Genomic DNA, 115343 nt, shown 5'->3' with positions numbered 1-115343 from the left:
TTGCGAATATCAAACCAGAACGTTTTGCTTTGCTTGTCATCCACGTACGGCTTCGCTTGCTGCAGCAGCTGCGCGTTCAGCACGCCATTGTCGAACGGCGGGTTATTCTCGGTGCAGTAGACCGCTTTGCCAGGATGTGGCTCGGCAGTTTCCAGCAACTTAGACAGCTCCAGCTTCTGCTGTTTGGCTGTGAAACCTTCCAGCTCTTTGAGCAGGTCGGTACGGCCAATCAGATCCACCAGGCGTTTCACGCCCAGCTGTGCCATCAGCTCACGGGTTTCGCGGGCGATGAAATCAAAGTAGTTCGTCACTTTGAACGGCAGGCCGTGGTAATGGTTCTTACGCAGCTTCTCGTCCTGGGTTGCAACACCGGTAGCACAGTTGTTCAGGTGGCAAATACGCAGGTATTTACAGCCGAGCGCGACCATAGGGCCCGTGCCGAAACCAAAGCTTTCCGCACCCAGAATCGCCGCCTTGATGATGTCGAGGCCGGTTTTCAGGCCGCCATCCACCTGCAGACGGATCTTATGACGCAGACCGTTAGCCACCAGCGCCTGCTGGGTTTCCACCAGGCCAAGCTCCCACGGACAGCCCGCGTATTTCACGGAGGAGAGTGGGCTTGCCCCGGTACCACCGTCATAACCGGCGATGGTGATCAGGTCCGCATAGGCTTTTGCCACACCGGTCGCGATGGTGCCAACGCCCGGTTCGGAAACCAGCTTCACGGAGATCATCGCTTTCGGGTTGACCTGTTTCAGGTCGAAAATCAGCTGCGCCAGATCCTCGATAGAGTAAATATCGTGATGCGGTGGCGGAGAAATCAGCGTCACACCCGGTACGGAGTAGCGTAATTTGGCGATATACGGCGTGACTTTATCACCCGGTAACTGGCCGCCTTCGCCCGGTTTTGCACCCTGAGCGACTTTAATCTGAATCACGTCGGCGTTAACCAGATACGCTGGCGTGACGCCAAAGCGACCGGATGCAACCTGCTTGATACGTGAGACTTTGTTGGTGCCATAACGGGCAGGGTCTTCACCACCTTCACCGGAGTTTGAATTGCCGCCGATGCTGTTCATCGCTTCAGCCAGCGCTTCGTGAGCTTCCGGGCTGAGCGCACCGATGGACATTGCCGCGGTGTCAAAGCGTTTAAACAGTTCAGTGGCAGGCTCAACGTCGTCAATGCTGACGGCTTCATCACCCGGGTTCAGCGCCAGCAGGTCACGCAGCGTCGCCGCCGGACGGCTGTTCACCAGTTCAGCATACTGCTGGTAATCGCTGTACTCGCCGCTCTGAACGGCCTGTTGCAGCGTACGCACCACGTCCGGGTTATAAGCGTGATATTCACCGCCGTGGACATACTTCAGCAGACCACCTTGATCCAGCGGCTTACGTGCCAGCCAGGCGCGTTTCGACAGGTTCATCAGATCCTGCTGGAAGTCAGCGAATCCAGCACCGCCGATACGGCTGATAACGCCCTGGAAGCAAAGTGTCGCCACGTCGTCATGCAGACCGACCGCTTCAAACAGCTTCGAGCAGCGGTAGGAGGCGATGGTCGAGATGCCCATTTTGGACATGATTTTGTACAGGCCTTTGTTGATGCCGTTACGGTAGTTCAGCATCACCGTGCGGTAATCTTTGTCGATAGCACGGGTATCCACGAGACGCGCCAGCGTTTCGTAGGCCAGGTACGGGTAAATAGCCGTCGCACCAAAGCCTAACAGCACGGCAAAGTGGTGCGGATCGCGGGCGCTGGCGGTTTCAACAATGATGTTGGCGTCGCAGCGCAGGCTCTTATCGACCAGACGCGTCTGGATAGCACCCACCGCCATGGGGGCCGGTACCGGCAGACGGTTTTTCGCAATATTGCGGTCAGAGAGCACCAGCAGAACGGTACCGTTACGCACCATCTGTTCCGCTTTGTCACACAGCGCGTTCACCGTCTCTTCGAGGGTCGCTTCGGTCACGTCGAAAGTGATATCGAGCGTGTCGGCGCGGTAGTGATCCTCTTTCAGGGTGGTGAGCTGTTTGAAATCAGAGTACAGCAGGATCGGCGATTTAAAGGTCAGGCGGTGCGCCTGGCCTTCAGCTTCGCAGAAGACGTTCATCTCGCGACCGATGCTGGTGGCCAGTGACATCACGTGTGCTTCACGCAGCGGATCGATTGGCGGGTTGGTCACCTGCGCAAACTGCTGACGGAAGTAATCATAAATGATGCGTGGCTGGCTGGAGAGCACGGCAAACGGGGTATCGTCACCCATGGAGCCGACCGCTTCCTGGCCATTTTCACCGAGTACGCGGATCACGGAATCCAGCTCTTCGGCGCTGTAGTTAAACTGTTTCTGGAAGCTGGCGAGCGTATCGTCGTCCAGCTCACGACTGCCCACTTCTTCATCCGGCAGATCTTCGAATGGCACCAGGCGACGAACGTTTTTCTCCATCCACTCTTTGTACGGATGGCGGCTCTTCAGATCGTTATCGGTTTCAGCAGAGTGCAGAATGCGCCCACCGCGGGTGTCGATAACCATCAGCTCGCCCGGGCCAACGCGGCCTTTCTCAACCACTTCGTCAGGCTGGTAATCCCAGATACCGACTTCAGAGGCGCAGGTGATGAGCTTATCTTTGGTGATGACGTAGCGTGCCGGACGCAGACCGTTACGGTCCAGGTTACAGGCAGCAAAGCGACCGTCGGACATAACGATGCCCGCCGGGCCATCCCACGGCTCCATGTGCATGGAGTTAAAGTCGAAGAACGCACGCAGCTCTGGATCCATATCCGGGTTGTTCTGCCATGCCGGTGGCACGAGCAGACGCATGGCGCGCACGATATCCATACCGCCTGCCAGCAGCAGCTCCAGCATGTTATCCATGGAGCTGGAGTCAGAGCCAGTTTCGTTAACGAACGGCGCGGCATCGTGCAGGTCAGGGATCAGTGGCGTCTGGAACTTATAGGTACGAGCACGCGCCCACTGGCGGTTACCGGTAATGGTATTGATCTCGCCGTTGTGCGCCAGGTAGCGGAACGGCTGTGCCAGCGGCCAGCGAGGGACGGTGTTGGTGGAGAAGCGCTGGTGGAAGAGGCAGATGGCCGATTCCAGACGCAGGTCCGCCAGGTCCAGGTAGAAGCGCGGCAGGTCAGCCGGCATACACAGACCTTTATAGATGTTCACCAGGTTAGAGAGGCTACAGACGTAGAACTCCTTGTCGTCCTGGAGACGTTTTTCAATGCGACGACGGGCGATAAACAGACGGCGTTCCATATCACGCGGACGCCAGCCCGCAGGGGCATTAACAAAAATCTGTTCAATTCGAGGCAGCGAGGAGAGGGCGATTTCGCCGAGTACCCCTTCGTTGGTTGGCACATCGCGCCAGCCAACAATAGACAGGGTTTCACGTTGAAGTTCTTCTTCGACGATGCGGCGTGAGGCGGCAGCTTTTTCAGGATCCTGATTCAGGAACAGCATACCGACAGCGTAGTTTTTGGCTAAACGCCAGCCGCGCTCTTCCGCAACGATACGGAAGAAACGATCCGGTTTTTGCAGCAGCAGACCGCAACCGTCGCCGGTTTTACCATCAGCAAGGATGGCACCACGGTGCTGCATGCGGGCCAGTGCGTGAATAGCAGTACGCACTACCTTGTGGCTAGGTTCGCCTTCTATGTGGGCGATCAGGCCGAAACCACAGTTATCCTTCTCAAGGGATTTATCGTACAACATATCAGTGAACCTCCCCAGGCTCGTCGGGCTTCCCACTGAACCGTGGCGCACAGGCACAGAAAGAGCATGGCGACGGGGTTTGCGTTTCATACGCGTACCTCGCATTCGCCCTCTTTTTCATCCTTTCGCGCAGGTAAACAAGTTTGAGGACTTGCTTCAGAGGGAATCTCAATTACTGCATAAATATGATGAGCAGGCTGCTCATCCAGAAAGCTTCCAGCGGATTTCCAACTTATCGGGAATTGGTACACAGGTCAAATGGCAATCTTATTTATACAAAAATGTGCTAAAGAGCTGTTAACTATTTGTATATAAAAGAAATTCAACTCTATTTACAACGTTTGTAAGCTGTGGTGAGACGCAGCGGAGTGTGATCTGACTCACTATATGAAAGCGGTATTATCGATGTAGCGTGCTGAATAGCCGTTTTTTAGCAGAATAATTCTCTACGATGAAATGCAAACCCGCATAAAGTCACTGTTTTTCAGTGCTGACGCTATAAGTGAAAAAAACAATCAGAACATAAGGAAAAGTAATCACAACTGGCGTGAATGAAATTGCAGTAATCCTGAGTATTTATTCATAGAGATAAAGGCCGTCCAGGGCGATTGATCCAGGTCATCGCCGACAGAGGCTAAAAATGGCAGGCTTGTCCCCTTTCTTTGGGACGGTCTATCAGATTATGCAGTTACAGAAATTAGTCAATATGTTTGGTGGGGATCTTTTGCAGCGTTATGGGCAAAAGGTTCACAAGCTGACGCTGCATGGCGGTTTTAGCTGCCCGAACCGTGACGGGACGATCGGGCGCGGTGGCTGTACTTTCTGTAATGTGGCGTCTTTTGCTGACGAAGCGCAGCAGCATCGTTCCATCGTCGAACAGCTGTCCCATCAGGCGAGTCTGGTCAACCGTGCGAAACAGTATCTGGCCTATTTCCAGGCCTACACCAGCACATGGGCGGAAGTACAGGTCTTGCGTTCCATGTATCAGCAGGCGGTAAGCCAGGCCAGTATCGTAGGGCTGTGTGTGGGCACCCGCCCGGACTGCGTGCCGGAAGCGGTACTGGACCTGCTCAGCGAGTACAAGGAGCAGGGGTATGAGATCTGGCTGGAGCTGGGCCTGCAAAGTGCGCACGACAAAACTCTGCACCGCATCAACCGTGGACATGACTTCGCCTGTTACCAGCGCACCACACGTCTCGCGCGTGAGCGTGGGCTAAAGGTGTGCTCGCACCTGATTGTCGGCCTGCCAGGCGAAGGGCAGCAGCACGGTCTTGAGACACTGGAAAAGGTGGTCGAAACCGGTGTAGACGGAATTAAGCTGCATCCACTGCACATCGTAAAGGGCAGTATCATGGCCAAAGCCTGGGAAGCCGGGCGCTTAACCGGTATTGAGCTTGATGCGTATACGATGACGGCGGGGGAGATGATTCGGCACACCCCGCCGGAGATTGTCTACCACCGCATCTCCGCCAGCGCCCGCCGTCCAACGCTTCTTGCACCGCTCTGGTGTGAGAACCGCTGGACGGGGATGGTGGAAATCGACCGTTATCTGCAAGAGCACGGCGTACAGGGATCGGCGCTTGGTCGCCCCTGGGTTCCCCGCTTACCGGCGGCGACCGCCTAACAGGCTCCCCAGCATGCCGCGTACAATCTGATTCGTGACCTGACGCGCTGCACTTTTCGCCATGGTCTGCACGACGCCATCGCGTTTGCCGCCGCGTGGTCCGGTTGTACCAAACAGGATATCCTTAAGCCCGCCCAGGATGCCGTCGTCCACGGCAACAGACTGGCCTTTGGCGGTAGGCGCGTCCTGGGATTCGGTGGTGGCCTGTACCCCTTTTTGCAGCATCTCGAATGCCGACTCGCGATCCACGTCGTCCTCATACTTACCATACAGCGGGGAGCGGTTAATCAGGCCGTTGCGTTCATCGTCCGTCACGGGTCCCATCCGGGAGCAAGGGGCAATCACCATTGCGCGTTCCACAACGGACGGGCTGCCTTTTGCATCCAGGAAAGAGATAAGCGCTTCACCGGTGCCCAACGCCTGGATGGCCGCTTCGGTATCAAATGCCGGGTTCGCTCGCATGGTTTGTGCGGCGGCTTTGACGGCCTTCTGATCTTTCGGTGTAAAGGCGCGCAGGGCATGCTGTACGCGGTTGCCGAGCTGTCCCAGCACGTTGTCAGGAATATCGGACTGGTTTTGCGAAACAAACCAGACGCCGACGCCTTTAGAGCGGATCAGGCGGATCACCTGTTCAATCTTATCCAGCAGAACCTGTGGCGCATCGTTAAACAGCAGGTGCGCCTCGTCGAAGAAGAAGACCAGCTTGGGTTTGTCGAGATCGCCGGCTTCAGGTAACTGCTCGTACAGTTCAGAGAGCATCCACAGCAGGCTGGCGGCGTAGAGCTTCGGCATCTGGTAAAGCTTCTCTGAGCTCAGAATATTGATGATGCCTTTCCCGTTGCTGTCGGTGCGCATCCAGTCCTTGATATCCAGCATCGGCTCGCCAAAGAAATGTTCGGCACCCTGTTGCTCCAGGGTCAGTAACCCGCGCTGGATGGCACCGACTGAGGCGCTGCTGATATTACCGTACTGGTTCTGGAACGATTTGGCGTTATCACCGATGTACTGGGTAATGGCCCGCAGATCTTTGAAATCAAGCAGCAGCAGACCCTGGTCGTCGGCAATACGGAAGATGATGTTCAGTACACCGGACTGCACGTCGTTGAGGTTGAGCAGACGAGCCAGCAGCAGCGGACCGAGATCGGAGACGGTTGCACGTACCGGGTGACCTTTCTCACCAAAGATATCCCATAACACGACCGGATTGTTGTGCGGTGTCCAGTCCGTGATGCCGATATTTTTGAGTCGGTCGAGCAGTTTTTCGGACGGAGTGCCTTCCTGAGCCACACCGGTTAAATCGCCTTTTACATCGGCCATAAAGACCGGTACGCCGATCTCTGAAAGCGACTCTGCCAGTTTCTGCAGGGTCACGGTTTTCCCCGTCCCGGTGGCCCCGGTGATGAGACCGTGACGGTTGGCCATCGCGGGCAGTAAAAACAGCTCTTTGTCCAGCGTGCGGGCAATTAACAATGGTGTACTCATAATGCGCTTCCTCTCTTAGTCCTCGGTCGAGTATAGGCAACCTGACGGCAAAATGGCTGAGTAAATTGCTGACTTTGCGGCGCATTATCCAGCGCGGACTATGCTTTTGCATACGGTTCACAAAATTTTGGAAAACTATGTCCAGATTCTTCTTTAACGATCGCAAACAGCTGGTCAATGACGCCATCGAAGGCATACTGATTTCGGCACCACACGCTAATCTCGTCAAACTTGATATCGACCCGGCCATTCGGGTGGTGGCGCGCAGCGACTGGGATAAAAGCCGGGTGGCGGTTATTTCAGGCGGTGGCTCTGGTCACGAACCTGCACACGCCGGGTTTGTCGGCAAAGGGATGCTCACGGCAGCGGTGTGCGGGGATCTTTTTGCTTCGCCGAGCGTTGATGCGGTGCTGAACGCTATTGTGGCGGTAACGGGCGATCGGGGTTGTCTGCTGATCGTGAAAAATTACACCGGCGACCGGCTTAATTTCGGCCTGGCGGCAGAAAAAGCCAAGCGTTATGGCCTGAAGGTCGAGATGGTCATTGTCGCCGATGATATTGCCCTGCCGGATAACAAGCAGCCGCGCGGTATCGCCGGTACGGCACTGGTTCATAAAATCGCGGGCTATGCGGCAGAGCACGGCAAATCACTGACCGAGGTGCGCGATATCGCGCAACAGGCTTGCGATAATCTCTGGAGCCTGGGCGTGGCAATGCAAACCTGTAACCTGCCGGGCAGTGATGATGAAGAGGGGCGGATCAGGCAGGGGCACGTGGAGCTGGGGCTCGGGATCCACGGCGAGCCTGGTGCCTCGGTTGTCGATACGCAAAACAGCAAAGCCATTATCGACACGCTGGTCGAGCCGCTCAAAGCGCAGGCCGGTAACGGGCGTTTTGCGGTGCTTATCAATAACCTCGGCGGCGTGTCGGCGCTGGAGATGGCGTTGCTCACCAAAGAGCTGGCCCACTCGGCGCTGAAAGAGAATATCGCTTATCTGATTGGTCCGGCACCGCTGGTGAGTGCCCTGGATATGAAAGGCTTTTCGCTGACGTTGCTGAAGCTTAACGATCTGTTCGAAAAAGCTCTCCATGAAGAGGTGGAGACGTTGGGCTGGCAGAAGCCGGTGGCGTTTGCGCCGCTGCGCGTGCAGGAACATAGCGCGATCCATGACCGCGTGGAATATACCGCCTCGGACAATCCACGGGTCGCAGAGATCGTCTCCACGGTCACGCAGACGCTGATCCAGCTGGAAAACCGCCTCAATGCGCTGGATGCCAAAGTGGGTGATGGCGATACGGGCTCTACCTTTGCGCAAGGGGCGCGGGATATTGCGCAGCGTCTGGAGAAGAAACAGCTTCCGCTAAATGATGTGTCGACGCTGTTGCTGCTGGTTGGCGAGCGGCTGGCAACGGTTATGGGGGGCTCAAGCGGTGTGCTGATGTCGATCTTCTTTACCGCTGCCGGGCAGACGTTGCACGACGGTCAGCCGTTGCCGGAAGCGCTCTTAAGCGGGCTGGCGCAGATGAAGCAGTATGGTGGGGCAGATCTTGGCGATCGCACCTTGATCGATGCCCTGCAACCGGCGCTGGAGGCATTGCAGAAAGGCGACCTTCAGGCTGCTGCGCAGGCTGCGAACGCGGGCGCTGAGGCGACAGCGAATATGGTGAAAGCGGGTGCCGGACGTTCGTCGTATGTCAACAAAGAGAACCTGGAGGGTGTGACCGACCCGGGGGCCGTGGCGGTGGCAGAGGTGTTCAAGGCAATGACCGCAGCAAAACGGTAGCGTTTTGAGTATTCCACCCTCTCCCGACGGGAGAGGGTGGAGATGCGTGCAATCAGGCCGCACGCACCCCGCGCGTTCACATCAAAAATCCGCTTTCAACACCACGCGATAACGGGCTTTACCGTCACGCACATGCTGGATAGCTTCGTTGATTTTAGACATCGGATACAGTTCGGTGGTGGGCGCCACTTTAGTGCGTCCGGCAAACTTCATCAGTTTGCGCAATTCGAACGGCGTACCGGTTGCGGAACCGGAGACGCTGCGATCCCCCCCGATCAGCGTAAACGCAGGCACCGGCAGCGGTTTCATCACTGCACCGACGGTGTGGAAGTTACCGCCGTGGGCCAGCGCTTCAAAGTACGGTTGCCAGTCGAGATCGACGTTAACAGTATTGATGATCAGATCAAACTGACCTGCCAGCGATTTAAGCGCTTGCGGATCGCGGCTGTTGACTACCTTATCCGCCCCCATCGCCAGCACTTCTTTCTCTTTGGCCGGGTTCGAGCTAAACGCCGTGACTTCACAGCCCATCGCGTGCAGCAGTTTGATTGCGATATGGCCCAGACCACCAATCCCGATGACACCCACACGGCTGGTGGCGGTGACATGATGCATCAGCAGCGGTTTGAATACGGTGATACCGCCGCACAGCAGCGGACCGGCAGATTCGATATCAATGCTGTCCGGCAGGGGAATAACCCATTGCCAGTCGGCACGCAGTTTATCGGCGAAACCGCCTTTGTTCAGAATGGTAGGGACTGCGCCTTCGAGGCAGTTGATTTGGTTACCGCTGATACAGGCATCGCAGTGACCACAGCTGCGCGCCGTCCAGCCAATACCCACGCGCTGGCCGACCTTCAGCCCTTTGTCCTGTGCGGCGCTACCGAGCGCCACAACGCGGCCAATGACTTCGTGGCCAGCAATCAGTGGATACTGTGAGAAGCCCCATTCATTGTCGATCATGGAGAGATCGGAGTGGCAGATCCCGCAGTAATCAACCTGCACTTCGACGTCTTCTGCTTTTAGGTCGCCCGCATCGTATTCGTACAGCTCAAGTTCTGCACCCGCCTGCGGTGCGGCGTAGCTTTTTATCTTCGACATCGTGTTTCCCCCGTTATGGTGTGAACTGAGAGTGTAGAGCATTCAGTTTACAGTCGCTTAACAGAAGAGGGCAGGAATGCCCTTTACAGAGTTTTCAGCATCCTGACTTCGCAATCGACGTGGCCGGTACAGCCCAGCGGCGCATCAATATGCGTAAAGCCCAGATGTTCATACAGGCCAATGGCCTCTTTGAGGAAGGCGGTTGTTTCCAGGTAACAGCGTTTAAAACCCTGAGTACGCGCATGTTCAAGGGCGATAAGCGCCAGCTTTTTCGCCAGCCCTTGCCCGCGTACCGACGGCAGGAAATACATTTTTTGCAGTTCGCAGATATCCGGCTCGCTGCAGCTTAAAGGCGCCACGCCACCGCCGCCCACCACCTGACCGTTCTGCTCAATAACCCAATAGGCGTAGCCCGGCTGGCTGTACAGCTGAAACAGCTCATCCAGATTCGGGTCGGCAACGGTATAGCCTTTGTCGGCGGTCAGGCCATACTCAGCGGAAACCGTTCGGATAACGGCGGCAATAGCCGGGTTGTCCTGCTCAGTGATCCGACGCATCGTCGTCGCGACGGGGGTAATCACGCTCATAGTCTTACTCATTACAAAAATTGACATACAACTGCTGTTAATAGCACCGCAGTAAAGGGAGCGCAAGCGAGGAGTTTTCAGGAAGGATACCCCTTACGCCCTGAAGCGTAAGGGGTAAAAGCATTACAGAGCTGCAATAACCGCCTGCTGCTCGATCAGTTTGGTCTTAGCATCGGCGAAGGCAACCAGACGCTCACGCTCTTTCGCGATAACCGCTTCCGGCGCACGGGCAACAAAGCCTTCGTTCGCCAGTTTGCTTTCGATTTTGCCAATTTCCACATCGACCTTAGCCACTTCTTTTGCCAGACGAGCCAACTCAGCGTCTTTGTCGATAAGACCTGCCATCGGGATCAGCAGTTCGGCGCCGTCGATGATTTTGGTCACGGATACCGGACCTTTGTCATCCGCAGGCAGCACGGTGATGCTTTCCAGACGCGCCATGGTTTTCAGGAAGGTGTTGTTCTCGGTGACACGGCGAACAGCAGCCTCACTGCAACCGCGCAGCAGCAGCTCCAGAGGTTTGCCCGGGGCGATGTTCATTTCGGCACGGATATTACGTACCGCCACGATCGCCTGTTTCAGCCATTCGGTATCGGCTGACGCCGCTTCATCGACCTTCGCTGCATCGAATTCCGGGAACGGCTGCAGCATGATGGTGTCGGCGTTGATGCCGGCAATCACTTTCACACGCTGCCAGATGGTTTCGGTGATGAATGGAATAATCGGGTGCGCCAGACGCAGCAGACCTTCGAGAACGGTAATCAGCGTGTTGCGCGTACCGCGCAGTTCCGCTTCAGAACCGCCGTTCATTACCGGTTTTGCCAGCTCCAGGTACCAGTCACAGAACTGGTTCCAGGTGAATTCATACAGAATGCCCGCCGCGATATCGAAGCGGTAGCTGTCCAGCGCTTCGCGGAAGGCTTTTACCGTCTGGTTGAACTCTGCCAGGATCCAGCGATCGGCCAGAGACAGGGTCATCTCGCCGCCGTTGAAGCCGCAATCCTGATCTTCGGTGTTCATCAGCACGAAGCGGCTGGCGTTCCACAGCTTGTTACAGAAGTTACGGTAACCTTCCAGGCGCTTCATGTCCCAGTTGATGTCACGACCGGTTGAAGCCAGTGCCGCCAGAGTGAAACGCAGGGCATCAGTACCGTGTGGTTCGATCCCATTCGGGAACTGTTTCTCAGTACGCTTGCGGATCTTCTCTGCCAGCTGCGGTTGCATCATGTTGCCGGTACGTTTTTCCAGCAGCTCTTCGAGGGAGATACCGTCAACCATGTCCAGCGGGTCGATAACGTTACCCTTGGACTTGGACATCTTCTGGCCTTCGTCGTCACGAATCAGACCGGTCATGTAGACGGTATGGAACGGAACCTGTGGCTTGCCGTTTTCATCTTTGATGAAGTGCATGGTCATCATGATCATGCGGGCGATCCAGAAGAAGATGATGTCGAAGCCGGACACCATCACGCTGGTTGGGTGGAACTGACGCAGCGCGTTGGTGTTCTCCGGCCAGCCCAGCGTGGAGAAGGTCCACAGTGCGGAGGAGAACCAGGTGTCCAGTACGTCTTCGTCCTGACGCAGGGCAACATCGGCACTCAGGTTGTTCTCCTGACGAACTTCATCTTCGCTGCGGCCAACATAGACGTTGCCTTCGCTGTCGTACCAGGCCGGGATACGGTGGCCCCACCACAGCTGACGGGAGATACACCAGTCCTGAATATCACGCATCCAGGAGAAGTACATGTTTTCATACTGCTTCGGCACGAACTGGATGTCGCCGTTCTCAACCGCTTCAACAGCCGGTTTCGCCAGCACGTCGGCGCGCACGTACCACTGGTCGGTCAGCATTGGCTCGATAACAACACCCCCACGGTCACCGTACGGCACGGTCAGATCGTGAGGTTTGATCTCTTCCAGCAGGCCGAGTGCATCCACTGCAGCGACAATCGCTTTACGCGCGGCAAAACGTTCCATTTTCTGGAATTCAGCCGGAATGTCGCTGGAGTAAACGTCGGATTCGTTACCTTTGGTGTCATACACTTCCGCGCTTTCACGGATATCACCGTCGAACGTCAGAATGTTGATCATTGGCAGGGCGTGACGACGACCCACTTCGTAGTCGTTGAAGTCGTGTGCCGGGGTGATTTTCACACAGCCGGTGCCTTTTTCCATGTCGGCGTGTTCATCGCCCACAACGGGAATGCGGCGGTTAACCAGCGGCAGCACCACGAATTTACCAATCAGATCTTTATAACGCGGATCTTCCGGGTTAACGGCCACGCCGGTATCGCCCAGCAGGGTTTCCGGACGGGTGGTCGCTACCACCAGATAATCTTTACCGTCTGCCGTTTTAGCGCCGTCGGCCAGCGGATAGCGGATATGCCACATGGAGCCTTTAGACTCACGGTTTTCCACTTCCAGGTCGGAGATAGCGGTGCGCAGTTTAGGGTCCCAGTTTACCAGGCGCTTGCCACGGTAAATCAGGTCTTCTTTGTACAGACGGACAAACACTTCTTTAACGGCGTTGGAAAGGCCTTCGTCCATGGTGAAGCGCTCGCGCTCCCAGTCCACGGAGTTGCCAAGACGGCGCATCTGACGGGTGATGGTACCGCCGGATTCTGCTTTCCACTGCCAGATTTTATCGATGAACGCGTCGCGACCGTAGTCGTGGCGGGTTTTACCTTCTTCAGCGGCAATTTTACGCTCAACCACCATCTGGGTCGCGATACCCGCGTGGTCAGTCCCCGCCTGCCACAGGGTGTTTTTGCCCTGCATGCGCTGGTAGCGGATCATGGTATCCATGATGGTCTGCTGGAAGGCATGACCCATATGCAAACTGCCGGTGACGTTCGGCGGTGGGATCATGATGCAGAAGGACTCTTTGCTTTCATCGCCGTTAGGCTTGAAATAGCCCTGCTGTTCCCAGTGCTCGTAAAGCGGCTGTTCGATATCGCGTGGGTTATATGTCTTTTCCATTATTTCCAGGTTGCCGTATTCAGGTTAAAACCAGCCAGGCGGTACGCTTTATAGCGTTCGCGCGCCAGTTGTTTCAAAGATTCTTCGTAAGGGACAAAGTCTACCACTTCTGTGAAAGCGGTGGCAAAATCTGCAAAATCTATCCGCAGGCTAATCAGAATATCGCGCGCGCTGCTGTTGCGCTTTTGCGGCCAGGCAATCTCTACCGGTGCGCCGCCACGAGGGCCTTCGCCAGACAGATTATGCGGAACAAAACTCTCCGGCGGGCGTGCCCAGAGTGCTTCGTCAAGGCGGATGGCCTGCTGCTCATCTTCGCAGGCAATCAGAACGCGTTTACCTGCGCGCCAACGTTCTGCGGCAATTTCACACACCAGCTGTTCAACTGCGCTGAGGCCGTCCTGATGGGTGTCGTTGTCCAGAAGGTAGAACGTTGCATTCTTCATATATGGGGCTTCTTGTTGTGGATTTAAATGCAAGGCCGGGCTGACCCGGCCTACAAACGGCATCTTTCCGTAGGCCCGGTAAGCGTAGCGCTACCGGGCATCTGACGGCAATTACTCTTCGCCGTTAAAACCCGCACGATTGAGCAGGAACTGCGACAGTAACGCGACCGGACGACCGGTTGCGCCTTTGGCCTTACCGGAACGCCAGGCGGTACCTGCGATATCCAGATGCGCCCAGTTGTACTTACGGGTAAAGCGCGCCAGGAAGCAGCCCGCAGTAATTGCCCCGCCAGGACGACCGCCGATGTTCGCCATATCGGCGAAATTAGACTCCAGCTGTTCCTGGTACTCGTCACCCAGCGGCAGACGCCATGCGCGGTCGCCGGCCTGTTCGGACGCGCCAATCAGCTCGTGCGCCAGAGGATTGTGGTTCGACATCAGCCCTGTGATGTGATGGCCCAGCGCAATCACACAGGCACCGGTCAGCGTGGCCACGTCAATGACCGCTTCAGGCTCGAAGCGCTCAACGTAGGTCAGCACGTCGCACAGCACCAGACGGCCCTCGGCGTCGGTGTTCAGCACTTCAACGGTCTGGCCGGACATGGTCGTCAGAACATCACCCGGACGGTACGCACGACCGCCAGGCATGTTTTCACAGCCCGCCAGCACGCCAATGACGTTAATCGGCAACTGAAGTTCTGCCACCATACGCATCACGCCATACACTGCTGCTGCACCACACATGTCGTACTTCATCTCGTCCATGCCTTCGGCAGGCTTGATGGAGATACCGCCGGAATCGAAGGTCAGACCCTTACCAACCAGCACAATCGGACGCGCATCTTCAGACGGGTTACCTTTGTACTCGATAACCGACATCAGCGACTCATTCTGGGAGCCGTTGCCGACTGCCAGATAGGAGTGCATTCCCAGCTCTTTCATCTGCTGTTCGCCGATGACGCGGGTGATGACATTCTTACTGTAGGCGTCAGCCAGCTGACGTGCCTGAGAGGCCAGATACGCTGCGTTGCAGATGTTAGGCGGCATATTGCCCAGATCTTTTGCGGCTTTAATCCCGGCAGCAATCGCCAGACCGTGCTGGATAGCGCGTTCACCACTGGTCAGCTCGCGACGGGTCGGTACGTTAAAGACCATCTTACGCAGCGGACGACGTGGCTCGCTTTTGTTGGTTTTCAGCTGGTCGAAGCTGTACAGGCTCTCTTTTGCCGTTTCGACCGCCTGACGCACTTTCCAGTAGGTGTTACGGCCTTTGACGTGCAGCTCGGTCAGGAAGCAAACGGCTTCCATTGAGCCGGTATCATTCAGCGTATTAATCGTTTTCTGAATAACCTGCTTATACTGACGTTCATCCAGCTCGCGCTCTTTACCGCAGCCAATCAGCAGAATACGTTCAGACAGTACGTTTGGAACATGGTGCAGTAACAGCGTCTGCCCAGGTTTGCCTTCCAGTTCGCCACGGCGCAGCAGGGCGCTGATGTAGCCATCACTGATCTTATCGAGTTGCTCGGCGATCGGGGAGAGTCGGCGTGGTTCAAAGACGCCCACAACGATGCAGGCACTCCGCTGTTTCTCCGGGCTACCGCTTTTTACACTGAACTCCATGCACTACGCTCCTGAATCTTAAAGACAACAGCGGCTGCTACAGATAGAATTGAAACCTTTCGTAACTCATGTCCGCTGTTGTGGTGACTTCGTGTTAATCTTACGTTACTACGGTTTCGACACGTCAGAAAAAGTCCTGAAGCGTGAATCCGCCGGATGTTTTAATCTTAGCGATGATTTCGACGACTCAAGAGAATAAATGACGTTTAAGCCATGAAACAAGCGATTTTCCAGCAAAGAGACGGGTTTTTACGGGCGTATTTAAAGTGATAATCATAAGATATCTGGTGCGGGAGACGCTCAAAAGCCAGCTGGCGATCCTCTTCATCCTGCTGCTGATTTTTTTCTGTCAGAAGCTGGTCAGGATCCTCGGTGCGGCCGTTGACGGCGAAATTCCTACGAATCTGGTGCTTTCCCTGCTTGGTTTAGGGATCCCGGAAATGGCGCAGCTTATCCTGCCGCTAAGTCTTTTCCTCGGTCTGCTCATGACGCTCGGCAAGCTTTATACCGAGAGTGAAATCACCGTGATGCACGCCTGCGGCTTGAGTAAAGCCGTACTGGTGAAAGCCGCTATGGTTCTGGCGCTTTTCACAGGTATCGTTGCGGCGGTGAATGTGATGTGGGCGGGCCCAACGTCTTCCCGTCACCAGGATGAAGTGCTGGCAGAAGCCAAAGCAAACCCGGGTATGGCCGCACTGGCGCAGGGCCAGTTCCAGCAGGCGACGGACGGGAATTCTGTTCTCTTTATCGAAAGCGTGGATGGTAGCCGCTTTAACGATGTGTTCCTTGCTCAGCTCCGCACCAAAGGGAATGCCCGTCCTTCCGTCGTGGTGGCCGATTCGGGTCAACTGTCACAGCGTAAAGATGGCTCTCAGGTGGTGACGCTGAATAAAGGCACGCGCTTCGAAGGCACTGCGATGCTGCGCGATTTCCGCATCACCGATTTCCAGAACTACCAGGCCATTATTGGTCACCAGACCGTGGCGCTCGATCCAAGTGATACCGAGCAAATGGATATGCGCACCCTGTTCAATACGGACAACAACCGTGCGCGTGCCGAACTGCACTGGCGTATCACGCTAGTATTCGCCGTATTTATGATGGCTCTGATGGTCGTTCCGCTGAGCGTGGTTAACCCACGTCAGGGACGCGTGCTGTCAATGTTGCCAGCCATGCTGCTGTACCTGGTGTTCTTCCTGTTGCAGACCTCAATTAAGTCTAACGGTGGTAAGGGTAAAATTGACCCGTTCGTCTGGACCTGGGTGGTCAATGGTCTGTATCTGCTGCTGGCGGTGGGACTCAACCTGTGGGATACGGTGCCTGTGCGTCGCATTCGTGCCCGCTTCTCGCGTAAAGGAGCCCTCTAATGCAGGCGTTTGGCGTTCTTGACCGCTATATCGGTAAAACTATTTTTTCCACCATCATGATGACGTTGTTCATGCTGGTGTCGCTCTCCGGCATTATCAAATTTGTCGATCAGTTGAAAAAAGCCGGGCAGGGGAGCTATGACGCGCTGGGTGCGGGCATGTATACCCTGCTCAGCGTGCCAAAAGATGTGCAGATCTTCTTCCCGATGGCAGCCCTGCTGGGTGCGCTGTTGGGCTTAGGGATGCTGGCACAGCGCAGTGAACTGGTTGTTATGCAGGCTTCGGGCTTCACCCGTATGCAGGTTGCGCTGTCGGTGATGAAAACCGCGATCCCGCTGGTGCTGTTGACCATGGCAATTGGCGAGTGGGTGGCACCGCAGGGTGAGCAGATGGCGCGTAACTATCGTGCGCAGGCGATGTACGGTGGCTCATTGCTCTCAACGCAGCAAGGGTTGTGGGCAAAAGATGGTGACAGCTTCGTCTATATCGAACGTGTGAAGGGCGATGACGAACTGGGGGGCGTGAGTATTTACACCTTCAATAACGATCGTCGTTTGCTCTCCGTGCGTCACGCCTCTTCGGCCAAGTTTGACGCCGAGCATAAGCAGTGGCGGTTGTCGCAGGTGGATGAGTCAGACCTGACCGATCCAAAACAGATCTCCGGCTCTCAGACGGTGTCGGGCATGTGGAAAACCAAACTCACGCCGGACAAACTCGGCGTGGTGGCGCTGGATCCTGACGCTCTCTCCATCAGTGGTTTGCACAACTACGTGAAATACCTGAAGTCGAGCGGACAGGACGCCGGACGTTATCAGCTCAACATGTGGAGCAAAATCTTCCAGCCGTTGTCCGTGGCGGTGATGATGCTGATGGCACTGTCGTTTATCTTTGGCCCGTTGCGTAGCGTGCCGATGGGCGTGCGCGTGGTGACCGGGATCAGCTTCGGCTTTGTATTCTACGTTCTCGATCAGATCTTCGGCCCGCTGACGCTGGTTTATGGTATTCCGCCTGTTATCGGCGCGCTGCTGCCGAGCGCCAGCTTCTTCCTGATCAGCCTCTGGCTGATGCTGAAACGCTCCTGACAGACCTCTCCTCGCTTCCGGAGAACCGGAAGCGAGGCTAATCTCCTGTTTCACCCCGCACTTTTTCTCACAACCTTCAACGCCCCGCCGCGAATTTGAGTATTATTGAGCGATAAAGTCGTGAAGGGATCCTCTATGAAGCAAATTCGAATGCTGGCCCAGTACTACGTCGATCTGATGATGAAGCTTGGGCTGGTGCGTTTCTCCATGCTGCTGGCACTGGCGCTGGTCGTTCTGGCCATTGTCGTGCAGATGGCCGTAACCATGGTTCTGCACGGTCAGGTCGAGAGTATCGACGTGATCCGCTCCATCTTCTTTGGCTTGCTGATTACACCCTGGGCGGTCTATTTCCTCTCCGTGGTGGTTGAACAACTGGAGGAGTCCCGTCAGCGCCTGTCAAAACTGGTCGATAAACTGGAAGAGATGCGCGACCGCGATCTGAAGCTCAACGTTCAGCTAAAGGATAATATCGCCCAACTGAACCAGGAGATTTCGGATCGTGAGAAGGCGGAGGCTGAGCGCCAGGCGACGCTGGAGCAGCTGAAAATCGAAATGAAAGAGCGCGAGGTGACGCAGATCCAGCTTGAGCAGCAATCCTCTTTCCTGCGCTCGTTCCTTGATGCATCACCGGATCTGGTTTTCTACCGTAATGAAGATAAAGAGTTTTCCGGCTGTAACCGGGCGATGGAATTGCTGACCGGGAAGAGCGAGAAGCAGCTGATTCACCTGAAGCCGCAGGACGTATACTCCGAAGAGGCGGCCGCCAAAGTGATGGAGACGGACGAAAAAGTGTTCCGTCATAACGTCTCACTGACCTATGAACAGTGGCTGGATTACCCCGACGGGCGCAAAGCCTGCTTTGAGATCCGTAAGGTGCCGTACTACGACCGCGTGGGGAAACGCCACGGTCTGATGGGGTTTGGCCGCGATATCACCGAGCGTAAGCGCTATCAGGATGCCCTTGAACGTGCCAGCCGCGATAAAACCACCTTCATCTCCACCATCAGCCATGAACTGCGTACGCCACTTAACGGAATTGTCGGCCTGAGCCGCATTCTGCTGGACACCGAGCTCACCGCAGAACAGGAAAAATACCTTAAAACCATCCATGTCTCAGCGGTCACGCTGGGGAATATCTTCAACGATATTATCGATATGGATAAGATGGAACGCCGCAAAGTGCAGCTTGATAACCAGCCGGTTGATTTCACCGGTTTCCTTGCCGATCTGGAAAACCTGTCGGGTTTGCAGGCGCAGCAGAAGGGTCTGAGCTTTGTCATGGATCCCACGCTGCCGCTGCCGCACAAGGTGGTTACCGACGGCACGCGTCTGCGCCAGATCCTGTGGAACCTTATCAGCAATGCGGTCAAATTTACCCAGAAGGGGCAGGTCTCGGTACGTATTCGCTATGACCAGGGCGACATGCTGCACTTTGAGGTGGAAGACTCCGGCATTGGGATTCCGCAGGAAGAGCAGGACAAAATCTTTGCGATGTACTATCAGGTGAAGGACAGCAACGGCGGCAAGCCCGCTACCGGCACAGGAATTGGTCTGGCGGTGTCTAAACGCCTTGCGAAGAGCATGGGCGGTGATATTACCGTCGCCAGCCATCCGGGCAAAGGCTCAACCTTCACGCTGACGGTGCACGCGCCGGCGGTGGCGGAAGAGGTGGAAGATACCTTCGAAAACGACGATATGCCGCTGCCTGCGCTGCATGTCCTGCTGGTGGAAGATATTGAGCTTAACGTAATTGTCGCACGCTCTGTCCTGGAAAAACTGGGCAACAGCGTGGATGTGGCGATGACCGGTAAAGCCGCGCTGGAGATGTTTAAGCCGGGTGAATATGATCTCGTTCTGCTGGATATTCAGTTGCCGGACATGACCGGGCTGGATATTTCCCGTGAACTGACGAGCCAGTACGCTGCCGACGAACTGCCGCCGCTGGTGGCGTTGACGGCGAACGTGCTGAAAGATAAAAAAGAGTACCTCGATGCCGGTATGGATGATGTACTTAGCAAGCCGCTGGCGGTGCCTGCCCTGACCGCCATGATCAAGAAGTTCTGGGATACCCATGATGAAGAGGAGAACACCATGACGTCTGTGGATAGCGCGAAAGCCCAAACGATACTCGATACCGCGATGCTGGAGCAGTACATCGATCTGGTTGGTCCAAAACTGATTACCGACGGTCTGGCGGTATTTGAAAAAATGATGCCAGGCTATCTGAGCGTGCTGGAGTCAAATCTGACAGCGCGGGATCAGAAAGGCATTGTGGAAGAAGGGCATAAAATCAAAGGTGCGGCCGGCTCGGTCGGCTTACGTCACCTGCAGCAGCTGGGACAACAGATTCAGTCACCTGATTTACCTGCCTGGGAAGATAACGTAGGTGATTGGGTTGAAGAGATGAAACAAGAGTGGCAGAACGATGTGGCGGTGCTTAAAGCCTGGGTGGACGCCAGAAAAAAATGACCCCGGCTTAACCGGGGTGCGCGAATACTGCGCCAACACCAGGGAAATTGTGGCTGCGCCTGTTTTTTTGTGTTGTTTTCGTATGGACGCCGCCTGAAAATTTAGGCCGCACGCAAATAAGATAGCAAATCTTAAATGGTTTGTTACAGGAATCAGTGAAATGTGTGAAGCATAGCGTTTTAATCAAAATTAATTATGTGCTTCAGCGAGTTGCAGAGAAGGATCGTCATGATGAAAAAGATTGGTGTCGTACTGAGCGGATGTGGCGTTTACGATGGTTCTGAGATACACGAAGCCGTCATCACATTGCTGGCCCTGGCAAGAGAGGGGGCTGAAGTCATTTGCTTCGCGCCAGACAAAAATCAGGCTGATGTCATTAATCATCTGACCGGGGAGCCGATGGCGGAAACCCGTAACGTCCTGATTGAAGCCGCGCGTATTGCGCGTGGCGAAATTCATCCTCTGATTCAGGCAGACGCCGCAGAGCTTGATGCGTTAATTGTGCCGGGCGGGTTTGGGGCGGCTAAAAACCTCAGCACGTTTGCCACGCAAGGCGCCGGGTGTCAGGTTGATCCGCATTTAAAAGCGTTATCACAGGCCATGCATGCGGCGGGTAAACCGCAGGGCTTTATCTGCATCGCTCCGGCCATGCTTCCGACAATTTTTGATTTCCCGCTGCGCCTGACCATCGGGACCGATATTGATACAGCGGAAATCATCGAGGAGATGGGGGGCGAGCATATCCCTTGTCCGGTGGATGACATTGTGGTGGATGAAGACAATAAAATCGTCACCACACCCGCGTATATGCTGGCGCAGACTATCGCGGAAGCCGCTTCAGGCATTGAAAAGCTGGTGGCCAGAGTGCTGGTGCTGACTGAATGAGGCGTCAATTCGCCGCAGGCGCCTGGGTAAAACGTATTCTTTGGCGTGCCGTGCTGGTGCTGGCGGTGTTCTGGGGCGGCGGACTGGCATTATTCAGCATTCTGCCGGTTCCGTTTTCTGCCGTGATGGTTGAGCGTCAGCTGAGCGCGTGGTTCACCGGTGACTTCAGCTATGTTGCCCACTCTGACTGGGTGAGCACAGATGAAATCTCCCCGTGGATGGGGCTGGCGGTGATAGCGGCGGAGGATCAGAAATTCCCGGAGCACTGGGGGTTTGACGTGGCGGCAATCGAGAAAGCGCTCGCCCATAATGAACGCCATGAAAACCGCGTGCGCGGCGCATCGACGCTGTCACAACAGACGGCCAAAAACCTGTTTTTGTGGGATGGCCGCAGCTGGGTGCGAAAAGGGCTGGAAGCCGGATTGACCCTGGGGATGGAAACGGTCTGGAGCAAGAAACGTATTCTGACGGTGTATCTGAACATTGCCGAGTTTGGTGATGGCGTGTTTGGTGTCGAAGCCGCGTCGCAGCGATATTTCAATAAACCTGCCAGCCGGCTGAGCCTCTCTGAAGCTGCGCTGTTGGCCGCGGTCTTGCCTAACCCAATTCGCTTTAAAGCTGATGCCCCCTCAGGCTATGTGCGAAACCGACAGGCGTGGATCATGCGCCAGATGCGGCAGCTGGGAGGAGAAGGGTTTATGGCGAGAAATAAATTGATGTAAGGCGGGTAAGCGTAGCGCTACCCGCCATGAAAGAGGCGTTAGTCTTCGTCAAACCCGGCGTTAAACAGCGCAATCACCGCCGCCAGCGCTTCCTCTTCCTGTGGACCGGTAGCTTCTACTTCAATCTGGCGGCCTTTGGCGGAGTCCAGCATCAGCAGCGCAATCACGCTGTTCGCTTCCGCCTCGGTACCTTCATCGTTACGCAGCAGAACTTCTGCATCGAAACCCTGCATCAGCTCAAACAGTTTCATCGCCGGACGTGCATGCATGCCCAGCTTATTGGTGATCTCAACGGTTTGTTTTACGGTCATGTTTTACGTTTTTCCAGCGTGCGATGACGGGACTGAACGTTCTTTCCGCGTGAGCGGAAATAGTCGGCCAGCTGTTCGGCGATATAGACCGAACGATGTTTACCGCCGGTACAGCCAATCGCCACGGTCAGGTAGCTACGATTGTTTGTCTCCAGCATAGGTAACCATAGCTCAAGGTAGCTTCGCGTCTGGTAGATAAAATTGTGAACTTCTGTGTGTCTGTCGAGGAAGGCCGCGACGGGCTTATCGAGACCGGTCATTGGACGCAGCTTCGGATCCCAGTGCGGGTTCGGCAGGAAGCGCACGTCGAAAACATAATCCGCATCGATAGGAATACCGTGCTTAAAGCCGAATGACTCGAACACCATCGTCAGTTCACGCTCGCGTTTGCCCAGTAAACGGGTACGCAGCATTTCCGCCAGCTCATGCACGGACATTTCGGACGTATCGACAATCAGGTCAGCACGGGAACGCAGCGGTTCCAGCAGATCGCTCTCTTCGTCGATAGCACTTTCCAGCGAGAGGTTCTTGCTGGAAAGCGGGTGCAAACGACGGGTATCGCTGTAGCGACGGATCAGAGTATTGCGGTCTGCATCGAGGAACAGCAACTGAGGCGAGAATGAATCAGGCAAGTTGCTCATTGCCTGTTCAAAGATTTCTGGCGATTCAGGCATGTTACGAACGTCGATACTGACGGCGGCAGAGATTTGCCTCTCCGCAAGCGTGCGTGCCAGGTCGGGCAACAGCACGACCGGCAGGTTATCTACGCAGTAAAACCCCATGTCTTCCAGCGCGCGCAGGGCCACGGATTTCCCGGACCCTGAACGGCCACTGACAATCATCAGCACCATGTTCCGTTTCTCCTCAGGACAACAGATGTGAAGGCCATCTCCTGGTTATGCATCATCCTGATTGCCTTCTACTTCAGTGATAATTTGATATAGCTCTTCATCACTTTGGGCTGCGCGCAGTCGACGGCAAATGGTTTTATCGGCCAGGCGTTTTGCGACCAGCGAAAGCGTATGCAAATGGGTTTTCGTCTGGTCGGCAGGCACCAGCAGCGCGAAGAGGAGATCGACGGGCTGATTATCGATGGCATCGAAGGCGATAGGCGTCTCCAGCTGCACAAACACACCGACGGCACGCAGGGTGTCCTCTTCCAGTTTGCCGTGCGGGATCGCGATGCCGTTGCCGATGCCGGTACTGCCCATTTTTTCACGGGTCAGGATCGCTTCGAACACGACCTGCGGCGGCAGGCCCAGCTGTTTTGCGGCCAGTTCACTGATGATCTCCAGCGCACGTTTTTTGCTCTGGCAGTGAACAGCACTGCGCGTACATTCCTGGTTAAGGACATTGCTCAGTTGAAGAGCGGAATCGTTGTTCATCATAATTTCACCTAAGCGCTAACTGTACAAACGGCCTGTTGTGTTTCACAACAGGCCTTCCTGCACCCGTTAACTGCCCGGACAATTAGTGTTGTTTCAGTTTGTCTTTATGTTTATTGAGCTGTCGTGCAAGCTTATCAATCAAGCCGTCGATAGCAGCGTACATGTCTTGCCCTTCCGCACTGGCATGGAGCTCACCCCCGTTGACATGCAGGGTCGCATCCGAGATATGAGTCACTTTCTCCACTTTCAATACAACATAGACCTGGTTGATCCTTTCGAAATACTGCTCGAGTTTCGCGAATTTAGCATTCACAAAATCACGTAAAGCCTCAGTAATCTCGACGTTATGTCCTGTGATATTGAGCTGCATAGTGTCTTCCTTATCGGTTGTGTCAGACCAGCTGTTTACGCTGGTTAGACGGCGGAATGGATAAAGACTCTCGATACTTCGCAACAGTTCGGCGTGCCACCATAATACCCTGGTCGGACAGTATGGTGGTTAACTTACTGTCGCTCAGTGGCTTCGCGGGGTTCTCCGCGGCGATCAACTTCTTCACCAGGGCGCGAATGGCCGTTGACGACGCTTCGCCGCCGCCCTCGGTATTCACATGGCTGGAGAAGAAATACTTAAGCTCAAAAATACCGCGTGGGCTGTGCAAATACTTCTGCGTGGTCACGCGGGAAATGGTTGATTCATGCATCTCGACGGCCTGGGCGATATCCGCCAGCACCATCGGTTTCATATACTCTTCGCCCTGCTCAAAGAACGCCTGCTGCTGTTCGACAATACAGCGGCTTACGCGGAGCAGCGTATCATTTCGGCTCTCCAGACTTTTGATCAACCATCGCGCTTCCTGCAAATTGCTACGAATGTATTGATTATCGGAGTCGTTACGCACGCTGGTGCACATGGAGGCATACTGCTGGTTGATTTGCAGGCGAGGGATGCTGTCTGAGTTCAGTTCAACGACCCAGCGGTCATTGTGTTTTCTGACCAGCACATCCGGGATGACGTACTCGGGTTCGCTGGTCTGAATGGACTGGCCGGGGCGCGGATCGAGGGACTGAATCAGATTGACCGCCTCTTTCAGCACCTCTTCTTTCAGGCGCGTGACGCGCATCAGGCTGCGGAAATCGTGATTGGCCAGAAGATCCAGATGGTCGCTGATGATCAAGCGGGCTTCATCAAGCCATGGCGTCTCTTTGCTGAACTGAGAAAGCTGAATAAGCAGGCAGTCGCGCAGATCTTTTGCGGCCACCCCAACCGGATCGAAACGCTGAATGCGCTTCAGAACGGCTTCTATCTCCTCGAGTTCAATCTCTTCGTCACCCATGCTTTCCAGAATTTCGTCCAGCGTGACGGTCAGATAACCGGTGTCATCCACGGCATCGACAATGGATGTCGCAATCGCGCGGTCGGTATCGGAGAAAGGGGTAAGTTCCACCTGCCACATCAGGTAATCCTGCAGTGACTGGGTAGTTTCACCCTGATAAACCGGTAGCTCATCGTCCTGGTAGTCTGCACGCGTACCGGAAGGGGTTCCGGCGGTGTAGATTTCATCCCAGCTGGCATCCAGCGGAAGCTCGTCCGGCATCTCTTTTTGTTCGAGCGCATCGGCGGTGTCGAGTGCTTCAGTATCCTGCGACTGCTGGGTATCTACCTCTTCATGAAGATCGGCTTGCTCCAGCAACGGATTGCTATCCAGCGCTTGCTGGAGCTCCTGCTGGAGTTCTAAGGTGGACAGTTGCAACAGGCGAATCGCCTGCTGTAGCTGCGGCGTCATCGCCAGTTGTTGGCTGAGCCGTAATTGCAAACCTTGCTTCATGTTCAGAGCATTTTTCTCCGGTTCGGCGTTACATTACCTCTACCCTATCAGAGTCTGAAGTCTTCCCCAAGGTAGACACGCTTAACATGATCATCTTCGAGGATCTGCTGCGGCGTACCGTGGGCGATCAGATTGCCCTGGCTCACGATGTATGCGCGTTCGCACACGGCCAGCGTTTCACGGACGTTATGGTCAGTGATCAGTACGCCAAGCCCGCTGTCGCGCAGATGCTCAATGATACGTTTAATGTCGATAACGGAGATCGGGTCAACGCCTGCAAACGGTTCATCCAGAAGGATAAATTTCGGGTTTGCAGCCAGCGCACGTGCAATCTCAACGCGACGGCGTTCACCACCGGACAGCGCCTGACCGAGGCTGTCGCGCAGATGTTCGATATGGAACTCTTCCATCAGCTCGTTAGCCCGGTCCTGACGCTGTTCGCTGGTCAGATCGTCACGAATTTGCAGGACGGCCATCAGGTTATCAAAGACGCTCAGGCGGCGGAAAATGGACGCTTCCTGCGGCAGATAGCCGATACCGCGACGCGCACGCGCATGCAGCGGCAGAAGACTGATATCTTCATCATCAATGACGATGTTGCCCGCATCGCGCGACACAATGCCAACGACCATGTAGAAGGTTGTGGTCTTGCCCGCACCGTTAGGGCCAAGCAGGCCTACAATTTCGCCGGAGTTGACGGTCAGACTGACATCTTCTACGACACGGCGGCCCTTATAGGCCTTCGCGAGATTTTTTGCAGTTAATGTTGCCATAACGAATTAGTTACTCTTCTTCTGTGCCGGGGCCTGACCCTTACCTTTGTCCTGCAGCTGCGACGGAACCAGCACGGTGGTTACGCGTTTGCCTTTCTCGCTGGAGGCCTGCATTTTTTGCTCTTTCACCAGATAGGTGATCTGGTCGCCGGTGATGTTGCTGTCCAGCTGTTCCAGATAAGCGTTACCGGTCAGGATGACCAGGTCCTTCGCCAGCTCATAGTGCATATGTGTGGCGCGGCCTTTCACGGGTTTGCCGTTATCCTGCATCTGGTAGAAGGTTGCCGGGTTGCCATAGCCATCAATGATCTCTTTGCCTTGCTCGCCACCGGGACGGGTAACGACCACTTTGTCGGCGTTGATTTTAATGGTGCCCTGGGTCATGACGACGTTACCGGTAAAGGTAACGACATTGCCTTGCATATCAAGCGACTGCGTGTCGGACTCGATATGGATAGGCTGGTCAGTATCGCCCGTTACAGCAAGCGCGGGAAGACTGGTCGCCAGCATCGCACTGGCGATAATTACTTTAAGGCTGAGTTTGTTTGTTTTGAATTTCATAGGAGGTTCTAACCTTTTCAATCAGCTCGGCGTTTTTGCTGCGTAAGTTCCCGCGCATTCTTAAACCGCTGGAATTAAATGTTGTGCCATACAGTGTGACCAGATCCTGCGACGTCACGTCCTGGGTCACGAGGTTGATCTGTGCATTATCCGTCGTGATTTTGCGCAGTTGTGAGTCAGCGGTCAGGGCGTTGACTTCAACGTGGCCATACAGATAAAGCATACGGTCATTCGTCAGTTTTGCCCGGTCAGATTTAATCGACCACGTCGGCACTTTGTCTTTATCAAACGTGGTCATGACTGGCTGGGTAAACCACGAAATACCGTCATCTGAAAAATATTCAACATGCTGGGCAATCAGGCGATAGTTCAGCGCACCTTCCGGGCTGTAGACCACGGTGTCACTGTGATCGCTTTTATAGGTTGGCTCGCTCGTATTGACCACTTCCGTCTGCGTATCGTCGCGATCGGCAAGGTTCACGCCAATCAATACCAGTGCGACAAGCGAAAGCAGAATGATAACCCAACGTCTGGTTTTACTCATATCGATTGCCCTTTGGCCTCATCAAGCTTGCCCTGCGCCAGCAAAAGCAGATCGCAGACTTCACGTACGGCACCACGGCCACCGTTGATATGGGTGACATAGTCAGCGCGCGGGATCAGCAGCGGATGCGCATCGGCCACGGCGATACTCAGACCGACTTCAGCCATCACCGGCCAGTCAATCAGATCGTCCCCGACATAGGCCACGTTTTCCGGCGCGACAGCCAGTTTACCCAGTAAATCGTTGAACGCCGCCATCTTATCGGACTGACCCTGATACAGATGGGTAATGCCTAACGTTTCACAACGGTCTTCTACCAGTTTAGCTTTCCGACCGGTGATGATGGCAACGTCGATGCCTGATGTGAGCGCACAACGAATACCGTAGCCATCGCGAACGTTAAACGCTTTCAGCTCTTCACCATTATTGCCCATGTAAATCAGGCCATCAGAGAGTACCCCATCCACATCCAGGATGAGCAGGCGAATGTTTTCCGCCTTTGCCATCATATGGGTACTGACCGGACCATAACAGGTTGCAAGGGATGCACCCGCATTACTCATTGTCTTATCCTTCATTACACTACGCCTGCGCGCAGCAGATCATGCATATGTACCACACCCAGCAACTGGTCGCCATCGGCAACCATCACTGAGGTGATATGACGGGACTGCATCAGGTTCAGCACATCCACCGCCAGCGTACCCGGACGAACACGGATACCGCCGGACGTCATCACATCAGCGATGCCCAGCGTGCGAACATCAACACCCATGTCGAACACGCGGCGCAGGTCGCCATCGGTGAAGATCCCCTGGATCTTCATCAGGTCGTCACACACAACCGTCATACCCAGATTCTTGCGGGTGATCTCCAGCAGCGCATCGCGCAGGGAGGCCTCTTTACTGACGTGAGGGATCTCATCGCCAGTGTGCATAATATCGTTAACCCGAAGCAGAAGCTTACGCCCGAGCGCGCCACCTGGGTGGGAAAGCGCGAAATCTTCCGGGGTAAAACCGCGGGCTTCCAGCAACGCAACGGCAAGCGCATCGCCCATGACCAGCGCAGCGGTCGTGCTGGACGTTGGAGCAAGACCCAGCGGGCAGGCTTCTTTAGGCACTTTCACGCACAGGTGAATATCCGCCGCGCGCGCCATGCTACTTTCCGGGCGGCTGGTCATGCAAATAAGCGGAACCCGCAGCCGCTTCAGCACGGGGATCAGCGCCAGGATCTCATTAGACTCACCGGAGTTCGATAGCGCGATGACGATATCCTGCGGCGTTACCATGCCCAGATCGCCGTGCGCGGCTTCCCCCGGGTGTACAAAGAAGGAAGAGGTTCCGGTGCTGGCAAACGTTGCCGCCATTTTGCGCCCAATGTGACCGGACTTGCCCATGCCCATCACCACGACTTTACCGGCACAGTAGAACATCTTCTCACATGCCAGACTAAAATCCTGATTAATGTACTGATCTAACTGCGCCAGACCTTCACGTTCAATCTCCAGAACCTCTTTGCCTGCTTTCTGAAAGTCAAAACCCGGCTGCAATTCTATTTGCGACATAATGCGTTTCCGTTTACCCAGAGAGAAGAGGCGAAAGCCAGTACAGCATCGCCATCCATACGATAAATCCACCCGTCAGCAGCGCCCCTGCGCCTTTGCCGATCTGTCGTTGCCGCCGCCAGCAGAGCAGGGCAAAAATGACGCTGACCAGCAACATCACCCCGTAATCGCGTGAGAATGCCAGGGGGTTAAAAGGCCCGGGCGTTATCAGGGCCGGCAGACCCATCACGATGGCGATATTAAAAATGTTTGAACCGATAATATTGCCTATGGCAATGTCATCTTCACCTTTACGTGCCCCTGCGATAGCGGTGGCCAGTTCTGGCAGACTGGTGCCAATGGCAATGACCGTCAGGCCAATGGTGAGCTCACTCATGGCGAAATAGTTCGCCAGCACCGTGGCGTTATCGACGACCATGCGCGTGGCCATAGGCATGATGATCAGCGCGACGCCGAGCCACAGCAGCGCCACAGGCAGCGTGCCTTCACGCGGGAGTTCGGCGACCTGCTCTCGCGTCAGGCTGTCCTGGCCCTGTTTTTCTGCCAGACGGGCGATTTTAACACTATACAGCAGCCAGATAACGGCCAGCGCCAGCAAGAAAATGCCGTCACCGTAGCTCAGTACGCCATCATAAAATACGCACCCTGCCAGCAGGCTTACGATTAACATTAGCGGCAATTCACGACGCAGAACATCAGAATGCACGCGAAATGGATGGAGCAGGGCCGCCAGGCCAAGGATCAGTAAGATATTGACGATGTTGGAACCAATCGCGGTGCCGACGGCAAGGTCTAACTGACCATGCAGTGATGCCGTGACAGAGACGATGATTTCAGGAAGCGAGGTGCCGACACTGACCACGGTCATCCCGATGACGACAGGCGGTACGCCAGTCAGGCGGCACAGGATAGATGCAGCAAATACCAAACGGTCAGCACTGTAGACCACCAAAAGTAAACCAATTATTAACAGTGCTGTTGCTAAAAGCATCAAAAGTCCTTTCTTCAGGTATACTCGTCGGTCCATCGCGCAGGAATGGAATGGCAGGACTGCATACAGTCTGAGGCGTAACGAATTCCTAATTTTGACTTTATGCGCCGGAAAAGTAAAACAAATGCCAGCTTTCGCTAACCTCAACGGCTAATATTCTGTAAAAATGCTGAGTTTAGGGCTGATTCAGTCTGCATGCTTAACGTGAGCAGGGTAAGAAAGGAACCATAAATGAGCCAAACTATGGCGAATTTAGTTGATGTCCGGGGTGTGAGTTTTTCTCGCGCCAACAGATTGATATTCGATGATATTTCGTTGACCGTACCGCGTGGCAAGATCACTGCCATCATGGGGCCGTCCGGGATCGGTAAAACGACCTTGCTGCGCCTTATTGGTGGCCAGATCCCACCCGATAGCGGTGAAATCCTCTTTGACGGCGAAAACATCCCCGAGATGTCACGATCGCGCCTGTATACTGTTCGTAAACGCATGAGTATGCTTTTCCAGTCGGGAGCGTTGTTCACTGACATGAACGTCTTTGATAACGTGGCCTATCCGCTGCGCGAACACACCAGTCTGCCGCCAGAGCTGCTGAAAAGTACGGTGATGATGAAGCTTGAGGCCGTTGGGCTGCGAGGGGCTGCAAAACTGATGCCCTCAGAGTTGTCCGGCGGTATGGCACGCCGCGCCGCGCTGGCACGCGCCATCGCCTTAGAACCCGATTTAATCATGTTCGACGAACCGTTCGTCGGGCAGGACCCTATCACGATGGGCGTGCTGGTGAAGCTCATCTCTGAACTGAACAGCGCGCTCGGCGTAACCTGCATTGTGGTTTCTCACGATGTACCGGAAGTGTTGAGCATCGCCGACTATGCCTACATTGTGGCAGACAAAAGGATCGTCGCGCATGGCAGCGCTCAGGCGTTGCAGGAAAACTGCGATCCGCGTGTACGGCAGTTCCTCGACGGCATTGCGGATGGGCCTGTGCCGTTCCGCTACCCGGCGGGCGACTATCGTGACGATTTACTGGGAATAGGGAGTTAAGCCACTGATGCTGTTAAATGCATTGGCCGCTCTTGGACACCGTGGCATAAAAACCATCAGGACGTTCGGGCGTGCCGGATTGATGTTGTTCAACGCGCTGGTCGGCAAGCCGGAATTTCGTAAGCATGCACCGCTACTGGTGCGGCAGCTCTATAATGTCGGCGTGCTGTCGATGCTCATCATCATTGTCTCCGGTCTGTTTATCGGTATGGTGCTGGGGCTGCAGGGCTACCTCGTTCTGACGACCTACAGCGCCGAAACCAGCCTCGGCATGCTGGTGGCGCTGTCGCTGCTGCGTGAACTGGGGCCGGTGGTGGCGGCGCTGTTGTTCGCCGGGCGTGCAGGGTCGGCATTGACCGCTGAAATTGGCCTGATGCGTGCGACCGAGCAGCTTTCCAGCATGGAGATGATGGCGGTCGACCCGCTGCGTCGTGTGATCTCGCCACGCTTCTGGGCGGGGGTGATTTCCTTACCGCTCCTGACGATCCTCTTTGTCGCCGTGGGTATCTGGGGCGGCTCGCTGGTTGGCGTTCACTGGAAGGGCATCGATGCGGGCTTCTTCTGGTCGGCCATGCAGGACGCCATCGATCTGCGAATGGATCTGGTTAACTGTCTGATTAAAAGCGTGGTATTTGCCATTACGGTCACCTGGATCGCCTTGTTCAATGGCTATGATGCGATCCCGACCTCGGCGGGCATCAGCCGTGCAACTACACGTACTGTCGTACATTCGTCGCTGGCCGTACTGGGTCTGGATTTTGTGCTCACCGCACTGATGTTTGGGAATTGAGTTCATGCAAACGAGAAAAAATGAAATTTGGGTCGGCGTGTTCCTGTTACTGGCGTTGCTGGCCGCGCTGTTTATCTGCCTGAGAGCGGCGGATATCACGTCTGTGCGCACCGAGCCGACTTATCGCATTTATGCGACCTTTGATAACATCGGCGGGCTGAAGGCGCGCTCGCCGGTACGTATAGGCGGGGTGGTCATCGGGCGCGTCTCTGACATTACGCTTGATGAGAAAACCTATCTGCCGCGCGTGTCGATGGATATTGAAGAGCGTTACAACCATATCCCGGACACCAGCTCGCTTTCTATCCGCACTTCCGGCCTCCTGGGTGAGCAATATCTGGCGCTTAACGTCGGTTTTGAAGACCCGGAGCTGGGAACGACTATCCTTAAAGACGGTAGCGTAATCCAGGATACGAAGTCCGCGATGGTACTGGAGGATATGATTGGTCAGTTCCTTTATAACAGTAAAGGAGATGATAAGAAGTCCGACGCTGCCCCTGCGCAGAGCGAAGATCCTGCCAGTGTCGCACCGACACCAGGCACGACGAATTAATTTCAGGAGAAGTCATTCATGTTTAAACGACTGTTAATGGTTGCCATGCTGGTCATTGCCCCTCTCACCGCGGCGCATGCTGCGGATCAGAGTAACCCGTACAAACTGATGGATGAGGCTGCGAAGAAGACCTTCGACCGGCTTAAAAACGAACAGCCGAAAATTCGTTCCAATCCTGATTATCTGCGCGACGTGGTTGATCAAGAGCTGCTGCCGTACGTGCAGATCAAATATGCGGGTGCGCTGGTTCTGGGCCGTTATTACAAAGACGCGACCCCGGCGCAGCGCGACGCCTATTTTGCCGCGTTCCGTGAATACCTGAAACAGGCTTACGGTCAGGCACTGGCGATGTATCACGGTCAGACCTATCAGATTGCGCCAGAGCAGCCGCTGGGCGACGCGACTATCATTCCTATCCGCGTCACGATTATCGATCCTAATGGCCGTCCGCCAGTACGCCTGGACTTCCAGTGGCGTAAAAACAGCCAGACCGGTCACTGGCAGGCCTATGACATGATTGCGGAAGGGGTGAGCATGATCACCACTAAACAGAACGAGTGGAGTGACCTGCTGCGCACCAAAGGCATTGATGGCCTGACCGCACAGCTGCAGTCTATCTCGCGTCAGAAAATCTCTCTGGACGAGAAGAAGTAATGTCGGATCAACTGAGCTGGTCGCGTGAGGGTGAGACGTTGAAGCTGACGGGTGAACTCGACCAGGATCTGCTGAACCCGCTCTGGGACAAACGTTTTGAAGCGATGCAGGGCGTGACGGTTATCGATCTGAGCGGCATTTCACGGGTGGACACGGCAGGCGTCGCGCTGCTGGCCCATCTTGTTGCCGTGGGGAAAAAGCAGGGGACAAGCGTTACGCTGCACGCGGCGAGCGATAATGTGGTCACCCTGGCCCAGCTCTATAATCTCCCTCAGGACGTACTGCCTCGTTAATATTTTCAGTGCGTTACTTCTGAAAGCCCTGACAGATTCATCGTCGGGGCTTTTTGCTTGTTTAAGACGACGCCACTTTGCTCTAAGATGTTGGGCTTGTTTTCACTATCAGATGATTAAGAACCCATGGAAAATCATGAAATCCAGACAGTGCTGATGAATGCACTCTCCCTTCAGGAAGCCCACGTCACTGGCGATGGCAATCACTTCCAGGTTATTGCTGTGGGTGAGATGTTCGACGGTATGAGCCGTGTGAAGAAACAGCAGGCTGTATACGCGCCGCTGATGGAATACATTGCGGATAACCGCATCCACGCCCTGTCGATTAAAGCGTTCACCCCTCAAGAGTGGGCACGCGATCGCAAACTAAACGGTTTTTGAGTTGTGGGCGACACGCCCGCAGCACGGTTGAATTTATAAGAGAGCACACAATGGATAAATTTCGTGTACAGGGGCCAACGCGTCTCCAGGGCGAAGTCACAATTTCTGGCGCAAAAAATGCCGCGCTGCCCATCCTCTTTGCTGCGCTGCTCGCGGAAGAGCCGGTAGAAATTCAGAACGTACCGAAGCTGAAAGATATCGACACCACCATGAAGTTGCTCAGCCAGCTGGGCACCAAAGTTGAGCGTAACGGTTCCGTCTGGATCGACGCCAGCAACGTTAACAACTTTTCTGCACCTTACGATCTGGTGAAAACCATGCGTGCATCCATCTGGGCGCTTGGCCCGCTGGTGGCACGTTTTGGTCAGGGTCAGGTTTCCCTGCCGGGTGGCTGCGCAATCGGTGCACGTCCGGTTGACCTGCACATCTTTGGCCTGGAGAAACTGGGCGCCGAGATCAAACTCGAAGAAGGTTATGTTAAAGCGTCCGTGAATGGCCGCCTGAAAGGCGCGCACATTGTCATGGACAAAGTGAGCGTTGGTGCCACCGTCACCATCATGTCTGCGGCAACGCTGGCAGAAGGTACTACCATCATCGAAAACGCCGCGCGTGAACCGGAGATTGTGGATACCGCGAACTTCCTCGTAGCGCTGGGTGCGAAGATCACCGGCCAGGGCACCGACCGTATCACCATCGAAGGCGTTGAGCGTCTGGGCGGCGGTGTGTATCGCGTCCTGCCAGACCGTATCGAAACCGGGACGTTCCTGGTTGCTGCCGCGATTTCAGGCGGGAAAATTACCTGCCGCAACGCGCAGCCAGATACCCTGGATGCGGTGCTGGCGAAACTGCGTGACGCAGGCGCTGATATCGAAATCGGTGAAGACTGGATCAGCCTGGACATGCACGGCAACCGTCCAAAAGCGGTAAACGTGCGTACAGCTCCGCATCCTGCTTTCCCGACCGATATGCAGGCGCAGTTCACCCTGTTAAACCTGGTGGCGGAAGGGACGGGGTTCATTACCGAGACCATCTTTGAAAACCGCTTTATGCACGTACCGGAACTGATCCGTATGGGCGCACATGCTGAGATCGAGAGTAATACCGTGATTTGCCACGGCGTTGAGAAACTGTCTGGTGCTCAGGTGATGGCAACCGATCTGCGTGCATCTGCAAGCCTGGTGCTGGCGGGTTGTATTGCGGAAGGGACGACGGTCGTTGATCGTATTTATCACATCGATCGTGGCTATGAACGTATTGAAGATAAACTGCGCGCGCTGGGTGCGAATATCGAGCGTGTGAAGGGCGAGTAATCGTTCCGGCAGCCCCCTGCCAGAAATGACCGGGGGGTTGCTGTTCCTGTCAAAAAAACCGCTATTCCTGCGGGTCTTTCTTCACTTTCCTCTGGCGGATCATGCGCGATCTGTCGATAAATTCATGGGTAATGGGATCGTGGTAACGCGAAGGCCAGATCACCCACGGATGCGTATCCAGCGCCGTCGCAATGATCAACTCTCCCTTCGGCCAGGGGCGCGTCAGGGCATTTGCCAGGGTTGAAGAACTCAGGCCATGGCGGCGAGATTCCGCAGCCAGTGATGTGCCTTTTTTGCGCAGTGCCGCAATGATATCTGCTGTGTGCCAGTCGATAAATTTCGTGTCCATAACGCTGTCCTTAAGTTCGGATTCACTTACGCCATTTCGTCTGAAACGACTGGCCTTACTATACCCATTTCAATTTCTTGTTCTAAAAAGTTCGCGTTACTGGTAGGGATATTCGGAATAAGGCATGGCTTTATTCATGCGGTCTGTAAACCGGTGCGTTTACGTGAAAGTGGAATATACAGGTGTGTACTGGAATCTCCCCGCGAGGGCCGCGGGGAGGGGAGAGCAGGATTAACGGTCGCGCTGAACGGCGATATGGGCAAGACCAATGAGCGCATCGCGCCATGGACTGTCCGGGATGACCTGAAGTGCGGCGATGGCTTTATCCGCCTCTTCTTCGGCACGCTGACGTGTCCAGTCCAGCGATCCGCAAATGGCCATTGTTTCCAGCACGGGTTCCAGAAGATGACGACCATTTCCCTGCTCGATCGCTTCACGGATCATTTTCGCCTGGTCGGCTGACCCGTTGCGCATCGCATGGAGTAGCGGCAGCGTCGGTTTGCCTTCGTTCAGGTCATCGCCCACGTTTTTGCCGAGCGTTTCCCCGTCTGCACTGTAATCCAGCAAATCATCAATCAGCTGGAATGCGGTACCCAGATAACGGCCATAGTCCTGCAGCCCTTTTTCCTGGGCTTCGCTACAGCCAGCCAGAATGCCGGAACACTGTGCAGCCGCTTCAAACAGGCGCGCGGTTTTGCTGTAAATCACGCGCATGTAGTTTTCTTCGGTGATGTCAGGGTCGTTGACGTTCATCAGCTGAAGCACTTCGCCCTCAGCAATCACGTTAACGGCTTCAGACATGACCTCCAGCACTTTCAGCGAACCCAGGCTGGTCATCATCTGGAAGGCACGGGTATAGATAAAATCCCCCACCAGGACGCTGGCAGCATTGCCAAAGGCGGCGTTGGCGGTGGCTTTACCCCGGCGCATGTCTGATTCATCCACAACATCATCATGAAGAAGCGTCGCAGTATGAATAAATTCGATCAGTGCCGCGATCGTGACGTGAGCATTTCCCTGATAGCCGACGGCTCGGGCAGCCAGGATGGCAATCATCGGGCGAATGCGTTTACCGCCGCCGCTGACGATGTAATAGCCCAACTGATTGATCAGCTGAACGTCAGAATTGAGTTGCTCCAGGATTGCTGCATTCACACCCGCCATATCTTGCGCGGTTAACTCGTTGATTTTTTCTAAATTCATCGCAAAAGCCGGGCTTTTTATCCTGTTTATCCCATCTTCAATGGGGTAACGAAGGGTTAGGTTTATCAATAGTAGTGCTGATTGTACTGAAAAAATGGCTCAGATAAACGTTACCTTACGCGTTGTGTTTTTTTTCTTCATGTATTGATGGTAGCACTTGTCAAAGGCTCGCGTTTTGCGTAATATTCGCGCCCTATTGTGAATATTTATAGCGCACTCTGATTCATACGAGGATGTGCGCGGAAGCGGAGTTTATATGTACGCGGTTTTCCAAAGTGGTGGTAAACAACACCGAGTAAGCGAAGGTCAGACCGTTCGCCTGGAAAAGCTGGACATCGCAACTGGCGAATCTGTTGAGTTCGCAGAAGTTCTGATGATCGCAAACGGTGAAGAAGTCAAAATCGGCGTTCCTTTCGTTGATGGCGGCGTTATCAAAGCTGAAGTTGTTGCTCACGGTCGTGGCGAGAAAGTTAAAATCGTTAAGTTTCGTCGTCGTAAACACTACCGTAAGCAGCAGGGCCACCGTCAGTGGTTCACTGATGTGAAAATTACTGGCATCAGCGCCTAAGACCTGAGGAGAGATTTAAATGGCACATAAAAAGGCTGGCGGCTCCACACGTAACGGTCGCGATTCAGAAGCTAAACGCCTGGGCGTTAAGCGTTTCGGTGGCGAATCCGTTCTGGCGGGTAGCATCATTGTTCGTCAACGTGGCACCAAATTCCACGCTGGCAACAACGTAGGTTGCGGTCGTGACCACACTCTGTTTGCTAAAGCAGACGGTAAAGTGAAATTTGAAGTTAAAGGCCCGAACAACCGTAAATACATCAGCATCGTTGCTGAGTAAGGTTTTCTCGGTCCGGTAACGGATTAAAGCCCCGCAACCTGTTGCGGGGCTTTTTACATTGGAAACCCGGTAATTTTTTCTGTAGGGAAAACGGGCATGAAGCAGCAGGCCGGCATTGGTATTCTTTTGGCGCTCACGACCGCAATGTGCTGGGGTGCGCTGCCAATTGCAATGAAGCAGGTACTGGAAGTGATGGAGCCGCCAACGGTGGTGTTTTATCGCTTTCTGATGGCAAGTATCGGCCTTGGGGCCATCCTCGCGATCAAAGGTAAGCTTCCGCCGTTGCGTATCTTCCGTAAACCGCGCTGGCTGGTGTTGCTGGCTATCGCGACGGGCGGCCTGTTCGGTAACTTCATACTGTTCAGTTCTTCCCTGCAGTATCTTAGCCCCACGGCGTCGCAGGTGATTGGTCAGCTTTCACCGGTCGGCATGATGGTCGCCAGCGTCTTTATCCTCAAGGAGAAGATGCGTGGCACGCAAATTATCGGGGCGAGCATGTTGCTCTGTGGTCTGGTGATGTTCTTCAACACCAGTCTGATAGAGATTTTTACCCGACTGACGGATTACACCTGGGGTGTGATCTTCGGTGTGGGAGCAGCAACGGTTTGGGTGAGTTATGGCGTCGCGCAAAAGGTGTTATTGCGTCGTTTGGCCTCACAGCAGATCCTCTTTTTGCTGTACACTTTGTGTACAATAGCATTATTGCCGTTAGCAAAACCGGGTGTGATTACCCAGCTTAGCGACTGGCAACTGGCGTGCCTCATTTTTTGTGGGCTGAACACGCTGGTCGGTTATGGCGCGCTGGCCGAAGCGATGGCGCGCTGGCAGGCAGCACAGGTGAGCGCACTCATTACGCTTACCCCGCTGTTTACGCTGTTATTTTCAGATTTGTTATCAATGGCCTGGCCCGATGTCTTCGTCAGACCGATGCTCAACATGTTGGGCTATCTCGGTGCGTTTGTCGTGGTTGCGGGCGCGATGTATTCCGCCATTGGTCATCGTCTTTGGGGGCGTTGGCGCAAAAATGAAGCGGTCGTAGTAGTCCCCCGCTCAGGCGAATGAGTTACGGAGAGTAAAATGAAGTTTGTTGATGAAGCGACAATCCTGGTCGTGGCAGGTGATGGCGGCAATGGTTGCGTGAGCTTCCGCCGTGAGAAATATATTCCACGTGGCGGTCCTGACGGCGGTGATGGCGGGGACGGCGGTGACGTGTGGCTGGAGGCGGATGAGAACCTCAACACGCTGATCGACTACCGTTTCGAAAAATCCTTCCGCGCTGAGCGTGGTCAGAACGGTCAAAGCCGTGACTGTACGGGCAAACGCGGTAAAGACGTGACCATTAAGGTTCCGGTTGGTACGCGTGTGATTGACCAGGGGACGGGCGAAACCATGGGCGATATGACCAAACACGGTCAGCGTCTGATGGTGGCGAAAGGCGGCTGGCACGGTCTGGGTAACAGCCGTTTCAAATCGTCCGTTAACCGTACCCCGCGTCAGAAAACGATGGGTACGCCGGGCGACAAGCGCGATCTGCAGCTGGAGCTGATGCTTCTGGCCGATGTCGGGATGCTGGGTATGCCAAACGCCGGTAAATCGACGTTTATTCGTGCGGTCTCTGCAGCCAAGCCAAAAGTGGCGGATTATCCGTTTACCACGCTGGTACCAAGCCTGGGCGTTGTCCGTATGGATAACGAGAAGAGCTTTGTGGTTGCTGATATCCCGGGTCTGATTGAAGGTGCTGCAGAAGGTGCCGGTCTGGGGATCCGCTTCCTGAAACACCTTGAGCGCTGCCGCGTACTGCTGCATCTCATCGATATCGATCCAATCGACGGTTCCGATCCGGTAGAAAATGCCCGCATCATTATCGGCGAGCTGGAAAAATACAGCGAAAAACTGGCGAACAAGCCGCGCTGGCTGGTCTTTAACAAGATCGATTTGATGGATAAAGCCGAAGCGGAAGCGAAAGCGAAAGCCATTGCTGAAGCGATGGGCTGGGAAGATAAATACTACCTGATCTCCGCGGCAAGCCAGGTTGGCGTGAAAGATCTGTGCTGGGATGTGATGACCTTTATCATCGAGAACCCGGTTGTTCAGGCTGAAGAAGCGAAACAGCCAGAAAAAGTCGAATTCATGTGGGATGACTACCACCGCCAACAGCTCGAAGAGCTGGAAGTGGAAGAGGAAGAAGACTGGGACGACGACTGGGATGAAGACGACGAAGAAGGTGTCGAGTTCATCTACAAGCACTAATCGCAGTTTAAAGCCCCCGGAAGGGGGCTTTTTTATTGCAGGCTGGACGGCAACCAGCAGCTGGCGATTAAGCCGCCCTCAGCACCATTCTCCAGCGTCAGCTTGCCGTGGTGGAGCTGCACGATACGTTGCACAATGCTCAGCCCCAGGCCGCTGCCACCGTAGCGCTGGTCAAGACGACGGAACGGTTCAGTAATCGACTGGCGGTGCGCTTCATCTATTCCCGGCCCCTGATCGATAACGCTGACCTGTGTCCCCCCGTCAACGTCGGCCAGAGTCACGCGAATCGTTGTGCCTGACGGACTGTAGCGCCCGGCGTTCTCAAGCAGATTGCGCAGCATCAAACGCAGAAGTACCGCATCACCCTGCACCGTGAGCGGGCTTTTGTCCGGCCATATCACCGTATGCTCTTTGGCTTCATGTCCAAGACCGAGCGGCATGATGATATCGTCTGTCCAGTTGACGGTTTCATAGTGACCGCTCGCCATCGCCTGTCCGGCACGGGACAACATCAGCAGTTGCTCAACCGTGTGCATCAGCTGATCGATACGGGTAATTAACGTCGTGGCCTGTGGAGAGCCAGACTGTGCCATCAGTTCCAGATGCAGTCTGATCCCCGCAAGCGGCGTTCGCAGCTCGTGAGCGGCGTCCGCGGTGAAGAGACGTTCCTGTTGAATGGTGTGATCCAAACGGGCGAGGAGCTGGTTGAGCGAGGTTGTGACGGCACCAATTTCTTCCATGTCGGAATAGACAGGGAGCGGGGTTAAGTTATCCGCCGAGCGGTTCGCCAGGCTGACGCGCAGTTGATTCAGCGGCCGGGTTATCCAGGTGACCGCCCAGAATGAGAAGCACAGCGTAAAACCGACCATCACCAGAGAGGGGACCAGCAGCGAGGCAATCGCTTCACGGATCTCTTTCTCGACATGATTATTGCGCGATTTCGCCGAGAGCGTTTCGTTGACCAGAAAACCAATCTGTTCACGGCTTTCATGCCAGAGCCAGATCACGCTTATCAGCTGGAAAAATAACAGAATGACCGCCAGCAGAACCATTAATCGCCGACGCATGCTGTTCATTTCTGGCTCTCCAGACGATAGCCTACGCCACGGACAGTTTTAATCCGGTCTTTACCCAGTTTGCGACGCAGATTGTGAATATGCACTTCGAGGGTATTTGAGCCCGGATCGTCCTGCCAGGAGTAAATATCCTGCTGCAGGGTTTCGCGGTGTACCGTTTGTCCGCTGCGCATAATCAGGCGCGTCAGCAGCGCGAACTCTTTAGGGGTTACTTCAACCGGTAGGGACTGGCACAGCACCTGCTGGGTTTGCAGATTCAGCGTAATATCGCCGTCGGTCAGTAAGTTATCGCTGTGTCCCTGATAACGACGAATCAACGCCCGTACCCGCGCCTGAAGCTCCGCAAGGGCAAACGGTTTCACCAGGTAATCATCAGCGCCAGAATCGAGGCCGTTGATACGATCTTCGATGGCATCCCGTGCCGTCAGGATCAATACCGGATTGGCGATACCCCGGCGGCGCCACTGGCTTAGCTGCGTAGCGCCGTCTTTATCCGGTAAGCCTAAATCGAGGATCACCAGACTGTATTCGCCGCTCTGGATCAGGGCATCCGCCTCAGCCGCCGTGGCGGCGCAGTCGAGGGCATATCCTTCATTGGCCAGCGCCAGAGCCAGCCCTTCCTGCAATAACAGATCGTCTTCAACTATGAGTAGTTTCATCGCTAGTTATTCTGGTAAATGTCCTTATAAAGCCTGCTTTCGAAGCGAACCAGTGGAATACGACGATTACGCTGGTCGGTCGGTTCGACGGCATAGCCGGAAAGATACTGCACGAATGCCATGCGTTGCCCGCTGGCGGTAGTGATGAAGCCTGCAAGGTTATAAACCCCCTGCAGTGAACCTGTCTTGGCTGAAACTTTTCCATCCACCCCGGCCGCATGAAGGCCGGCACGGTACTGGAGTGAACCGTCATGCCCGGCGAGTGGCAGCATCGAAATAAAGTTTAGCTCAGTGTCATGTTGTGCAATGTACTGAAGTACTTGCATCATCGTTGCCGGGGAGATCAAATTATGTCGCGATAACCCGGAGCCATCGACGGCAATGGTGTTGCCAAGATCGATCCCCGCCTGTTGGCGCAGGATCTGACGCACGGCGTCGGAACCCGCACGCCAGGTTCCTGGCACGCCGAAACGCGCGTGACCAATCATGCGGAACACCGTGTCAGCAATCATGTTGTCAGACTTTTTCAGCATAATCCGTAGCAAATCGTGCAGCGGCGCAGATTGTTTGCTGGCGATGACCGTACCGGGTTGATTAACCTGCGTCTGGCGCAGCAGGGTACCGGAATAGGTTATTCCCGCCTGCTTCAGTTCATCCTTGAGAATGGCACCCGCATAGCTTGCGCCATCCTGTATCGCAAAGGCCAGCGGCAGCGGGTCGGCGCGCTGTGTCAGGCACCCGGTCAGCGTGAAGCGGTTGAGATCGCCTGGCACCACGTCCAGCTCGCAATACTGCGCATCCGGGGAGCCTTTTGCGAGGGTACGAACCTGGCTGAACATCGTCACCGGGTAGTAAGACGCCACGCGAATAAACGCTAAGTCATCCGGTTTTGGCGCGCTGTAAAGTGAAATGGAGAAGCAGTTACGATCCACAATCGCGGCGGCTGGCGGAGCGCTAAAGCACTGCGTCATGTCGTTCCACGGCCATCCTGGTGCTTTATCGTGGCTGGCAAAAATAGAGGTGTCGATTAACACATTGCCATCAATCTTCTGCACGCCAGATTTTTTCAGCGACGCGACCATGTTGCGGATATCCTGGCGTTTAAACGTAGGATCTCCCCCGAAACGAGCGATAAGATCGCCTTTCAGTTCGCCACCCTCGATGTTGCCTTTGGTCTCGAGCGTGGTGGTAAAACGGAAGTCAGGTCCAAGCTGAAGCAGGGCGGCGAGTGCGGTGATCACCTTCTGGGTACTGGCAGGCAGCGCCATCTGTTGACTGTGATAGTCAATCTCTGGCGACTGCGCCCCGACCTTCTGCACCATCAAGGCAAGGTTGGCACCTGCGGGTAGCTGATTAATGTACTCATCAACATTCGCGGCCTGAACGCTGAACGCTATACTGGTAGTCAATCCGATGATAAATCTGGAAAATCGCATAATCTCGCGCTAACAACCCGAAAACAAACCGTCATACTACGGTGCATAGCACTGCAAAGTAAACGATGACCCATAGTGAACTTCGCGGTAAAATGCGTATCAAATTGAAAATTGTTGCTGACCTGGGGCTTCGCTCCCGGGTCGGTTTTCTTTTTGCTTCTGGCCCGCTCATGGGGGCCGGGGCAGGGAACACTGCTCCCAACAGGAATGTTTAAGAGGTATAACAAATGCAAGCTATTCCGATGACCTTACGTGGTGCCGAAAAACTGCGCGAAGAGCTGGATTTTCTGAAATCCGTTCGTCGCCCTGAAATCATCGCCGCTATCGCGGATGCGCGTGAGCATGGCGACCTGAAAGAGAATGCTGAATACCACGCGGCGCGTGAGCAGCAGGGCTTCTGTGAAGGGCGTATTAAAGATATCGAAGCAAAACTGTCCAATGCGCAGGTTATCGATATCACCAAAATGCCTAACAATGGCCGAGTCATTTTTGGTTCAACCGTTACCGTGCTGAACCTGGACAATGACGAAGAGCAGACTTATCGCATCGTGGGTGATGATGAAGCGGACTTTAAACAGAATCTGATTTCGGTGAACTCCCCGATTGCTCGCGGCCTGATTGGCAAAGAGCAGGATGATGTTGTCACTATCCGCACCCCGGGTGGCGAAGTGGAATACGAAATTATTAAGGTTGAATACCTGTAATTCGCATCTCGACTAAGATGTTGATACATTGTAAAGAAAAGAAAAAGGCCGCATAGCGGCCTTTTATCAACTCAAGGAGCGTGGCATTTTGCTCACCTGCTGACAGAAATCCCTCGTTTTACACAGAAAATGTGTTCGATTCAGGATATCCTTAGCGTGGCAGCGAGATTTTACGCTCTTTAGATGGGCGATAGAGCACCAGCGTTTTACCGATGACCTGTACATTACAGGCACCCGTTTCACGCACGATGGCTTCCACGATCAGGTTTTTAGTGTCTCGGTCTTCAGAGGCGATTTTCACCTTGATCAGCTCGTGGTGTTCCAGCGCTTGTTCAATCTCGGCAAGCACCCCTTCGGTCAAACCATTGTTGCCAAGCATGACTACAGGCTTGAGCGGATGTGCCAGACCTTTAAGGTGCTGTTTTTGTTTAGTACTCAGATTCATCGTATATTTTTGCTTACGTTGGGATTGAAAACGGTTCATTCTACCGCCATCTCCCTTATATCGCCAAATAGCTGCGTAGAAATTTACGTCACAGGCAAGTAACGATGAACCAGGACGGAAATGTTAAATGACAGGTAAAAAGCGTTCTGCCAGCTCCAGCCGCTGGCTTCAGGAACACTTTAGCGATAAATATGTTCAACAGGCACAGAAAAAGGGGTTGCGTTCCCGTGCCTGGTTTAAACTTGATGAAATACAGCAAAGTGACAAACTTTTTAAGCCGGGAATGACGGTTGTCGATCTCGGTGCAGCACCTGGCGGATGGTCCCAGTATGCGGTTACGCAGATCGGCGGAACGGGCCGAATCATCGCATGCGACCTTTTACCAATGGATCCCATCGTCGGTGTCGACTTCCTTCAGGGCGACTTTCGTGATGAATTAGTGCTGAAAGCGCTACTTGAGCGTGTAGGTGATAGTAAGGTCCAGGTTGTCATGTCAGATATGGCACCAAATATGTGTGGAACACCGGCGGTGGATATCCCCCGCGCCATGTATTTGGTGGAGCTAGCGTTAGAAATGTGTCGTGATGTACTAGCGCCTGGTGGTAGTTTTGTTGTGAAGGTGTTTCAGGGCGAAGGTTTCGAGGAGTATCTTAAGGAAATTCGCTCCCTGTTTGCGAAGGTTAAAGTTCGTAAGCCGGACTCTTCCCGGGCCCGTTCCCGAGAAGTGTATATTGTAGCGACCGGGCGAAAATGATAACCCGCGTCTTTCAGACGAAAGTTTGAATGACACGGGATATAGAGTATCCTGACGCTGTTTTTAACACAGTTGTAATATGAGGTTAATCCCTTGAGTGACATGGCGAAAAACCTAATACTCTGGCTGGTCATTGCCGTTGTGCTGATGTCAGTATTCCAGAGCTTTGGGCCCAGCGAGTCGAATGGCCGCAAGGTGGATTATTCTACCTTCCTGCAGGAGGTCAATCAGGACCAGGTTCGCGAAGCGCGTATCAACGGACGTGAGATCAACGTTACCAAGAAAGATAGTAACCGTTACACGACTTACATCCCGGTGAACGATCCTAAGCTGCTTGATAACCTTCTGACCAAAAACGTCAAGGTGGTAGGCGAGCCGCCAGAAGAACCAAGCCTGCTGGCTTCTATCTTCATCTCCTGGTTCCCGATGCTGCTTCTTATTGGCGTCTGGATCTTCTTTATGCGCCAGATGCAGGGCGGCGGTGGCAAAGGTGCCATGTCGTTCGGTAAGAGCAAGGCGCGTATGCTAACGGAAGATCAGATCAAGACCACGTTTGCCGACGTTGCAGGTTGCGACGAAGCAAAAGAAGAAGTGGGCGAACTGGTTGAATACCTGCGCGAGCCGAGCCGTTTCCAGAAACTGGGCGGTAAGATCCCGAAAGGCGTTCTGATGGTAGGGCCTCCGGGTACCGGTAAAACCCTGCTGGCGAAAGCCATCGCGGGTGAAGCGAAGGTACCGTTCTTTACTATTTCAGGTTCTGACTTCGTTGAAATGTTCGTGGGTGTTGGTGCATCTCGTGTGCGTGACATGTTCGAGCAGGCCAAGAAGGCAGCACCGTGCATTATCTTCATCGATGAAATCGACGCCGTCGGCCGTCAGCGTGGCGCAGGCCTGGGCGGTGGTCACGATGAACGTGAACAGACGCTGAACCAGATGCTGGTTGAGATGGATGGCTTCGAAGGTAACGAAGGTATTATCGTTATCGCGGCGACTAACCGTCCGGACGTTCTTGACCCTGCGCTGCTGCGTCCAGGCCGTTTCGACCGTCAGGTTGTGGTTGGTCTGCCGGATGTACGTGGTCGTGAACAGATTCTGAAAGTTCACATGCGTCGCGTACCGCTGGCACCTGATGTCGACGCGGCGATCATCGCGCGTGGTACGCCGGGCTTCTCCGGTGCTGACCTGGCAAACCTGGTCAACGAAGCTGCACTGTTTGCTGCTCGCGGTAACAAACGCGTTGTGTCGATGGTGGAGTTCGAGAAAGCGAAAGACAAAATCATGATGGGTGCGGAACGTCGCTCCATGGTGATGACGGAAGCGCAGAAAGAGTCCACGGCTTACCACGAAGCCGGTCACGCGATTATCGGTCGCCTGGTGCCGGAACACGATCCGGTGCATAAAGTGACGATTATTCCGCGCGGTCGTGCGCTGGGTGTGACGTTCTTCCTGCCGGAAGGCGATGCCATCAGCGCCAGTCGTCAGAAGCTGGAAAGTCAGATTTCAACCCTTTACGGCGGTCGTCTGGCTGAAGAGATTATTTACGGCGCGGAACATGTTTCGACCGGTGCGTCCAACGACATTAAAGTCGCGACCAACCTGGCACGTAACATGGTGACCCAATGGGGCTTCTCCGAGAAGCTGGGTCCCCTGCTGTATGCGGAAGAAGAAGGCGAAGTGTTCCTGGGCCGCTCCGTGGCGAAAGCGAAACACATGTCCGATGAAACCGCACGTATCATTGACCAGGAAGTGAAGCTGCTGATCGAGCGTAACTACAATCGCGCCCGTCAGATCCTGAACGATAACCTGGACATTCTGCATTCGATGAAAGATGCGCTCATGAAATATGAGACCATCGATGCTCCGCAGATTGACGACTTGATGGCTCGCCGCGAAGTGCGTCCGCCAGCGGGTTGGGAAGACCCAGGCGCTTCCAACAATTCTGACAACAATGGCACACCGCGTGCGCCGCGTCCGGTCGATGAACCGCGTACGCCGAACCCGGGCAACACCATGTCAGAACAGTTGGGCGACAAGTAAGTCACTGCTGTTGAAGTCTATGTTTGCACCTCAAACCCTGGAGCTTGCTCCGGGGTTTTTCTTTTCTGTAAAACCATATTGATACCAGGGATTTGACCATGAAACTATTCGCCCAGGACTCGCATCTCGATCTCTCACATCCGCATGTGATGGGTATCCTGAATGTCACGCCTGACTCCTTCTCTGACGGCGGCACGCATAACACGCTTATCGAGGCTGTGAAGCACGCAAATTTGATGATTAACGCGGGCGCCACCATCATTGACGTAGGCGGGGAATCGACGCGCCCTGGGGCGGCAGACGTTTCGGTGGAAGAAGAACTGGCGCGCGTGGTGCCTGTGGTTGAAGCTATCGCACAGCGGTTCGAAGTGTGGATCTCCGTCGATACGTCTAAACCTGAAGTGATCCGTGAAGTCGCGAGAGTGGGTGCTCACATCATCAATGATATTCGCTCGCTGACGGAGCCTGGCGCACTGGAGGCAGCCGCGGATACCGGGCTACCGGTTTGCCTGATGCACATGCAAGGACAGCCGAAAACCATGCAGGAAGCGCCAAAGTATGACGATGTTTATGCCGATGTAAATCGCTTCTTTATTGAGCATATTGCACGTTGTGAACGTGCGGGTATCGCAAAAGAGAAATTGCTGCTCGACCCGGGGTTCGGTTTCGGTAAAAATCTCTCTCACAATTATGAGCTGCTTGCGCGCTTATCGGAATTCCATCATTTCGACCTGCCATTGCTGGTTGGTATGTCGAGAAAGTCGATGATTGGTCAGTTACTGAATGTAGGGCCGAGCGAACGTCTGAGCGGAAGTCTGGCCTGCGCTGTAATTGCGGCGATGCAGGGCGCGCACATTATTCGTGTCCATGACGTTAAAGAAACAGTAGAAGCCATGCGTGTAGTGGAAGCTACACTGGCAGCGAAGGAAAACAAACGCTATGAGTAATCGTAAATATTTTGGTACCGATGGTATTCGTGGGCGCGTGGGTGATGCGCCAATCACCCCTGATTTTGTACTGAAACTGGGTTGGGCGGCGGGTAAAGTGCTTGCACGTCATGGCTCCCGTAAAATCATCATTGGTAAAGATACCCGTATCTCCGGGTATATGCTGGAGTCAGCGCTGGAGGCCGGTCTGGCTGCCGCGGGGCTTTCCGCTTCCTTCACTGGCCCAATGCCAACGCCTGCTGTGGCATATCTGACGCGTACTTTCCGTGCTGAAGCAGGGATTGTGATTTCGGCCTCGCATAACCCGTTTTATGACAACGGCATTAAATTCTTCTCCATCGACGGCACTAAGCTGCCGGATGAAGTGGAAGAGGCGATCGAAGCGGAGATGGAAAAAGAGATCACCTGTGTCGACTCCGCCGAGCTGGGTAAAGCGAACCGCATTGTCGATGCCGCGGGTCGTTACATCGAATTCTGTAAAGGTACTTTCCCGAACGAACTGAGCCTGGCCCATCTTAAAATTGTGGTGGACTGCGCCAACGGTGCGACCTATCACATTGCGCCGAATGTTTTCCGCGAACTGGGTGCGAACGTGATTACCATCGGCTGTGAGCCTGATGGCCTGAATATTAACGAACAGGTGGGGGCGACTGACGTTCGTGCTCTACAGGCGCGCGTTCTGGCGGAAAAAGCCGATCTGGGCATCGCACTGGATGGTGACGGCGATCGCGTGATCATGGTCGATCACGAAGGTAATAAGGTCGACGGCGACCAGATCCTCTATATCATTGCGCGTGAAGGTCTGCGTCAGGGCCAGCTGCGCGGCGGTGCAGTAGGCACGCTGATGAGCAACATGGGTCTGGAGCTGGCGCTGAAACAGCTGGGTATTCCATTTGTCCGTGCAAAAGTGGGCGACCGCTATGTGCTGGAAAAACTGCAGGAAAAAGGCTGGCGTATCGGGGCTGAAAACTCAGGCCACGTGATCCTGCTGGATAAAACCACCACCGGAGACGGTATCGTCGCTGCGCTGCAGGTTGTTGCCGCCATGGCGCGCAACCATATGAGCCTGCACGATCTCTGCAGCGGCATGAAAATGTTCCCTCAGATCCTGGTGAATGTGCGTTTCACCGCCGGTAAAGGCGATCCGCTGGAAAATGAAAATGTGAAAGCGGTGATGGCTGACGTTGAAGCAGCACTGGGCAACCGTGGGCGTGTTCTGCTGCGTAAGTCTGGAACCGAACCGCTGATCCGCGTAATGGTGGAAGGCGAAGACGAGGCGCAGGTGAATGAATTTGCACACCGTATTGCGGATGCCGTAAAAGCTGCATAGTTTTTCACGTTAAGTGATTAAAAAGGCGGCGCTTGCCGCCTTTGTTTTGAGCAATTGATGGCATTTTGCTGTTTTTTTCCGCAGTTGATACAATGCGTCAAAATTGCCCTTGCGAAGCACATTCGCTTTGGTTAGTATTCACACCCGCTTCAGTGGGAAACAAAAATCCTGCTAATTGGTCGAAGCATTGGTATGCGGCAAATCCGCAAGGAACAGGTTGATTATGTACGAAGCTCTTTTAGTTATTTTCCTTATTGTAGCCATCGCTCTCGTAGCGCTGATCATGCTGCAGCAAGGTAAAGGCGCTGATATGGGAGCCTCCTTCGGAGCAGGCGCTTCCGGTACGCTGTTCGGTTCAAGTGGTTCTGCGAACTTCATGACCCGCACAACGGCGATTCTGGCTACGCTGTTCTTCATCATCAGTCTGGCGCTTGGCAATATCAACAGCAACAAGACCAGCAAAGGAAGCGAGTGGGAAAATCTGAGCGCGCCAGCGAAAACTGAGCAGACTCAGCCAGCTGCACCGGCTAAGCCGACCAGCGATATCCCGCACTAAGTATTCAGTACCGAGGTGGTGGAATTGGTAGACACGCTACCTTGAGGTGGTAGTGCCCTAACGGGCTTGTGGGTTCGAGTCCCATCCTCGGTACCAATATTCCAGAAGAAAGACGTCGAAAGACGTCTTTTTTTTCGTCTGTAGATTTCGTCTGTAGAAGGAGCGTTTTCGTCGGCAGGTACGTTCGTGCCAGCGGGACAGGTTCTGCAGCGATCGTAAAAAAGGCGCCCACTGGGCGCCTTTTGCATTTCTGCGTAAGCCTTACTTCTTAACGCTGTGCTCCAGGTTTTCAACCTGCGGCAGGCCATTACCGGCGCTTGCGGAGAGCAGGCCATTCTCAACGTAGTTGAACAGCTTCTCACGGGTATCGGTGATGTCCAGGTTACGCATGGTCAGCTGGCCAATACGATCGTCCGGAGAGAACACGGATTCACCTTTCTCCATGGTCAGACGTTCTGCTTTATAAGTCAGGTTGTCGGACATGGTGTTCAGAATAGAGTAGTCATTCCCGCGACGCAGCTCCAGCGTCACTTCACCGGTGATCGCGCTTGCCACCCAACGTTGCAGTGCATCACGCAGCATCAGGGCCTGTGGGTCGAACCAACGGCCCTGGTACAGTAGTTTACCCAGCTGACGACCATGAGAGTGATACTGCTCGATGGTGTCTTCGTTGTGAATACCGGTCAGCAGACGCTCATAAGCGATGTGCAGCAGCGCCATCCCAGGGGCTTCATAGATGCCACGGCTTTTTGCTTCGATAATACGGTTTTCAATTTGATCGCTCATGCCCAGACCATGACGGCCACCGATACGGTTAGCTTCCAGCATCAGTTCCACATCGTCAGAGAAGGTCTTGCCGTTCAGGGCAACCGGATGGCCGCGCTCGAAACGCACGGTAACTTCTTCCGCCTGGATTTTGACGTTTTCGTCCCAGAACTTCACACCCATGATCGGGTTAACGATCTTCACGCTGGAGTTCAGGAATTCCAGGTCCTTCGCTTCGTGCGTCGCACCCAGCATATTGGAATCGGTAGAGTAGGCTTTCTCAACGGACATCTTATAGTCGAAGCCACAGGCGATCATAAACTCGGACATTTCATGACGGCCGCCCAGCTCGTCGATAAAGTCGGTATCGAGCCACGGTTTATAAATCTGCAGCTCGGCGTTGGTCAGCAGGCCATAACGATAGAAACGTTCGATATCGTTTCCTTTATACGTACTGCCATCACCCCAGATGTTTACGCCATCTTCTTTCATGGCGGCAACCAGCATGGTACCGGTCACTGCACGGCCCAGCGGGGTGGTATTGAAATAGGTCAGGCCGCCGGTGGTATTATGGAAAGCACCACACTGAATAGCAGCAATACCTTCAGCGACCAGTTGCTTACGGCAGTCAATCAGGCGCGCGTTCTCTGCGCCATACTCTTTAGCGCGACGAGGGATTGCATCATAATCGTCCTCATCCGGCTGACCCAGGTTCGCAGTATATGCATACGGAACCGCTCCCTTCTGGCGCATCCACAGCAGTGCAGCGCTGGTATCCAGGCCGCCTGAAAAAGCGATGCCAATACGTTGTCCTACCGGAAGATGCTTGAGAATCGTCGTCATAAAATAAAACCCTGCTTGATTGACTGATTAAGAGACCGCTTTCGCTCTCGATGCATGTTTATGCAAAATAAGTGAGTATTCATTTAATCATCTTTTGTCGATGACCGGAAGAGACTCGTGCGTTTTTTGTAAAATTTTCCCTTTGTTTGACCTGGCGGAAACTGGCTTGACAGGTGGGGTTCACTATCAATATACTAAACGCCGATTTTACGTCCCGTCTTCGGTACCAAATCCCAGCATTATTTGCAAATTCTCTCCAAAACGCGTAGAATTTGCCACGTTTCAGGCGCGGGGTGGAGCAGCCTGGTAGCTCGTCGGGCTCATAACCCGAAGGTCGTCGGTTCAAATCCGGCCCCCGCAACCACTTTCCCATAAAGTTCTTTTTCAAATATACTGTGAAGACTTAGAGCCTTCGTAGCTGGATTTGAAAAAATTCTTTCGGAGAGTGCTCCAGGCCGCAGTTGCGGCTATAGGGTTCAGTTATCTAAAGCCCCGATTTATCGGGGTTTTTTGTTATCTGACTACAGAATAACTGGGCTTTACGCCCTTTTTTTATGTCTTGGGGGTGGGCTTGTCCACATTAGAGCAAAAATTAACAGAGATGATTACTGCACCGGTCGAAGCACTGGGCTACGAACTGGTCGGCATCGAATTCGTTCGCGGCCGTACATCGACGCTGCGCATCTATATTGATAGTGAAGATGGCATCAATGTTGATGATTGTGCTGATGTTAGCCACCAGGTGAGTGCGGTTCTTGATGTTGAAGACCCGATTACCGTTGCGTACAACCTGGAAGTTTCCTCACCCGGCCTCGATCGCCCGATGTTCACGGCCGAGCACTATGTGCGCTTTACCGGTGAAGAAGTGGCTCTCGTTCTGCGTATGGCCGTACAGAACCGCCGTAAATGGCAGGGAATTATCAAAGCCGTTGATGGTGAAATGATCACGGTTACAGTCGAAGGCAAAGATGAAGTGTTCGCGCTGAGTAATATCCAGAAGGCGAACCTGGTTCCCCACTTTTAACAGTCTGGATTGAGGTGAAAAGCCCGCGATGAACAAAGAAATTTTGGCTGTTGTTGAAGCCGTCTCCAACGAGAAATCACTGCCGCGTGAGAAGATTTTCGAAGCGCTGGAAAGTGCACTGGCTACAGCAACCAAGAAAAAATACGAACAAGAGATCGATGTTCGCGTAGAAATCGATCGTAAAAGCGGTGACTTCGATACATTCCGTCGTTGGGTAATCGTTGAAGAGGTGACCCAGCCGACGAAAGAGATCACCCTGGAAGCGGCGCGTTTTGAAGACGAAAGCCTGAACGTGGGTGACTATGTTGAAGATCAGATTGAATCTGTCACCTTCGACCGTATCACCACGCAAACCGCAAAACAGGTTATCGTCCAGAAAGTCCGTGAAGCTGAGCGCGCGCTGGTTGTCGATCAGTTCCGCGATCAGGAAGGTGAGATCATTACCGGCGTGGTGAAGAAAGTAAACCGCGACAACATCTCTCTGGAAATCAAATCTGAAGGGCTGCCAGGTAACGCTGAAGCCGTTATCCTGCGTGAAGACATGCTGCCGCGTGAAAACTTCCGCCCGGGTGACCGTATTCGTGGCGTTCTGTATGCCGTACGCCCTGAAGCGCGTGGTGCACAGCTGTTTGTGACCCGTTCCAAGCCAGAGATGCTGATTGAACTGTTCCGTATCGAAGTACCGGAAATCGGCGAAGAAGTTATCGAAATTAAAGCGGCTGCCCGCGATCCGGGTTCACGCGCGAAAATCGCGGTGAAAACCAACGACAAGCGTATCGACCCGGTCGGTGCTTGCGTAGGTATGCGCGGTGCGCGTGTTCAGGCGGTTTCTACCGAACTGGGCGGCGAGCGTATCGATATCGTCCTGTGGGACGACAACCCGGCGCAATTCGTGATTAACGCAATGGCTCCGGCGGATGTGGCGTCTATCGTTGTTGACGAAGACAAACACACCATGGATATCGCTGTTGAAGCGGGCAACCTGGCGCAGGCAATCGGCCGTAACGGTCAGAACGTACGCCTGGCGTCACAGCTGAGCGGCTGGGAACTCAACGTAATGACCGTTGATGACCTGCAGGCTAAGCATCAGGCTGAAGCCCATGCGGCGATCGATACCTTCACGAAATACCTGGATATTGACGAAGATTTCGCCACTGTTCTGGTTGAAGAAGGTTTCTCTACCCTTGAAGAACTGGCCTATGTGCCAATGAAAGAGCTGCTGGAAATCGACGGTCTTGATGAAGCCACCGTTGAAGCCCTGCGTGAACGCGCTAAAAACGCACTGACCACCCTGGCACTGGCTCAGGAAGAAAGCCTTGGCGATAAGAAGCCGGCTGATGACCTGCTGAATCTGGAAGGTCTTGATCGTGCGATTGCGTTCAAGCTGGCTGCCCGTGGTGTTTGTACGCTGGAAGATCTCGCTGAGCAAGGCGTTGATGACCTGGCTGATATCGAAGGTTTAACCGACGAGAAAGCCGGCGAACTCATCATGGCCGCACGTAATATTTGCTGGTTCGGCGACGAAGCGTAATAAACTGTAGCAGGAAGGAACAGCATGACTGATGTAACTGTAAAATCGCTGGCTGCCGAGATTCAGACCTCCGTGGACCGCCTGGTACAGCAATTTGCTGATGCAGGGATCCCGAAGTCCGCTGATGACTCGGTGAACGCGCAAGAAAAACAAACCTTGTTAGCGCACCTGAACCGTGAACACGGTTCGACGCCTGACAAGCTGACGCTGCAGCGCAAAACGCGTAGCACGTTGAATATCCCTGGTACCGGTGGTAAAAGCAAATCGGTACAAATTGAAGTCCGCAAGACACGCACCTTTGTAAAACGTGATCCGCAAGAGGCAGAACGCCTTGCTGCGGAAGAGCAGGCACAGCGTGAAGCGGAAGAACAAGCTCAGCGTGAGGCAGAAGCGACTGCCAAGCGTGAAGCAGAATTAAAAGCTGAACGTGAGGCCGCAGAAAAAGCGAAACGCGACGCAAGTGATAAAGTGAAGCGTGAAGCTGCGGAAAAAGACAAAGTGAGCAATCAACAGACCGACGAAATGACAAAAACCGCCCAGGCTGAAAAAGCCCGCCGTGAAAATGAAGCTGCCGAGCTGAAGCGTAAAGCGGAAGAAGAAGCCCGCCGCAAGCTTGAAGAAGAAGCTCGCCGTGTAGCTGAAGAAGCGCGCCGTATGGCTGAAGAAAACGAGAAGAACGGTGTGAACCCTGCTGAAGCGTCTGAAGACACCAGCGATTATCACGTCACCACTTCTCAGCATGCGCGCCAGGCAGAAGACGATAACGACCGTGAAGTTGAAGGTGGTCGTGGCCGTACTCGCAGCACCAAAGCTGCTCGCCCAGCCAAAAAAGGCAACAAGCACGCTGAATCTAAAGCTGACCGTGAAGAAGCACGTGCAGCGATCCGCGGTGGTAAAGGCGGCAAGCGTAAAGGTTCCGCACTGCAGCAGGGCTTCCAGAAGCCAGCTCAGGCTGTTAACCGTGACGTAGTGATTGGTGAAACCATCACCGTTGGCGATCTGGCCAACAAAATGGCGGTTAAAGGCTCTCAGGTCATCAAAGCGATGATGAAACTGGGCGCAATGGCCACCATCAACCAGGTTATCGACCAGGAAACTGCGCAACTGGTAGCCGAAGAGATGGGCCACAAAGTTATCCTGCGTCGTGAAAACGAGCTGGAAGAAGCAGTAATGAGCGACCGTGACACCGGTGCAGCGGCAGAACCGCGCGCGCCTGTAGTGACCATCATGGGTCACGTTGACCACGGTAAAACCTCTCTGCTCGACTACATTCGTTCGACGAAAGTGGCCTCCGGTGAAGCGGGTGGTATTACCCAGCACATCGGTGCGTACCACGTAGAAACCGACAACGGCATGATCACCTTCCTGGATACCCCGGGCCACGCAGCGTTTACCTCTATGCGTGCTCGTGGTGCTCAGGCAACGGATATCGTTGTACTGGTTGTTGCTGCAGACGACGGCGTGATGCCACAGACCATTGAAGCTATCCAGCACGCGAAAGCGGCGCAGGTGCCTCTGGTGGTTGCAGTGAACAAGATCGATAAGCCAGAAGCTGACATGGATCGCGTTAAAAACGAACTCTCCCAGTACGGTGTTATGCCGGAAGAGTGGGGCGGTGAAGCGCAGTTCATTCCAGTATCTGCGAAAGCCGGTACTGGTATCGACGACCTGCTGAACGCTATCCTGCTGCAGGCTGAAGTTCTGGAGCTGAAAGCGGTTCGTAAAGGTATGGCGAGCGGCGCGGTTATCGAATCCTTCCTGGATAAAGGTCGTGGTCCGGTTGCAACCGTTCTGGTTCGTGAAGGTACGCTGCATAAAGGCGATATCGTTCTGTGTGGTTTCGAATACGGTCGTGTTCGTGCGATGCGTAACGAACTGGGTCAGGAAGTTCTGGAAGCAGGTCCGTCCATTCCAGTGGAAATCCTGGGCCTGTCCGGTGTGCCGGCTGCGGGCGATGAAGTGACCGTCGTACGTGACGAGAAGAAAGCGCGTGAAGTTGCACTGTATCGTCAGGGCAAATTCCGTGAAGTTAAACTGGCTCGTCAGCAGAAATCTAAACTCGAGAACATGTTTGCGAACATGACCGAAGGCGAAGTTCACGAAGTGAACATCGTTCTGAAAGCCGACGTTCAGGGTTCTGTGGAAGCGATCTCCGACTCCTTGCTGAAACTGTCTACTGACGAAGTTAAAGTGAAGATCATCGGTTCTGGCGTAGGGGGTATCACCGAAACCGACGCCACCCTGGCTGCTGCATCCAATGCAATCCTGGTCGGCTTCAACGTACGTGCTGACGCGTCTGCACGTAAAGTGATTGATGCTGAAAGTCTGGATCTGCGTTACTACTCCGTCATCTATAACCTGATCGACGAAGTGAAAGCTGCGATGAGCGGCATGCTGTCTCCAGAGCTGAAACAGCAGATCATCGGTCTGGCTGAAGTGCGTGACGTGTTCAAATCACCGAAATTTGGTGCGATCGCGGGCTGTATGGTTACCGAAGGTATCATCAAACGTCACAACCCAATCCGCGTACTGCGTGACAACGTGGTTATCTACGAAGGCGAGCTGGAATCCCTGCGCCGCTTCAAAGATGACGTTAACGAAGTCCGTAACGGCATGGAATGTGGTATCGGCGTGAAGAACTACAACGACGTTCGCGTTGGCGACATGATCGAAGTGTTCGAGATCATCGAAATTCAGCGTACGATTGCTTAATCATCGATGCAGGCCGGGTAAGCAAAGCGCCACCCGGTAATAATTTTAAAAGGGGCTTTTTGCCCCTTTTTTGTCTGGAGAATTTATTATGGCGAAAGAATTTGGTCGCCCGCAGCGCGTAGCGCAAGAAATGCAGAAAGAGATCGCCCTCATCCTGCAACGTGAAATTAAAGATCCACGCGTGGGTGTGATGACCACCGTGTCCGGCGTGGAAATGTCCCGCGACCTGGCGTATGCCAAAGTGTTCGTGACTTTCCTGAACGATCAGGACGAAGCCGCGGTTAAAAACGGCATTAAAGCGCTGCAGGAAGCCTCTGGTTACATCCGCTCTCTGCTCGGCAAAGCGATGCGTCTGCGTATCGTGCCTGAGCTGACCTTCTTCTACGACAACTCTCTGGTCGAAGGTATGCGCATGTCCAACCTGGTGACCAGCGTGGTGAAACATGACGACGAACGTCGTGTTAACCCAACGGACGACAGCAAGGAGGACTAATGAGTCGTCCTCGTCGTCGCGGTCGCGACGTGCATGGTGTGCTGCTGCTGGATAAACCCCAGGGCGCTTCCAGCAACGACGTGCTGCAAAAAGTTAAGCGTATTTTTAACGCCAACCGTGCGGGCCACACGGGCGCGCTCGATCCGCTGGCGACCGGCATGCTGCCGATCTGCCTGGGGGAAGCGACAAAGTTTTCCCAGTACCTGCTGGACTCCGATAAGCGCTATCGGGTCATCGCCCGATTAGGCCAGCGCACGGACACCTCCGATGCCGATGGTCAGGTGGTAGAAGAGCGTCCGGTGACCTTCAGCGCGGAGCAACTTGATGCTGCGCTGGAAAGTTTCCGTGGCGACACGCTGCAGGTACCGTCAATGTATTCGGCGCTGAAGTACCAGGGTAAAAAACTGTACGAATATGCACGCCAGGGCATTGACGTTCCTCGTGAACCCCGTCCGATTACCGTGTACGAACTGCTCTTTATTCGTCACGAAGGCGATGAGCTGGAGTTGGAAGTTCACTGTTCGAAAGGCACCTATATTCGTACCATCATTGACGACCTGGGTGAAAAGCTGGGTTGCGGTGCGCACGTGATTTACCTGCGTCGCCTGGCTGTCAGCACGTACCCGGTTGAGCGAATGGTGACCCTTGAACATCTGCGCGAGTTGGTTGAGCAGGCGGAAGCGCAGGAGATTGCGCCGGCCGATTTGCTCGATCCGCTGCTGATGCCAATGGACAGCCCGGCAGCCGATTTCCCGGTTGTTAATCTTCCTTTAACATCCTCCGTTTACTTTAAGAACGGAAACCCGGTTCGTACCACCAGTGCTCCTTCTGAAGGTCTGGTACGCGTGACCGAGGGGGATGAAGGTAAGTTCATCGGCATGGGTGAAATGGATGGCGAAGGGCGCGTCGCGCCGCGTCGCCTGGTCGTTGAGTATCCGGTTGAAGCCTGATAGCGATAACGGCTCGCCTTGCGATAAGCAGGGGAGACGAGTAGAATATCGCGGCTTAACGTTCGGCAAATTGTTTAACATATTGCGGGACGTATACTGGGATTGCTGAATTAGAGATCGGCATCCTTACATTCTTTATATTCTGGAGTTTGAAAATGTCTCTAAGCGTTGAAGCTAAAGCTAAAATCGTTTCTGAGTTTGGTCGTGGTACTAACGACAGCGGTTCTACCGAAGTTCAGGTTGCACTGCTGACTGCACAGATTAACCACCTGCAGGGTCACTTTGCAGAGCACAAAAAAGATCACCACAGCCGTCGTGGTCTGCTGCGTATGGTTTCTCAGCGTCGTAAACTGCTCGACTACCTGAAACGTAAAGATGTTGCACGTTACTCCGCGCTGATCGAGCGTCTGGGTCTGCGTCGCTAAGTCTTGCGAGTTTCAGAAAAGGGGGCCTGATGGCCCCTTTTTTCAACCAGACGGCAGCAATTCACTGGAAACTATTGTATTGTTGCTATAAATGATCTTCATTGCAGAGGTTCGCGCGGCTAATGAGAGGCTTCACCCATGGGGGTGTTGGTTGTCATTAGTCGCGAGGATGCGAAGAAGGTCGGGTTAAATCGTCAGCACACCGGTGGTGTGCTGTCATACATTTAAGAAAGGACAGAACTTTGCTGAATCCGATCGTTCGTAAATTCCAGTATGGTCAACACACCGTCACGCTGGAAACCGGCATGATGGCACGTCAGGCTACTGCTGCCGTTATGGTAAGCATGGATGACACTGCGGTATTCGTAACCGTAGTTGGCCAGAAAAAAGCAAAACCAGGTCAGGACTTCTTCCCACTGACCGTTAACTACCAGGAGCGTACCTACGCTGCCGGTAAAATTCCGGGTGGCTTCTTCCGTCGTGAAGGCCGTCCAAGCGAAGGCGAAACCCTGATTGCGCGTCTGATTGACCGCCCGGTTCGTCCGCTGTTCCCGGAAGGCTTCGTGAACGAAGTGCAGGTTATCGCGACCGTTGTTTCCGTTAACCCACAGGTTAACCCGGATATCGTTGCGATGATCGGTGCTTCCGCGGCCCTGTCACTGTCTGGTATTCCATTCAATGGCCCAATCGGTGCTGCACGCGTTGGTTACATCAACGACCAGTACGTGCTGAACCCAACGCAGGAAGAGCTGAAAGAAAGTAAGCTGGACCTGGTTGTTGCTGGTACTGAAGCGGCTGTGCTGATGGTTGAATCCGAAGCGGAACTGCTGAGCGAAGACCAGATGCTGGGCGCGGTGGTCTTTGGCCACGATCAGCAGCAGATCGTTATTCAGAACATCAACGATCTGGTTAAAGAAGCGGGCAAACCACGTTGGGACTGGCAGCCTGAAGCCGTCAACGACGCGCTGAATGCACGCGTTGCTGCGCTGGCTGAATCTCGTCTGAGCGATGCTTATCGCATCACCGACAAACAGGAGCGTTATGCTCAGGTTGACGTGATCAAAGACGAAACTATCGCAACGCTGATTGCTGAAGACGAAACGCTGGATGCTAACGAGCTGAGCGAAATTCTGCACGCTATCGAGAAAAACGTGGTTCGTAGCCGCGTCCTGGCGGGTGAGCCGCGTATCGATGGCCGCGAAAAAGACATGATCCGTGGTCTGGACGTGCGTACTGGCGTTCTGCCACGTACTCACGGTTCTGCACTGTTCACCCGTGGCGAAACGCAGGCGCTGGTTACCGCGACCCTGGGGACAGCACGTGACGCGCAGAACATCGACGAACTGATGGGCGAGCGTACTGACAGCTTCCTGTTCCACTACAACTTCCCTCCATACTCCGTAGGTGAAACCGGTATGGTGGGTTCGCCTAAGCGTCGTGAAATTGGTCACGGTCGTCTGGCGAAGCGTGGTGTGCTGGCAGTGATGCCGGATGCTGACAAATTCCCGTACACCGTTCGTGTGGTTTCTGAAATCACCGAATCTAACGGTTCTTCTTCCATGGCTTCCGTGTGTGGTGCATCTCTGGCGCTGATGGATGCAGGCGTGCCAATCAAAGCCGCCGTTGCGGGTATCGCAATGGGCCTGGTGAAAGAAGGCGAGAACTTTGTTGTTCTGTCTGACATTCTGGGCGACGAAGACCACCTGGGCGATATGGACTTCAAAGTTGCGGGTTCCCGCGACGGTATCTCTGCGCTGCAGATGGATATCAAAATTGAAGGTATCACCAAAGAGATCATGCAGGTTGCGCTGAACCAGGCTAAAGGTGCTCGTCTGCACATCCTGGGCGTGATGGAACAGGCGATCAACGCGCCACGTGGCGACATTTCTCAGTTCGCTCCGCGTATCCACACCATCAAGATCAATCCAGACAAGATCAAAGATGTTATCGGTAAGGGCGGTTCCGTTATCCGTGCTCTGACCGAAGAGACTGGCACCACTATCGAAATCGAAGATGACGGTACGGTGAAAATTGCAGCGACCGACGGCGAGAAAGCGAAATTCGCTATTCGTCGCATCGAAGAAATTACTGCAGAAATCGAAGTGGGCCGTATCTACAATGGTAAAGTGACCCGTATCGTTGACTTTGGCGCGTTCGTTGCCATCGGTGGCGGTAAAGAAGGTCTGGTTCACATCTCTCAAATCGCTGACAAGCGCGTTGAGAAAGTGACCGATTACCTGCAGATGGGTCAGGAAGTCCCGGTTAAAGTTCTGGAAGTTGACCGCCAGGGCCGTATCCGTCTGAGCATTAAAGAAGCAACCGAGCAATCTCAGCCGGCTGCTGCGCCAGAAGCATCGGCAGCAGAACAGCAAGGCGAGTAAGTTGCATTTGCCCTCCGCTTCGGCGGAGGGCCTATTATCAGGCAGGACGCCTTGTTAAGCCGCCGGGGGACAGGACGTTCATCCAATAGTTGTCTTCGGGAGTGGGAAATGAAGCCTTTTTTGCGCTGGTGTTTCGTTGCGACAGCTTTAACGCTGGCAGGATGCAGCAACTCTGCCTGGCGTAATAGCGAAGTCCTCGCAGTGCCATTGCAACCGACTTTGCAGCAGGAAGTGATTCTGGCACGCATGGAACAAATTCTTGCCAGTCGGGCTTTAACCGATGACGAACGCGCACAGCTTTTATATGAGCGCGGAGTGTTGTATGATAGTCTCGGTCTGAGGGCATTAGCGCGGAATGATTTCTCACAAGCGCTGGCAATCCGACCTGATATGCCTGAAGTATTCAATTACTTAGGCATTTATTTAACGCAGGCAGGCAATTTTGATGCCGCCTATGAAGCGTTTGATTCTGTACTTGAGCTTGATCCAACTTACAACTACGCGCACTTGAATCGCGGTATCGCCCTGTATTACGGCGGTCGTGATAAGTTAGCGCAAGATGATCTGCTGGCGTTTTATCAAGACGATCCTAATGATCCTTTCCGCAGTCTGTGGTTATACATCGTTGAGCAGAAGCTCGATGAGAAGCAGGCAAAAGAAGCACTGAAACAGCGCTTCGATAAATCGGACAAGGAACAGTGGGGATGGAACATTGTCGAGTTCTACCTGGGCAACATTAGCGAAGCAACGCTGATGGAACGCCTCAAGGCGGACGCAACGGATAACACCTCGCTCGCTGAGCATCTCAGTGAAACCAACTTCTATTTAGGTAAGTACTACCTAAGTCTGGGGGATAAGGACAGCGCTACGGCACTGTTCAAATTAGCGGTTGCTAACAACGTACACAACTTCGTTGAGCACCGTTATGCATTGTTGGAATTATCGCTCTTGGGCCAGGAGCAAGACGACCTGGCAGAATCGGACCAGCAATAGCTGACGACATAAACATCAGCCCGTAATCTTTTGATTGCCATCACCTTAACTGGTGAGGGCGTTGTTGTTCGTCAATACATCTACTTTGAGCCGGTTCACACTTTTCAATGAAAATTGCTAATCATTTTCACGATGAGCTAAGTAGACTGGCCGCCATTGACATTGAGGCACTCGTACTACATGGCTGAATTCGAAACCACTTTTGCAGATCTGGGCCTGAAGGCTCCTATCCTTGAAGCCCTTACCGATCTGGGTTACGAAAAACCATCTCCGATCCAGGCAGAATGTATCCCACATCTGTTGTCTGGTCGTGACGTGCTGGGCATGGCCCAGACTGGTAGCGGCAAAACCGCAGCGTTCTCGCTGCCGCTGCTGCACAACATCGATCCGGAACTGCGTGCACCGCAGATCCTCGTCCTGGCTCCAACCCGTGAACTGGCTGTTCAGGTTGCAGAAGCTATGACTGATTTCTCTAAACATATGCGCGGCGTAAACGTGGTGGCCCTGTACGGTGGCCAGCGTTATGACGTGCAGTTACGTGCCCTGCGCCAGGGTCCACAGATTGTTGTCGGTACGCCGGGCCGTCTGCTGGATCACCTGAAGCGCGGTACTCTTGACCTCTCTAAACTGAGCGGTCTGGTACTGGATGAAGCAGATGAAATGCTGCGTATGGGCTTCATCGAAGACGTAGAAACGATTATGGCGCAGATCCCGGAAGGTCATCAGACCGCTCTGTTCTCTGCAACCATGCCAGAAGCGATTCGTCGCATTACCCGCCGCTTCATGAAAGAGCCGCAGGAAGTGCGCATTCAGTCCAGCGTGACTACTCGCCCGGACATCAGCCAGAGCTACTGGTCTGTATACGGTATGCGTAAAAACGAAGCGCTGGTTCGTTTCCTGGAAGCGGAAGATTTTGATGCGGCGATTATCTTCGTTCGTACCAAAAACGCGACCCTGGAAGTGGCTGAAGCGCTGGAGCGTAGCGGCTACAACAGCGCAGCGCTGAACGGTGACATGAACCAGGCTCTGCGTGAGCAGACGCTGGAGCGCCTGAAAGACGGTCGTCTGGATATCCTGATTGCAACCGACGTGGCAGCACGTGGTCTGGACGTTGAGCGTATCAGCCTGGTTGTTAACTACGATATTCCAATGGACTCCGAGTCCTACGTTCACCGTATCGGTCGTACCGGTCGTGCGGGTCGTGCAGGTCGTGCGCTGCTGTTCGTTGAGAACCGCGAGCGTCGTCTGCTGCGTAACATTGAACGCACCATGAAGCTGACCATTCCAGAAGCGGAACTGCCAAATGCAGAACTGCTGGGCAAACGCCGTCTGGAAAAATTCGCCGCGAAAGTCCAGCAGCAGCTGGAAAGCAGCGACCTGGACCAGTATCGTGCGCTGCTGGCACAGATTCAGCCTACCGCTGAAGGCGAAGAGCTGGATATGGAAACGCTGGCCGCAGCACTGCTGAAAATGGCACAGGGCGAACGTACCCTGATCGTGCCACCAGATGCACCGATGCGTCCTAAGCGTGAGTTCCGTGACCGTGACGAGCGTTTCGAACGTCGTGGCGACCGTAACGATCGTGGTCCACGTGCTGACCGTCCAGAGCGCAGTGGCGAAGAGCGTCCACGTCGTGAGCGTCGTGACGCTGGCGAAATGGAACTGTACCGCATTGAAGTGGGCCGTGATGATGGTGTTGAAGTTCGTCATATCGTTGGCGCGATCGCTAACGAAGGCGACATCAGCAGCCGTTACATTGGTAACATCAAGCTGTTCGCATCTCACTCTACCATCGAGCTGCCAAAAGGCATGCCGGGCGAAGTACTGCAGCACTTTACTCGCACCCGCATCCTGAACAAGCCGATGAACATGCAGCTGATGGGCGATGCCCAGCCACGTACTGACCGTGGTGGCGAACGTCGTGGCGGTGGTCGTGGTTTCGGTGGCGAACGTCGTGAAGGCGGTCGTAGCGAAGGCAACCGCGCTGGCGCAGGCGAAGGTCGTCGTTTCTCTGGCGAGCGTCGCGAAAGCCGTGGCCCACGTCGTGAAGAAGGTACCGCTCGTCGTCGTTTCGGTGACGCGTAAGACTTTCGTTTCTGACGTAAAGTAATCTATACAGCCCCGATAAACACTGTCGGGGCTTTTTTTATTCCTTTTGTACTCTTGTACTGGTACAGTGCTGCACATTAACATGCATAACCGCATTATTGACTGGAGAAAAGGCTGTATGGCGACACTTACCACCACCCAAACGTCACCTTCGCTGCTTGGCGGCGTGGTGATCATCGGCGGAACCATCATTGGTGCCGGGATGTTCTCCCTGCCTGTGGTTATGTCCGGTGCGTGGTTCTTCTGGTCGCTGGCGGCACTGGTGTTTACCTGGTTCTGTATGCTTCATTCCGGGCTGATGATCCTCGAAGCCAACCTGAACTACCGCATTGGCTCCAGCTTCGACACCATCACTAAAGACCTGTTAGGCAAAGGCTGGAACCTGATAAACGGCCTCTCCATTGCCTTTGTGCTCTACATCCTGACTTACGCGTACATCTCAGCGAGCGGCTCCATTCTGCATCACACATTCTCGGAGTTGTCGCTGAACGTGCCGGCAAGAGTGGCGGGCTTGTGCTTCGCGCTGGGCGTCGCGTTTATCGTCTGGATGAGCACCAAAGCGGTGAGTCGCATGACGGCGATTGTGCTGGGCGCGAAGGTGATCACCTTCTTCCTGACCTTCGGCAGCCTGCTTGGACACGTTACGCCGGCCACGCTGTTCAACGTGGCGGAGACGAATACCGCTTACACGCCGTACCTGCTGATGACCCTGCCGTTCTGTCTGGCATCATTTGGTTACCACGGCAATGTGCCGAGCCTGATGAAGTATTACGGTAAAGATCCCTGCACGATTGTGAAGTGCCTGATCTACGGCACGCTGCTGGCGCTGGCGCTGTACGTGATTTGGCTGCTGGGGACGATGGGCAATATCCCGCGTCCTGAATTTATCGGCATTGCGCAGAAGGGCGGTAACATTGATGTACTGGTACAGGCGCTGAGCGGCGTACTGAACAGCCGCAGTCTGGATCTGTTGCTGGTGGTATTCTCTAACTTTGCCGTCGCGAGCTCTTTCCTCGGCGTGACGCTGGGCCTGTTTGACTACCTGGCCGATCTGTTTGGTTTTGATGATTCCGCTATGGGGCGCTTTAAAACCGCGCTGCTGACTTTCCTGCCACCGATTGTTGGCGGTCTACTTTGGCCGAATGGTTTCCTCTATGCCATCGGCTATGCCGGGCTGGCGGCGACCATCTGGGCGGCGATTGTGCCTGCGCTGCTGGCACGCAAATCACGTAAACGCTTCGGCAGCCCGAAATTCCGCGTCTGGGGCGGAAAGCCGATGATTGCGCTGATTCTGGTGTTCGGTATTGGCAACGCGCTGGTGCATGTCCTGTCGAGTTTTAACCTGCTGCCAGTGTATCAGTAACACCACCTGTCACCCTCTCCCGACGGGAGAGGGGAACAAGCCACGCTAACCTGACACTTCCTCTTTCACCTGCATCGCCAGGTCAAACGAATGCAAGCGTGCCTGATGATCGAAAATCTGGCCGTTAACCATAATTTCATCCGCCTGTGTCTCACGCAGCACCGCCTCCAGCCCGTGACGCACTTTTGCCTTATCCCCCACCAGCGACATACTCAGCGCCTGCTGAACGCCATACTGTTCGGATGCCGACCACAGCTGATGCATATTCTCCACCGGCGGCGGCAGCTGGCCGGTCTCACCGCGACGCAGCTTCACAAAAGCCTGTTGCATGGAGGTGAACAGGAATTCCGCATCGCGATTGCTGTCGGCGGCAACGATGTTAATGCACACCATCGCATACGGTTTTTCCAGACGCTCTGAAGGTTTGAAGTTTGTGCGATAGAGGTGAAGCGCCTGATGGAGCATATCTGGCGCGAAGTGTGAGGCAAAGGCGAACGGCAGCCCCAGCTGCGCGGCAAGCTGCGCGCTGTACAGGCTTGAGCCCAACAGCCACACCGGGATCTTCTCACCGTAGCCTGGCACCGGGCGCACGTGCGGGTTAGGGTCACGCGCGTCAAACCAGTCCACCAGTTCAGCCACATCGCGCGGGAAGTTATCGATGTCGCCGCTCATATGGCGACGCAGGGCGCGCATGGTCGGCTGGTCGCTGCCCGGCGCACGGCCAAGACCCAGGTCGATACGACCAGGATAGAGGGTATTCAGCGTACCAAACTGCTCGGCAATCACCAGCGGGGCGTGGTTCGGCAGCATCACGCCACCGGAGCCAAGGTGCAGCGTGGTGGTATTCGCCGCCAGGTAACCAATCAGCACGGAGGTCGCCGCACTGGCGATACCAACCATATTGTGGTGCTCAGCCAGCCAGTAACGGTGATAACCGCGTTTTTCTGCCAGGCGAGCGAGATCGAGAGAGTGGGTAAAGGCTTCTCGTGCTGAGGAGCCTTGAGGGATCGGCGCCAGATCCAGCACCGAAAACGGAATGGTTTGATCAGTCATAACAGCTCACTTTGTCGACGGTGAATCTTTTAATAGTGCATTAAAATTTAATAACCGTTGTTAACAAAGTGAGCTTTTACATTTCTTCTTCAGCCCTGTAACACCAACCCGGGGAGGCGTTTCCAGTAGCCGTTACAGTCGCTGTTAGCGGTTAACGGCAGCGGAGCATCACCGTTTTCATTGGCGCGGAAGGCATCCAGCATGGCGAATACGCCCGTATCCACCGGTGACAGGCGCACCATGTCGACCAGACCGTTCATCGACGCCAGTTCATTGCCGAGGTTATACACATAGCCGCTCATGGTCTGGATACCGTTCAGGACGAACACCTGCTGATTTTCCTGCGACAGCATGCTGCGCCCGTTCGGGTACTTGATGCAGCAGGTTTCACACTCGTCTTTCGGACGGTCTTCAGAGCGGGCGGTGAAGCAGCGGGCAGAATAGGCCAGCGGCAGATGACCATAGCTCAGCACTTCCACCTCAAACTGATTGCGAATGCCCAGCGTTTCGCACTGGTTGAGCAGGTTAGCCAGCCAGTCGCGCGAGAGTTCGACCGGCATGCACCAGCGCGTCATCCCCTGTTTAAGCAGCAGGCGCAGCGTCACGGCGTTATAGCAGTTCAGCGCATGGCCTGCGACAAACGGCAGCCTGCGTTCGGCGCACATGTTCACTACGCCCAGATCGCTGGCTTCCAGCTGGAATTCACCGTTCTCTACGTAGCGTTTGAGTTCACCCAGTTCGGAGGAGGCCTGGACGAGGGCGAGCGTTGAGAGCACCACCTGTTTACCGCTTCCGGCGAGGCTTTTCGCCATATCCAGCCAGTCGCCCACTTTGGTGGCGCGGCGTTTGCTGCATACCGCTTCACCGAGGTAAATCACATCTGCGCTGCTGGTTGCGGCCTGGTGGTAAAAATCTTCCAGCGTCTCTTTTGGCCAGTAGTAGAGCACCGGCCCTAATGAATATTTCATGATTATCTCACTGCCATTTACGGTGATACGCGCCAAGCGTGGTTTGTGTACCCTCGGACATCGCACCGAGTGTCTCCATCCACGCCGGTTGCGGTGCGTAGTTCTGCGGGTCTGCCATGCAGCGATCGATAGCCTGGCGCCAGACTTTCGCCACCTGGCTTACGTACGCCGGGCTGCGCTGGCGGCCCTCAATTTTCACCGAGGCGATATTGGCGGCCAGCAGTTCTGGCAGCAGTTCCAGCGTATTAAGGCTGGTTGGCTCTTCCAGCGCGTGGTAACGCTCGCCGTCTACCAGATAGCGGCCTTTGCACAGCGTCGGGTAACCGGCATTTTCACCGTCCTGATAGCGGTCAATCAGCACGTCGTTCAGGCGCGATTCCAGCCCCTGCGGCGTCTGTTGCCAGCGAACAAAGCGGGCGGGTGAGCAGGCCCCAACGGTATTGGGGGATTCGCCGGTTAAATAGGAGGAGAGATAGCAACGGCCTTCGGCCATGATACACAGGCTGCCAAAGGCAAAAACTTCCAGTGGTACTGGCGTGACGCGCGCGAGTTGCTTAACCTGATGAATAGAGAGCACGCGTGGCAGCACCACGCGGGCAACATCAAAGTGACGATGATAAAAACGCACCGCCTCTTCGTTAGTGGCAGATGCCTGAACGGAGACGTGACGCTCAATATGGGGATAGCGTTCTGCCGCATACTCAAGCATAGCGAGGTCGGCGAGGATCAGCGCATCGGCGCCCAGCTGTGCTGCCATATCCACCGCGCGTTGCCAACGGGCGTAGCCATCAGGATGGGCGAAGGTATTGATGGCGATATGCAGTTTGCGGCGGTGCTGGTGGACGAAGGTAACGGCTTCCTGAAGCTTTTTCTCCGTAAAGTTGAGGCCAGCAAAATGGCGGGCGTTGGTATCATCTTTCAGCCCGATATAGACCGCATCGGCCCCATTTTCGATGGCCGCCTTAAGCGCCGGAAGATTTCCGGCTGGGCAGAGCAGCTCCATAATTTATCCTGATGTAGTCGATCGCAAATTTGTTAACGAGCTGGGATTTTAATTAACCCATACGCGACAATTTTTGATTTAAGGCAGCTAATGGCGTATTGATGGCACCAATAATGAGGTACACCTGACGACAGTTTGTTGATTTACGCCGCTATGTTGTGCTTCGGATATGGCAAAATAGCAGGACTATAGCTATCAGGGAGTAAAGCTCGTGCTGGATAAACTGCGTTCACGTCTCGTACAATTTGGTCCATCAATGCTGAGCGTGCCGGTAAAACTGGCCCCGTTCGCGCTTAAACGCCAGGTGCTGGAGCAGGTGCTGAGCTGGCAATTCCGCCAGGCACTGCAGGACGGTGAGCTGGCGTTCCTGGAAGGGCGCTGGTTAAGCATTGACGTCCACGATATCGGGCTGCGCTGGTTTACCTCTGTTGAGAATGACCAACTGATCGTCCGTGAGTCCGCCGAGGCGGATGTGAGCTTTAGCGCCAGCGCCAGCGATCTGCTGATGATCGCCGCGCGTAAGCAGGATCCGGACACACTCTTCTTCCAGCGCCGACTGGTTATCGAAGGCGATACGGAACTTGGTCTGTACGTAAAGAATTTAATGGATGCCATTGAGCTGGAGCAGATGCCAAAAGCGCTGCGTGTGATGTTGATGCAAATGGCAGATTTCGTTGAGGCGGGGCTGAAAACCCCGCCGGAAAGTAAACACACTTCAGTAGGTGAGCCATGCTGATTCGAGTCGAAATTGGGATTGATGCACCGGGAATCGATGCGTTGTTACGCCGCTCTTTTGCGCGGGATGACGAAGCGCAACTGGTCCACGATCTCCGCGAAGACGGCCTGATTACGCTGGGGCTGGTTGCCACCGATGACGAAGGTCAGGTGGTGGGCTACGTTGCCTTCAGCCCGGTTACCGTTCAGGGCGAAGAGCTACAGTGGGTAGGAATGGCACCGCTAGCGGTTGATGAACACTACCGCGGCCAAGGGCTGGCGCGCCAGCTGGTTTACGAAGGGCTGGACTCGCTCAACGAATTTGGCTATGCCGCCGTGGTGACGCTGGGAGATGCTACGTTCTATGGCCGTTTAGGCTTCGAGCCGGCAGCGCATTACGATCTCCGCTGCCGCTGGCCGGGAACGGAATCCGCCTTCCAGGTGCACCGTCTGGCGGATGACGCGCTTAACGGCGTGAACGGTCTGGTTGAGTATCACGACCATTTCAATCGCTTTTAATCAGGCTCTCGCGAAGCGCCTCAAAGGAGCCGTCTCCGGTGACGAGGCGCTCTTTCTGACGCTTCGTCAGTTGCTTAATGCGGTATTCCATTCTGAGCGCCAGCGATCTGTCGCCAACGGGCGCTGAAAAGGCGAGCTGTAATTCCCCTTTCCCCCGCAGCGCTTTGGCACCTTTCCCCGTTTGATGTTGTAGAAAACGCCGCGCCACATCGGTAGTGATCCCGGTGTACAGGGCGTTATCGGCGGTACGAACAAGATAGAGAAACCAGCACACGGTAAACAGATTCAGTATGTTAAGGTGAACGCACCTTAGCATGAGAGAGAGCGAAAATGGAAACACTGACCACCATTAACCGCTGGCTGGCAAAACAGCATGTCGTCACCTGGTGCGTGTATGACGAAGGTGAAATGTGGTGTGCAAACGCGTTTTATTACTACGATCCCGAGCGTGTCGCCTTTTATGTCCTGAGCGAGGATAAAACCCGTCATGCGCAAATGTCGGGTCCGCAGGCGAAGGTAGCGGGCACGGTGAACGGCCAGCCTAAAACGGTTGCGCTGATTCGTGGCCTGCAGTTTAAAGGGGAGATCCGCCGCCTGGACGGAGAAGAGAGCGACGCGCAGCGAAAACGCTACACGCGCCGCTTTCCGGTTGCCATTGCGCTAAAAGCTCCGGTGTGGGAAATCCGCCTTGATGAGCTGAAATTTACCGACAACACCCTGGGCTTTGGCACAAAGCTTCACTGGCTACGCGCCGAGCAGGCGTAGCGCTTCACGGTTAAACGCGGGCAGATCGTCCGGGGTCCTGCTGGTGATCAGCTGGTCTTTGTCGTTCACAACCTCCTGATCGTAAAACTCAGCCCCCGCATTTTTCAGATCGATAACGATCGGTTTTACGGCCGTGAGTTTACGCCCGCGCACGACATCTGCGCTGATGAGCAGCTGCGGACCGTGGCAGATGGCAAAGACCGGTTTGCCCGTCGAGACAAAGTCTCGCGTGAAGGTCACGAACCGTTCATCCCCACGCAGGGAATCCGGTGAATGACCGCCGGGTAACAGCAGGGCATCGAAATCTGACGGGCTGACGTTATCGATGGTTTCATCGATGGTCACGCTGGCTTCGCCCTTATGGCCTTTCACCGTTTTACCCGCCTCTTTCTCAATGGTGATGACCTCATGTCCTGCCTTGCGAAATGCCTCGGCTGGCGAGGTGAATTCTGAATCTTCAAACTCGTCGGTGATCAAGACTGCGATTTTCTTGCCCATGCTTCCTCCGTTGTTTTGGCTTCAGACAGATTTTTCTCCGCTTGTGGTAAATACTTACCTGTAACAGACTTCTAAGTGTGGTCGACGACGCTGAGTTCGCAAACGGACAATTCTGTAAAGGGGAGATGAGATGAGTCAGGTACTGATTACCGGCGCGACCGGGCTGGTGGGCGGACATCTGCTGCGGCTGCTGCTTCAGGAGCACCGGGTTAACTATATTGCCGCCCCGACGCGTCGGCCTCTCGCGGATATCTCCGGCGTCTTTAACCCCCACGACCCGCAGCTTACCGATGCACTGGCGCAGGTACAGGATCCTGTTGATATCGTCTTTTGCTGCCTCGGTACAACGCTGCGTGAAGCGGGCAGTAAAGAGGCCTTTGTGCATGCGGACTACACGCTGGTGGTCGATACGGCGCTGACGGCTAAAAAGCTGGGGGCCACACATTTTGTGGTGATCAGTTCGCTCGGTGCCAATGCCGGGTCACCTTTTTTCTACAACAAGGTGAAGGGCAAAATGGAAGAGGCGCTGATTGCCCAGAAGTGGGAGCAACTGACCATTGTTCGCCCCTCCATGCTGCTCGGGCACCGGGATGAACGCCGTTTTAACGAATCGTTTTTCGCGCCTCTGTTCCGCATCCTGCCGGGTAACTGGAAATCCATTGAGGCAGCGGACGTGGCGCGTGCGATGCTAAAAGAAGGGCTCTCGCCATCGCAGGAGGGAGTGAATATCATCCCGTCGGCAAAACTGCGTGAAATCGCACAGGGCGAGGCGTAAACTCCCCCGGCTAATAACCTACTACTCTCCGGGGAATGCTATGACTGGTCAGTCTTCATCTCAGGCGGCTTCACCTGTTCAATGGTGGAAGCCCGCGCTCTTCTTTCTCGTGGTCATCATCGGCCTCTGGTATGTGAAATGGCAGCCGTATTACGATAAAGCCTTCACGGCCGCCGAAACGCACAGTATCGGAAAATCTATTCTCGCTCAGGCTGATTCCAGCCCGCTTCAGGCGGCGTGGGATTACGCCATGATCTATTTCCTTGCCGTCTGGAAAGCCGCGGTACTGGGCGTCCTGCTGGGCTCGCTGATTCAGGTGCTTATCCCGCGTCACTGGCTGGTGAAAACCCTCGGTCAGCCCCGCTTTCAGGGTACGCTGCTGGGGACGATTTTCTCCCTGCCGGGCATGATGTGCTCGTGCTGTGCAGCGCCTGTGGCCGCCGGGATGCGTCGTCAGCGCGTTTCGATGGGCGGTGCGCTTGCTTTCTGGATGGGGAACCCGTTGTTAAACCCGGCGACGCTGGTGTTTATGGGCTTTGTGCTGGGCTGGCATTTCGCCTTTATTCGTCTGGTGGCCGGGCTGCTGACGGTGCTGGTCGTGGCGACACTGGTGCAACATCTGGTGAAAGACAAAACCGTAGCGCCTGCGTCAGTTGACGTGGATATCAGTGAACCGCAGGGCGGCTTCTTCGCGCGCTGGGGCAGGGCGCTGTGGCAACTTTTCTGGAGCACCATTCCGGTCTATATCCTGGCGGTTCTGGTGCTGGGCGCGGCGCGCGTCTGGCTGTTCCCGCATGCGGACGGGGCTATCGACAACACGCTGCTGTGGGTCGTTGCAATGGCCGTTGCCGGTTGCCTGTTCGTGATCCCAACGGCCGCTGAAATTCCCATTGTTCAGACCATGATGCTGGCCGGGATGGGCACCGCGCCTGCACTGGCGCTGCTGATTACCTTGCCTGCAATCAGCCTGCCGTCGCTTGTCATGTTGCGTAAGTCATTCCCGGCGAAAGCGCTGTGGCTGACCGCGGGGCTGGTGGCGCTGAGCGGGGTGATAGTAGGAAATATTGCACTGGTATAAAAAAAGCCCGGTAGCGTTACCGCTTACCGGGCTTTCTGTCAGACGTTCTGGTTACTTGATGTAGGTGAAGGCGGTGGTGACGTGTTTCACGCCGCTCACCCGGCTGGCGATATCGGCCGCCGCTTTCCCTTCACGGTCGGTGACCAGACCCAGCAAGAACACTTCGCCGTTTTCCGTTGTCACTTTCACGTTTGAGGATTTCACCTGGTCCGAGCCCAGCAGCTGGGAGCGTACTTTGGTGGTTATCCAGGTATCAGACGACGCGGTACCCAGGCTGATTGGCTGCCCCTGACGGATTTCATTGAAGACTTCCGTGGTGCCCTCAACGCCCATTGCGATCTGTTTTGCGCGGCTGGAGAGTTCGGTATTCGGCGACTGGCCCGTCAGCAACACTTTGCCCTGATAGGCCGTGACGTTGATACGCGCTTCTTTCTTGATTTGTTCGTCTTTCGACAGCGCACTGTTGACGCGCAGCTCCAGCGTACCGTCATCGACCTGTGTCCCTACGGAACGCGGGTCGGTTGCCGCTTTAGTACCAACCGCGGCGGTACCCACGACAGCCGCAGCGATACATCCCTGAAGCAGTAATGCAGACATAAGGACTGCGAGGGTCGATAAAGCCTTCATAAGAACTCCTTAATCATCCTGGTGAGGGAAAAGCGTGTTATCGATCAAATCGCATAAGCAGTTCACCGTGAGCATATGCATCTCCTGAATGCGCGCGCTACGGTGAGAGGGAATGCGGATTTCCACATCCTGCGGCCCAAGCAAACCCGCCAGCTCACCACCGTCATAGCCTGTTAAGGCAACGATAGTCATGTCGCGGGTGACGGCGGCTTCAACGGCTTTGACAATGTCCCGGCTGTTGCCGCGCGTGGAGATTGCCAGCAGAACATCTCCGGCATGACCCAGGGCTCGCACCTGCTTTGCGTAAATCTCATCATGCAGACGATCGTTAGCAATCGCTGTTAAGACCACATTATCGGTATTAAGTGCAATGGCGGGTAAACTCGGTCGTTCTGTTTCAAAACGATTGATCATGCTGGCAGCAAAATGCTGTGCGTTGGCGGCTGAAGTGCCATTGCCACAACAGAGGATTTTGTTGCCGTTGAGCAGGGATTGCACCAGCGTCATAGCGGCACGAGAGATAGCGTCCGGAAGGGCTTCCGCCGCTGCAATCTGAGTCTGGATGCTTTCAGTGAAGCACACTTTAATTCTTTCGAGCACGTTATCCCTTTTAAATCTTAATTATGCGTCTTCGCCAAAAGCGTTTTTCAGCCATTCGATCGCATTGCCGGTGAAGGCTACCACATCGAACCGGCAATCCACAGTATCAAAACTCCCATTATGGCGGGCAAGCCACAAGTGGGCAGTCTGTAATAATTTATGTTGTTTGGCGAGCGTCACGCTGGCGGCAGCGCCGCCAAAACGGGAAGACTGTCGGTAGCGAACCTCTACAAATACGATGACCTCACCGTCTTTCATGATGAGGTCGATTTCGCCGCCACGTCCGCGAACGTTAGCGGCGATAAAGTGCAGTCCTTTGCCTTCAAGCCAGCGACGCGCTTTTAATTCCCACGCGTCACCGGTCTCTTTACGGCTTAACTGGCCGGGACGATTTGCCCCTGCTGGTATTTGAGCCATGATAACTTCCTGTTAATCACACAATCCTGAGTGGCCGTCAGATCGCCGGTATTGCCGTTAAGCTCAAAGCCCGGCACCTGACGCATCTGGGTAAAGTGGTTCGCCAGCGCCCAGGCATCGACACCCATGGCATACAGACGTGCCAGAGAGTAGTCGTTGCGGACGGTGCTCAGCGCCTGCTGCATCAGTGCCGGGTTACTGCCTGCGAGCATGGGAATTTCGCTGTACTGCAGGCCGTCCATCTCCAGACGGAAATCCGGACCGGCGGTACCTTGCGCGCTGCGTGAACTGGCGTACAGCGTTGCGCCGCTCTGGCTACCGTTACGCATTGCAATCATCGGTTTGATGAAGGCGATTTCCTGCGGGGTGGCAACGATATACGCTGCATCCACTTTACCGCCACCGCTGATCTGCGCGTCAGTGGGTGGCGCAGGGATCGACAGACCGCCAATGGTCACACTCTGCTGCTGCGGCAGGCTTGCGCTGACCGGGCTGCCGTTGAGGGCAATGCCCGCTCCACCATTGACGCCCGCGCGCAGTTCAGACGCGGAGCCGAATTTCTGCTGCAGCACAATACCGCCGCCCAACTTCTGCCACTCATCGGCAAAAGCATTAGCAACCCGATCCCCCAGCGTACTGCGTGGGATGAGCAACAGCGGAGCCTGTTTACCCTGCTCGTGAATATGACGCGCCGCATCGCGGGCTTCATCTTCCGGCGACAGCGCGAAGTAGCAAATATTGGCACGGTTCTGAACCTGCTCTGGCTGGTTGAGTGCCAGCACGTTCAGCGTGGTATTGCTCTTCATCAACTCTTCGACATTGTTTTTCAGCAGCGGGCCGACAACGATGCTCGCACCATCCTGTTGAACCTGCGCCAGTACCTGGTCAAGCGGTTTCGAACTGGTGTCGTAGATTTTCAGCTCAGCACCCGGGTTTGCGCTGGTGGTGGCCACCGGCGGTGTTTGCGCGGCAGGTTGTGCCGTTTGTTCTGCGGGCGGTGCAGGCTGAACGTTCTGCGGTTGAGGTTGTTCAGACGCGGTGTCAGTCGCCGGGGCTGCTTGAGTCTCAGCCGGCGTGGCGGGCGGTGCAGGCTGAACGTTCTGCGGTTGAGGTTGTTCAGACGCGGTGTCAGTCGCCGGAGCTGCTTGAGTTTCAGCCGGCGCTGGCGTTGCCGTCGTAGGGGCCGTTACCGGGTTCTGCATCGTCCCCTGTGCCGGCGTCTGGGCGGTGGTCAGGTCACTGGTTTCAGCGGCGGACGGGCTGACCACGTCGTTCACGTTTGCCGCCTGTGCCGCCTGGGTCGGCACTGCGCTGCCCGTCACTGGCGTCGTGCCGTTTTTCGCGGCTTCAAAACCCTGTTGAATAGTGCGACCGAATACCGCCGCCTGACCGTTTAAAGGCAGAAGGAGTGCAATCTTGCTGGTCGAGGCCGGCTTAAAGTTCTGCACGTTTACCAGCTGCGTCGGCAGCATTTTCGCGCCCGGATTCTGCGGGTAGCGGGTCTGCCAGTCAGTGATACCGGCTTTCAGCATCTTCGGATCGTTGCGGTTGTTAAACCACATCTGCTGCAGATCCAGCCAGCCCTGCAGGACGTTTTCATCTGCATTGATCACCAGTGCACGCGCCTGTTCCTGCGTCATAGAGGCCAGCGCCTGCCACGTGGCATCGATATTTTTCTGCTTATCAGCCCCGCCGAGCAGAGGCTCCTGGGCGATCAGCGCACGGAGCAGCGTCAGGGAAGGGCGGCCCTGTTCAGCGGTAATGCCCGCCTGCCAGAAGCGAGCCTGCTGATTTTTGTCCAGCGCGCTCACGTCGATATCCCCGAGGATCTTTTTCGCGGCATCGTAATCTTTCAGCGCGACTTTCAGCTCGGCAGAGAGCAGGCTCTGCTCACGACGCTGAACATCATTCAGATCTTTTGGCAACTGGTTGAACAATTCGGCAGCCTGCTGGGTTTTACCCTCTTTCAGCAGTGCACGAATGGCGAGTAATTGCCAGTTGGTCTTGGTATCATTTGAGCTCTGCGACATTTGTTGCAGATAAAAGCCAGAGTCAGCCTGAGCAGAACCCTGCAAATGGGCGGTGCTCTGGTCGGGTGCCTGGGTGCCACAGCCTGCAAAGATCAGGGCTGCCAGCAGGAGCGGCACGCTGCGCGTGGCTTTTTTTCGAAGAAACGTTAACGGTACCATACTGTATCCAGTGATTTTTTTTACGCAATGCTCAATATTAAATCGGCAATACGGACGAAACAATGAAACAACACGAAACGGCAGATAATTCTCAAGGCCAGCTCTATATTGTACCTACTCCTATCGGGAATTTATCTGATATTACCCAACGTGCGCTTACCGTATTGCAGGCTGTTGATTTAATTGCCGCTGAAGATACCCGACACACAGGCTTACTGCTCCAGCACTTCGCTATTAGCGCGCGTTTGTTCGCGTTACACGATCACAATGAGCAACAAAAAGCCGAAACGCTGGTGGCGAAGCTGAAAGAGGGGCAGAACATTGCCCTGGTCTCCGATGCGGGTACGCCGCTGATTAACGACCCCGGCTACCATCTGGTGCGTACCTGCCGTGAAGCCGGGATCCGCGTGGTGCCGCTGCCTGGCCCATGTGCGGCTATCGCGGCGCTGAGCGCTGCGGGTCTGCCTTCCGACCGCTTCTGCTATGAAGGTTTCCTGCCTGCCAAATCCAAAGGCCGACGCGACGTGTTAAAAGCGCTGGAAGCTGAACCACGCACCCTGATTTTCTACGAATCTACGCATCGCCTGCTGGAAAGCCTGGAAGATATGGTGACCGTCTGGGGGGAAGCCCGCTACGTGGTGCTGGCACGCGAGCTGACCAAAACCTGGGAAACCATTCACGGCGCACCGGTAGGAGAACTGCTGGCGTGGGTGAAGGAAGACGAAAACCGCCGTAAGGGCGAGATGGTGCTGATTGTCGAAGGACATAAGGCGCAGGAGGACGCATTGCCTGCCGATGCGCTTCGTACACTTGCGCTGCTGCAGGCTGAACTGCCGCTCAAGAAAGCGGCTGCGCTGGCGGCAGAGATCCACGGCGTGAAGAAAAACGCACTGTATAAGTATGCGCTGGAGCAGCAAGGGTAATATATCGGCCCGGCAATCACGCCGGGCCAGTTTATTTTACTTCGCGGGAATGGCCTCGTACACCAGCGTTTCCAGCGGCTGCAGCGTAATCACCACGGCCTTTCGATACTCCCCTGGTACGCTTGTGTTACTGCCGTACACGGCGTTCAGACTGAACTGCGCCATGTCCCCTGTCGGGATTTCAAAGTCTTTTGCCAAATCCAGATAATAGCTTTGCGGCTTATCTGACGGGTTTCGCAAGCCCAGAATGGCTTTGTCTTTGCTCCAGGAGGCCCAGCCGTAAACCTCAAGCGCCGTCGGGTCGCCACCGATCCAATGCGTATCCACCAGCACGCTGGCGTTATTTCGCGCCCATTTTGCTGCCTGCGCCAGGGTGTCCCATTTCGCCTTATTCAGCATTGATGGCGTGATATATAACTCCTGCAGTTGCGTTCCTGTGGCGAAGTAGCTCCAGACCTGATCGGCAAAATCGCTGTCCGTTTGCACCTTCTCCAGTCCGTAATAGGCATTTTCCGCGCTAACTATCCCGTGGTACATCAGCGAGTTCAGCGGGAACAGTGGGCCTTTACGCACAATAGAGCGATATGTTTCAGCATCGCGGTAGGTCATCCACTGCTGTACCGGCGTGCCGGGGCCGTAAAGGTTGATGTCATCCCCCTGACGCCAGATGGAGTCGGCATAGAACAGCCAGGACGGGCTGGCGTCGGTACCGGTCGTCAGATTGATAAACAGATTGGGGTTTGCGCTGCGCATGTTATGCAGCAGGGCGATAGACGCATCAAAATCGGACGCGAACTGGCTACCAGTAATATGCGAGTTGGCGTTGCCCATCCCGTCGAGCTTAAACGAGGTGATATGTTCGTTTTTAATCAGCTTGATGATCTGCTCATTGAAGTTTTTGAAGTAGCGCGGGCCCGAGAGAGCCAGCTTCCCGTCTACCGTTTCGAAGCCGTACTCTTTGGCGTGGGAGACGCGAATATCGCGCGGCTTATTATAACCTCCCCACGGTGAGAGCCACAGCCCGACGGAGCTGTGCAGACTGTCCGCTTTTTCCCTGACCTTACCAAAGCCGTGGCTGAAGGCCGGGCCAAACAGCCAGCGTCCGGTACGATCGTCCCAGCCATCGTCCAGCAGGAATGCATCCAGCGCCACGCCGCGTCCGGTGATAAATTCTTTATTCCACTCATCCATCCGCCCCAGCACATCCTGTTCGGTGTAGGGGTTAAAGAAGCCGATATCCATCCAGCTGTTATAGTGCAGATAGGGTTTGTACGCCCGTGGGCGCACGGCGTCGATAAACTGGTTTACGCTACGGCGCAGCTGATTGGTTTCCGGGAACGTACCAAAGTAGGTGGTAAAGCTGACCGGCGCGTCAGGCTGAACCGGCGTTTTCAGCTCCACGTTCAGATTGGTCGTCGCTTCATAGGCATACGTATTAACGATTGGCTTATCCGGCAGGATAAAGAACGAATCAGCAATAATGGGCGAGCTGTTGATGGCGCCATCAACGTACGGCGCCTGAGACTGCTTTTTCGTCGGGAAGAAGGTGATTTTCGCCACCTCTCGCGGCTGGCCGACGGCCGCAATGGTGTAATCAATACTGGCATATTTTCCCTTCACCAGATTCAGCTTCACCGCCACGTTAAAATCCGGACGGGTGAAATCAATGACAATCGCGTTGTCCTGTTTTTCTACATGCTTAATTGTAAAGTCTGCAGTATGAATTTTGGTCTCATCCGGCAGGGTCAGAAAGAACAGCTCCTGCGGCGTAAGCGGATGGTTAGCCGTTTTGCCTTTCACTACCACCGTTGAACTGGCGTCATCAAACGAGAGGGCAATGGAGTCGTTATCGAGCGCGTATTGCGCTGCCGCCGCGCCATGAGAAACACACAAGGCAAGCATCGAGAGTGTGAGCACTTTTTTCATCAGGGTAAGATCCTTATTAGTAATGCTTCAGCATTCGGGTGATGGACTGCTCCAGCCAGTAGCGCTGGGTGCCGAAATTAATGCGCAGGTAGTGTTCGCCGTTTTGGACGTAGTGGCTGCCATCTTCGAGGACGACGCCAGCCTGATGGGCGAAATGTCGGGTCAATTCAGTGGCGCTACGTTCATCTGCGCTGACGTCAACCCAGGCCAGATACGATGATTCCGGGTTCATCATTTTCCAGGCCGGGAAGTGGGTCTGGATGGCCTCTGCCAGATAGTCAGCGTTACGGCGCAGATAGCCGTTCAGCGTGTCGAGCCACGGCAAACCATGCTGGTAGGCAAGAATAATTCCCCATATCCCGAATATATTGGGTGAGGTGATGGCATTCTTCTCAAGCTGGTGGCGAAAGCGCTGGCGCAGGGTGGCATCCGGAATGATGGCGTAGGAGGTTTTCAGCCCGCCAAGGTTGAACGCTTTATTCGGGGAGGTCAGCAGGATCAGATTGTCCTGCGCCGCGCAGCCGGATGCCAGACAGCTGACGAAATGACCGTCCAGAATATGTTCGGCGTGGACCTCATCAACCACCAGAAGGGTGCCGTAGCGTTGACAGAGGTCTGAAACCTGGCGTATCTCATCGGCGTGCCAGATCCTGCCGGAAGGGTTATGCGGCGAGCAGAAGAACCACAGTTTTGGACGGTACGTTCTGAGCTGTTCTTCCACCAGATTAAAATCAAGCTGGTAGCGATTTTCCCTCACGCACAGCGGGTTTGCCAGTATCGCTACCCCCTGACGCTGGGCGGCCATGGCAAACGGATCGTACACCGGTGTGTTCATCATCACCGCGTCGCCAGGTTTACAAAACGCCTGAACCGTATAATGCAGCGTGGAGACAGTACCGTACGTCAGCGTGATCCACGATTCATCGACGTCAACATGATGTCGTTCGCGCTGGAAGGCGATAACCGCATCGTAAAATTCGTCAAAGCACCAGGTGTAGCCGAAGGTGCCATGCTCCACGATGCGCTGGAAACCTTCTGTCACGGCAGGTGGGGAGGTGAAATCCATATCGGCAATCCACAGCGGGATAAAACCTTCAGGCACATCACCAAAGCGCGAGCGGACAAAGGCGTGATCCCATTTTCGACACCGGTCGCTTTTACGCTCAATGATTTCGTCAAAATTAAACACCACAACCCCCTGTTAAATTAAGGCTTCAATGCCGGTTTTTACGCTTTGCACCTGCGGGCCGATGATCACCTGGACGCTGTGCGCATCCAGCACCACAACCGACAATGCACCGGCCTCTTTTAACGCCTGCTGGTCGATGAGACTCATATCTTTCACCACCAGACGCAGCCGGGTAATGCAATTATCAAGCGACTCGATGTTCTCTTTACCGCCGAGCGCACGCAGGATAAGCCCATGATCGTATTTCGATTTTCCGCGTGCCCGGGTATTGGCCTCAACGGCCTGCTGTGCACCCTGGGTGTCCACTTCACGGCCCGGCGTTTTAATATCGTGTTTGAGGATGTACCAGCGGAAGACGAAGAAGTAGAGGGCAAACCAGGCAATGCCTACCGGGAATACCAGATACCATTTGGTCGACATCCCTTGCATGACCCCGAAGATAAGCAGGTCCAGAATGCCGCCGTCGGTGTTGCCGATGGTCACCCCCAGCAGAGCCATGACCATCAGGGCCAGGCCCGACATCACAATATGGAAGGCGTAAAGGGCAGGAGCGATAAACAGGAACAGGAATTCAATTGGCTCGGAGATCCCGGTGACGACGGAGACCAGCACGCCGGAGAGCAGCAGGCCTTTAATCACCGGGCGGTTTTCCGGGCGGGCCGTGCGATAGATGGCGTATGCCACCGCCGGTAAGCCAAAGATAAAGGTCGGCATAAAGCCCTGCGACAGAAACGCGGTAACGTGCGGGCTGAACGGCACACCCGCTTTCAGTTCGGCGTAGAAAATGTTCAGCGCCCCGGCGACTTCATGACCATTGACCATCTCAACACCGCCCGCGGGCGTGAAGCGCACCATCGCCAGCAAAATATGGTGCAGGCCAAAGGGTTTGAGCAGTAGTACCCCTACGCCGTAGAGGAACGGGCCGAACACGTTGGTGCTCTGGATAATATGGCCAATCCCGGTAATGCCCAGCGCAACGTACTCCCACAGCAGGGGAATAAACAGCCCCACCAGTGAGAGGGTGAGGGCGGTGATAATCGGCACAAAACGAATGCCGCTAAAGAAGGCGAACGCGTCGTGTAAAACGGTGTCCTGAAAACGTTCGTGCAGGAAAAAGGTAATGACCCCAACCACGATACCGCCCAGCACACCCATCTCCAGGGTTTGAATGCCCAGTACCATCGATTGCCCGACTTGTCTCATGGAGGCGGCATCGGCAAGCTGGTGGGTCGCAATCAGGTAATAATTGATGCTCATGTTCATCAGCATATAGCCAACAAACCCGGCAAAAGCGCCCACTGCTTTGTTGCGTCTGGCCAGCCCCATTGGGATCGCCATGGCAAACATGAGGGGAAGATAGGTAAAGGCGAAGCCGCCGACCATGGCAATAAAGCCAAAGGTGAGCTGAGTTAATTCGCCGCCCAGAAAGGGGAAACTTTTGAGGGTGGAGGGGCTGGTAACAGAACTACCGATACCCAGCAATAACCCCATAAAGGCCAGAAGGGAGACCGGGAACATAAAGGTCTTTCCCAGGCTCTGAAAAAACTCCCACGCTTTCGATTTAAACGACTTTTCCTGTGTCATGTAGGGACTCCTCGGAATTATTTATCGTAATGGAAGGCGCTGTCTGGCTTAAGGACGCGCCTTCATATTTGCGAGGCTTATAGTTATTTTTGAGTTATTGATGTTCTATGCGATGAGATCAGGCTTCCGCCGGGAGCAGCAATCGGTTCGCCGAGCCGCACACGGTGATTTTGCTTCTGACCACGTCTTTCATGGCATCCATGCCAACCCGCATGTAGAAACGCGGATCGTTGCCCTGCGGGTTCTCGGCAAACCAGGCCTTAACGGCACCAGAGAACGCAATTTTTAGCTCGGTTGCCACGTTCACTTTGCAAACGCCCAGCTCTATGGTGCGGCGAACATCGTCATCCGGCACATCACTCGCCCCGTGCAGCACCAGCGGTACGCTCACCACGTCGCGGATTTCAGCCAGCCGCCGGAAGTCGATTTTTGGCCGTTTGGTATAAAGACCGTGGGCGGTTCCGATGGCCACGGCCAGGCTGTCGACGCCGGTCAGCGCAACGAAGCGTTTTGCTTCCTGCGGGTCGGTCAGGAACGCGCTTTCAGCGTCCACGCTCATGTCATCTTCCACGCCGCCCAGGCGGCCCAGTTCGGCTTCAACGCTGCAATCGTTGAGGTGGCAGAAGTCGACCACTGATTTCACCAGCTTTACGTTTTGCTCAAACGGATAGTGGCTGCCGTCGATCATCGCGCTGCGTACACCCGCGTTAACTTTGCGACGAATGTCGTCGAGCGATTCGTGATGATCGAGGTGCAGCGCCAGCGGCATCTCGTAAGTGGTGGAGTACGCGCTGCACAGGGCGTAGATCTCTTCCAGTGCAATGTGCTTAAAGGTGCCCGGCGTGCCCGCGAGGATCACCGGCGATCGCATTTCACTACACACTTCGAGGATCGCCTGGATCGTCTCCGCGTTATGGATGTTGAACGCCGGTACGGCGTAGCCTTTCGCCTGGGCGTCCAGAAGAAGATATTTTGTCGAAATAATACTCATGATCGGATCCTCTCAAGCCTGCCACGGATGAATAACGACGCCCTGCACGACACGGTTAACCGTGCCGCTGGCGGACGGTGTATCCGGGGTATTGCCCACACGAAGTGACTGGGACAGGGCAAAGACCTGGGCGTACATCAGGAAGCAGAAGGCCTGCTCCATATCGATAAACGTGCGGGCAGGGGGCAGCAGGATATGCGGGCCTGCCTCAATGACCGGATCGGTTTCGGCGGCAATGGCCACCACGCGCATGGCCTGACGATCGCGGCGCAGCTCAGCAAGCAGATCCAGATCGTACTGCCGCGTATAGGGGTGGCTGGAGACAAACACCACCACCAGCGTTTCGCGATCCACCAGCGATTTAGGGCCATGACGGAAACCGGTTGGGGAATCGTAGAACGCCGCCAGCTTGCCTGCCGTCAGCTCCAGCACCTTCAGCGCCGATTCACGAGCGGCCCCCTGCAGACCCCCGCTTCCCAGATAGACGATCCTTTTCCACGGATCGTTGCCAAAGACGCTCTGGCTGAAATCGCCCAGTGACGTGAGGATCGTCTGGCAGCGATCGGCCACATCGCGGAAGGTATGGCTGTTGATTGTCTCCGGGGCGAAGACTGCCAGGCAGCTTGCCATCATGGTGGTAATGCTGCTGGTCATCGCGAACCCGCGATCGTGTGTTTCGGCAGGCATCAGCAGCGCATACGCGTTATCGCTGTTTACCGCGGTCTGATAAAGGCTTCCCGCCTCATTACAGGTGATCGACAGGTGGTAGCACTCCGGCACACACTGGTTTGCCAGTTCAACGGCGGCTACGCTTTCCGGACTATTGCCGGAACGGGCAAACGACACCAGCAGCAGCGGGTGTGCGGCGCTCAGGTAGTCCATCGGATTCGTGACCAGATCGGTCGTCGGTACGGCGGTAATGTTTTTCCCGGTGTGGCTGGCGAGCCAGGGCGCAATGATGTCGCCGATAAAGGCCGAGGTGCCTGCCCCCGTCAACACGATCCGTAGCTCGTGCTTGCGCAGCAGCGGCGTCAGGAAGTTATCGATCGACGCGCGCAGGTTATCGATATTGTTGAGTGAGCGGATCCAGCTCGCAGGTTGCTGGCGGATCTCTTCTTCGGTCCATGTGCCGGTGGTGGCGGTAGTGTTGGTTTCTGACATAACTCAGTCCTTAGTCGTGTGAATTCCACATCAGACGCTGGCAAACGTGTCGCTATCTTTCGTTTCGTTTCACTTGTTCACTTAAGCAGTTAAATAAAATCTATAGAAAAGAAATCGAAAGTTCAATGAAAGAAAAGAAATAAAAAGAAAAGTGTGATCGGCAAAGAAAAGGCAATGATTAAGGAAAGGAAAAGAAAGACCTTGCGATCGCTTGCCGCAAGGCCCAATAACGAGATAATGAAAGGTCTAAAGGGGGAGAGCCAAACCCTGGATCCAGATCTGCTGAAGGTGGAAACCTTCATCCAGCGCAATCATATTGGCACGCTTGCCCGGTTTTAATGAACCGAGCTGGCGATCAATACCCAGCAAGCGGGCAGGGTGCAGCGAGGCCATATGGATCGCATCCGCTGGCGTTATTCCCGCCTGCGCCACCATATTGCGCACAGCGGCATCGAGAGACAGCGTACTGCCTGCAAGCCCACCGGAAGCGGTGCGTACCACCCCACCGTGCATGTTGACCTCGTCGCCACACAGCCTGTAACGTCCGTCGGGCATCCCTGCGGCCTGCATGGCATCGGTAATCAGAACGATCCGCTCTTTGGCACAGCAGGCGCACAACCGCAAAGCACCCGGGTGAACGTGATGCCCGTCGGCAATCAGTTCCAGCCATGCCCGCGGGTCCGTCAAGCCTGCACCGACCATACCGGGTTCACGATGATGGAGCCCCGTCATGCCGTTATAACAGTGCACTAACCCATCAGCGCCCGCCTCAAAAGCGGCAAGCGTTTGATCGTACGTCGCCGCGCTGTGGCCCAGCATGACCCGTATCCCACGCTGCTTAAGGTGGCGAATGGCCTGCAACGCACCGGGTTTCTCCGGTGCCAGAGCGACAACCCTGAGGGTGTGTTGCGATACTTCTATCAGCGAGTCCAGTTCGCTGACATCCAGCTCACGAAACAACGCCGGCGGATGTGCCCCTTTGTTCTGTGGCGTAAAATAGGGACCTTCAAGATAGCTGCCCAGTATCTGCGCGCCGGGCCCCCCGGACATACAGCGCCGGGCGATGCGTGCGAGCGCCCGGTGGACAGTCTCCAGCGGTGCGGTGACGGTCGTCGGTAAAAAAGCCCCTGTGCCTTCACGCGCTTTATGCATCGCCAGCGTGTCCAGCACCTCTGGGGCATCATCCATCACGTCCACACCCGCGCCACCGTGAACGTGGGTATCGATATACGCCGGGCAAAGCTGGTCGGCATCCCGGGCATGCACGCCAGCTGGGATCGGCTCGATGGCGGTGATAATTCCGCTCTCAATGCGTAGCTGATGATCGTCCAGCCAGCCCTGCTCGGTCAGCAGACGACGCGCGCGCAGTACCTGGCTCATATCCCTTCCTCAGCGGGGGCTTCCTCACGACAGCGCCCCAGCTCATCCACCAGGCTGGTCAGGCCGCGATGCCCGCATTCCAGTGCCTGCAGACGAAAAGCTTCGCTGCTTAACCCGTCGCGCTCCAGTACCATCTCAAGTAACAGCTGCAGGTTTGTACCGGTAATCACTTCGCTGCCGGGTCTTTTCATGGCGAGTGTTGATGCCACCCGGAACGGCGTCCCCCCGAGCAGATCGGTGAGAAACACAATATCGTGCTGCCCGTCCAGTTCACTGACTGCCTGTTCAAGCTGCGCGGTCAGCCGCGCGGTGGTGGAGCTTTCAGGAAAATCGATGGCGATAAACTGCGGCTGCTCGCCGAGGATTTGTTTCATCGCCTGTTCAAGCCCGCTGGCAAACCCGCCGTGACCCGTCAAAATAATGCCTAACATTGCGACCTCTTTGCTTTACAGGAAGTGACAGAACTTACCGACAACCCCCAGCACCACGGTGATACCGATCAGGCGCAGTGGGGTCCAGCCGCGACGAACCAGCCAGAACATGGTCAGGGTATAGACCAGCGGCAGGAAAGCGGGCATCAGTTTATCGATAACGTCGGCTTGCAGCTTGACCACCGCATCCCCGGCCTTGATTTCAAGCGTGGTGTTGAGACGTACGTAGGTTGCCACCAGCGCGCCAATGACCGTCATCCCCACGATGGAAGCCGCATGGCCGACCTTTTTGGTATTGGCTTTAATCAGCGGGATGGCTGCCACACCCATCCGGTAGGCGTAATGTGCCAGGCCAAAACGCAGGCCAAGATGCACTACGTTAAACAGCACAATAAAGACCACCGCACCCAATATGGAGCCTTGCAGGGCAAGGCTTGCGCCGATCCCGCCGCAAATTGGCAATAGCGTAAGCCAGAACATGGCATCGCCAATGCCGCCAAGCGGTGCCCCCACAGCGATCTTGGTGCTCTGGATACTGTTGACATCCTGCTTGGAGCGCTCCATCGCCAGGATGATGCCAATGACAAATGTCACCAGAAACGGATGCGTATTGAAGAAGCCCATATGGCCTTTCATGGCGCGGGCCAGATCCCGCTTGTTGGTATGGATCTTTTTCAGCGCGGGCAGCAGGCCATACAGCCAGCCGGAAGCCTGCATACGTTCATAGTTAAACGAGGCCTGCAGCAGCATCGAACGCCAGGCGACACGGTTAATATCCTTTTTCGTCAGCTCGGCACCAATATGTTGATCTTCATAGACGTTTTCATTCATGCCCGTGAGCAGCGTCTCTTCGTGGTCAGAAACGCCAGGCAGCGTAGTTTGATTAGATGCCATCTTCGAATTCCTCTTTCTGGGCTGCAGGTGTCGCCGGTTCAGGCGATTTACGCATCAGGTCAATCAGCGCCATTGCCAGCGCAGCCGCGGCAATCGCCAGCACCGGCAGTTTCAACCAGGCTGCGGCAACAAAGCCGATGATAAAGTAAGGGATATAGACGTTTTTCATCATGATTTTCAGCAATACGGCGAAGCCAATCGCGGGCATGATGCCGCCGGCGACGCCGAGGCCGTCAATCAGACGTTCCGGCAGCACATCAATGGCGGTTTTTGCGTGTTCGGCGCCAAAGTAGATCGGCAGGAAGGCACACAGAAAATAGAAGATACCGAGCGCCAGCAGTGCCAGATAGTTGACCCTTTCGATGCCGTTCGTGTCCGCATTGGCTGCCATGCGGTCACAGCGTGACATCACCCCGGACATGACGGAGAACAGGAAAGTGATCCCCATCTGTACCGCAACCGCAAACGGGACTGCGACCCCAACGGCGACATCCGGCTTCACACCGGTGCTGATCGCGAAAGTAGTGCCGACAATCGTGCCAATAATGACGTTTGGCGGTTGCGCGCCGGCCAGCGGAGCCAGCCCCATCCAGACCAGCTCCAGCGTACCGCCCGTTAAAATACCGGTGTGCAGATCGCCCAGAATGAGGCCAACCAGCGGCCCGAGCACCACCGGGCGGTGCATGTGTGTTAACCCGTTAAACATATCCAGGCCCGCGATAAAGGCGAGAATGCCCAGCGCGAATGCCTGCAAGAGACTAATTTCCATTGTGAATCCCTCAGAGCAGTTTAAAGAGATCCAAAGCAGTCTCAGTCGGAACACCCTGAACGAAGCATTCCACTCCGGCGGCTTTCAGGCCGTTAAATGCGGCGATATCGTTCGCATCGACAGAGACCGTTTTGGCAATTTGTTTTTTGCCACTGGCGTAATGCAGGTTTCCTACGTTGATACGGGTGATGGGCACGCCGCCTTCGACCAGCGTCAGAAAATCCGCGGGTGATTTGCAGACCAGCAGAATTTTCTGGCGCTCGGCAGCGCGATGAATGTTGTCGATCACTTTTTGCAGCGACCAGAAACGCACGGCAATCCCTTCTGCGAGCACCATCTCCATCAGGTTTTGTTGAACCGGATCCTCAGCGACTTCATCATTAGCGACCAGCACCAGGTTGGCCCCCGCAAACCCAACCCATTGCACACCTACCTGACCGTGGATCAGGCGTTCATCGATGCGGCATAAGACAATGTTTGGCATAGCGCTTTCCTCTTTTTAATTATGCGTTTTGAGTCGTTACGCCTTCGCAGGCGGCATGATACTGCTGGAGTATGTCCTGAATGTGGTCGAGGATGAGGTCCCGTGGTGTCGACTTGAGAGCACCCTCGCGAACTTTGCTGTACTGCAACGGCAGGTACTGGCTGATCAGCGGCAGCGGGATCGGTTCATCTGCCAGGTTGCGTACCAGTCGCGCAAAGGCTTCGTCAATCTGGCTGTCCGGCCAGTAATAGCGCACCCGATCGGAGTAGCTATACCCGCGTGCCAGGCGTCGCGCATTGCCATCACCGTGATAATGGCTTTGCCAGTATTCGGGGCGATCGAGCATCACGTTTTCCAGGACATGACGCAGGCCCGAACAGGCTTTTGCAGGCAGCAACTCTTCTTCAATGGCGGCCAGCGAGAACAACGCTTCACGCAGGGCAAAGGTCAGTGCCGGGCCAACTTTGAGGATGGCGAAGTGATCTTTCACCAGTTGGCGCAGCGCCTGCGGTGTCTGGTAGTCGGTAGAGTGCGCTTCAAATATCAGCGTGTCGTAAGCTTCAACCATATGGCTCAGGGCGACGGCGTTTTGGGGTTGATAGTCACACACATGTGCGTGGTCAAACTCAACGCCAGGCTGAACCACCAGGCCAATAATGCGTGGCCAGATGTCGCTTAACCCTTCTTTCTCGAACGCGTGGCGGTGAGCTTCAAGGGTGGCACGCGCGGCTTCTGGGGTCGTGACGGCAAGCTCGGTGAGCGTTTCATGCGCGCCGCCCGGAACCGGCACTTCCGTACCGATGACATAGACCAGGTCAGCGACATCAGCGTGCGCCAGGCTGGTTTTCTCCGCAATTTTCGCCAGGCGTGCCGCGCGCTCGGCAACGATGGCGTCGGTTAACGGTACTGGATCGTCTTCGCAGGACATGCTGCAGTCGAGGTGGATCTTTTTAAACCCGGCGGCGACATAGCTTCTGATCAGATCTTCGGCATTCGCCATCGCCTGCCGGGCAGGCAGGTTTTGCCAGCGGTTTGGCCCTAAATGATCGCCACCGAGGATCAGTTGCGATGTCGGGAAACCAAGGGATTCCGCCAGCTTACAGACGAACCCGTGAAAATCGGCGGGCGTCATACCGGTGTAACCGCCAAATTGATCCACCTGATTAGAGGTGGCTTCAATCAGCAGCGGCGTGTGATGCAGTTGGGCGTAACGAATTGCGGCTTCAAGTACCAGTGGATGTGCGGAACAAACGGCATAAATCCCGTTCGCATTCCCCCGTTTATGTTGTTCCACCATTTCTGTCAGATGTTTCACTTTCCTCTCCATTTCGGATGGTGATGGTTTTCATCTTTCGTTTTGTTTCATTTAATCCTGCATCATGGTGGTATAAAAATAAAACGAAAGATAATAGTTTTCCGATCTGTTTCACAAAAGAAACATAATGAAAGGTTTCAGCGACGAGGGAGTGCGCTGACTGGAAGCAGGCAGGGCTTGCATTCCCATAAAAGAAAGGCGTTAATAGACAAAACGAAATGAAACGAAAGACCATTTATTAAGGAGCTCGCATGAGCAGCACCGATTCATCCGCGGAGAAGCGCGTCACCGGCACCAGTGAAAGGCGAGAGCAGATCATTCAGCGGTTGCGGGCACAGGGAAGCGTGCAGGTTAACGATCTTTCTCATTTATATGGCGTTTCCACGGTGACGATCCGTAACGACCTGGCGTTTCTTGAGAAGCAGGGCATTGCCGTTCGTGCTTATGGCGGAGCGCTGATTTGTGAAGGCAATGCGCCTGGCACTGAACCCTCCGTGGAGGACAAAAGTTCGCTCAATACTGCAGTTAAGCGCAGTATCGCGCAGGCGGCCGCCGCGCTGGTGAAGCCGGGTCATCGCATTATTCTGGATTCCGGAACCACGACGTTTGAAATCGCCCGTATGCTGCGTCAGCACACGGATGTGATTGCCATGACCAACGGAATGAACGTGGCGAATGCATTACTGGAAGCGGAAGGGGTGGAGCTGCTGATGACCGGTGGGCACTTGCGCCGCCAGTCGCAATCCTTTTACGGCGACCAGGCAGAGCAGTCCTTACAGAATTACCACTTTGATCTGCTTTTTCTGGGGGTCGATGCCATCGACCTCGATCGCGGCGTCAGTACCCACAATGAAGATGAAGCCCGACTGAACCGGCGGATGTGCGAGGTGGCAGAGCGTATTATCGTGGTCACTGACTCCAGCAAATTTAACCGTTCGAGCCTGCATAAAATCATCGATACCCAGAGAATTGATATGATTATCGTCGATGAAGGGATTCCGCCTGAGAGCCTGGAAGGGCTGCGTAAGAGCGGGATAGATGTGGTGTTGGTGAAGGGATAAGTTGCCCCCTCTCTTCGGGAGAGGGGGAGAACGGTCACGTCACCGGTGCCGGGTTAAACACCGCCAGCTGGTTATGTAATCCCCATTGATCGGAGAACGTCTTCTTACGGCCGCTTGCCACGTCCAGAATGAAGTGGAACAGCTTCCAGCCGACATCCTCGATACTCTCTTCGCCAGTGGCAATGGTGCCCGCGTTGATGTCCATTAGGTCATACCAGCGGTTTGCCAGCTCGGTACGGGTGGCCATTTTAATCACCGGTACCGCCATCAGCCCGTACGGCGTGCCGCGCCCGGTGGTAAAGACCTGTACCGTAATGCCGGATGCCACCTGCTGTGTGCCACAGACGAAGTCGCTGGCAGGGGTCGCGGCGTAAATCAGGCCGCGTCTGGTGGGGCGCTGGCCCGGGGAGAGCACTTCAACAATGGCGCTCTGGCCGGATTTGGCAATCGAGCCGAGGGCTTTTTCCACCACGTTCGCCAGACCGCCTTTTTTATTGCCCGGAGAGGGGTTGGCGCTGCGATCGGTTTGTCCCATGTCGAGATAGTTATCGTACCAGGCCATCTCCTCAAGCAGGCGTTTGCCCACCTCTTCATTGATGGCGCGTGGGGTGAGCAGATGGATGGCATCACGCACTTCGGTCACTTCGGAGAACATCACCGTGGCGCCACAACGGACAAACAGATCCGAGGCATAGCCCACCGCCGGGTTCGCCGTGACGCCTGAAAACGCATCGCTGCCGCCGCACTGAGTGCCTATCACCAGCTCTGACGCCGGGCAGGTCTCGCGCTGGCGCTGGTTCAGTTTTTCCAGATGGCGCTCCGCCACCTGAAGGATATCGTCAACCATTGAACGGAATCCGACGTGATGCGCATCCTGTAAACGAACAATGCTGGCCTCGTCGACCGGAATGGCATTCACATCTTCGGTGCCCTGCAACAGACGCTCTGGCTGCAGCTTTTCGCAACCGAGACCAATGACCATCACTTCACCACCGAAATTCGGGTTCAGGGCGATGTTATGGATGGTACGAATCGGTACCACGGCCGCCGGAGCATTGATGGCCACGCCGCAGCCGTACAGATGGTTCAGACCTACCACGCCGTCGACATTCGGGTATTTTGGCAGCAGGTCGCGCTCAATGATTTTCACCACGTAATCCACCACGCCTGCCACACAGTGCACGCTGGTGGTGATACCGAGTAGATTCTTGGTGCCTACGCTGCCGTCCGCATTCCTGTACCCTTCGAATGTGTACCCTTCCAGTGGGGGCAGTGGCTCAGGAACCCGGGTGGCCAGGGGGAGCGTGTTCAGCGGCGGCGCTTCGGGTAGCTCAACCAGCGACTCCTCAATCCAGCTCCCCTGAGGAATAGCGCGAACCGCATACCCGATAACTTCGCCATACCGCACGATTTCACCGTGGGCCGGGATATCCACCAGAGCGACTTTATGCCCCTGCGGAATATGTTCAGTCAGCTCCAGCCCATCCGGGAAACGAGTGCCCGCTTTTAGACCGTTGTCGTTAACAATTATCGCCACATTATCCGTGTCGTGAACTTTGATATAGAACGCCGTCGGCGACGCTTGTCGAATTTCAATGTCGGCCATTGTTCAATATTCTCCAGCAAAATGTCTGATAGTAAATGCAGCCAGGGGATGTTTATTTTCTTATCGCAGAAATAAAGACGCGGCTTGAGTCAATAAAGAATGTCAGGAGACGAGATATCAAAATGTGATCCCGATCGCTCCTTAAACCCGGCGAAGATGCCACCCGGCCAGCAATGCCTGATTCTGTGCATCAGCGCCCATCGCGTTGTGCATATGCTCAAAATATTATCAAAATACGTCGCAATGCTTGAGCATTAAAACAATGTGATGCCGTGACGTGAAGATTATACTGAATGACGATTTTATAACGCCTAAATTATGTCAGGAAATAAATATAACGCTGACGCTGCGTCTGAAAATATAAATATGAACCTGAATAAGACTGCGGAATTAAAAAGGTAAACGCGATGAATAATGATATCTTCCCGAATAAGTTTAAAGCGGCCCTCGCGGCGCACCAGATCCAGATTGGTTGCTGGTCCGCGCTGGCAAGCCCCATCAGCACCGAAGTACTGGGCCTGGCCGGTTTCGACTGGCTGGTGCTGGACGGCGAACATGCGCCGAACGATATCAGCACCTTTATTCCGCAGTTAATGGCGCTCAAAGGGAGCCATAGCGCGCCGGTGGTTCGCGTCCCGACCAACGAGCCGGTAATCATCAAACGTCTGCTGGATATTGGGTTTTACAACTTCCTGATCCCGTTTGTGGAAACGGAAGAGCAGGCGGTGCAGGCCGTGGCGTCAACGCGTTATCCGCCGGAAGGGATCCGCGGGGTCTCCGTTTCACATCGTGCCAATATGTTTGGCACCGTCCCGGACTACTTCACACAGTCCAACAGCAACATCACCATCCTGGTACAGATTGAGAGCCAGCAGGGGGTCGATAACGTCGACGCTATCGCTGCCACCGACGGTGTGGATGGCATCTTCGTTGGCCCAAGCGATCTTGCTGCGGCATTCGGCCATCTGGGCAATGCGGGTCATCCGGAGGTGCAGCGCGCTATTCAGCACATCTTTGCCCGTGCCAACGCGCACGGCAAACCGTGCGGCATTCTGGCGCCGGTTGAGGCTGATGCCCGCCGCTATCTGGAGTGGGGCGCGACCTTCGTTGCCGTCGGTAGCGACCTCGGCGTATTCCGCTCGGCCACGCAGAAGTTAGCGGACGCCTTTAAAAAATAACCATCATTGAGGAAACGAATTATGACGCTGAAAGTGGGTTTTATTGGCCTTGGGATCATGGGTAAACCCATGAGTAAAAACCTCATCAAAGCAGGTTACTCCCTGGTGGTTGCAGACCATAATCCGCAAGCCGTGGCCGAGGTGATTGCCGCAGGTGCAGAAACCGCAGCAAGCGCCAAAGCGATTGCTGAGCAGTGTGATGTCATTATCACCATGCTGCCAAACTCCCCGCATGTGAAAGAGGTGGCCCTGGGGGAGAACGGCATCATTGACGGTGCCAAACCCGGCCTGGTGGTGATTGACATGAGTTCTATCGCGCCGCTGGCAAGCCGTGAAATCAGTGAGGCGCTAAACGCGAAGGGTGTCGATATGTTGGATGCCCCGGTCAGCGGCGGAGAGCCCAAAGCCATCGACGGCACCCTGTCGGTGATGGTTGGCGGCGACAAAGCTGTTTTTGATAAATACTACGACCTGATGAAAGCCATGGCGGGCTCCGTGGTGCATACCGGCGATATCGGGGCGGGTAACGTCACCAAGCTGGCAAACCAGGTGATTGTGGCGCTGAACATTGCCGCAATGTCGGAAGCGCTGACGCTGGCCACCAAAGCGGGCGTTAACCCTGATCTGGTGTATCAGGCGATCCGTGGCGGCCTGGCGGGCAGCACCGTGCTGGATGCCAAAGCGCCCATGGTGATGGATCGTAACTTCAAGCCCGGTTTTAGAATCGACCTGCACATTAAAGATCTGGCGAATGCCCTGGATACCTCCCACGGCGTGGGCGCGCAGCTGCCGCTGACCGCCGCCGTCATGGAGATGATGCAGGCCCTGCGAGCGGATGGTCTGGGCACTGCCGACCACAGCGCGATTGCGTGCTACTACGAAAAACTGGCGAAGGTGGAAGTCTCTCGCTAATAAAAACGGACGCGGGAACGCGTCCGCTATTTTTGCCGAGTGCGGTAACAGGCGACAACTATGAAAATCGTAATCGCGCCAGATTCCTGGAAAGAAAGCCTTTCTGCCTCCGGGGTTGCTCAGGCGATTGAAAAAGGATTTCGGGAAATTTTCCCCGACGCACTTTATGTTTCGGTGCCGGTTGCTGACGGCGGGGAAGGTACGGTTGACGCGATGATCGCCGCCACCCAGGGCACAGAACAGCATGCTCGGGTCACGGGCCCGTTGGGTGAACAGGTTAACGCCCGCTGGGGCATGTCCGGCGATGGCAGCACGGCATTTATTGAGATGGCCGCCGCCAGCGGTCTGGCATTGGTCCCGGCCACCCAACGTAACCCGCTCGTCACCACGTCCCGGGGTACCGGGGAGCTTATTCTCAGCGCGCTGGATAAAGGTGCCCGACATATCATTATCGGCATTGGCGGCAGTGCCACCAACGACGGCGGCGCCGGAATGATGCAGGCGCTGGGGGCCACGCTCCGCGATGCCAACGGTACTGAAATGGGTTATGGCGGCGGCAGCCTGATGGCGCTCAACAGCGTCGATCTCTCCGGCCTCGACGCCAGGCTAAAAGATTGCACAATCCACGTCGCGTGCGACGTCACGAATCCGCTGGTTGGCGAGAGAGGCGCTTCCCGTATCTTTGGCCCGCAAAAAGGGGCGACAGAGGAGATGATCCTCACTCTCGACGCTAACCTCAGCCACTATGCCGATGTGATAAAAAAATCTCTGCGAATTGACGTGAAACAGGTTCCCGGTGCGGGTGCCGCGGGGGGCATGGGGGCGGCCCTGATGGCCTTTCTCGGCGCGGAACTGAAGAGCGGTATTGAGATTGTCACCCAGGCACTTAACCTCGAAGAACATATTCACGACTGCACGCTAGTACTGACGGGCGAAGGGCGCATTGACAGCCAGAGCATTCAGGGCAAAGTGCCCGTCGGTATCGCCCGTATCGCCAAAAAATACCATAAGCCGGTGATCGGCATTGCCGGCAGTCTGACCCGGGATGTGGGGGTCGTGCATCAGTATGGCATCGACGCGGTATTCAGCGTGCTGAGCCGCGTCGAGTCGCTGGAAGAGGCTTACCGTGGGGCGTTTGACAATATTTACCGCGCCTCGCGCAATATCGCCGCCACTTTGCAGATAGGGATGCACGCCCAAGGGTGACAGCGGGGCACAAACCCTCTATACTGCGCGCCGAAGCTGACCAGACAGTCGCCGCTTCGTCGTCGTCCCCTTTCGGGGGGAGACGGGCGGAGGGGAGGAAAGTCCGGGCTCCATAGGGCAGGGTGCCAGGTAACGCCTGGGGGGGAAACCCACGACCAGTGCAACAGAGAGCAAACCGCCGATGGCCCGCGCAAGCGGGATCAGGTAAGGGTGAAAGGGTGCGGTAAGAGCGCACCGCGCGGCTGGCAACAGTCCGTGGCACGGTAAACTCCACCCGGAGCAAGGCCAAATAGGGGTTCACATGGTACGGCCCGTACTGAACCCGGGTAGGCTGCTTGAGCCAGTGAGCGATTGCTGGCCTAGATGAATGACTGTCCACGACAGAACCCGGCTTATCGGTCAGCTTCAACTTCTTACAAAACCCCGCTTCGGCGGGGTTTTTGCTATCTGCGCTAAACGAGATGAATGACTGTCCACTCCGCTTTCTATGAAAGAACGCGGCTTATCGGTCAGCTCCAGCTTTTTACACAACCCCGCTTCGGCGGGGTTTTTGCTATCTGCGCAAAACGAGATGAATGACTGTCCACTCCGCTTTCTATGAAAGAACGCGGCTTATCGGCCAGCTTCAACTTTTTACACAACCCCGCTTCGGCGGGGTTTTTGCTATCTGCGCTAAATGAGATGAATGACTGTCCACTCCGCTTTCTATGAAAGAACGCGGCTTATCGGTCAGCTTCAACTTTTTACAAAACCCCGCTTCGGCGGGTTTTTTCTTTTATCGGCCTTAGAAATTGCAAGCAAGTGCCACCTGATGCATCGCTCACACGACATCAATTAGGCTTTGTTGAATAAATCGAACTTTTGCTGAGTTGAAGGATCAGATCACGCATCTTCCCGACAACGCAGACCGTTCCGTGGCAAAGCAAAAGTTCAAAATCACCAACTGGCCCACCTACAATAAAGCCCTCATCAACCGTGGCTCCATAACTTTCTGGCTGGATGATGAAGCTATTCAGGCCTGGTATGAGTCAGCAACACCTTCTTCACGAGGCAGACCTCAGCGCTATTCTGACCTTGCCATCACGACTGTGCTGGTCATTAAACGCGTATTCAGGCTGACCCTGCGCGCTGCGCAGGGCTTTATTGATTCCATTTTTTCTCTGATGAACGTTCCGCTACGCTGCCCGGATTACAGCTGTGTCAGCAGGCGGGCAAAGTCGGTTAATGTCAGTTTCAAAACGCCCACCCGGGGTGAAATCGCACACCTGGTAATTGATTCCACCGGGCTGAAGGTCTTCGGTGAAGGCGAGTGGAAAGTCAAAAAGCATGGCCAGGAACGCCGCCGTATCTGGCGTAAGCTGCATCTCGCCGTTGACAGTAAAACACATGAAATCATCTGCGCTGACCTGTCGCTGAACAACGTTACGGACTCAGAGGCCTTCCCCGGGTTAATCCGGCAAACCCACCGGAAAATCAGGTCAGCCGCCGCCGATGGCGCTTACGATACCCGGCTATGTCACGATGAACTGCGGCGTAAGAAAATCAGCGCGCTTATCCCTCCCCGAAAAGGTGCGGGTTACTGGCCCGGTGAATATGCAGACCGTAACCGTGCAGTGGCTAATCAGCGAATGACCGGGAGTAATGCGCGGTGGAAATGGACAACAGATTACAATCGTCGCTCGATAGCGGAAACGGCGATGTACCGGGTAAAACAGCTGTTCGGGGGTTCACTGACGCTGCGTGACTACGATGGTCAGGTTGCGGAGGCTATGGCCCTGGTACGAGCGCTGAACAAAATGACGAAAGCAGGTATGCCTGAAAGCGTGCGTATTGCCTGAAAACACAACCCGCTACGGGGGAGACTTACCCGAAATCTGATTTATTCAACAAAGCCCATCAATTATCATATTTGCGACATTAAGCACATTTCACTGCTTCCACCCCTTCTGTGTCTTTTTAGCATCTGCTGACGATCGCAATCACAAAATTTCGCGCTAAATAACCCTGATTCTGCAGTATTGTTAATTTGTTATGAATGTTGCTTTTATGATCGTGAATGTTTTCTTATTTGATATATGTATATTGAATTCAAAAACATTTAGCCCATGAATGTGTGATGCATTCCACTGTTTCCCGAAAGTCAGCAAAATCACCCCAGACAAATTTGATAAATTGAAAGAATGTTTTAAACGAATAACGGTTATTTATTAATCTTTAATTGCCTGAAAGATAGTCTTTATCGTTTTTTTTAGCGCCGAAAAATTTACCTGTGTTATCGCCATAAAATAAATTTATTACTGCTCTTTTTGTTGATCAATATCAGCGTTATAGCGTATTTATTTTAATGTAACTCATTGATAGTAAGGTGTTTTAAAGGGTTATCGTTATGCTGGTTAAGGGTGTGAAAAAGCAAATTGTGAGTAACAGCACATACCCCCGTCAGCCATATTGAGTAGAATCCACCCCGTCATAGGGAAATAAGCGCAGAATATTATGAACACTATTATTCTACCGAAAACACAGCACCTCGTGGTATTTCAGGAAGTCATTAAAAGTGGCTCCATTGGTTCTGCTGCAAGACAACTGGGCCTGACGCAACCTGCCGTCAGCAAAATTATCAGCGATATCGAATCTTACTTTGGCGTTGAAGTCATGGTGCGCAAAAACACCGGCGTTAAACTGACTGCGGCAGGCCAGGTATTACTCTCGTATTCTGAGTCGATCACCCGTGAGATGAAAAACATGGTGAGCGAGATTAACAGCCTCAGTTTCAGCACCGTCATGGATGTCTCCTTTGGTTACCCGTCGCTCATTGGCTTCACCTTCCTGTCCGAAATGATCAAAAAATTCAAGGAAGTGTTCCCGAAAGCGCGCGTCTCGATGTACGAAGCTCAGCTGTCCTCTTTCCTGCCGGCCATTCGCGACGGCCGGCTGGATTTTGCCATCGGCACATTAAGTGATGAAATGCTGCTGCAGGATCTTCACGTCGAGCCGCTGTTTGAGTCTGAGTTTGTCCTGGTAGCCAACAAATCACGAACGTGCACCGGCTCGACTACACTGGCATCACTCACGGATGAACAGTGGGTGATGCCGCAAACCGATATGGGCTACTACAAAGAACTTCTGACCACCCTGCAAGACAATCACATCAGCATTGAAAACATCGTCCAGACCGATTCCGTCGTGACCATTTATAACCTTGTCCTGAATGCCGATTACCTGACGGTTATTCCCCGCGACATGATTGCGCCATTCGGTTCCGACCAGTTTATTGTACTGCCGGTGGAAGATGAATTACCCATAGCGCGTTATGCTGCGGTGTGGTCAAAAAATTACAGAATTAAGAAATCGGCGTCAGTATTAGTCGAACTGGCAAAACAATACGCGTCACTGACCAGTGAAAGACGACGATGATTAAATAACCCTCTGATAACGCGTTAACCTGTTTAAAAACACCCAGAGCTTATTTTATCCGTGCTCTGATACCCTGACTTTGCCTGAAGAAAATGAATTATTATAACGAGGATATTATGCATATTACCTACGATCTCCCGGTGACCATTGAAGATATTCAGGACGCCAGAAAACGACTGGCAGGCAAAATATATAAAACCGGCATGCCGCGCTCAAATTATCTCAGCGAACGCTGTAAAGGTGAGATATTCCTGAAGTTTGAAAATATGCAGCGTACTGGCTCCTTCAAGATCCGCGGTGCGTTTAATAAATTAAGTTCGCTGACCGAAGCTGAAAAACGTAAAGGCGTGGTCGCCTGTTCTGCAGGCAACCACGCGCAGGGCGTGTCGCTCTCCTGTGCAATGCTCGGTATCGACGGCAAAGTGGTCATGCCGATGGGCGCGCCGAAATCTAAAGTCGCCGCCACCCGTGACTACTCGGCTGAAGTGGTGCTGCACGGCGAAAACTTCAACGACACCATCGCCAAAGTCAGCGAAATCGTGGAGCTGGAAGGGCGCATTTTTATCCCGCCGTATGACGATCCGAAAGTGATTGCCGGCCAGGGCACCATTGGTCTGGAAATTCTCGAAGATTTGTATGATGTGGATAACGTGATTGTACCCATCGGCGGTGGCGGTTTAATTGCCGGAATTGCAACGGCCATTAAATCCATCAACCCGACCATTAATATTATCGGCGTGCAGTCTGAAAACGTACATGGAATGGCCGCATCGTATCAGGCAGGAGAAATCATTAACCACCGCGTTACCGGTACATTAGCCGACGGATGTGATGTGTCTCGCCCGGGTAAATTAACCTTCGAGATTGTTCGTGAATTAGTCGATGACATTGTGCTGGTCAGCGAAGACGATATTCGTAACAGCATGATTGCCCTCATTCAGCGAAATAAAGTGGTTACAGAAGGTGCTGGCGCACTGGCCTGTGCGGCGTTATTAAGCGGCAAGCTTGATCACTATATTCAGGGGCGTAAAACCGTCTGCATTATTTCCGGCGGCAATATCGATCTCTCCCGCGTATCCCAAATTACCGGCTTCGTTGACGCATAAAGGATGACCTATGAGCAACACAGAAAGCATTATCGTTGGCCAGACAAAAACGTCCTCCTGGCGTAAGTCTGATACCACCTGGACGCTTGGCCTGTTTGGAACCGCCATTGGCGCAGGTGTGCTGTTCTTCCCGATTCGCGCAGGCTTCGGCGGCTTGATTCCTATCCTGCTGATGCTGGTTCTCGCTTTCCCGATTGCGTTTTATTGCCACCGGGCGCTGGCGCGCCTGTGTCTGTCCGGCAGTAACGTGTCTGGCAACATCACCGAAACGGTGGAAGAGCATTTTGGTAAGACCGGTGGGGTGGTGATCACGTTCCTCTACTTCTTCGCCATTTGCCCGCTGCTGTGGATTTACGGCGTCACCATTACGAACACCTTTATGACCTTCTGGGAAAACCAGCTCCAGCTGCCCGAACTTAACCGCGGCGTGGTGGCGCTGTTCCTGCTGCTGCTGATGGCCTTTGTTATCTGGTTTGGTAAAGACCTGATGGTGAAGGTGATGAGCTTCCTGGTGTTCCCGTTTATCGCCAGCCTGGTGCTGATTTCCCTGTCGCTGATCCCTTACTGGAACTCGTCGGTGATTGACCAGGTCAATCTGAGCGATATCGCGTTTACCGGGCATGACGGCATTCTGGTGACGGTCTGGCTGGGGATCTCCATCATGGTCTTCTCCTTCAACTTCTCGCCCATCGTCTCCTCGTTTGTGGTCTCGAAACGTGAAGAGTACGAACCCGAGTTCGGTAAAGCGTTTACCGAGCAGAAATGTTCCAAAATCATCGGTCGCGCCAGCTTGCTGATGGTCGCGGTGGTGATGTTCTTCGCCTTTAGCTGCCTGTTCACGCTCTCGCCGCAGAACATGGCCGATGCCAAAGCGCAGAATATTCCCGTGCTCTCTTACCTGGCGAACCACTTTGCGACCATGTCAGGCACTAAATCAACGTTTGCCACGGTGCTGGAATACGGTGCCTCCATCATTGCGCTGGTCGCTATCTTCAAATCCTTCTTCGGCCACTATCTGGGCACGCTGGAAGGGCTGAACGGCCTGATCCTGAAGTTCGGTTATAAGGGCGATAAGAAGAAAGTCTCCGTAGGCAAACTGAACACCATCAGCATGGTATTCATCATGGGGTCGACCTGGGTCGTTGCCTATGCCAACCCGAACATTCTCGACCTTATCGAAGCCATGGGGGCGCCAATCATCGCCTCTCTGCTGTGCCTGTTGCCGATGTATGCCATTCGTAAAGCGCCGGCAATGGCGAAATATAAGGGCAGACCCGAGAACATCTTCGTCACGGTTGTGGGCCTGCTGACCATCCTGAACATCGTCTACAAACTGTTCTAAACCCTGGCTCAGGAAGAGCGGAGTAACACCATGATTGAGTTTCCGGTTGTATTGGTTATTAACTGCGGATCGTCCTCTGTTAAGTTTTCAGTACTCGATGCCAGCAGCTGTGATGCCCTGATGACGGGCATTGCAGACGGGATTAACACTGAAAAAACCTTTATTTCCGTGAACGGGGGTGAGCCAGCCAGACTGGCTCACCATGACTACGAAGGGGCGCTGGCAGCCATCGCCCTGGAGCTGGAGAAGCGTGACCTGATGAGCAGCGTGGCCCTGATTGGCCATCGTATTGCGCACGGCGGCGACCTCTTCAGCGAGTCGACCCTTATCACGGAACAGGTTATTGAGCAGATCCGTCAGGTTTCCTCGCTGGCGCCGCTGCATAATTACGCCAACTTAAGCGGCGTCGAGGCAGCCGAACGCCTGTTTCCGGGCATACAGCAGGTGGCGGTGTTTGACACCAGCTTCCACCAGACGCTGGCCCCGCAGGCCTATCTGTACGGGCTGCCGTACCGCTATTTTGAAGAGCTTGGCGTGCGGCGCTATGGCTTCCACGGGACGTCCCACCGCTACGTTGCCGGGCAGGCGCATGCCTTGCTCGGGATTTCGCCTGAGGACAGCGGGCTGGTGATTGCCCATCTCGGCAACGGGGCATCCATCTGCGCGGTACGCAATGGTGAGAGCGTGGATACCTCCATGGGCATGACGCCGCTGGAAGGGCTGATCATGGGGACCCGCTGTGGCGACGTTGATTTCGGCGCCATGGCCTGGATAGCCCAACGGACCGGACAGTCATTTGAGGATCTGGAACGCGTCGTCAATAAAGAGTCCGGCCTGCTGGGGATCTCGGGAATATCCTCCGATCTGCGCGCCCTCGAAAAGGCCTGGCATGAGGGACATCAGCGGGCACAGCTGGCGATCCAGACCTTTGTTCACCGTATCGCACGGCATATTGCCGGGCACGCGGCGTCGTTACACCGCCTGGACGGTGTGGTGTTCACCGGCGGAATTGGTGAGAACTCCAGACTGATCCGCACGCTGGTGGCGGAACACCTGGCCGTCTTTGGCATCACCCTCGATGAAGCCAAAAATGCCCTGCCGGGCAGCGCAGGTGAGCGTGTGATCACCACCGATTCGTCCCGCGTGGCCTGCGCGGTGATCCCAACCAACGAAGAAAAAATGATCGCGCTGGATGCCCTCCGTCTTGGGAAGGTCACTCCGGCTGCGGCTTATGCCTGACAGAGCGAGAAATTCATGAAAGTAGCAATCGATACGCGCGTTGCCCCTTACAGCGACGCATGGGCCGGGTTTCGCGGTGAAGAATGGAAAGACACCGTCAACGTGCGCGATTTTATTCAGCATAACTATACCCCTTATGAAGGCGACGAAACTTTCCTCGCGCAGGCGACGCCAGCAACGACGGCGCTCTGGGAGAAGGTAATGGTGGGCATTCGTCAGGAGAATGCCACCCATGCGCCGGTGGATTTTGACACCAACATTGCCACCACCATCACGGCCCACGGACCGGGCTATATTGACCAGCAGCTGGAGACGATCGTCGGCCTGCAAACCGATAAGCCGCTCAAACGCGCGCTGCATCCGTACGGCGGGATCAATATGATCCGCAGTTCATTCGAAGCCTATGGCCGCGAGATGGATCCGCAGTTCGAATATCTCTTTACCGAACTGCGCAAAACCCATAATCAGGGGGTCTTTGACGTTTACTCCCCCGAGATGATGCGCTGTCGTAAATCAGGCGTGCTGACCGGGCTACCGGACGGCTACGGACGCGGGCGCATCATCGGCGATTACCGCCGCGTGGCGCTTTACGGCATCCGCTACCTGGTGCACGAGCGTGAGCGCCAGTTCGCGGATCTGCAGGGCAAACTCGAACGGGGTGAAGATCTGGAGGCGACGATCCGCCTGCGTGAAGAGCTGGCGGAACACAAACGCGCACTGCTGCAGATCCAGCAGATGGCAGCGAACTATGGCTTCGATATTTCTCGCCCGGCGATGAATGCGCAGGAAGCGGTACAGTGGGTTTACTTTGCCTATCTGGCCGCGGTGAAATCCCAGAACGGCGGGGCGATGTCGCTGGGACGCACGGCCTCGTTCCTGGATATTTATCTCGAACGCGATATGCAGGCGGGTCGCCTGAGTGAGATCCAGGCGCAGGAACTGATCGATCATTTCATCATGAAGATCCGCATGGTGCGCTTCCTGCGTACTCCGGAGTTCGACACGCTCTTCTCCGGCGATCCTGTCTGGGCCACCGAAGTGATTGGCGGAATGGGGCTGGATGGCCGCACGCTGGTCACCAAAAACAGCTTCCGTTACCTGCATACCCTGCACACGATGGGACCTGCACCGGAGCCAAACCTGACGATCCTGTGGTCCGAACAACTGCCCGTCGCATTCAAGAAGTACGCTGCACAAATGTCGATCGACACCTCGTCGCTGCAGTATGAGAACGACGACCTGATGCGCGTGGATTTCAACAGCGACGACTACGCCATTGCCTGCTGCGTCAGTCCGATGGTGATCGGCAAGCAAATGCAGTTCTTTGGCGCCCGCGCTAACCTGGCGAAAACGCTGCTGTACGCGATCAACGGCGGGGTGGATGAGAAGCTGAAGATCCAGGTCGGGCCGAAAACCGCGCCGCTGCTGGATGAGGTGCTGGATTACGACACCGTGATGGCGAGCCTGGATCACTTTATGGACTGGCTGGCGGTGCAGTACATTAGCGCGCTGAATCTCATTCATTACATGCACGATAAGTACAGCTACGAAGCCTCACTGATGGCGCTGCACGACCGGGACGTTTACCGCACCATGGCCTGCGGTATCGCCGGGTTGTCGGTGGCGGCGGACTCGCTGTCCGCCATCAAATACGCCACGGTAAAACCCGTACGCGACCATACCGGCCTGGCGGTCGATTTTGTGATTGAAGGGGACTACCCGCAGTACGGTAACAATGATGACCGCGTGGACAGCATTGCCTGTGACCTGGTGGAACGCTTTATGAAGAAAATTCAGGCGCTGCCGACCTACCGCAACGCGGTGCCGACCCAGTCGATCCTGACCATTACGTCGAATGTGGTCTACGGCCAGAAAACCGGCAATACGCCGGACGGACGCCGCGGCGGTACGCCATTCGCACCGGGCGCGAACCCGATGCACGGACGAGACAGGAAAGGGGCGGTGGCCTCGTTAACCTCCGTCGCTAAGCTGCCGTTTACCTATGCGAAAGACGGGATCTCTTACACCTTCTCCATCGTGCCTCAGGCGCTGGGCAAGGATGAGAGGGTGCGCAAAACCAACCTTGTCGGGTTGCTGGACGGGTATTTCCACCACGAAGCGGCCATTGAGGGGGGACAGCACCTCAACGTTAACGTCATGAACCGGGAGATGCTGATGGAGGCGATTGAGCACCCGGAGAACTATCCCAACCTGACCATTCGCGTCTCAGGGTATGCGGTGCGCTTTAATGCGCTGACGCGCGAGCAGCAGCAGGACGTGATCTCAAGGACGTTTACCCAGGCACTGTGATCGTCGTCTGAAACAGGCCCCCTTTGGTTAAGGGGGCTTTTTTGTCCGCGGAACATACAAAAATGTTTATATAATTACTCACACATCTTCATCCGCTTCTGAAAAACAATGCGCCTGCTTTTTCCCTGAAACAGTATGTAAGGACAGTAAGATGATGAAAATGACCCGTATCACCCTGGTTGCTGCCTCGCTGGTGGCGTGCAGTTTTGCCGCACAGGCCGCTGACGTTGAAGCTGCCCCCTCTCCGGCGCAGGATCCGCTGGTGCAACACCTCAAGCTGAGCAACGATCAGATTAAGAAGATCGACGCGCTGCATCAGACGCTGGAACAAAATGTCAGCAAGATCCCGATGACCGGCGTGAAAGACGGTGCGCTGATCGAGATGTTCCAGACCGGGAAATGGGATGAAAGCACGGTGAAAAACCAGCTTGCCGCATTCAGCAAAATTGAAGAGCAGACCCGCTATTACCGCGTCAAATACTACTTTGATGTCAGCCAGGTTCTGACAGCGGAGCAGCGTAAACAGGTGAAAACCGATATGGCGAACGCGCTGGCTAACTGATGACACACCCGCGCATGTCGCGGGTTTTTTATTTCTTGATCGGCATCACTTTTAGAAAAACACATCGATTATTCATCATATCAGAGTATTTATTTCTCTCGCTTGCGAAAAGCCTTATAAATATTGTGACTTTTTTCTCCCGCTCTCCACGTATGATTTGTCCATTCCAATAACACACACCTGCAGCAGTCTGGCTCATTATCGCTGGTGGTCAGAATCCCATAAAAACAATTGGTTACCCTACAAAATAAGCGAGTGCCTTATGGATACGGCAACAAACAGCAGTGTGATTGTGAACGATTCACCCGCGGCAAAGCGGGCAGGGATGAGTGAAAGCGAGTGGCAGGAGGCCATTAAATTCGACAGCACCGATACGGGCTGGGTCATTATGAGTATCGGAATGGCCATCGGCGCGGGGATTGTTTTTCTCCCGGTACAGGTGGGGCTGATGGGACTGTGGGTGTTTCTGCTTTCGTCAGTGATTGGCTATCCGGCCATGTACCTGTTTCAGCGGCTGTTTATTAACACGCTGGCAGAATCGCCGGAGTGCAAAGATTATCCAAGCGTCATCAGCGGCTACCTCGGTAAGAACTGGGGCATTTTATTGGGTGCGCTCTATTTCGTGATGCTGGTTATCTGGATGTTCGTCTACTCCACCGCCATCACCAACGACAGCGCTTCCTATTTACACACCTTCGGCGTGACGGAGGGGCTGCTCTCTGAAAATCCGTTCTACGGTCTGTTCCTGATCTGCATCCTGGTGGCGATCTCCTCCCGTGGCGAGAAACTGCTGTTTAAAGTCTCCAGCCTGATGGTGCTGACCAAGTTATTTGTGGTGGCGGCGCTCGGGTTGTCGATGATTGGCCTCTGGCATTTAGCCAACGTGGGCATGCTGCCACCCGTGGGGCTACTCATTAAAAACGCGATTATCACGTTGCCGTTTACCTTAACGTCGATTCTGTTTATTCAGACATTAAGCCCGATGGTGATCTCCTATCGTTACGCGAAAAATCGGTTGAAGTGGCGCGCCATAAAGCGCTGCGGGCGATGAACATCGCCTTCGCGATCCTCTTCGTGACGGTCTTTTTCTACGCGGTCTCGTTCACCCTGGCAATGGGGCATGATGAGGCGGTCAAAGCCTACGAACAGAATATTTCCGCACTCGCAATTGCCGCGCAGTTTATCAGTGGCGACGGTGCCGGCTGGGTCAAAATTGTCAGCGTTATCCTGAATATCTTTGCCGTCATGACCGCGTTCTTCGGCGTGTATCTGGGCTTTCGTGAAGCGACGCAGGGCATTGTGATGAACATTCTGCGCCGCAAAATGCCGGCAGAGAAAATCAACGAAAACACCGTACAGCGCGGCATCATGCTGTTTGCCATTCTGCTGGCATGGAGCGCGATTGTGTTAAACGCGCCGGTACTGAGCTTCACCTCTATTTGCAGCCCCATCTTCGGCATGGTGGGGTGTTTGATTCCGGCGTGGCTGGTCTACAAAGTGCCGGCGTTGCACAAATATAAAGGCGTGTCGCTGGTGATCATTATCATCACCGGTCTGCTGCTGTGTGTTTCTCCTTTCCTCGCGTTTTCTTAAGGGCAAACAAGGTCGTAACGATGTCAGAGCAAACTCAATCTTTATGGAATCAATTTATTCGGGCGGTGCAGGAGGAAGTTAAACCTGCACTGGGGTGTACCGAGCCGATCTCTCTGGCGCTGGCTTGTGCGATGGCCGCGGAGCTTCTGCCGGGTGACGTCACACAGATTGAGGCGTGGGTTTCACCGAATCTGATGAAAAATGGCCTTGGCGTGACGGTACCTGGCACCGGGATGGTCGGGTTGCCGATTGCGGCGGCACTGGGGGCCATTGGCGGCAACGCGCACGCCGGGCTGGAGGTACTGAAGGATGCCACTGCCGATGCGCTGGTGCGTGCCAAAGCGCTGCTGGACGCCGGACAGGTGCAGGTCAAGCTGCAGGAGCCGTGCGATGACATCCTCTACTCCCGCGCCTGCGTTCACGCCGGACAGGCCTCGGCGATGGTGACCATCGCCGGTGGGCATACGCGGGTGGTGGAGATTCTCTGTCAGGGCGAAACCCGCTTTACGCTTGATTCTCAACCCGATGAGAGGAATGACGACCCGCTGGCGGTACTTTCAAACGCCACGCTATCGCAGATCCTTGAGTTTGTGGAGCAGGTGCCGTTTGACGCGATCCGCTTTATCCTGGCTGCCGGACAATTAAATGATGCGCTCTCCCGTGAAGGTTTAAGCGGAAAATGGGGGCTGCACATTGGCGCGACGCTCAATAAGCAGCGCGCTCGCGGATGGATAGCGCAGGACCTGGGCTCGGATATTGTCATTCGCACCAGCGCGGCCTCGGACGCCCGAATGGGCGGGGCGACGCTGCCAGCAATGAGCAATTCCGGATCGGGCAACCAGGGGATCACGGCCACCATGCCGGTTGTGGTGGTGGCGGAACATGTCCAGGCGGATGATGAACGCCTTGCCCGGGCGCTGATGCTTTCACACCTTTCGGCTATTTATATCCACGCCCAGCTTCCGCGCCTGTCGGCGCTGTGTGCGGCTACCACGGCGGCGATGGGGGCGGCGGCAGGCATGGCCTGGCTGATGGGCGGAAGCTATCAGACGCTCTCAATGGCAATCAGCAGCATGATTGGCGATGTCAGCGGGATGATCTGCGATGGCGCGTCCAACAGCTGCGCCATGAAGGTCTCAACCAGCGTTGGTAGTGCCTGGAAAGCGGTGATGATGGCGCTGGATGATTCGGCGGTAACGGGCAATGAAGGGATTGTGGCGCACGATGTGGAGCAGTCGATCGCGAACCTGTGTTCGCTGGCGTGCCGCGCCATGCAGGCGACGGACCGGCAGATTATTGAGATTATGGCACGTAAAGTGTAACGGTTTCCTCTCTCCCCGCCGGGGAGAGAGGATTATCGGGTGTTAAACCGGTAAATCAATTAACAGCGCGCGCAGCGGCGAATCAGCAACCAGCGTGATATTCGCTTCGTCGCGAATAAACGCCCCGTCACCGCAGGTGAGCGCTTCTTTCTCTTCCGTATGCGTCACCGCATGCACCGTACCGTGAATCGATTGCAGATAGGCGCGCGGACCATGAAGCTGGAAGCTCGCCTGTTCCCCTTTCTTCAGTTCGATATGGTGCAGCCACACCTGCTGGCGCAACTGCAGGCTGCCTTGACTGCCGTCCGGGGAGGCTATCAGCTGCTGCCTGTCGCCCGTCAAATCTAACTTCTGTACCAGCGGGTTTTCCCGCTCAGGGCAGGCATCCAGCCACAGCTGCATACGGGTCAGCGTTTTATCTTTGCTGAGGTTATGCTCGCTGTAACTGATGCCCGGCTGCGTGGAGATTAATAATGCTTCGCCGGCCTTCGCCTGGACATGATTGCCCTCGCTGTCGCGGTATTCTGCTTCGCCTTCCAGGATCAGGTTCAGGATATCGACTTTCGGGTACGTACGCGGCTGGAAGGACGCGCCTGGGGCGAGCACTTCCTGATTCAATACGCGCAATGAAGCGTAACCGAGCAGTTTAGGGTCAAAGTAGTGTCCAAAGGAAAAGGTGTAGCGGGCCTGCAGCCAACCGAAATCGGCTTGTCCGCACTGTTTAGCTGTTCTTGTCGTAATCATAAACTTGACCTCTCTTTACACTAAACAATGGTAAAGGTATGGACGCTTCATTGTTAGCCAGATATTCTGCCCGGTATGTTCAAATTTCCTGAATGAGAACGAGATGGCTAAAGAGAGAGCATTGACGCTTGAGGCGCTTCGCGTCATGGACGCAATTGATCGGCGTGGCAGTTTTGCCGCGGCGGCAGATGAACTGGGGCGCGTTCCGTCTGCGCTCAGCTATACCATGCAGAAGCTGGAGGAAGAGCTGGACGTGGTGCTCTTTGACCGCTCCGGTCATCGAACAAAATTCACTAACGTCGGACGGATGCTGCTGGAGCGTGGTCGCGTCCTGCTGGAAGCGGCGGACAAGCTGACGACGGACGCCGAAGCGCTGGCGCGCGGCTGGGAAACCCATCTGACGCTGGTGACGGAAGCGCTGGTGCCCACCGAGGCGCTGTTCCCGCTGGTGAACCGGCTGGCCGACAAAGCAAACACCCAGTTATCGATCATCACCGAGGTGCTGGCCGGGGCCTGGGAGCGACTGGAGACGGGCAGGGCGGATATCGTCATTGCCCCGGATATGCACTTCCGTTCCTCATCTGAAATCAACTCCCGCAAACTCTACAGCGTGATGAACGTCTATGTCGCCGCACCGGATCACCCGATTCACCAGGAGCCGGAGCCGCTCTCGGAAGTGACGCGGGTGAAATACCGCGGGGTTGCGGTCGCAGATACCGCGCGCGAGCGTCCGGTGTTAACGGTGCAGTTGCTGGATAAACAACCGCGTCTGACCGTCACGTCGCTTGAAGACAAACGCCAGGCATTGCTGGCAGGCCTGGGCGTGGCAACGATGCCGTATCCGTTTGTCGAAAAAGATATTGCAGAAGGGCGGCTACGCGTGGTCAGCCCGGAGTACACCAGCGAAGTGGACATCATTATGGCGTGGCGGCGCGACAGCATGGGTGAGGCCAAATCGTGGTGCCTGCGCGAAATACCCAAGCTCTTTGCCCATCACAACAAATAAAAAATCGAGCCCGGTACGCGAAACGCCACCGGGCTTTGTTTTATGCGTTGAGTTTTGGATCGGGCCCGAAGCGGTTTTCGCCCGGCGTGCCGGCCTGGCAGTTGAAGACCAGAATGACCAGCCAGCCCACAATCGGGATCAGCAGCAGCAGTAACCACCAGGCTGAACGATCGGTATCGTGTAGCCGTCGGAACAGTACGGCCCATGAGGGAAGCAGGACCAGCAGGCCGTAAATCGTGGTGAGAACACCTTCACCGCCGGCTCGTTCCCAGCCGAGAATTTTATCGATAATACCCAGCACCATGATGAGGATGAAGTTCACCAGAACGAACATCCAGTACTCTTTACGGCGAGCGCGGCCACCAAATCCAATGTAGTTGCGCAGTACTTTTAAATACCAGTCCATTTTCCTTGCCTCATTAGTCAGTCAATCACTTGTTTTTTAAGCGATCGAGGTAAGGATAGATGGAGAATGTGAATTAAAAAAGGGCATCAATTGATGCCCTTGATATTTATCCGAAACGCACGTCGCGACCGTGCGGTTCATCCAGGTCCTGCCACGGACCCACCGAGATAATACCCGTCGGGTTGATGGTCTTATGGCTGCGGAAATAGTGGGTGCGGATATGGTTGAAATCGACCGTTTCAGCAATGCCCGGCATCTGATAAATATCGCGCAGGAAACCGTACAGGTTCAGGTAATCGCTGATGCGGTGTTTATCACACTTGAAGTGGGTAACATACACTGGATCAAAGCGAACCAGCGTTGTCCACAGACGAATGTCTGCTTCCGTCAGGCGGTCGCCCGTCAGGTAGCGATGCTGGCCGAGGATCTGCTCAAGACGCTCCAGCGATTCAAATACTTTTCCCACCGCGTCGTCATACGCTTCCTGGCTGGTGGCAAAGCCTGCCTTGTAGACACCGTTATTCACGTTGTCGTAAATCCAGCTGTTCAGCTCATCAATCTTATCGCGCAGCTCAACCGGATAGTAATCCCCGGCGCGGGCCCCGTGGGCATCAAACGCGGTGTTGAACATGCGGATGATCTCTGCGGACTCATTGCTGACAATGGTCTGGTTTTTCTTGTCCCACAGCACGGGTACGGTCACGCGTCCGGTGTAGTGCGGATCGGCGCGCAGATAGAGCTGATAGAGAAAATCGTGGTGGTAGAGGTCATCACCGGTGGCGGCCGGGAAATCACTGTCAAACGTCCAGCCGTTTTCCAGCATCAGGGGGTTGACCACCGAAACCGGAATTAAGGATTCGAGTCCTTTCAGCTTGCGCACAATCAGCGTGCGGTGCGCCCATGGGCAGGCCAGAGAAACATAGAGATGATAACGGTCTTTCTCAGCCGCAAAGCCGCCTTCGCCGCTTGGGCCCGGTGCGCCATCGGCGGTTAGCCAGTTACGGAAGGCCGAAACAGAGCGCTTGAAGCGTCCCCCGGTGGATTTGGTGTCATACCAGACATCCTGCCAGACGCCGTCTACGAGTTGTCCCATTTTTTTCTCCTCCGTCAATAAGCAAAAGCGAGGAGATATCTCCTCGCTTTGTGTTCATTCAGTATAGCGTGCTTACCACTTCTTATTCAGAACGCGGTCGATGCTGTATGCGCCTAGGCCAGTGATGGCCAGCAGCAGGAAGCCACCCGCGATGGTCAGGTTTTTCATGAACATCAGGGAGTTCACGCCTTCTGCAAAGTTGCTGTGGAAGATGAACGCCGTCAGCAGGGTGAAGCCTGCGGTAAACAGTGCCGTGGTGCGGGTCAGGAAGCCGAACAGAACCGCCAGGCCGCCGCCGAACTCAAGGAGAATAGTCAGTGGCAGCAGGAACCCGGGAACACCCATGGCTTCCATGTATTGCTGCGTGCCCGCATAACCGGTGATTTTGCCCCAGCCTGCGGTGATAAACAGAACCGGCATCAGAATACGCGCTACCAGAACACCAACATCTTCTAATTTTTTCATTTTACTCTCCAGGAAACCACATCAGCGGCTGAACTTTATTTGTGTGCAAATTCGGGTAGATACCGCGTCTTTGCTGTCGATGGAGAGGAGTGTAAACGGGGCAGATGGGAATTGTTAGCAAGGAAAACTGTCAATCTTCTTCAAAGATATTGAGTAACGGGGAAGGGGGAAAGTATGCCGGGTAAGCGAAACGCTACCCGGCATAAGAACTAACGCAGCTGTTGTTGACGAATCGTCGCTTTCACCAGACGCCAGGCGCTCCAGGCACCAAAGCCGCGGCGGGCCCAGCGGATCAGCATATTTGGATGACGAACCGTCCAGATAGCCATCACGCTGCTTCCGACCAGCGCCCATGAGCGCAGGCTCAGGAAGGTATTCCAGCCCCGGTCAAAACGACGCGTCGCGTCAACCCAGTCGCGACGACTGGCAGACAAATCCAGCCGTTGCTGCTGGATCTGACTGAGCAGGAATGCTTTTCGCTTCTGACGTTCGGCTTTATCGCTCACGGCTTGTCATCCTCCAGCAGGGCGCGATCGTTGGCCAGTTCCTGGCGCGTATGGCGCAGGAAAGTGGATTTGCGTGCTTTACGCATCGTCCATATGCCGCCAATCAATGCCGCAACCAGCAGAACAACGGTGGTGGCAATCATCGCGTTGAGTCGATATTGCGGGTCAATGGCCCAGATGATTAACACCATCAGGCTCATCAGACCAAACGCGGCGAAGAGCATGGTAAGCCCGAGCATCAGCAGCATCTGGAAAAGGTTCGCTTTCTCCTCTTCCAGTTCAACCACTGCCAGCCGGACGCGCGTTTCGGCAATCCCGACCAGCGTCGTCAGAATACGCTGGCCGATGCCGAGGACGTTATTAGCAGGCCCTTGTGCGTGACGAGGATCTTCCATATTAACGACGCGTCAGGAGGACACCCAGTACCACACCTACCGCGGCACCAATCCCTACACCCGTCCACGGATTATCGCGAACATATTCGTCCGCGCGGGCTGCCGCTTCGCGGGTCTGTTTCGCCAGTGCATCACCGGTTTCACCCAGGCGATAACGGCTCTCTTTCAGCGCCTGCTCAGCTTTGCTGCGCAGTTTGCTGACCTCTTCTTTTGACTTATCTGCAGAGGAGTTCAGCACCTCTTCCAGGGTATCGGCCAGGGATTTCAGTTCAGCGCGCAGATTTTCAGACGTCGTATCTTTTGACATGATTCTCTCCTGTTGAGATTTCCGTTAACTCAATAATCGCGAGCTTCCAGCGCTTTCAGGTCGTCCTGCGCTTCTTTCAACTTCTTCTCGCGCTTAGCAATTTTTTCCGCATCCCCTTTCTCTTTCGCTTCCTGCAGGTCGTGACGGCGCTCGGCTATCTCGTCCTTCTGTTCAGCGATTTTTTTCTGGTGATCGGCACGTAGCTTGCTGTTAGAACAGTTCGCTTTCACTTCGCTCAGCGCTTTTTTGAGACCCTCAACACGATGCTGATTGTTATGCTTTTCGGCATAACTGATCTCACGCTGAATATCCTGTTCTTTCTCCTGACAGAGAGAGTTGGCGAAGGACGCTGTGCTTAAAGAAAAAAGGGCCAGAGCCAGAGTAATGCGGAATTTCATTATCGAAACCTTCCATTGTGTTGCGGCGTGAGCCGCTATCCAGAGTCAAGCGGAGTACATTCATGGGGTGCTCCGCGTACTTAAGCATAGTAAGTAAACGGGGGATTCACCAAAGTGAGTGAAAAGATTCGGAATCCTGGTAATTATCCAAATCTATGCGACGAATCGCGAATCAGTGACAGCCAGGCAGCAGGCTGGTTGTCATCTTCCTGCTGGGCAATGATATAACCGTGCGGCAGCGTACGGTCGAGCACCACTTTCGCGGCGGCACTTTGCGCACGGGAATCAAACTTAATCAGTAAAATATCGTCCTGCGGGGTGATGCTCTTAAAGCGGATGCCGTTGGCATCAAGATGATGCCACACCGAAAAACCGTCAGGCACGCTGACACCCTGACTCACCGGGTGAATGGCCAGCGTCGATTCCTGATGCGAAAGCGTCGTCCAGGCCAGGAACATGAGGCTGAGCAACCCCAGGGCAATCATGGCCACGGCAAAACGGCGCACGGCAAGCGGTGAGATAACCATCGTTAACCTCTGGCTCCGTATTTCTTCTTCCACAGCACCACCAGCGAACCGACCAGACCAAAGACCAGCAGAACCACCGGTAACAGCATCAGGCAGGACATGAGCTGATCTTCATATTTCATGAAGACCGGCGTTTTGCCCAGCGCATAGCCCAGCGTGGTCAGGATCAGAACCCACAGCAGGCCGCTCATCCAGTTGAAGAACTGGAAACGGGTGCTGCTTAATCCGGAAAGACCCGCAATGGTAGGCAGCAGGGTGCGTACAAAGGCGATAAAGCGGCCGATCAGGAGCGCGGAAAGCCCGTGCTTATGGAAAAGATGGTGCGCCCGCTGGTGATAATGCGCAGGAAGGTGGGAGAGCCAGTTCTGCACCAGACGCGTATTGCCCAGCCATCGCCCCTGGATATAGCTCACCCAGCAGCCAAGGCTGGCGGCGATGGTCAGTAATAAAATGGTTTGCGGAAAGGCCATTGCCCCTTTGGCACACAGCACGCCGACGAGCACCAGTAAGCTGTCGCCAGGTAAAAAGGCGGCAGGCAGTAAACCGTTCTCAAGGAACAGAATCATAAATAAGACGAAGTAGAGCATGCCAATCATGGAAGGGTTGGCCAGCGTTTCAAAATCCTGCGCCCAGAGGGCATGCAGTAGTTGGGTCAAAAGTTCCATTCAGTGTTCCTGGAAATCGGTTAACGTCACGCCTGTTATCCGGGACAAACAGCACGGCGACATTGTTGTGATTTCATTATGGTCGCTCGCGGACACATTGAGGTGTGGCCAACACTGTTCCCTGTTAATTGGCTGGTTAGCAAGCACTAACTTATAAAATAACGAATTGAATCCAATTGTAACAAAGCCCAAGGTTCTGCGTCACAGAATTTGCAGGGGTGAGATGATTTTGGCGTAAGCCATGGAGGGGAGCGAGGGGATTTACAAAGGCTGACACTATATATGTTTTGCTTACCCACCTCTGCCAGAAGGCGCAGCGAAGCGCCTGCCAGCGAAAAGGTAAACTATTTTGCCGCACTGGCTGCCGTATCGAGATGAACGACAGGATTATCGGCAAAAAGATAGCGGTCAGCGTTAAATTCGAAGTCATCGCTGGTTTCATTGAACAGCATCTGCTTGGTGTTTTCCAGGTGCTGCCACATCGCCAGTTTTGCTGCATGTGGATCTTTGCGAATCAGCGCTTTAAGGATCTGATCGTGATCGTCGCACCAGTTATCCACGGTGCGGGAATCGATGTGATCGTGCAGTTTTTTCCAGTACGGGTTGTGAACGCGCTGAGTCCACATTTTTTCCACGATTGCCGCCAGCGCCGTGTTTTGCGTTGCCAGCGCGACCTGAACGTGGAACTGCAGGTCCCACT

General features: G+C 54.8%; 110 protein-coding genes, 2 tRNA genes, 1 other RNA gene and 1 pseudogene (2 of these 114 running past the window's edge). 57 read left to right on the top strand and 57 right to left on the bottom strand.

Going from position 1 to position 115343, the window contains the following annotated elements; translation table 11 throughout:
* Positions 1-3716: the 5' portion of a glutamate synthase large subunit gene (gene gltB / locus HV340_RS20525; protein ID WP_032679060.1), read on the bottom strand. The gene continues 745 nt to the left of window position 1, outside the view; only the first 3716 of its 4461 coding nucleotides appear in the window; it begins with the start codon at positions 3714-3716; its stop codon lies off the left edge, out of view.
* A gap of 682 nt (positions 3717-4398) precedes the next feature.
* Between gltB and HV340_RS20520 the strand changes: the two genes are divergently transcribed.
* Positions 4399-5340 (top strand): TIGR01212 family radical SAM protein, encoded by a 942-nt coding sequence (locus HV340_RS20520; protein ID WP_106504349.1) that lies wholly within the window; start codon positions 4399-4401, stop codon positions 5338-5340.
* Here the strand turns inward: HV340_RS20520 and HV340_RS20515 are convergent.
* On the bottom strand, positions 5320-6822 hold the full coding sequence (locus HV340_RS20515; RefSeq protein WP_181216202.1) for a helicase HerA-like C-terminal domain-containing protein: 1503 nt from the start codon (positions 6820-6822) through the stop codon (positions 5320-5322). The two genes, HV340_RS20520 and HV340_RS20515, sit on opposite strands and share 21 nt — an antisense overlap.
* A gap of 137 nt (positions 6823-6959) precedes the next feature.
* On the opposite strand from HV340_RS20515, the gene HV340_RS20510 reads away from it, so the two are divergent.
* The gene (locus HV340_RS20510; protein WP_050737333.1) at positions 6960-8606 is read left to right on the top strand and encodes a dihydroxyacetone kinase subunit DhaK; all 1647 of its coding nucleotides are present in this window, start codon (positions 6960-6962) and stop codon (positions 8604-8606) included.
* An 81-nt stretch (positions 8607-8687) separates the two neighbouring features.
* Here the strand turns inward: HV340_RS20510 and HV340_RS20505 are convergent, their stop codons facing one another.
* The 5 genes from HV340_RS20505 to pepA form a co-directional block, all read right to left on the bottom strand.
* The gene (locus HV340_RS20505) at positions 8688-9707 is read right to left on the bottom strand and encodes an NAD(P)-dependent alcohol dehydrogenase (RefSeq protein WP_020883520.1); all 1020 of its coding nucleotides are present in this window, start codon (positions 9705-9707) and stop codon (positions 8688-8690) included.
* Between the two features lie 83 nt (positions 9708-9790).
* Positions 9791-10294, bottom strand: a complete 504-nt coding sequence (locus HV340_RS20500; protein WP_020883521.1) for a GNAT family N-acetyltransferase — start codon at positions 10292-10294, stop codon at positions 9791-9793.
* 123 nt (positions 10295-10417) lie between these two features.
* Positions 10418-13273: a valine--tRNA ligase gene (locus tag HV340_RS20495; RefSeq protein ID WP_181216201.1), complete on the bottom strand. Its 2856-nt coding sequence runs from the start codon at positions 13271-13273 to the stop codon at positions 10418-10420.
* Positions 13273-13716 carry a DNA polymerase III subunit chi gene (holC, locus tag HV340_RS20490; protein ID WP_008502815.1) on the bottom strand — a complete coding sequence of 148 codons (444 nt, stop codon included), beginning with the start codon at positions 13714-13716 and terminating at the stop codon, positions 13273-13275. The genes HV340_RS20495 and holC overlap by 1 nt, the downstream gene beginning before the upstream one ends.
* Positions 13717-13827: 111 nt before the next feature.
* Positions 13828-15339 carry a leucyl aminopeptidase gene (gene pepA / locus HV340_RS20485; protein WP_014171826.1) on the bottom strand — a complete coding sequence of 504 codons (1512 nt, stop codon included), beginning with the start codon at positions 15337-15339 and terminating at the stop codon, positions 13828-13830.
* A 266-nt stretch (positions 15340-15605) separates the two neighbouring features.
* On the opposite strand from pepA, the gene lptF reads away from it, so the two are divergent.
* From lptF to mtgA, 5 genes are all read left to right on the top strand, one after another.
* Positions 15606-16706 (top strand): LPS export ABC transporter permease LptF, encoded by a 1101-nt coding sequence (gene lptF, locus HV340_RS20480; protein ID WP_014171825.1) that lies wholly within the window; start codon positions 15606-15608, stop codon positions 16704-16706.
* Positions 16706-17788: an LPS export ABC transporter permease LptG gene (gene lptG, locus HV340_RS20475; RefSeq protein ID WP_014171824.1), complete on the top strand. Its 1083-nt coding sequence runs from the start codon at positions 16706-16708 to the stop codon at positions 17786-17788. Before lptF ends, lptG begins: the two co-directional genes overlap by 1 nt.
* 135 nt (positions 17789-17923) lie before the next feature.
* The gene (gene arcB / locus HV340_RS20470) at positions 17924-20257 is read left to right on the top strand and encodes an aerobic respiration two-component sensor histidine kinase ArcB (protein ID WP_181216200.1); all 2334 of its coding nucleotides are present in this window, start codon (positions 17924-17926) and stop codon (positions 20255-20257) included.
* A gap of 231 nt (positions 20258-20488) precedes the next feature.
* Positions 20489-21142 carry an isoprenoid biosynthesis glyoxalase ElbB gene (elbB, locus tag HV340_RS20465; protein ID WP_032670144.1) on the top strand — a complete coding sequence of 218 codons (654 nt, stop codon included), beginning with the start codon at positions 20489-20491 and terminating at the stop codon, positions 21140-21142.
* Positions 21139-21864, top strand: a complete 726-nt coding sequence (mtgA, locus tag HV340_RS20460) for a monofunctional biosynthetic peptidoglycan transglycosylase (RefSeq protein ID WP_014171821.1) — start codon at positions 21139-21141, stop codon at positions 21862-21864. The genes elbB and mtgA overlap by 4 nt, the downstream gene beginning before the upstream one ends.
* 38 nt (positions 21865-21902) lie before the next feature.
* On the opposite strand, the gene npr is transcribed toward mtgA, so the two are convergent.
* The 11 genes from npr to HV340_RS20405 form a co-directional block, all read right to left on the bottom strand.
* Entirely contained in the window at positions 21903-22175 is a 273-nt protein-coding gene (gene npr / locus HV340_RS20455) for a PTS phosphocarrier protein NPr (RefSeq protein WP_003861872.1), read from the bottom strand.
* Positions 22172-23026, bottom strand: coding sequence for an RNase adapter RapZ (rapZ, locus tag HV340_RS20450; protein WP_014171820.1), 855 nt, complete (start codon positions 23024-23026; stop codon positions 22172-22174). The genes npr and rapZ overlap by 4 nt, the downstream gene beginning before the upstream one ends.
* 45 nt (positions 23027-23071) lie before the next feature.
* Positions 23072-23563 carry a PTS IIA-like nitrogen regulatory protein PtsN gene (gene ptsN, locus HV340_RS20445; RefSeq protein ID WP_181216199.1) on the bottom strand — a complete coding sequence of 164 codons (492 nt, stop codon included), beginning with the start codon at positions 23561-23563 and terminating at the stop codon, positions 23072-23074.
* Positions 23564-23645: 82 nt separating this feature from the next.
* Positions 23646-23933, bottom strand: coding sequence for a ribosome hibernation promoting factor (hpf, locus tag HV340_RS20440; RefSeq protein WP_014171818.1), 288 nt, complete (start codon positions 23931-23933; stop codon positions 23646-23648).
* Positions 23934-23955: 22 nt separating this feature from the next.
* Positions 23956-25389, bottom strand: a complete 1434-nt coding sequence (rpoN, locus tag HV340_RS20435) for an RNA polymerase factor sigma-54 (RefSeq protein WP_014171817.1) — start codon at positions 25387-25389, stop codon at positions 23956-23958.
* 47 nt (positions 25390-25436) lie between these two features.
* On the bottom strand, positions 25437-26162 hold the full coding sequence (gene lptB / locus HV340_RS20430) for an LPS export ABC transporter ATP-binding protein (RefSeq protein WP_014171816.1): 726 nt from the start codon (positions 26160-26162) through the stop codon (positions 25437-25439).
* Positions 26163-26168: 6 nt separating this feature from the next.
* On the bottom strand, positions 26169-26723 hold the full coding sequence (lptA, locus tag HV340_RS20425; RefSeq protein WP_020883526.1) for a lipopolysaccharide ABC transporter substrate-binding protein LptA: 555 nt from the start codon (positions 26721-26723) through the stop codon (positions 26169-26171).
* Positions 26692-27267, bottom strand: a complete 576-nt coding sequence (gene lptC, locus HV340_RS20420) for an LPS export ABC transporter periplasmic protein LptC (protein ID WP_014171814.1) — start codon at positions 27265-27267, stop codon at positions 26692-26694. The genes lptA and lptC overlap by 32 nt, the downstream gene beginning before the upstream one ends.
* A complete protein-coding gene (gene kdsC / locus HV340_RS20415) occupies positions 27264-27830 on the bottom strand; it encodes a 3-deoxy-manno-octulosonate-8-phosphatase KdsC (protein ID WP_014171813.1) in 567 nt (188 codons plus the stop codon). The genes lptC and kdsC overlap by 4 nt, the downstream gene beginning before the upstream one ends.
* A 14-nt stretch (positions 27831-27844) precedes the next feature.
* Positions 27845-28831, bottom strand: coding sequence for an arabinose-5-phosphate isomerase KdsD (gene kdsD / locus HV340_RS20410; protein ID WP_020883527.1), 987 nt, complete (start codon positions 28829-28831; stop codon positions 27845-27847).
* Between the two features lie 13 nt (positions 28832-28844).
* Positions 28845-29822, bottom strand: coding sequence for a calcium/sodium antiporter (locus HV340_RS20405; RefSeq protein WP_020883528.1), 978 nt, complete (start codon positions 29820-29822; stop codon positions 28845-28847).
* 231 nt (positions 29823-30053) lie between these two features.
* Here HV340_RS20405 and mlaF point away from each other — a divergent pair, with 231 nt between their 5' ends.
* From mlaF to murA, 7 genes are all read left to right on the top strand, one after another.
* Positions 30054-30866, top strand: a complete 813-nt coding sequence (mlaF, locus tag HV340_RS20400) for a phospholipid ABC transporter ATP-binding protein MlaF (protein ID WP_020883529.1) — start codon at positions 30054-30056, stop codon at positions 30864-30866.
* A gap of 7 nt (positions 30867-30873) precedes the next feature.
* The gene (gene mlaE, locus HV340_RS20395) at positions 30874-31656 is read left to right on the top strand and encodes a lipid asymmetry maintenance ABC transporter permease subunit MlaE (protein ID WP_010436044.1); all 783 of its coding nucleotides are present in this window, start codon (positions 30874-30876) and stop codon (positions 31654-31656) included.
* Positions 31657-31660: 4 nt separating this feature from the next.
* The gene (gene mlaD, locus HV340_RS20390; protein WP_025202923.1) at positions 31661-32209 is read left to right on the top strand and encodes an outer membrane lipid asymmetry maintenance protein MlaD; all 549 of its coding nucleotides are present in this window, start codon (positions 31661-31663) and stop codon (positions 32207-32209) included.
* An 18-nt stretch (positions 32210-32227) separates the two neighbouring features.
* Positions 32228-32863 carry a phospholipid-binding protein MlaC gene (gene mlaC / locus HV340_RS20385; protein WP_014171807.1) on the top strand — a complete coding sequence of 212 codons (636 nt, stop codon included), beginning with the start codon at positions 32228-32230 and terminating at the stop codon, positions 32861-32863.
* On the top strand, positions 32863-33156 hold the full coding sequence (gene mlaB / locus HV340_RS20380) for a lipid asymmetry maintenance protein MlaB (protein ID WP_014171806.1): 294 nt from the start codon (positions 32863-32865) through the stop codon (positions 33154-33156). Before mlaC ends, mlaB begins: the two co-directional genes overlap by 1 nt.
* A 126-nt stretch (positions 33157-33282) precedes the next feature.
* Positions 33283-33537 carry a BolA family iron metabolism protein IbaG gene (gene ibaG / locus HV340_RS20375; protein WP_059306239.1) on the top strand — a complete coding sequence of 85 codons (255 nt, stop codon included), beginning with the start codon at positions 33283-33285 and terminating at the stop codon, positions 33535-33537.
* A gap of 50 nt (positions 33538-33587) precedes the next feature.
* Entirely contained in the window at positions 33588-34847 is a 1260-nt protein-coding gene (murA, locus tag HV340_RS20370) for a UDP-N-acetylglucosamine 1-carboxyvinyltransferase (protein ID WP_020883531.1), read from the top strand.
* 61 nt (positions 34848-34908) lie between these two features.
* Here the strand turns inward: murA and sfsB are convergent, their stop codons facing one another.
* Positions 34909-35196, bottom strand: a complete 288-nt coding sequence (gene sfsB, locus HV340_RS20365; RefSeq protein WP_014171802.1) for a DNA-binding transcriptional regulator SfsB — start codon at positions 35194-35196, stop codon at positions 34909-34911.
* Between the two features lie 231 nt (positions 35197-35427).
* Positions 35428-36399, bottom strand: a complete 972-nt coding sequence (gene ispB, locus HV340_RS20360) for an octaprenyl diphosphate synthase (protein ID WP_020883532.1) — start codon at positions 36397-36399, stop codon at positions 35428-35430.
* A gap of 256 nt (positions 36400-36655) precedes the next feature.
* Between ispB and rplU the strand changes: the two genes are divergently transcribed.
* The 4 genes from rplU to cgtA all read left to right on the top strand — a co-directional run bounded on the left by rplU (position 36656) and on the right by cgtA (position 39494).
* Positions 36656-36967, top strand: coding sequence for a 50S ribosomal protein L21 (rplU, locus tag HV340_RS20355; protein WP_003025032.1), 312 nt, complete (start codon positions 36656-36658; stop codon positions 36965-36967).
* Between the two features lie 19 nt (positions 36968-36986).
* Positions 36987-37244 (top strand): 50S ribosomal protein L27, encoded by a 258-nt coding sequence (gene rpmA / locus HV340_RS20350; protein ID WP_004385076.1) that lies wholly within the window; start codon positions 36987-36989, stop codon positions 37242-37244.
* Between the two features lie 96 nt (positions 37245-37340).
* Entirely contained in the window at positions 37341-38306 is a 966-nt protein-coding gene (locus HV340_RS20345; RefSeq protein WP_014171799.1) for a DMT family transporter, read from the top strand.
* Positions 38307-38321: 15 nt separating this feature from the next.
* Complete coding sequence (cgtA, locus tag HV340_RS20340; RefSeq protein WP_014171797.1) at positions 38322-39494, top strand: Obg family GTPase CgtA; 1173 nt, start codon at positions 38322-38324, stop codon at positions 39492-39494.
* Positions 39495-39526: 32 nt separating this feature from the next.
* Here cgtA and pmrB read toward each other — a convergent pair whose 3' ends face one another.
* From pmrB to dacB, 3 genes are read right to left on the bottom strand one after another with little or no spacing between them, the layout of a single operon-like run.
* Positions 39527-40570 carry a two-component system sensor histidine kinase PmrB gene (gene pmrB, locus HV340_RS20335; protein WP_014171796.1) on the bottom strand — a complete coding sequence of 348 codons (1044 nt, stop codon included), beginning with the start codon at positions 40568-40570 and terminating at the stop codon, positions 39527-39529.
* A complete protein-coding gene (gene pmrA, locus HV340_RS20330; RefSeq protein WP_014171795.1) occupies positions 40567-41229 on the bottom strand; it encodes a two-component system response regulator PmrA in 663 nt (220 codons plus the stop codon). Before pmrA ends, pmrB begins: the two co-directional genes overlap by 4 nt.
* Before the next feature lie 2 nt (positions 41230-41231).
* Positions 41232-42665, bottom strand: coding sequence for a serine-type D-Ala-D-Ala carboxypeptidase (gene dacB / locus HV340_RS20325; RefSeq protein ID WP_025202924.1), 1434 nt, complete (start codon positions 42663-42665; stop codon positions 41232-41234).
* A gap of 227 nt (positions 42666-42892) precedes the next feature.
* Here dacB and greA point away from each other — a divergent pair, with 227 nt between their 5' ends.
* Complete coding sequence (greA, locus tag HV340_RS20320) at positions 42893-43369, top strand: transcription elongation factor GreA (RefSeq protein ID WP_014171793.1); 477 nt, start codon at positions 42893-42895, stop codon at positions 43367-43369.
* A 151-nt stretch (positions 43370-43520) separates the two neighbouring features.
* On the opposite strand, the gene yhbY is transcribed toward greA, so the two are convergent.
* On the bottom strand, positions 43521-43814 hold the full coding sequence (yhbY, locus tag HV340_RS20315; RefSeq protein WP_003861814.1) for a ribosome assembly RNA-binding protein YhbY: 294 nt from the start codon (positions 43812-43814) through the stop codon (positions 43521-43523).
* Between the two features lie 127 nt (positions 43815-43941).
* Between yhbY and rlmE the strand changes: the two genes are divergently transcribed.
* The 6 genes from rlmE to HV340_RS20285 all read left to right on the top strand — a co-directional run bounded on the left by rlmE (position 43942) and on the right by HV340_RS20285 (position 49534).
* Positions 43942-44568, top strand: a complete 627-nt coding sequence (gene rlmE / locus HV340_RS20310) for a 23S rRNA (uridine(2552)-2'-O)-methyltransferase RlmE (protein WP_014171792.1) — start codon at positions 43942-43944, stop codon at positions 44566-44568.
* 102 nt (positions 44569-44670) lie between these two features.
* A complete protein-coding gene (gene ftsH / locus HV340_RS20305) occupies positions 44671-46605 on the top strand; it encodes an ATP-dependent zinc metalloprotease FtsH (RefSeq protein WP_025202925.1) in 1935 nt (644 codons plus the stop codon).
* A gap of 98 nt (positions 46606-46703) precedes the next feature.
* The gene (folP, locus tag HV340_RS20300) at positions 46704-47552 is read left to right on the top strand and encodes a dihydropteroate synthase (protein WP_063925620.1); all 849 of its coding nucleotides are present in this window, start codon (positions 46704-46706) and stop codon (positions 47550-47552) included.
* Complete coding sequence (glmM, locus tag HV340_RS20295; protein WP_014171789.1) at positions 47545-48882, top strand: phosphoglucosamine mutase; 1338 nt, start codon at positions 47545-47547, stop codon at positions 48880-48882. Before folP ends, glmM begins: the two co-directional genes overlap by 8 nt.
* A 223-nt stretch (positions 48883-49105) precedes the next feature.
* Positions 49106-49438, top strand: coding sequence for a preprotein translocase subunit SecG (gene secG / locus HV340_RS20290; RefSeq protein ID WP_020883537.1), 333 nt, complete (start codon positions 49106-49108; stop codon positions 49436-49438).
* Positions 49439-49447: 9 nt separating this feature from the next.
* Positions 49448-49534, top strand: a tRNA-Leu gene (locus HV340_RS20285).
* Positions 49535-49699: 165 nt separating this feature from the next.
* Here the strand turns inward: HV340_RS20285 and argG are convergent.
* Positions 49700-51046 carry an argininosuccinate synthase gene (gene argG, locus HV340_RS20280; RefSeq protein ID WP_047743771.1) on the bottom strand — a complete coding sequence of 449 codons (1347 nt, stop codon included), beginning with the start codon at positions 51044-51046 and terminating at the stop codon, positions 49700-49702.
* Between the two features lie 287 nt (positions 51047-51333).
* Here argG and HV340_RS20275 point away from each other — a divergent pair.
* The 11 genes from HV340_RS20275 to mtr all read left to right on the top strand — a co-directional run bounded on the left by HV340_RS20275 (position 51334) and on the right by mtr (position 65027).
* Positions 51334-51410, top strand: a tRNA-Met gene (locus tag HV340_RS20275).
* A gap of 207 nt (positions 51411-51617) precedes the next feature.
* Complete coding sequence (rimP, locus tag HV340_RS20270; RefSeq protein WP_014833432.1) at positions 51618-52070, top strand: ribosome maturation factor RimP; 453 nt, start codon at positions 51618-51620, stop codon at positions 52068-52070.
* A gap of 28 nt (positions 52071-52098) precedes the next feature.
* A complete protein-coding gene (nusA, locus tag HV340_RS20265) occupies positions 52099-53601 on the top strand; it encodes a transcription termination factor NusA (RefSeq protein WP_014171785.1) in 1503 nt (500 codons plus the stop codon).
* Between the two features lie 24 nt (positions 53602-53625).
* The gene (gene infB / locus HV340_RS20260) at positions 53626-56313 is read left to right on the top strand and encodes a translation initiation factor IF-2 (RefSeq protein ID WP_014171784.1); all 2688 of its coding nucleotides are present in this window, start codon (positions 53626-53628) and stop codon (positions 56311-56313) included.
* 88 nt (positions 56314-56401) lie between these two features.
* Complete coding sequence (gene rbfA / locus HV340_RS20255) at positions 56402-56806, top strand: 30S ribosome-binding factor RbfA (protein WP_014171783.1); 405 nt, start codon at positions 56402-56404, stop codon at positions 56804-56806.
* On the top strand, positions 56806-57756 hold the full coding sequence (truB, locus tag HV340_RS20250; protein ID WP_014171782.1) for a tRNA pseudouridine(55) synthase TruB: 951 nt from the start codon (positions 56806-56808) through the stop codon (positions 57754-57756). The genes rbfA and truB overlap by 1 nt, the downstream gene beginning before the upstream one ends.
* Before the next feature lie 155 nt (positions 57757-57911).
* Positions 57912-58181: a 30S ribosomal protein S15 gene (rpsO, locus tag HV340_RS20245; RefSeq protein ID WP_013098914.1), complete on the top strand. Its 270-nt coding sequence runs from the start codon at positions 57912-57914 to the stop codon at positions 58179-58181.
* A gap of 242 nt (positions 58182-58423) precedes the next feature.
* Positions 58424-60562 carry a polyribonucleotide nucleotidyltransferase gene (gene pnp, locus HV340_RS20240; RefSeq protein ID WP_014171780.1) on the top strand — a complete coding sequence of 713 codons (2139 nt, stop codon included), beginning with the start codon at positions 58424-58426 and terminating at the stop codon, positions 60560-60562.
* Positions 60563-60670: 108 nt separating this feature from the next.
* The gene (nlpI, locus tag HV340_RS20235) at positions 60671-61555 is read left to right on the top strand and encodes a lipoprotein NlpI (RefSeq protein WP_181216198.1); all 885 of its coding nucleotides are present in this window, start codon (positions 60671-60673) and stop codon (positions 61553-61555) included.
* Between the two features lie 180 nt (positions 61556-61735).
* A complete protein-coding gene (locus HV340_RS20225) occupies positions 61736-63640 on the top strand; it encodes a DEAD/DEAH family ATP-dependent RNA helicase (protein ID WP_020883539.1) in 1905 nt (634 codons plus the stop codon).
* Between the two features lie 142 nt (positions 63641-63782).
* Positions 63783-65027: a tryptophan permease gene (gene mtr / locus HV340_RS20220; protein WP_059306061.1), complete on the top strand. Its 1245-nt coding sequence runs from the start codon at positions 63783-63785 to the stop codon at positions 65025-65027.
* A gap of 45 nt (positions 65028-65072) precedes the next feature.
* On the opposite strand, the gene HV340_RS20215 is transcribed toward mtr, so the two are convergent.
* The 3 genes from HV340_RS20215 to HV340_RS20205 all read right to left on the bottom strand — a co-directional run bounded on the left by HV340_RS20215 (position 65073) and on the right by HV340_RS20205 (position 68051).
* On the bottom strand, positions 65073-66080 hold the full coding sequence (locus tag HV340_RS20215) for a luciferase-like monooxygenase (RefSeq protein ID WP_150343667.1): 1008 nt from the start codon (positions 66078-66080) through the stop codon (positions 65073-65075).
* 89 nt (positions 66081-66169) lie between these two features.
* Positions 66170-67048, bottom strand: a complete 879-nt coding sequence (locus HV340_RS20210; protein ID WP_063925618.1) for a U32 family peptidase — start codon at positions 67046-67048, stop codon at positions 66170-66172.
* Positions 67049-67055: 7 nt separating this feature from the next.
* Positions 67056-68051, bottom strand: coding sequence for a peptidase U32 family protein (locus HV340_RS20205; RefSeq protein ID WP_020883543.1), 996 nt, complete (start codon positions 68049-68051; stop codon positions 67056-67058).
* Between the two features lie 211 nt (positions 68052-68262).
* On the opposite strand from HV340_RS20205, the gene HV340_RS20200 reads away from it, so the two are divergent.
* Both HV340_RS20200 and HV340_RS20195 read left to right on the top strand, forming a co-directional pair.
* Complete coding sequence (locus HV340_RS20200) at positions 68263-68787, top strand: SCP2 domain-containing protein (protein WP_032679042.1); 525 nt, start codon at positions 68263-68265, stop codon at positions 68785-68787.
* On the top strand, positions 68781-69284 hold the full coding sequence (locus HV340_RS20195; RefSeq protein ID WP_020883545.1) for an N-acetyltransferase: 504 nt from the start codon (positions 68781-68783) through the stop codon (positions 69282-69284). The genes HV340_RS20200 and HV340_RS20195 overlap by 7 nt, the downstream gene beginning before the upstream one ends.
* Here HV340_RS20195 and HV340_RS20190 read toward each other — a convergent pair.
* Positions 69271-69600, bottom strand: a complete 330-nt coding sequence (locus tag HV340_RS20190; RefSeq protein WP_014171769.1) for a GIY-YIG nuclease family protein — start codon at positions 69598-69600, stop codon at positions 69271-69273. The two genes, HV340_RS20195 and HV340_RS20190, sit on opposite strands and share 14 nt — an antisense overlap.
* 14 nt (positions 69601-69614) lie before the next feature.
* Between HV340_RS20190 and HV340_RS20185 the strand changes: the two genes are divergently transcribed.
* Positions 69615-70049, top strand: coding sequence for a YhbP family protein (locus tag HV340_RS20185; RefSeq protein ID WP_020883546.1), 435 nt, complete (start codon positions 69615-69617; stop codon positions 70047-70049).
* Here the strand turns inward: HV340_RS20185 and HV340_RS20180 are convergent.
* Complete coding sequence (locus tag HV340_RS20180; protein WP_014171767.1) at positions 70029-70547, bottom strand: type 1 glutamine amidotransferase domain-containing protein; 519 nt, start codon at positions 70545-70547, stop codon at positions 70029-70031. The genes HV340_RS20185 and HV340_RS20180 overlap by 21 nt on opposite strands.
* 130 nt (positions 70548-70677) lie before the next feature.
* Between HV340_RS20180 and HV340_RS20175 the strand changes: the two genes are divergently transcribed.
* Together HV340_RS20175 and HV340_RS20170 are read left to right on the top strand one after the other, a co-directional pair.
* Positions 70678-71322 carry an NAD(P)H-binding protein gene (locus tag HV340_RS20175; RefSeq protein ID WP_059306059.1) on the top strand — a complete coding sequence of 215 codons (645 nt, stop codon included), beginning with the start codon at positions 70678-70680 and terminating at the stop codon, positions 71320-71322.
* A 40-nt stretch (positions 71323-71362) separates the two neighbouring features.
* Positions 71363-72400, top strand: coding sequence for a permease (locus HV340_RS20170; RefSeq protein ID WP_181216197.1), 1038 nt, complete (start codon positions 71363-71365; stop codon positions 72398-72400).
* A gap of 51 nt (positions 72401-72451) precedes the next feature.
* Here HV340_RS20170 and dolP read toward each other — a convergent pair whose 3' ends face one another.
* The 4 genes from dolP to HV340_RS20150 are packed head-to-tail and all read right to left on the bottom strand — an operon-like array spanning position 72452 to position 76233.
* Positions 72452-73027 carry a division/outer membrane stress-associated lipid-binding lipoprotein gene (dolP, locus tag HV340_RS20165; protein WP_014171764.1) on the bottom strand — a complete coding sequence of 192 codons (576 nt, stop codon included), beginning with the start codon at positions 73025-73027 and terminating at the stop codon, positions 72452-72454.
* A 9-nt stretch (positions 73028-73036) separates the two neighbouring features.
* Positions 73037-73627: a DnaA initiator-associating protein DiaA gene (diaA, locus tag HV340_RS20160; RefSeq protein WP_003861754.1), complete on the bottom strand. Its 591-nt coding sequence runs from the start codon at positions 73625-73627 to the stop codon at positions 73037-73039.
* 21 nt (positions 73628-73648) lie between these two features.
* Positions 73649-74044, bottom strand: a complete 396-nt coding sequence (locus HV340_RS20155; protein WP_040018755.1) for a YraN family protein — start codon at positions 74042-74044, stop codon at positions 73649-73651.
* The gene (locus tag HV340_RS20150) at positions 74002-76233 is read right to left on the bottom strand and encodes a penicillin-binding protein activator (protein ID WP_059306057.1); all 2232 of its coding nucleotides are present in this window, start codon (positions 76231-76233) and stop codon (positions 74002-74004) included. The genes HV340_RS20155 and HV340_RS20150 overlap by 43 nt, the downstream gene beginning before the upstream one ends.
* 62 nt (positions 76234-76295) lie before the next feature.
* Here HV340_RS20150 and rsmI point away from each other — a divergent pair, with 62 nt between their 5' ends.
* Positions 76296-77156 (top strand): 16S rRNA (cytidine(1402)-2'-O)-methyltransferase, encoded by an 861-nt coding sequence (gene rsmI / locus HV340_RS20145; RefSeq protein ID WP_014171761.1) that lies wholly within the window; start codon positions 76296-76298, stop codon positions 77154-77156.
* A gap of 36 nt (positions 77157-77192) precedes the next feature.
* Here the strand turns inward: rsmI and HV340_RS20140 are convergent, their stop codons facing one another.
* The 11 genes from HV340_RS20140 to kbaZ form a co-directional block, all read right to left on the bottom strand.
* Positions 77193-79082 (bottom strand): hypothetical protein, encoded by a 1890-nt coding sequence (locus HV340_RS20140; RefSeq protein ID WP_059306056.1) that lies wholly within the window; start codon positions 79080-79082, stop codon positions 77193-77195.
* A gap of 16 nt (positions 79083-79098) precedes the next feature.
* The gene (locus HV340_RS20135) at positions 79099-80271 is read right to left on the bottom strand and encodes a PatB family C-S lyase (RefSeq protein WP_059306055.1); all 1173 of its coding nucleotides are present in this window, start codon (positions 80269-80271) and stop codon (positions 79099-79101) included.
* 12 nt (positions 80272-80283) lie between these two features.
* Positions 80284-81855 carry a maltose/glucose-specific PTS transporter subunit IIBC gene (gene malX, locus HV340_RS20130; protein WP_059306054.1) on the bottom strand — a complete coding sequence of 524 codons (1572 nt, stop codon included), beginning with the start codon at positions 81853-81855 and terminating at the stop codon, positions 80284-80286.
* A 118-nt stretch (positions 81856-81973) separates the two neighbouring features.
* The gene (kbaY, locus tag HV340_RS20125; protein ID WP_059306053.1) at positions 81974-82846 is read right to left on the bottom strand and encodes a tagatose-bisphosphate aldolase subunit KbaY; all 873 of its coding nucleotides are present in this window, start codon (positions 82844-82846) and stop codon (positions 81974-81976) included.
* A 12-nt stretch (positions 82847-82858) separates the two neighbouring features.
* Positions 82859-84007, bottom strand: a complete 1149-nt coding sequence (locus HV340_RS20120; RefSeq protein WP_086532072.1) for an SIS domain-containing protein — start codon at positions 84005-84007, stop codon at positions 82859-82861.
* A 246-nt stretch (positions 84008-84253) separates the two neighbouring features.
* Entirely contained in the window at positions 84254-85387 is a 1134-nt protein-coding gene (nagA, locus tag HV340_RS20115; protein WP_059306051.1) for an N-acetylglucosamine-6-phosphate deacetylase, read from the bottom strand.
* Positions 85384-85818, bottom strand: a complete 435-nt coding sequence (agaF, locus tag HV340_RS20110; protein WP_020883557.1) for a PTS galactosamine/N-acetylgalactosamine transporter subunit IIA — start codon at positions 85816-85818, stop codon at positions 85384-85386. Before agaF ends, nagA begins: the two co-directional genes overlap by 4 nt.
* 15 nt (positions 85819-85833) lie before the next feature.
* Positions 85834-86712, bottom strand: coding sequence for a PTS N-acetylgalactosamine transporter subunit IID (gene agaE / locus HV340_RS20105; protein ID WP_059306050.1), 879 nt, complete (start codon positions 86710-86712; stop codon positions 85834-85836).
* Positions 86702-87481 (bottom strand): PTS N-acetylgalactosamine transporter subunit IIC, encoded by a 780-nt coding sequence (gene agaW / locus HV340_RS20100; RefSeq protein WP_020883559.1) that lies wholly within the window; start codon positions 87479-87481, stop codon positions 86702-86704. Before agaW ends, agaE begins: the two co-directional genes overlap by 11 nt.
* Before the next feature lie 10 nt (positions 87482-87491).
* The gene (gene agaV / locus HV340_RS20095; protein ID WP_014171751.1) at positions 87492-87965 is read right to left on the bottom strand and encodes a PTS N-acetylgalactosamine transporter subunit IIB; all 474 of its coding nucleotides are present in this window, start codon (positions 87963-87965) and stop codon (positions 87492-87494) included.
* A gap of 19 nt (positions 87966-87984) precedes the next feature.
* A complete protein-coding gene (gene kbaZ, locus HV340_RS20090) occupies positions 87985-89280 on the bottom strand; it encodes a tagatose-bisphosphate aldolase subunit KbaZ (protein WP_020883560.1) in 1296 nt (431 codons plus the stop codon).
* A 251-nt stretch (positions 89281-89531) separates the two neighbouring features.
* Between kbaZ and HV340_RS20085 the strand changes: the two genes are divergently transcribed.
* Entirely contained in the window at positions 89532-90341 is an 810-nt protein-coding gene (locus HV340_RS20085) for a DeoR family transcriptional regulator (RefSeq protein WP_020883561.1), read from the top strand.
* A gap of 34 nt (positions 90342-90375) precedes the next feature.
* On the opposite strand, the gene garD is transcribed toward HV340_RS20085, so the two are convergent.
* Positions 90376-91947 carry a galactarate dehydratase gene (gene garD / locus HV340_RS20080; protein WP_014171748.1) on the bottom strand — a complete coding sequence of 524 codons (1572 nt, stop codon included), beginning with the start codon at positions 91945-91947 and terminating at the stop codon, positions 90376-90378.
* Between the two features lie 407 nt (positions 91948-92354).
* Between garD and garL the strand changes: the two genes are divergently transcribed.
* From garL to HV340_RS20015, 13 genes and pseudogenes are all read left to right on the top strand, one after another.
* Positions 92355-93125 carry a 2-dehydro-3-deoxyglucarate aldolase gene (gene garL / locus HV340_RS20075; RefSeq protein ID WP_040018767.1) on the top strand — a complete coding sequence of 257 codons (771 nt, stop codon included), beginning with the start codon at positions 92355-92357 and terminating at the stop codon, positions 93123-93125.
* A gap of 21 nt (positions 93126-93146) precedes the next feature.
* On the top strand, positions 93147-94037 hold the full coding sequence (gene garR, locus HV340_RS20070) for a 2-hydroxy-3-oxopropionate reductase (RefSeq protein ID WP_041162871.1): 891 nt from the start codon (positions 93147-93149) through the stop codon (positions 94035-94037).
* A gap of 60 nt (positions 94038-94097) precedes the next feature.
* Complete coding sequence (gene garK, locus HV340_RS20065) at positions 94098-95243, top strand: glycerate 2-kinase (protein WP_047355545.1); 1146 nt, start codon at positions 94098-94100, stop codon at positions 95241-95243.
* A gap of 32 nt (positions 95244-95275) precedes the next feature.
* An RNA gene (gene rnpB / locus HV340_RS20060) (RNase P RNA component class A) lies at positions 95276-95654 on the top strand.
* 503 nt (positions 95655-96157) lie between these two features.
* Entirely contained in the window at positions 96158-97081 is a 924-nt protein-coding gene (locus tag HV340_RS20055) for an IS5-like element IS903B family transposase (RefSeq protein WP_001118619.1), read from the top strand.
* A 655-nt stretch (positions 97082-97736) separates the two neighbouring features.
* Complete coding sequence (gene tdcA / locus HV340_RS20050) at positions 97737-98657, top strand: transcriptional regulator TdcA (RefSeq protein ID WP_014171743.1); 921 nt, start codon at positions 97737-97739, stop codon at positions 98655-98657.
* A 116-nt stretch (positions 98658-98773) separates the two neighbouring features.
* On the top strand, positions 98774-99763 hold the full coding sequence (tdcB, locus tag HV340_RS20045; protein WP_032679736.1) for a bifunctional threonine ammonia-lyase/L-serine ammonia-lyase TdcB: 990 nt from the start codon (positions 98774-98776) through the stop codon (positions 99761-99763).
* Positions 99764-99773: 10 nt separating this feature from the next.
* Complete coding sequence (gene tdcC, locus HV340_RS20040) at positions 99774-101105, top strand: threonine/serine transporter TdcC (RefSeq protein ID WP_059306680.1); 1332 nt, start codon at positions 99774-99776, stop codon at positions 101103-101105.
* Positions 101106-101135: 30 nt separating this feature from the next.
* Complete coding sequence (tdcD, locus tag HV340_RS20035; RefSeq protein ID WP_181216196.1) at positions 101136-102344, top strand: propionate kinase; 1209 nt, start codon at positions 101136-101138, stop codon at positions 102342-102344.
* A gap of 15 nt (positions 102345-102359) precedes the next feature.
* Positions 102360-104654 carry a formate C-acetyltransferase gene (pflB, locus tag HV340_RS20030; RefSeq protein WP_032679026.1) on the top strand — a complete coding sequence of 765 codons (2295 nt, stop codon included), beginning with the start codon at positions 102360-102362 and terminating at the stop codon, positions 104652-104654.
* Between the two features lie 151 nt (positions 104655-104805).
* Positions 104806-105216 (top strand): hypothetical protein, encoded by a 411-nt coding sequence (locus HV340_RS20025; RefSeq protein ID WP_014171738.1) that lies wholly within the window; start codon positions 104806-104808, stop codon positions 105214-105216.
* 262 nt (positions 105217-105478) lie between these two features.
* Positions 105479-106809 (top strand): annotated as a pseudogene (locus HV340_RS20020) (hypothetical protein).
* 20 nt (positions 106810-106829) lie between these two features.
* Positions 106830-108131 (top strand): serine dehydratase subunit alpha family protein, encoded by a 1302-nt coding sequence (locus HV340_RS20015; protein ID WP_063925611.1) that lies wholly within the window; start codon positions 106830-106832, stop codon positions 108129-108131.
* A gap of 42 nt (positions 108132-108173) precedes the next feature.
* Here HV340_RS20015 and HV340_RS20010 read toward each other — a convergent pair whose 3' ends face one another.
* The gene (locus HV340_RS20010; protein ID WP_014171735.1) at positions 108174-108875 is read right to left on the bottom strand and encodes a pirin family protein; all 702 of its coding nucleotides are present in this window, start codon (positions 108873-108875) and stop codon (positions 108174-108176) included.
* Between the two features lie 103 nt (positions 108876-108978).
* On the opposite strand from HV340_RS20010, the gene HV340_RS20005 reads away from it, so the two are divergent.
* On the top strand, positions 108979-109881 hold the full coding sequence (locus HV340_RS20005) for a LysR family transcriptional regulator (protein WP_014171734.1): 903 nt from the start codon (positions 108979-108981) through the stop codon (positions 109879-109881).
* A 40-nt stretch (positions 109882-109921) separates the two neighbouring features.
* Here the strand turns inward: HV340_RS20005 and HV340_RS20000 are convergent, their stop codons facing one another.
* The 10 genes from HV340_RS20000 to exuR form a co-directional block, all read right to left on the bottom strand.
* Entirely contained in the window at positions 109922-110287 is a 366-nt protein-coding gene (locus HV340_RS20000; protein WP_014171733.1) for a DUF805 domain-containing protein, read from the bottom strand.
* A 106-nt stretch (positions 110288-110393) separates the two neighbouring features.
* Positions 110394-111380, bottom strand: a complete 987-nt coding sequence (locus HV340_RS19995; RefSeq protein WP_020883573.1) for a glutathione S-transferase family protein — start codon at positions 111378-111380, stop codon at positions 110394-110396.
* Between the two features lie 72 nt (positions 111381-111452).
* Positions 111453-111845, bottom strand: coding sequence for a DoxX family protein (locus HV340_RS19990; RefSeq protein WP_181216195.1), 393 nt, complete (start codon positions 111843-111845; stop codon positions 111453-111455).
* Between the two features lie 209 nt (positions 111846-112054).
* Positions 112055-112351: a YqjK-like family protein gene (locus HV340_RS19985; protein WP_020883574.1), complete on the bottom strand. Its 297-nt coding sequence runs from the start codon at positions 112349-112351 to the stop codon at positions 112055-112057.
* Positions 112348-112746 carry a phage holin family protein gene (locus HV340_RS19980; protein ID WP_013098867.1) on the bottom strand — a complete coding sequence of 133 codons (399 nt, stop codon included), beginning with the start codon at positions 112744-112746 and terminating at the stop codon, positions 112348-112350. The genes HV340_RS19985 and HV340_RS19980 overlap by 4 nt, the downstream gene beginning before the upstream one ends.
* A 1-nt stretch (position 112747) precedes the next feature.
* Positions 112748-113053 (bottom strand): YqjD family protein, encoded by a 306-nt coding sequence (locus HV340_RS19975; RefSeq protein ID WP_003862645.1) that lies wholly within the window; start codon positions 113051-113053, stop codon positions 112748-112750.
* A gap of 29 nt (positions 113054-113082) precedes the next feature.
* Positions 113083-113451 carry a DUF1090 domain-containing protein gene (locus HV340_RS19970; RefSeq protein WP_181216194.1) on the bottom strand — a complete coding sequence of 123 codons (369 nt, stop codon included), beginning with the start codon at positions 113449-113451 and terminating at the stop codon, positions 113083-113085.
* 143 nt (positions 113452-113594) lie between these two features.
* Positions 113595-113978, bottom strand: coding sequence for an EnvZ/OmpR regulon moderator MzrA (gene mzrA, locus HV340_RS19965; RefSeq protein WP_181216193.1), 384 nt, complete (start codon positions 113976-113978; stop codon positions 113595-113597).
* A gap of 2 nt (positions 113979-113980) precedes the next feature.
* Positions 113981-114643: a DedA family general envelope maintenance protein YqjA gene (gene yqjA / locus HV340_RS19960; protein ID WP_014171727.1), complete on the bottom strand. Its 663-nt coding sequence runs from the start codon at positions 114641-114643 to the stop codon at positions 113981-113983.
* Between the two features lie 344 nt (positions 114644-114987).
* On the bottom strand, positions 114988-115343 hold the 3' portion of the coding sequence (gene exuR / locus HV340_RS19955) for a transcriptional regulator ExuR (RefSeq protein ID WP_014171726.1). The gene runs 421 nt beyond the window's last position; only the last 356 of its 777 coding nucleotides appear in the window; the start codon falls outside the window, past its right edge; it ends in the stop codon at positions 114988-114990.

The sequence above is a fragment of the Enterobacter sp. RHBSTW-00975 genome (genome assembly GCF_013615235.1).
GTDB classification, from domain to species: Bacteria; Pseudomonadota; Gammaproteobacteria; order Enterobacterales; family Enterobacteriaceae; genus Enterobacter; species Enterobacter ludwigii.
The sequence above is the reverse complement of the archived record's forward strand: the minus strand, read 5'-3'. Positions and strand labels throughout refer to the sequence as shown.

What these genes read in the sequence shown, in the direction of transcription:
- rlmE (WP_014171792.1), top strand. Translation starts at nt 43,942, where the DNA reads ATGACAGGTAAAAAGCGTTCTGCCAGCTCCAGCCGCTGGCTTCAGGAA.
- HV340_RS20515 (WP_181216202.1), bottom strand. Translation starts at nt 6,822, where the DNA reads ATGAGTACACCATTGTTAATTGCCCGCACGCTGGACAAAGAGCTGTTT.
- lptG (WP_014171824.1), top strand. Translation starts at nt 16,706, where the DNA reads ATGCAGGCGTTTGGCGTTCTTGACCGCTATATCGGTAAAACTATTTTT.
- rpsO (WP_013098914.1), top strand. Translation starts at nt 57,912, where the DNA reads ATGTCTCTAAGCGTTGAAGCTAAAGCTAAAATCGTTTCTGAGTTTGGT.
- ptsN (WP_181216199.1), bottom strand. Translation starts at nt 23,563, where the DNA reads ATGATGAACAACGATTCCGCTCTTCAACTGAGCAATGTCCTTAACCAG.
- HV340_RS19975 (WP_003862645.1), bottom strand. Translation starts at nt 113,053, where the DNA reads ATGTCAAAAGATACGACGTCTGAAAATCTGCGCGCTGAACTGAAATCC.
- HV340_RS20505 (WP_020883520.1), bottom strand. Translation starts at nt 9,707, where the DNA reads ATGTCGAAGATAAAAAGCTACGCCGCACCGCAGGCGGGTGCAGAACTT.
- hpf (WP_014171818.1), bottom strand. Translation starts at nt 23,933, where the DNA reads ATGCAGCTCAATATCACAGGACATAACGTCGAGATTACTGAGGCTTTA.
- HV340_RS20205 (WP_020883543.1), bottom strand. Translation starts at nt 68,051, where the DNA reads ATGGAGCTGCTCTGCCCAGCCGGAAATCTTCCGGCGCTTAAGGCGGCC.
- HV340_RS19980 (WP_013098867.1), bottom strand. Translation starts at nt 112,746, where the DNA reads ATGGAAGATCCTCGTCACGCACAAGGGCCTGCTAATAACGTCCTCGGC.
- HV340_RS20005 (WP_014171734.1), top strand. Translation starts at nt 108,979, where the DNA reads ATGGCTAAAGAGAGAGCATTGACGCTTGAGGCGCTTCGCGTCATGGAC.
- infB (WP_014171784.1), top strand. Translation starts at nt 53,626, where the DNA reads ATGACTGATGTAACTGTAAAATCGCTGGCTGCCGAGATTCAGACCTCC.
- nusA (WP_014171785.1), top strand. Translation starts at nt 52,099, where the DNA reads ATGAACAAAGAAATTTTGGCTGTTGTTGAAGCCGTCTCCAACGAGAAA.
- malX (WP_059306054.1), bottom strand. Translation starts at nt 81,855, where the DNA reads ATGACACAGGAAAAGTCGTTTAAATCGAAAGCGTGGGAGTTTTTTCAG.
- rpoN (WP_014171817.1), bottom strand. Translation starts at nt 25,389, where the DNA reads ATGAAGCAAGGTTTGCAATTACGGCTCAGCCAACAACTGGCGATGACG.
- HV340_RS20345 (WP_014171799.1), top strand. Translation starts at nt 37,341, where the DNA reads ATGAAGCAGCAGGCCGGCATTGGTATTCTTTTGGCGCTCACGACCGCA.
- HV340_RS20175 (WP_059306059.1), top strand. Translation starts at nt 70,678, where the DNA reads ATGAGTCAGGTACTGATTACCGGCGCGACCGGGCTGGTGGGCGGACAT.
- agaE (WP_059306050.1), bottom strand. Translation starts at nt 86,712, where the DNA reads ATGGCATCTAATCAAACTACGCTGCCTGGCGTTTCTGACCACGAAGAG.
- garK (WP_047355545.1), top strand. Translation starts at nt 94,098, where the DNA reads ATGAAAATCGTAATCGCGCCAGATTCCTGGAAAGAAAGCCTTTCTGCC.
- mlaC (WP_014171807.1), top strand. Translation starts at nt 32,228, where the DNA reads ATGTTTAAACGACTGTTAATGGTTGCCATGCTGGTCATTGCCCCTCTC.
- pmrB (WP_014171796.1), bottom strand. Translation starts at nt 40,570, where the DNA reads ATGAACAGCATGCGTCGGCGATTAATGGTTCTGCTGGCGGTCATTCTG.
- HV340_RS20085 (WP_020883561.1), top strand. Translation starts at nt 89,532, where the DNA reads ATGAGCAGCACCGATTCATCCGCGGAGAAGCGCGTCACCGGCACCAGT.
- arcB (WP_181216200.1), top strand. Translation starts at nt 17,924, where the DNA reads ATGAAGCAAATTCGAATGCTGGCCCAGTACTACGTCGATCTGATGATG.
- holC (WP_008502815.1), bottom strand. Translation starts at nt 13,716, where the DNA reads ATGAAGAATGCAACGTTCTACCTTCTGGACAACGACACCCATCAGGAC.
- truB (WP_014171782.1), top strand. Translation starts at nt 56,806, where the DNA reads ATGAGTCGTCCTCGTCGTCGCGGTCGCGACGTGCATGGTGTGCTGCTG.
- secG (WP_020883537.1), top strand. Translation starts at nt 49,106, where the DNA reads ATGTACGAAGCTCTTTTAGTTATTTTCCTTATTGTAGCCATCGCTCTC.
- garL (WP_040018767.1), top strand. Translation starts at nt 92,355, where the DNA reads ATGAATAATGATATCTTCCCGAATAAGTTTAAAGCGGCCCTCGCGGCG.
- kdsC (WP_014171813.1), bottom strand. Translation starts at nt 27,830, where the DNA reads ATGAGTAATGCGGGTGCATCCCTTGCAACCTGTTATGGTCCGGTCAGT.
- greA (WP_014171793.1), top strand. Translation starts at nt 42,893, where the DNA reads ATGCAAGCTATTCCGATGACCTTACGTGGTGCCGAAAAACTGCGCGAA.
- sfsB (WP_014171802.1), bottom strand. Translation starts at nt 35,196, where the DNA reads ATGGACACGAAATTTATCGACTGGCACACAGCAGATATCATTGCGGCA.
- HV340_RS20215 (WP_150343667.1), bottom strand. Translation starts at nt 66,080, where the DNA reads ATGACTGATCAAACCATTCCGTTTTCGGTGCTGGATCTGGCGCCGATC.
- HV340_RS20000 (WP_014171733.1), bottom strand. Translation starts at nt 110,287, where the DNA reads ATGGACTGGTATTTAAAAGTACTGCGCAACTACATTGGATTTGGTGGC.
- HV340_RS20015 (WP_063925611.1), top strand. Translation starts at nt 106,830, where the DNA reads ATGTCAGAGCAAACTCAATCTTTATGGAATCAATTTATTCGGGCGGTG.
- rbfA (WP_014171783.1), top strand. Translation starts at nt 56,402, where the DNA reads ATGGCGAAAGAATTTGGTCGCCCGCAGCGCGTAGCGCAAGAAATGCAG.
- HV340_RS20025 (WP_014171738.1), top strand. Translation starts at nt 104,806, where the DNA reads ATGATGAAAATGACCCGTATCACCCTGGTTGCTGCCTCGCTGGTGGCG.
- dacB (WP_025202924.1), bottom strand. Translation starts at nt 42,665, where the DNA reads ATGCGATTTTCCAGATTTATCATCGGATTGACTACCAGTATAGCGTTC.
- garD (WP_014171748.1), bottom strand. Translation starts at nt 91,947, where the DNA reads ATGGCCGACATTGAAATTCGACAAGCGTCGCCGACGGCGTTCTATATC.
- mlaF (WP_020883529.1), top strand. Translation starts at nt 30,054, where the DNA reads ATGAGCCAAACTATGGCGAATTTAGTTGATGTCCGGGGTGTGAGTTTT.
- yhbY (WP_003861814.1), bottom strand. Translation starts at nt 43,814, where the DNA reads ATGAATCTGAGTACTAAACAAAAACAGCACCTTAAAGGTCTGGCACAT.
- pflB (WP_032679026.1), top strand. Translation starts at nt 102,360, where the DNA reads ATGAAAGTAGCAATCGATACGCGCGTTGCCCCTTACAGCGACGCATGG.
- elbB (WP_032670144.1), top strand. Translation starts at nt 20,489, where the DNA reads ATGAAAAAGATTGGTGTCGTACTGAGCGGATGTGGCGTTTACGATGGT.
- HV340_RS20225 (WP_020883539.1), top strand. Translation starts at nt 61,736, where the DNA reads ATGGCTGAATTCGAAACCACTTTTGCAGATCTGGGCCTGAAGGCTCCT.
- cgtA (WP_014171797.1), top strand. Translation starts at nt 38,322, where the DNA reads ATGAAGTTTGTTGATGAAGCGACAATCCTGGTCGTGGCAGGTGATGGC.
- HV340_RS20155 (WP_040018755.1), bottom strand. Translation starts at nt 74,044, where the DNA reads ATGGCTCAAATACCAGCAGGGGCAAATCGTCCCGGCCAGTTAAGCCGT.
- tdcC (WP_059306680.1), top strand. Translation starts at nt 99,774, where the DNA reads ATGAGCAACACAGAAAGCATTATCGTTGGCCAGACAAAAACGTCCTCC.
- murA (WP_020883531.1), top strand. Translation starts at nt 33,588, where the DNA reads ATGGATAAATTTCGTGTACAGGGGCCAACGCGTCTCCAGGGCGAAGTC.
- lptC (WP_014171814.1), bottom strand. Translation starts at nt 27,267, where the DNA reads ATGAGTAAAACCAGACGTTGGGTTATCATTCTGCTTTCGCTTGTCGCA.
- yqjA (WP_014171727.1), bottom strand. Translation starts at nt 114,643, where the DNA reads ATGGAACTTTTGACCCAACTACTGCATGCCCTCTGGGCGCAGGATTTT.
- dolP (WP_014171764.1), bottom strand. Translation starts at nt 73,027, where the DNA reads ATGAAGGCTTTATCGACCCTCGCAGTCCTTATGTCTGCATTACTGCTT.
- agaF (WP_020883557.1), bottom strand. Translation starts at nt 85,818, where the DNA reads ATGTTAGGCATTATTTTGACGGGTCACGGCGGGTTTGCCAGCGGGCTT.
- HV340_RS20150 (WP_059306057.1), bottom strand. Translation starts at nt 76,233, where the DNA reads ATGGTACCGTTAACGTTTCTTCGAAAAAAAGCCACGCGCAGCGTGCCG.
- mtgA (WP_014171821.1), top strand. Translation starts at nt 21,139, where the DNA reads ATGAGGCGTCAATTCGCCGCAGGCGCCTGGGTAAAACGTATTCTTTGG.
- folP (WP_063925620.1), top strand. Translation starts at nt 46,704, where the DNA reads ATGAAACTATTCGCCCAGGACTCGCATCTCGATCTCTCACATCCGCAT.
- lptA (WP_020883526.1), bottom strand. Translation starts at nt 26,723, where the DNA reads ATGAAATTCAAAACAAACAAACTCAGCCTTAAAGTAATTATCGCCAGT.
- HV340_RS20180 (WP_014171767.1), bottom strand. Translation starts at nt 70,547, where the DNA reads ATGGGCAAGAAAATCGCAGTCTTGATCACCGACGAGTTTGAAGATTCA.
- rplU (WP_003025032.1), top strand. Translation starts at nt 36,656, where the DNA reads ATGTACGCGGTTTTCCAAAGTGGTGGTAAACAACACCGAGTAAGCGAA.
- mtr (WP_059306061.1), top strand. Translation starts at nt 63,783, where the DNA reads ATGGCGACACTTACCACCACCCAAACGTCACCTTCGCTGCTTGGCGGC.
- mlaB (WP_014171806.1), top strand. Translation starts at nt 32,863, where the DNA reads ATGTCGGATCAACTGAGCTGGTCGCGTGAGGGTGAGACGTTGAAGCTG.
- ibaG (WP_059306239.1), top strand. Translation starts at nt 33,283, where the DNA reads ATGGAAAATCATGAAATCCAGACAGTGCTGATGAATGCACTCTCCCTT.
- rapZ (WP_014171820.1), bottom strand. Translation starts at nt 23,026, where the DNA reads ATGGTGCTGATGATTGTCAGTGGCCGTTCAGGGTCCGGGAAATCCGTG.
- HV340_RS19970 (WP_181216194.1), bottom strand. Translation starts at nt 113,451, where the DNA reads ATGAAATTCCGCATTACTCTGGCTCTGGCCCTTTTTTCTTTAAGCACA.
- kbaY (WP_059306053.1), bottom strand. Translation starts at nt 82,846, where the DNA reads ATGAGTATTATTTCGACAAAATATCTTCTTCTGGACGCCCAGGCGAAA.
- agaW (WP_020883559.1), bottom strand. Translation starts at nt 87,481, where the DNA reads ATGGAAATTAGTCTCTTGCAGGCATTCGCGCTGGGCATTCTCGCCTTT.
- agaV (WP_014171751.1), bottom strand. Translation starts at nt 87,965, where the DNA reads ATGCCAAACATTGTCTTATGCCGCATCGATGAACGCCTGATCCACGGT.
- HV340_RS20190 (WP_014171769.1), bottom strand. Translation starts at nt 69,600, where the DNA reads ATGCTAAGGTGCGTTCACCTTAACATACTGAATCTGTTTACCGTGTGC.
- mlaD (WP_025202923.1), top strand. Translation starts at nt 31,661, where the DNA reads ATGCAAACGAGAAAAAATGAAATTTGGGTCGGCGTGTTCCTGTTACTG.
- nagA (WP_059306051.1), bottom strand. Translation starts at nt 85,387, where the DNA reads ATGAGCCAGGTACTGCGCGCGCGTCGTCTGCTGACCGAGCAGGGCTGG.
- HV340_RS20495 (WP_181216201.1), bottom strand. Translation starts at nt 13,273, where the DNA reads ATGGAAAAGACATATAACCCACGCGATATCGAACAGCCGCTTTACGAG.
- rsmI (WP_014171761.1), top strand. Translation starts at nt 76,296, where the DNA reads ATGAAACAACACGAAACGGCAGATAATTCTCAAGGCCAGCTCTATATT.
- rpmA (WP_004385076.1), top strand. Translation starts at nt 36,987, where the DNA reads ATGGCACATAAAAAGGCTGGCGGCTCCACACGTAACGGTCGCGATTCA.
- glmM (WP_014171789.1), top strand. Translation starts at nt 47,545, where the DNA reads ATGAGTAATCGTAAATATTTTGGTACCGATGGTATTCGTGGGCGCGTG.
- garR (WP_041162871.1), top strand. Translation starts at nt 93,147, where the DNA reads ATGACGCTGAAAGTGGGTTTTATTGGCCTTGGGATCATGGGTAAACCC.
- pepA (WP_014171826.1), bottom strand. Translation starts at nt 15,339, where the DNA reads ATGGAGTTCAGTGTAAAAAGCGGTAGCCCGGAGAAACAGCGGAGTGCC.
- HV340_RS20195 (WP_020883545.1), top strand. Translation starts at nt 68,781, where the DNA reads ATGCTGATTCGAGTCGAAATTGGGATTGATGCACCGGGAATCGATGCG.
- argG (WP_047743771.1), bottom strand. Translation starts at nt 51,046, where the DNA reads ATGACGACGATTCTCAAGCATCTTCCGGTAGGACAACGTATTGGCATC.
- HV340_RS19995 (WP_020883573.1), bottom strand. Translation starts at nt 111,380, where the DNA reads ATGGGACAACTCGTAGACGGCGTCTGGCAGGATGTCTGGTATGACACC.
- mzrA (WP_181216193.1), bottom strand. Translation starts at nt 113,978, where the DNA reads ATGGTTATCTCACCGCTTGCCGTGCGCCGTTTTGCCGTGGCCATGATT.
- npr (WP_003861872.1), bottom strand. Translation starts at nt 22,175, where the DNA reads ATGACCGTAAAACAAACCGTTGAGATCACCAATAAGCTGGGCATGCAT.
- pmrA (WP_014171795.1), bottom strand. Translation starts at nt 41,229, where the DNA reads ATGAAACTACTCATAGTTGAAGACGATCTGTTATTGCAGGAAGGGCTG.
- HV340_RS20185 (WP_020883546.1), top strand. Translation starts at nt 69,615, where the DNA reads ATGGAAACACTGACCACCATTAACCGCTGGCTGGCAAAACAGCATGTC.
- HV340_RS20500 (WP_020883521.1), bottom strand. Translation starts at nt 10,294, where the DNA reads ATGAGCGTGATTACCCCCGTCGCGACGACGATGCGTCGGATCACTGAG.
- HV340_RS20510 (WP_050737333.1), top strand. Translation starts at nt 6,960, where the DNA reads ATGTCCAGATTCTTCTTTAACGATCGCAAACAGCTGGTCAATGACGCC.
- ispB (WP_020883532.1), bottom strand. Translation starts at nt 36,399, where the DNA reads ATGAATTTAGAAAAAATCAACGAGTTAACCGCGCAAGATATGGCGGGT.
- HV340_RS20170 (WP_181216197.1), top strand. Translation starts at nt 71,363, where the DNA reads ATGACTGGTCAGTCTTCATCTCAGGCGGCTTCACCTGTTCAATGGTGG.
- kdsD (WP_020883527.1), bottom strand. Translation starts at nt 28,831, where the DNA reads ATGTCGCAAATAGAATTGCAGCCGGGTTTTGACTTTCAGAAAGCAGGC.
- HV340_RS19990 (WP_181216195.1), bottom strand. Translation starts at nt 111,845, where the DNA reads ATGAAAAAATTAGAAGATGTTGGTGTTCTGGTAGCGCGTATTCTGATG.
- mlaE (WP_010436044.1), top strand. Translation starts at nt 30,874, where the DNA reads ATGCTGTTAAATGCATTGGCCGCTCTTGGACACCGTGGCATAAAAACC.
- tdcD (WP_181216196.1), top strand. Translation starts at nt 101,136, where the DNA reads ATGATTGAGTTTCCGGTTGTATTGGTTATTAACTGCGGATCGTCCTCT.
- HV340_RS20405 (WP_020883528.1), bottom strand. Translation starts at nt 29,822, where the DNA reads ATGCTTTTAGCAACAGCACTGTTAATAATTGGTTTACTTTTGGTGGTC.
- HV340_RS20210 (WP_063925618.1), bottom strand. Translation starts at nt 67,048, where the DNA reads ATGAAATATTCATTAGGGCCGGTGCTCTACTACTGGCCAAAAGAGACG.
- nlpI (WP_181216198.1), top strand. Translation starts at nt 60,671, where the DNA reads ATGAAGCCTTTTTTGCGCTGGTGTTTCGTTGCGACAGCTTTAACGCTG.
- HV340_RS20120 (WP_086532072.1), bottom strand. Translation starts at nt 84,007, where the DNA reads ATGTCAGAAACCAACACTACCGCCACCACCGGCACATGGACCGAAGAA.
- ftsH (WP_025202925.1), top strand. Translation starts at nt 44,671, where the DNA reads ATGGCGAAAAACCTAATACTCTGGCTGGTCATTGCCGTTGTGCTGATG.
- HV340_RS20140 (WP_059306056.1), bottom strand. Translation starts at nt 79,082, where the DNA reads ATGAAAAAAGTGCTCACACTCTCGATGCTTGCCTTGTGTGTTTCTCAT.
- tdcB (WP_032679736.1), top strand. Translation starts at nt 98,774, where the DNA reads ATGCATATTACCTACGATCTCCCGGTGACCATTGAAGATATTCAGGAC.
- lptB (WP_014171816.1), bottom strand. Translation starts at nt 26,162, where the DNA reads ATGGCAACATTAACTGCAAAAAATCTCGCGAAGGCCTATAAGGGCCGC.
- HV340_RS20010 (WP_014171735.1), bottom strand. Translation starts at nt 108,875, where the DNA reads ATGATTACGACAAGAACAGCTAAACAGTGCGGACAAGCCGATTTCGGT.
- HV340_RS20520 (WP_106504349.1), top strand. Translation starts at nt 4,399, where the DNA reads ATGCAGTTACAGAAATTAGTCAATATGTTTGGTGGGGATCTTTTGCAG.
- tdcA (WP_014171743.1), top strand. Translation starts at nt 97,737, where the DNA reads ATGAACACTATTATTCTACCGAAAACACAGCACCTCGTGGTATTTCAG.